Genomic DNA, 114,012 nt, shown 5'->3' on the forward strand with positions numbered 1-114,012 from the left:
AGCACGCGCTGGGTCCGCAGCGTGCCCTCCTGGATGACCGTGGCCGGCGTCCCCGCGGGGCGCCCGCCCTCCAGCAGGGCGGTGGCGAACTGTTCGATCCGCTCCACCGCCATCATCAGCACCAGGGTGCCGCGCAAGCGGGCCAGCGCGGGCCAGTCCACCAGCGAGTCCGGGTGATCCGGCGCGACGTGCCCGCTCACCACGACGAACTCGTGGGTGACGCCGCGGTGTGTCACCGGTATGCCCGCGGCGGCGGGCACCGAGATGGGACTGGTGACGCCGGGCACCACCGTTACCGGTACCCCCGCGGCGACGCACGCCTCCACCTCCTCGTAACCGCGCCCGAACACATACGGGTCACCGCCCTTGAGCCGCACCACGAACTTGCCCGCCTTCGCGCCCTCGACCAGCGCGTTGTTGATCGCTTCCTGCGCCATCGCCCGCCCGTACGGGATCTTCGCGGCGTCGACCACCTCGACCTCCGGGCCGAGTTCGGCGAGCAGTTCCGGCGGCGCGAGCCGGTCGGCCACCACCAGGTCCGCCCTGGCCAGCAGCCGCCGCCCGCGCACGGTGATCAGGTCCGGATCGCCCGGACCGCCGCCCACGAGGGCCACACCGGGCGCGATCGGCGTCGAGTCGTCGCTCACGACACCCGATTGCAGGGCTTCCAGCAACGCGTTGCGCACGGCCGCCGAACGCCGGTGCTGTCCGCTCGCCAGCACACCGAGGGTGAGCCCGTCGTAACGCGCGGTGGCCGGAGTGACCGCGGTGCCCAGCCGTGCCGTGTCGGCCCGCACGCAGAAGATCCGCCGCCGCGTCGCTTCGGCGACGACTGCCGCGTTGGTCTCCGGCTCATCGGTGCACGCGATCACGTACCAGGCGCCCTCGAGGTCGCCGTCGGCGTACTCGCGCAGCGTGACAGTGATCTGCCCGGAGGTCGCCATTCCCTCGACGGCGGGCGTAACCGCACGACTCACCACGTGGACGTCCGCGCCGGAAGCGATCAGCAGGCCCAATCTGCGCTGCGCCACCGTCCCGCCGCCGACAACGACGACGCGCCGGCCGTGCAGATCGAGCCCGACCAGGTAGTTCGGGTCGCCGGTGGGCTGGTCTTGCGTTGCGTCTGACGTGTTCGGCACAAGTTTCGAGCCTACGGCGTGACCGTCCGGCACCGGCAATCGACCGGGCGTGCCGACTGACCGCCGGTCCACAACCCACCCACCGCCCACCTACTGTGACCAGCGGTAACAAGCGGTTCGCCGGGTCCGGACGGTAGGTTGCGAAGCGAGGAGTCCTGCTCGGAAAGGCGGACCGATGACCCGGGTGACACCGGCACGACTGCTCGACGTGGCCTACGACCAGGCACTGCGCGGGCTCGCCGAGGGCGGTATCCCGATCGGCGCCGCCCTCTTCGACACGGCGGGCACGCTGCTCGGGCGCGGCCGCAACCGCCGGGTGCAGTCCGGCGATCCCAGCATGCACGCCGAGACCGACGCCTTCCGCGCGGCGGGACGGCGGCGGGACTACCGCCGGACCATCATGGTCACCACTCTCTCCCCGTGCTGGTATTGCAGCGGTCTGATCCGCCAGTTCGGCATCGGATCGGTGGTGGTCGGTGAGTCGCAGACGTTCTCGGGCGGGCACGAGTGGCTGGCCGGGCACGGCGTCGCCGTCACCGTTCTGGAAGACCGGCGCTGCATAGACCTGATGAGCCGATTCATCGCCGAGCATCCCGCGTTGTGGCAGGAGGACATCGGGATCGCCGACGATCTCGAGGCGTGACAGGGCGGCGCCGCGTGCTCAGCGGAAGTACGGATATTCCTGCACCCAATGGAATCCGCGGCTGCGCAACGGGAAGTCGTCGAGCGCGACCGACGTCAACGCTATCGAGACCGGCTGCCCGGCGAGCTCACCCATCAAGGTCAGCCGCTCGGGGGCGGGGCGGTCGAAGCCGAAAGTGCCCAAACGTTCCGCTTGCGCACCGACGGCTCTCGGCGGCGCGACCATCGCCAAGGTGCGCGCATCGGCATCGACCATGGCCAGCACCGGGATCAACTGGCCGTCCATCCGCTGCACAGTGGCCCCGTCGCGGTCGAAGACCAGGCGTTGCCAGCGCAGTTCGTCGGTGGTCAGCGGCGGGATCGGGGTGCCGTTCACGCTGAATTCGGTGACCGACCAGATGCCGTACAGCGGAGGCTCCGGCCGCCCCGCCCCTTGTTCGTTCCACCGGTCCCAGCCGGTGTACGCGTTCGAGAACAGCAGCCACACCCCGAGCGCGATCTGCGCCGCGGCCGCGATCCGGTTGGCTCGGGGCGTGCGCAGCAGCGGCGGTGTGGTCGACGGTGCGGCCGGCCGGTTCAGCAGCAGCACGTTCACCAGACGTCCGGCCTCCGGCGCGAGCAGCACCAGGCACAGCAGCATCAGGTGGAACGACAGGATCTTCGCGGGCACGTCGTAGGTCATGTCCAGCACGAACACCTGCGTCGTGCACACCAGGCTCAGCAGCGCGCCCACCAACGCGGTGCGGGGCACGAACAGCAGCATGCCGCCGAGCAGTTCCGCGCAGCCGAGCAGGATCTCGTACTGCGTCGACACGCCGATCTGGTTCCAGAGCACCGCCATCGGACTGAAATTCCCGTACGGCTCGAGTAATCGGCTCAGCGGTGTCGGCGGCATCTGGGTGGGGATGGCCTTGGCCATGCCGTACGCCACCAACTGCCCCGCCAGGCACAAGCGCACGAACAGCAGAAACCACGGCAGGACGGCCCGATAGTCCGGGCGGTTGCGGTCCAGCGCGCTCCAGATCAGCGTGCCGAGCAGCGCGACCATCAGGACGACGAACACCAGCACCCAGAAATACGCCTGGTCTCCGCTGATCGACGCCGTGTTCGCCGCGACGGAAGCGCCGAACACCTGGGTTCCGGTCCACTCGACCACCGGGCGCAGCGCTCGGGCGACACCGGAGTTCACCCAGTCCGGCAGCCATTCGCGCGTCAGTCCGAGGAACTCCGGGACGATCGCCGGGTACGCCAGGCAGAACAGCCCGAAGTACAACAAACCGAAACGGAACGCCACTCGGGTGCCGCCCCGCCAGGGCCGGGTACCGGAATCCTCCGCGTTCGTGTCGGTGTCCGTCCGATCGAGGATCGCTTCGGTCACGGCGGTCCCTCCAGTCCGAGTCGATGCAGACCGAAGGTATCGAAAAGTGCCGTGTCCGTAGCGGGTTTCGGCTGGATCGTCCCCGTCCTCGGGATCGCCGGTCTCGAGTCAGCGGAAGTACGGGTATTCCTGAACGAAGTTGAAGCCCCGGCTGCGCAGCGGGAAGGAGTTCAGGTCCATGCGGTCGAGCGACACCGTGACCGGCGTTCCGTTCAGCTCACCCGTCAGCAACAGCGTGTCCGGGGTCGGCTGGGTGAAGGTGAAGGCGCCCAGACGGGCGGGCGGCGTTTCCGGCGACTGCGGCGCGGCCGACAGCGTCATGGTGTGCGCGGCTTCGTCGACCACCGCGACGACGGGAACGAACGAGCCGTCCATCTGCTGCAGCGTGGCGCCGGGCCGGTCGAAGATCATCCTCCGCCAGCGGTTCTCGTCGGTGATCAGCGGTGGCGCCGGATGCCCGTCCCTGGTGAAATCGCCGACGGTCCAGATGCCGTACAGCGCGGGCTTCGGCGCGCCGCCACCTGCCTCGCGCCAGGCTTGCCAGCCGATGTACACGCCGCCGATCAGCACCCACAGTCCCAGCGCGACCTGCACCGCCGCCACGATCCGGTTCGCACGGCGGGAACCGAACAGCGCGGGCTGCGTGGCCGGCTCGGAGGGACGTTCCAGCACGAGCACATTCGCCAGCCTCCGGGCCTGTGGCGCGAGCACGACCAGCGACAGCAGCAGCAGATGGAACGAGAGGATCTTCACCGGCACGTCGTAGGTCATGTTCAGCACGAAAACCTGCGCCATGCTCACCAGGCTGAGCAGCGCGCCGATCGTCGCGGTGCGCGGCACGAACAGCAGCAGACCGCCGAGCACCTCGGCCGTGCCGAGCAGGATCTCGTACGCGGGCGCCGCGCCGACCTGGTTCCAGAGCACCGACGCCGGGCTCATCGTCCCGTACGGCTGCAGCAGCGTGGTCAGCGACGGCGCGGGCATCTGCGACGGAATGGCTTTGGCGAGACCGTAGAACAGCATCTGACCGCCCAGGCAGAGCCGGAGGAACAGCACGAACCAGTTGTTCAGCGTCCGGTAGTCCGGGCGGCGGCGATCGAGGATCGACCAGACGACCGTGATCACCACGGCCGCGACGAGTTCGCAGAAGATCAGCACCCAGACGGCGGTCTGGTCCCCGCTGCCCGAATCCTCGTGCAGGACGGCGTCGACCCCGAAGACGTGTTCGCCGACCCAGCCGATCAGCGGGCCCGTCGCGCGCATCTGCCAGATGATCGCGCTTTCCGGCAGCCACTTGCTCACGATGCCCGTGAACACGAACAGGATCTGCGCCATCAACACGCAGAACAGCCCGAGATAGACGAAGACGAACCGGAACGCGATTCGGGTCGGCAAGCTCCAGGGCCGGCGCACGACCGCTGCCGGCGCCTCGCCGCCGCTTCGCTTCACGACATCCGTTCCGACCGTACTCACATCGCTCCCCTCGTCGGCCGACATTCCGCGAGGCGAACGTATCCGACCAGGTCATGGGATGACCTCAGGGAAAACCCTGGATTTCCGCGTACCTCTTTCGACCTACGTGCCTGCCCCACCGGGGGCGCCGATACCGGCCCCGCCTTCGTCTTCCGGTTCCGGCCCGCCGACAACTAGAACGCGTTACAGTCGCGTATCCCGGGGCATCGGGGGCGATGCAGCCGGGCGGCACGTGTCAGGAGGACAAACATGACCGACGATCCGGACCCGGCACAGCGACAGCAGCTGACCGTCAGCGAACGCGATCTGGACGCGCTCGCCGGGGACCTGGCGCGCTGGCTCGATACGAAGGTCTCCGCCGACGAGCTGCCGCGGATCTCCGAGTTGTCGCGTCCGCAGTCCGGCGGCATGTCCAGCACATCGATCCTGTTCGACGCCGAATGGAGCGCGGGAGGGCGCACGGAGCGCGGGTCCTTCGTCGCGCGGATGGCGCCCGAGGCCGGGTCGTTCCCGGTGTTCGAGACCTACGATCTGGCCACCCAATACCAGGTGATGGCGGGCGTCGCCGCGGCCACCGACGTGCCGCTGCCCGGCCTGTGCTGGCTGGAGACCGACGCGAAGCCGCTCGGCACACCGTTCTTCGTGATGCGCCGGATCGACGGCCGCGTGCCGACCGACAACCCCCCGTACGTGTTCGTCGGCTGGCTGTTCGACGCGAGTCCCGCCGAACGTCTCCGGCTCACGCACAACACCGTCGAGGTGATCGCGAAGATCCACGGCATCCCCGATCCCGCGGCACTCTTCCCGATGCTGAGCGGGCCGGGCGAGTCGCTGCGCAGGCACGTCGCCGCGCAGCGCTCGTGGTACCGCTGGGCACTCGCGGACGACGGCTTCGAGATCCCGCTCATCGAGCGCAGTTTCGCCTGGCTCGACGAGCACTGGCCCGCCGACCCCGGCCCGGACGTGCTCAGCTGGGGTGACGCCCGCCCCGGCAACGTCATCTACCGTGAGTTCGACCCCGTTGCGGTGCTGGACTGGGAAATGGCGGCGCTGGGCCCGCGGGAGCTCGACCTGGGATGGATGATCTTCATCCACCGGTTCTTCCAGGATCTGGCCACCCGTTTCGGCCAGCCGGGGCTCCCCGACTTCCTGCGCCGCGACGACGTGGTGACGAAATACGAAGCGCTGACCGGTCATTCGGTGCGCGATCTCGATTTCTACATCGTCTACGCCGCAGTGCGGCACGCGATCGTGATGGCGCGGGTCAAGCGCAGGATGATCCACTTCGGCGAGGACACCGATACTCCGGATCGCGACGACTACGTCATGCACCGGGCAAGCCTGGAAGCGCTGCTCGACGGAACCTACGAATGGGACTGACCATGCCTGTGCCTTTGGACGAGTACCCGATCCACCAGACCCCGCTGTCGCTGGCCCGCGTGGCCTCCAGTGATCGGAACTTCTACGACCGCAGCTACTTCAACGCCCACGACCGCGACGGCGGCACCCTGCTGATCACCGGTTTCGGGGTGTACCCCAACCTCGGGGTGACCGACGCCTACGCCGCTGTGCGCCGCGGCGACACGGTGCGGGCGGTGCGCTTCTCCGACGCGCTCGGCGACCGGAGCCTCGACCAGCGCGTCGGCGGTTACCGCATCGAGGTGCTGGAGCCGCTGCGGCGCATCCGGGTGGTCTGCGAACACGACGATCTCGGCTTCGATCTCACCTGGACCGGCGCCTTCCCCGCCGTGCAGGAGCAACCGCACCTGATCCTCGCGGGCAACCGGCCGATCATCGAGGCGTCCCGGTTCGCGCAGGTGGGCTCCTGGGCCGGAACGCTGCACGTGGACGGCGACGACATCGCGATCGACCCGGCGGTGTGGACCGGAACCAGGGACCGCTCGTGGGGCATCCGCCCGGTCGGCGAGACCGAGCCGCCCGGCCGCGCGGCCACCGAACCGTCGGGCGGTTTCTGGTGGCTGTACGTACCGCTGCGGTTCGAGGAATTCGCGGTCGTGGTCATCGTGCAGGAGGAGCCGGACGGCAGGCGCACACTCAACGACGCGACCCGAGTCTGGCCGGACGGACGCACCGAGCAACTCGGCTGGCCGCGCATCTCGATCGACTACCGTTCCGGCACGCGGCATCCCGTCGGAGCCCGACTGGAGCTGACCACGCCCGACGGCAAGCCGCTGGAGATCGAGATCACGCCGGGCACCGGCGTCCCGCTGCACGTCGGCTGCGGCTACGGCGGCGATCCGGACTGGCAGCACGGCCAGTGGAAGGGCCGCGACTGGTCCTCCTCCAGCCGCTACGACCTCACCGACCCGGCGATCGTCGCCCGCACCCCTTACGGGGTGACCGACCATGTCGCCCGCGCGCGCTGCGGCGACGCCGAGGGCTGGGGTCTGTTCGAACACGCCAGCATCGGCCGCCACGACCCCACCGGCTTCGCCGACTGGGGCTCGGTCGCCCCCTGAGCCGCAACACGGTCGTCGAGGCACAGTGCGGCAGCCCGCCGGTGCCGAGCGCCTGAGCGAGGGAATCCGCTCCTGAGTAGTCACCACGGACAAGCCGTGACGACGCGGCAGCACTCGTGGCCACTCGCGTTCCGTCGACGCGGCTACCGCTCGTACCGCGCTGCCGCGACCACCACGCCGTGCACGACGCGCTTCGGCAGCACCAGCGGCCCGCCCTCGGCGGCGAGCAGCGCCGCGGCCTCCGCGACACTCGGCGTCCCGACGGCCGACCGTGCCCGGCTCCCCGGATTCGGGACGGTGACGGCCGCCAATTCGGCTGCGGAGTAGGACCGCAGCGGAATTTGAAGATCCGCCGCTACAGCGCGCAGTCCGGGTTCGGCGCAGCGCTGCTCGATGGTGGCCAAGCATGCGATCCGGTGGTCACCCACGGCCTCGCGCAGCGCGGCACCGATCACGTCGGCCGATGCGCCTGGTCGCAGGCCGATACCGACGACCACGTCAGCCGATGGCACGGGAATCCGCGAATCGGGCTGCGGCGGTGACGAACCGCCGCACCGCCTCAGGATTTCCCGCCGGGTGGGTGTGCAGGTACGACGCGTGCACGTTGCCGATCAAGGCCCCCTCCCGCACCCGCTCTCCCGCACTTCCGACCCAGCCCCACGCCGGGTTCCCTGGCGGCGCCGACACCAGGCGCGTGCGGTGGAACTCGTGTCCTCGAACCCGTTCGCCCGCCCGCCACAGGGGCGAGTCGGCCAGTGCGACGGCATCGCGGTAGCCGAGGGTCAGGCGCGGCCCGAACGCGGCGTCGGCGTCCACCACCCCGGCCATGGGGTGCCCGTCCAGCGAGCGGGTGAGATACAGCAGACCGGCACATTCGGCGTGCACCGGCATACCGTGCCGGACCGCCTCGGCCACCGCCCGCAGCAGACCGGAATTCGCGGCCAGCTCCGCCGCATGCTCCTCGGGGAAGCCACCCGGCAGCACCAATCCCGCTGTCCCGGTGGGCAATTCGTTATGGAGCGGATCGAACACGACCACCTGCGCGCCCGCGGCCACCAGCAGCTCACGGTGCTCGGCATAGCCGAAGGTGAACGCCGGACCACCCGCGACGGCGACAACCGGCCCCTCCCCGCCGACACGGCAGGTGGCAGCGCTCTCGTAGGCAGCCCACAAGTCACCACCAGATTCGAGGAGCGCCGCACCGGGGCCGCCCGAGTCACGGCCACCGCCGAGAAGCGTCGCGGCGGGCACCCCCGAGCCAGCCCCACGGACCGGCATCGCGGTGCATACCCCCGACTCGGCCCCACCGAGCGGCATCGCGGTGGACACCCCCGACTCGGCCCCACCGAGCGGCGACACGGTCGACACCCCCGAGCCGCCCCCACCCAGCGGCGCCACGGTGGATTCCTCGCCCGCACCTTCCAGACCGCGCACGGCGGCGGCGGGATCCCAGGCGGGTCCGGTGACCGACGAGCGAGCAAGTGCCGCGATGGCCTGCAGGTCGACGTGCGCGGCGACGAGATCCGTCATCGCCGCCACCGCCGCCGTCGCGGCCGCGCCGTGCTCCACCGCGGGAATCAGGCCGAGATGCCGAGAGGGGACCTCCAGTTCGGCCAGGCGCGGCAGTGACCCGAGCACCGGCAGCCCGACGCGATCGCAGGCGGCGCGCAGCACTTGGTCGTGGCGTTCGCTGCCGACCCGGTTCAAGATCACGCCGCCGAGCCGGACACCGCTGTCGAAGGTGGCGAATCCGTGCAGCAGCGCCGCCAGACTCTGGCTGTGCCCACGCGCGTCGACCACCAGCACCACTGGCGCTCCCAGCAGGGCCGCGACCTGCGCCGTCGACCCCTCCGCCACCGGCCCGGAGTGCTGATCGTCGATCCGCCCGTCGAACAGGCCCATCACACCCTCGACCACCGCGAGGTCGCACCCCTGCGCGCCGTGCCGATACAGCGGCACCACACGCTCCGCACCCACCAGCACAGGATCCAGATTCCGCCCCGGCCGCCCCGCCGCCAACCCGTGATACCCCGGATCGATGTAATCGGGCCCCACCTTGAACGGCGCCACCCGATGCCCCACCCTCCGCAACGCCCCCACCAACCCCGTCGCCACAGTCGTCTTCCCGCTCCCCGAAGCGGGCGCCGCGACCACAACCGCCCTCATCCCCGCCCCCGCTCCGCGAGTGGCACACCACGGTGCGGGCCTCTCGCGATCCGCCGCGGCCATGTGCCACTCGCGACGGTCACCATTCGATGCCTCGCTGGCCTTTGCGGCCGGCGTCCATGGGGTGTTTGAGTTTGGTCATCTCTGTTACGAGGTCGGCGGCATCGATGAGGGGTTGGGGTGCGTCGCGGCCGGTGATGACGACGTGCTGGTTGCCGGGGCGAGCTTCGAGGGTGTCGACTACTTCGGCGACGTCCACCCAGCCCCATTTCAGGGGGTAGGTGAATTCGTCGAGGACGTAGAAGCGGTGCTGTTCGGCCTTCAGGCGGCGCGCGATCTCCTGCCAACCGGCCAGCGCGGCGGCGGCGTGGTCCTGCTCGGTGCCCTGTTTGCGGGTCCAGGACCAGCCCTCGCCCATCTTGTGCCATTCGACCGCCCCGCCCGCGCCGGTCTGCTCGTGCAAGGCGCCCAGGGCGCGGAAGGCGGCTTCCTCGCCCACCTTCCATTTGGCGCTCTTCACGAATTGGAACACCGCCACGTCGAAGCCTTGGTTCCAGGCGCGCAGCGCCATCCCGAACGCGGCAGTCGATTTACCCTTGCCCGGCCCGGTGTGCACGGCGAGCACCGGCTGATTGCGCCGCTGCCGCGTGGTCAACCCGTCGTCGGGAACGGTCTCCGGAACACCCTTGGGCATCGAATCTCCTTGCTCGTCCTCGGATCACTCCGAACCTGTGCGCCGCGCCGGACCTGGAGCGACGAAGTCGCCGCCACCTCGCGCAACCCGCCCGCCCGGCGACGACCGAGCATCCTGTAGGACAGGACGCCGCCGACTCACCGCGTCTCTCCAGCGCCGCCGTGCAAGCGGCCGGGCGCCCTCCGTCGGGCACACCGTTCGAAAGTCGTGCTCACGCTGCCCGAGCCGCCCGCCCCGACATGCCGCTCGGGCCTCCGGAACTCGCGCGGACGACGTCCGCGACCGAATCACCGGTCAGCTCGGCCAGGCGCAGATAGCCCCCGCGCAAGTCGCGGGCCAGATCCACGGCGAGACCGAGGCGGATCATGCCGCGTTCGCAGTCCACCACGATCGAGGTGACCGCGTCTCTGGCGAGCAAGCCTGCGGCGATACGGGCGCGCGGAACCGGATCGATTCCGCCGGTGGCGCGACCGTCGGTGAGCAGCACCAGCATCGCCCTGCGGCGCGGATCGCGCACCCGCTCGCGCAACACCACCTCGCGCGCCTTCAGCAGGCCCGCGGCCAACGGCGTCTTCCCGCCCGTGCGCATCCCGGACAACCGGCGCACCGCGATGTCGACCGACGAAGTGGGCGGCAGCACGAGTTCTGCCTCCGCGCCGCGCACGCTGACGACGGCGACCTTGTCGCGGCGCTGATAAGCGTCCCGCAGCAGGGCGACCACCGCGCCGGTGACGGCGGACAACCGGTCGCGCGCGGCCATGGAACCGGAGGCGTCGACCACGAAGACGACCAGGTTCCCTTCCCGCCCTTCCCGATACGCGCCGCGTAGGTCGTCGGCGGCCAGCCGCAGCGGCCCGTCGCCGCGGCCGCGGGAACGCTGATGCGGCGCGGCCGCGAACACGGTACCGAGCAGATGCAGGCCCGAGGAGGTGTCGGTGCTCGGACGCACCACCCGCCCGTGCCGTGATTCCGCACGGGAGCGTCGCCCGGGTGCGCCTTCGCCGACGCCGGGCACTTCCCAGCGCGGCGTCCGGGCGCCGGTGGAAACCGGTGCGCCACTGCGTCCTTCACCCGAGTGCCCGCCTCCCGGACCGTCGGGCGGTGACGGGTCTTCGGGGCCGCCGTCCGGGTCCTCGCCGGCAGCGTCGTCCGGCTCCGCGGCATCCCGGGGCGTGCCGTCCGGCTCGGGCGCACCGCTCGGCTCGGACGTTTCCTCCTCGCGCCGCACCTCCGCCTCTGCGTCGCGCATGGCGTCGTCGAGCTGCTGCTCGCTGATGCCGGGTTCGTCGAACGGATCGCGCCTGCGCCGATGCGGCAGCGCCAGTTCGGCGGCCACCCGCACGTCGTCCTCGGTCACCACGTCGCCGCCGCGCCAGGCGGCGTGCGCGGTCGCGGTGCGCGCGACGACCAGATCGGCGCGCATCCCGTCGACGTCGAACGCGGCGCACAGCGCGGCGATCCGGCGCAGCTCCACGTCGTCCAGCGTCACCTGCCCCACCCGGTCGCGGGCGGCGAGGATCCGCTCGGCCACCTCCTGATCGGCCTGGGCGTACCGGGCCGCGAAACCGGCCGGGTCGGCCTCGTAGTCCAGCCTGCGGCGCACCACCGCCATACGCACGTCCACGTCCCGGGAGGCCGCCACGTCCACGGTCAGGCCGAACCGGTCCAGCAGCTGCGGACGCAGCTCGCCCTCCTCCGGATTCATGGTGCCGACCAGCACGAAGCGCGCCGGATGCGAGTGCGAGACGCCGTCGCGTTCGATGTGCACCCGGCCCATCGCCGCGGCGTCCAGCAGCACGTCCACCAGATGGTCGTGCAGCAGGTTGACTTCGTCGACGTAGAGCACGCCGTGATGGGCGGCGGCCAGCAAGCCGGGGCGGAACGCCTGCTCCCCGTCCCGCAGCACCCGTTCCAAGTCCAGTGAACCGACCACGCGGTCCTCGGTCGCGCCCACCGGCAGCTCGACCAGGCGGGCCGGGCGCGCGCCGGTTTCGTCCACCACGGGCGGCAGCAGCTGGGCCAGCGCGCGGACCACGGTCGACTTTGCGGTGCCCTTCTCGCCGCGCACCAGGACCCCGCCGATGCCGGGATGAACGGCGCAGAGGATCAGCGCCAGCTGCAGCCGTTCCTGCCCGACCACCGCCGAGAACGGGAATCCCGCATCACCGTCCGAACCCGGACGCGTTCGACTGCTCTGGTCGGATGTCGGCACTGTTTCGGCATGGGACACGGACACGCCCCAACTCTAAGCGCGCGCCCTCATCCACCCGACAGGGCCCTTCGATTCAGAACCGATGCGGGCGGGCCCCGGAAAATGCACAGAAAATGCCGCACCCGCCCCGGAGACGCCCGGAGCGGGTGCGAATGGCGAGACGTTCACTCCCCGCCGCGGCGCATCGGCACATGGGCTATGCCGTCTTCCTCGAATTCCGCGCCGTCGACCTTGAAGCCGTGCTTGCTGTACAGGTCGATCAGGTAGCTCTGCGCACTCAGCCGCACCGTCGCCGAACCGACCTCGGCCAGCGCCGCCTGCAGCAGCCGCGTGGTGTATCCGTGCCCGCGAGCGGGCGGCGTGGTGCAGAGCCTGCCGATGCGGAAACTCTTCACCCCGTCGTGGTGCTCCTCGCACAAGCGCAGCGTGGCGATGACCTCGCCCTCGTCATCGAGCCAGAAGTGCCGGGTCTCGGGAAGCAGGTCCTTCCCGTCCAGTTCGGGGTACGCGCACTTCTGTTCGACGACAAACACTTCGACGCGAAGTTTCAACAGCCGGTAGAGCGTCGCGGTATCGAGATCCTGCGCCCATGAGCGTTTGAGAGCAACCGTTGACATCATCGAGCCTTGCTATCACAACCTAGGCGTTCGCCGCGACCCCCGCGTGCCTCGGCGTGTTGTCGCCGCCGTCGACGAGGTTCAGCGCTTTGGAGGTCCAATCCCACACTTCGTGGAACAGCGCCGGGTTCTCGGAGAGCTTCACGCCCAGCGACGGCACCATCTCCTTCAGCTTCGGCGTCCACTCGGCGTACTCCTGCGGGAAGCAGCGCTGTAGGACGTCCAGCATGGCGGTGACACAGGTGGACGCGCCCGGGGAGGCGCCGAGCAGACCGGCGATCGAGCCGTCCTGCGCGGCGATCACCGCGGTGCCGAATTCGAGCACACCGCCGACGCCCTTGCGGCGGATCACCTGCACGCGCTGGCCCGCGGTGATCAGCTCCCAATCCCTGCCCTCGGCGCGCGGGATGAACTCCGACAGCGTGATCACCTTGCCCGCTTCGGACTTCAGCAGCTCACTGACCAGGTACTTGGTCAGACCGAGTTCGGTGACGCCGACCCCGAGCAGCGAGAAGATGTTGTTCGGGCGCACCGACTTGAACAGGTCGGTGTTCTTGCCGTCCTTGAGGAACTTCGGCGTCCAGCCGGCGTACGGACCGAACAGCAGGCCCGGCCTGCCCTTGATCACCCGGGTGTCCAAGTGCGGCACCGACATCGGCGGGGCGCCGACCGCGGCCTTGCCGTACACCTTGGCCTCGTGCTGATGGATCAGCGCCGGGTTGACGCAGCGGAAGAACTGACCGCTGACCGGGAAGCCGCCGAATCCCTTGGCCTCCTTGATGTTCGCCTTCTGCAGCAGCGGCAGCGCGCCGCCGCCGGCGCCGACGAACACGAATTTGCTGATCAGCCTACGGGTTTCCCTGGTGCGGACGTTGCGCACCGTGACCAGCCAGGACCCGTCGGACTGCTTGGACAGGTCGCGCACCTCGTTGCCGAAGGCCAGGTCGACGCCGGAGGCGCCGAGGTAGGCCAGCAACTCCTGGGTGAGCGAGCCGAAGTCGATGTCGGTGCCGCCGTCGGTCCAGTTCAACGCGATCGGATCGGAGAAGTCGCGCCCGCGCGCCATCAACGGCAACCGCCGGGTGAACTCGTCCGGGCTGTCGATGTACTCCATGCCCTCGAACAGCGGGTGCGGCGCCAGCGCTTCGTAGCGCTTGCGCAGGTACTCCACGTTGTCGGCGCCGTGCACGAAGCTGACGTGCGGAATCGGGTTGATGAAGGCGGACGGATCGCGCAGGATGCCGTTCTCCACGCCGTAGGACCAGAACTGGCGGGAGACCTGGAAGCGCTCGTTGATGTCGACGGCCTTGGTGATGTCCACCGAGCCGTCGGCGTTCTGCGGGCTGTAGTTCAGCTCGCAGAGCGCGGAGTGCCCGGTACCCGCGTTGTTCCACGGATCGCTGCTCTCCGCGGCGGCGGCGTCCAGCCGCTCGAACAGGGAGATCGACCAGTTCGGCTGCAGCTGCCGCAGCAGCGCGCCGAGAGTGGCACTCATGATGCCGGCACCGATGAGTACTACATCGGTCTTTTCAGTCATGGCAGCGTTCGGCACGGGTAGATCGACTTCCTTGTCCTTCTGCGCGGGCCCACCGGGCGGGTGGACCTGCCTGGGCACGGTGTGGTTGTGGCTCGGTCCCGGCGTCCGCCGGCACCGAACGGCATGGCGGGAGTCAGGTTACCCGCCGTTCACCTAAGCCCAATTGTGCACCTCACCACGCCGCGACCCCGCAGCGAACCTGCGGAATGTGCGGAATGCGACAGAGACGGTCGTCACTTCGGCGGCAGGGCGACGGCTGTGGTCTGTCGGCACTGGACGCCGTCCAATAGATTGGTCGCGTGACGAACGAACAGTCGCTTGCCCAGCCGGTCGGCACTTCCCCGGATGGCGGAGGCTGGCGCCCCGACGTCCTGGGCCCGCACTATCAGCAGCGCACGCTGCCCCTCGGTCCCGATCCCGACGGCGAAGGCGAGGTGGTCGCCACGCTGGTGCGCTACACGCCCACCGGCGCCATCGAGCAGACCGCGGGCGCGGTGCTCTACGTGCACGGATTCACCGACTACTTCTTCCAGGAGCACCTCGCCGAGCACTTCGCCGCGCGCGGGTACCAGTTCTACGCACTCGACCTGCGCAAATGCGGCCGGTCGCTGCGCGACGGGCACACGCCGCACTATGTGACGGATCTCGCTTTCTACGACCGTGAGCTCGCGGAGTCCCTGCGGATCATCCGGGCCGAGATCGGCGACGCTCCCGTTGTGCTCAACGCGCACTCCACCGGCGGGCTGGTCGTGTCGCTGTGGCTGGATCGGCTCAACCGCGCCAGGGGGACGGCCGCCGCGGGCATCACCGGCGTGGTGCTCAACAGCCCGTGGTTCGACCTGCAGGGTCCCGCGTACTACCGGACCGTCGGCACGCCGATCATCAAGGCGGTCGGGCGGTTCCGGAAGATGGTTCAGCTGCCCGGCGGCGGCAAGATCAGCACCTACGGCGACAGCCTGCACCACTCGGTGTCCGGCGAATGGAATTACAACTTGGACTGGAAGCCGTTGCAGGGCTTCCCGGTGCGGCTCGGCTGGCTGCGCGCCATCCGCAACGGCCACGCGCGGCTGCACCAGGGCCTGGACATCGGCGTACCCTCCCTGATCCTGCGCTCCCGGATGACCAAGTTCGCCAAGGAGTACGGCCCCGCCGTGGACGTGGCCGACGCGGTGCTCGACGTCAAGCAGATCCAGCGCTGGTCGGGCTGCCTGGGTGACCGCACCAACATGGTGCCGATCGACGGCGCCAAGCACGACGTGTTCCTCTCCGGCCCCGAACCGCTGGCGCAGGCGTTCCGCGAGCTCGACAACTGGCTCGACTGGCTCGCGGGCTATCAGGAAGCGGCGGGCGCGCAGTCACCAGAGGCTGGTGCGTAGCACGATCTCGGTGGCCAGCTCGTGGTCGGCTTCGGTGGCCACGTTGGTGACGTCGACCTCGACCACCCGGAATTCGCCGTAGACGAACCGCCCCGACGTGTCGGCCACCGAGCGCGGCAGATTCTTGGTGACCAGCAGCGTGGTCGGCACCTCGACCGGGCCGGTGTCCGCGTCCGCCACCGCGCCGTCCGCGCCGGGCGTGGCCGGGTGACCGCGATCGGCCACGACCAGGCTCTGGAACCGGCCGAACCCGCGTGCGCACGCCTGCCAGGCCAGCACCGCGCCCGTCCCGCGCCCGGCCACGTTCACCCACGGCAGACCGAGCTCGTCCAGGATCGCGGTCACACCGGCCGGGTCGAGACCCTCGATCGATTCCACCGCGAAGGTGCGCAGATCCGAGTTGTGCAGACGGGCGCACACCTGATCGAAGACGTCCGCCGTGTCACCGGCGTCGGGCAGCAGGAGCACGCTGTGCCGGGATTCCGGTCCGTCGATCCGCACGGTCCATGCCCGGTCACCGACCGTGATCTGCCGAGATTCCATGCCGAATCACGCTACACGGATCAGGGCACCGCGGCGGCGGGTCGGGGGGCGGATTCAGGCGAGCAGGCGCATCCCGGCCCGCTCACCCGCGTTGTGATCGAAGGTGACGGTGAGGTCACACCCGGCCTCCTGGCCGAGTTGCTGGATCAGCGCGTCGGCGAAGTCGGCGCCGTCGGCGGCCCGGCGCAGCGCCTGGCGCACGGTGTCGGCGCGTTCGACGACGATCTCGCTGGAATCGAGCAGTCCCAGCAGCACGTCGGTGACCGCCTCCGGGTCCTGTTTGTAGCCGCGCCGCAGCACCCAGTGGATCTCGGCGAGCACGATCATCGTGATGTAGCCGGGTTTGCTCTCGCTGAGCCCGTCGATCACCTGGTTGGCCCGGGCGGACTGCTCCGGATCGTCCTGGGTCAGGTAGCGGATCAGCACATTCGCGTCCAGGCCGATCATCGCGGCTTGCCTTCCACGACATTGCCCGCGATCGCCTCGTTCATCTCGGCCAGGCCGATCGGCGAGCCGGACCAGCCCACGATGCCCTTCAGCGACTTGATCGTGCGCGTTTCGGGCACCAGTTCATAGGTCCCGTTGGGGGTGGGCACGAAGGCGACCCGCACGCCCGTGCGCAAACCCATCGCTACGCGCACATCGATCGGGATCGTGATCTGCCCCTTACTGGTGACCGCCGCCGACACCACGTTCCCCCCTCGGCCGCTGGGTCTCTTCTCCGCCGCCATCTTCCTCACACCCGACCATGCTCGATCAGCCCGCGCCTTACCCGGGGCCGAATTCCTTACTGCAAGGTAAGGCGCTGGTCGGTCCGCGTCAACCGATACGGCCGCTCGCGCCGATCGCCTCGGTGGCCAGGATGGGCAATCCGGCGGGCGCACCCCCGGCGAGCAGGTGCTCGAGCGCGGCCAGATCGAGGTGGGCTTCGATCAGATCGGCCAGTAGATCGAGCTGGGCGGCACGCACCTGCGTGACCGATACATCTTCGGCGACAACGAAACCCGATCGGCCCGCAGCCGCGGCGACCGCGCGGAGCCAATCGCGGCGCAACTCGTCGGATTCCAGCAGCCCGTGCAGGTGGGTGCCCCACACCGCGCCGCGGACACTGCCTTCCGGCTCGCCGTCGACGGTGAGCCATGCCGGATCGCCGTTGTGCGTGACACGTCCGTGGTGGATCTCGTAGCCGCGCACCGCCACGCCCGCCACGTGCCCCGTGCTGCGGCGCAGCACTTTGGGCTCGGCGAATTCGACGGTCAGGTCGAGCAGGCCGAGTCCGTCGACCGCGCCCGCACCGGATTCGACCGGGTCGACGATGCGGGTACCGAGCATCTGGTACCCGCCGCAGACGCCCAGAATCGGTCCGCCCACGGCGGCGCGTGCCCGCAGCGCGTCGGCGATGCCGCTGCCGCGCAACCATCGCAGATCCGACACCGTCGCCTTGCTGCCCGGCAGGACCACCAGGTCGGCGTCCGCCAGGCGGGAGGGCTCGGTCACCCAGCGCACCGCGACGCCGGGCTCGCAGGCGAGCGCCTCGACGTCGGTGGAGTTGGAGATGCGCGGCAGCCGGATCGCGGCGACGGTCAGCCATTCGGCCCCCACCGGCGGGCGGGGACGGCCGACCGGCGCGTCGGCGAGGGTGCCCAGCGAGTCCTCCGCGTCGATCCAGAGGTCCTCGGCGTACGGGAGCACGCCGAGGGTCGGGCGGCCGGTGAGCTCGGCCAAGCGCTCCAGCCCCGGCCGGAGCAACTCGACCGCGCCGCGGAACTTGTTGACCACGAACCCCGAGATCAATTGCTGGTCTTCGGGTTCCAGGATGGCGACCGTGCCGAACAGGTGGGCGAGCACGCCGCCGCGGTCGATGTCCCCGACCAGCAGCACCGGCAGGCCCGCGGCACGGGCGAGACCCATGTTCGCCAGGTCCGTCGCGCGCAGGTTGATCTCGGCGGGCGATCCGGCGCCCTCACAGACGACCACGTCGAATTCGTCCCGCAGCGCAGCGAGTTCGGCGGCCACCACGCCCCGCAACTCCTGGCGATGCCGGATGTAGTCCTCGGCGCCGACGGTGCCGACCGCTTTCCCCCGGACCACCAGCTGGGAACGCCGGTCACTGCCCGGCTTGAGCAGGACGGGATTGAACCGCACGCTCGGCTCCAGCCCGCACGCCTGGGCCTGCAGCGCCTGCGCCCGGCCGATCTCCCCGCCGTCCAGCGTGACCACGGAGTTGTTGGACATGTTCTGCGCCTTGAACGGCGCGACGCGCACGCCGCGCCGAGCCAGCATCCGGCAGATCCCGGCCACGACGACGCTCTTGCCCGCATCCGAAGTGGTGCCCGCGACCAGCAGCGCGCCCTTCATCGCGGGCTCGTCCGGTGCGCGGCCGCCCGGGACGTCCGGCCGACCGGATCGCGTCCGGTCAGGCCGCCGGTCACGGGAGGGTCAGGATCTCGGTCCCCGATTCGGTGACCACTAGGGTGTGCTCGAACTGCGCGGTCCACTTGCGGTCCTTGGTGACCACCGTCCAGCCGTCGTCCCAGATCTCGTAGTCGATTCCGCCGAGGTTGATCATCGGCTCGATGGTGAACGTCATGCCCGGCTCGATGATGGTCTCCACGGCGGGCTGGTCGTAGTGCAGCACGACCAGGCCGCTGTGGAAGGTCGGACCGACACCGTGGCCGGTGAAGTCGCGGACCACACCGTAGCCGAAACGATTGGCGTAGGACTCGATGACCCGGCCGATCACGTTCAGCGCCCGGCCCGGCCGTACCGCCTTGATCGCCCGCATGGTGGCCTCCTCGGTCCGCTCGACCAGCAGGCGCACCTCCTCATCGACGTCACCGGCGAGGAAGGTCTTGTTGGTGTCGCCGTGTACGCCGTTGATGTAGGCGGTGACGTCGATGTTGACGATGTCACCGTCCTCGATCACGGTGGAGTCCGGGATGCCGTGGCAGATCACCTCGTTCAGCGAGGTGCAGCACGATTTCGGAAAGCCCTTGTAGCCCAGCGTCGACGGGTAGGCGCCGTGGTCGCACATGTACTCGTGCGCGATGCGATCCAGCTCGTCGGTGGTGACGCCGGGCGCGACCGCCTTGCCCGCCTCTTCGAGCGCCTGCGCGGCGATCTTGCCCGCGATCCGCATCTTCTCGATCGTCTCCGCGGTCTGCACCCAGGGCTCGCGTCCCTCGTTGGCGGTCTTCTTCCACGCGTATTCCGGGCGCTCGATGGCGCGCGGAACTTCACGGGTGGGCGACAGCGTGCCCGGGACGAGCGGCTTGCGGGTGCGGACAGACATAGCGAACAGCGTAATCGGCCCACCGCGCCGATGCCTTTCCCCGGCCCGCCACGGCGCCTCTCCCAACGGATCGACCTGCGGCTTCCTGCTGCTGCGCTCGGTCGGTGCCCCCTGCTGCGGACCGATCTGCGGCCGGTGAGCCCGCGCCGGGTTTTCGCTTTGGCTCTGCCGACGCGCGCTGCCGGGAGCCTCGTCTGCGCACGGGCCCGAATCTGCTCGCGCTCGGCGTCGAGCGGATCGCCACCGGCGTCGGAGTGATCCCCCTCTGGTACCAGCCACCTCCCGGCGCGGACGAGCGAACACCTCCCTCCCGATCGCTCGGGTGCTCCGACGCCTTCCTGGCTGTGGTCACGCCGACCGGCATCCGTCCCGCGCCACCCCTTCGGTCAACGTCGGCGCCGCCGACGCCGCTCGTCCGATCGCCCTACCATGGGCGCGTGTCCGCACTACCTCTCATCTTCACCGCAGGCTGGGCCAGCGGCGTGAACGCCTACGCGGTGGTTCTGCTGCTCGGGCTCTTCGGCCGGTTCGGATTCACCGATTCGGTGCCGGAAGCGTTGCAGCGCACCGACGTCCTGGTCGCGGCGGCGGTGTTGTTCCTGATCGAGGCCGTGGCGGACAAGCTCCCCTATCTCGACTCGTTCTGGGACGCGGTGCACACCGTGGTGCGGCCGATCGCGGGCGCCGTGGTCGCGGCGCTGCTGGCCGGACAGGACGGATCCCTCTCGGAACTCGCCGCGGGCGCGGTAGGGGGTACGGCCGCACTGGTGAGCCATCTGGTGAAGGCGGGAACTCGGATGGCCGTCAACACCTCTCCCGAGCCCGCCAGCAACATCGTGGTCAGCACCGCCGAGGACGTGACCGTCGCGGGCGTGGTCACGCTCGCCGTGTTCCACCCGGTGGCCGCGGCGGTGATCGCGGCGGTCCTGCTCGTCATCGGCCTGGCGCTGCTGTATTTCTGCGCGAGCCGGATCCGTCGCTATCGCCGGCGGCGGCGGGCCCGCCGGGCGGCACGCACGCGCAACCAGGAGTTGGTTGCGGAGTAATTGCCACACAGCGCAATTGCCACACAGCGCAATTGCCACACAGCGCAATTGCTACACAGCGGGATCGGTCACGGGCGTGCCGCGCCAGTCGACCACGCGGCACGCCGGGCGGGGCGCCCCGTTGCGCCCGCCGTCACTGTGCCGGCGACGTGAGCGCCCGGGTGGAGCCACTGGTCGGATGACTCGGCGCCGGGACGTCGCCATTCGGACGTGTGACGCTGCGGGGCAGTGTCACTACCGCGGACGAGACCACCGTCGCGACGAGTTCATTGTTCGGGCAAACGGCGGCGGCCACCGGCCACGTCGGTTACCAGATCAGTGTACCCGTCGACCAGTTCGGCTAGTTGATACCAATGTTTATGGGTATTGTCGCTGCGCGCGCCCTCGGTGTGAATGACCTGATTCGCGTCCACCCAGCTGCGCGCCATCCGATCCACTACGGCGCCGAGGGTTTCGGTGTGCAGCGAGGCCCCATTGCGATGCTGGGGAATCTCCTGCGCGACCCAGTCGTTGATGTCGTCGACGAGTTCACGTCTGCGACAGTCGATTTCAGCGATCAGTGCGGTGTCCAGCACCTGCGCACGACGCTGGTGCAGTTCGGCTAGAGCGTGTGCGGAGCGCAGCAGTTCCCGATCTTGGAAACGACGCCCTTGGAAAGCACACAACAATTGCGGTGCGGTCGGTAAGGCACCGACCGTCGGCGCGCTCATCGCCGTACTCCGAGTTCACCCGACACCAACGCGCTTTGTACCAACATAATTGGCTCTCGATTCCGTTATCCCGGTCATCGGATCGGTTGTCACAACTAGGCTAGCTGGATCATGCACGTACAGATGCAAGAACGCAAGATTGCGTCTGCATTTCTGCGGTAAAGGACTCCTGACAGCACGCGGAGGCCCAGAGCAGACCGGCCGCAACCCTTTTCGGCGTAGGCGGCGAGCGATGTCCGCTCCGGTCGGCGGCCCCGAAACGAGGCCGATCAGCTCCGCGCGTTCATACTTCCGGACATCTTCACGACCGCACATCCGCACATCCGTACGAATTCGCCCACCGTTACCGACCTTCGGTCGCCGGGCGCGGGCAACCACCCGGCGGCGGTCAGAGCTGGGTCGCGGCCGCGAGCAGCGTCAGCGCGGGCAGCGTGCCCTGTACCACCGCGCCTCTGACGAACCGGCGGTCGTGCGCCACCAAAACCACGGCCGCGGCCAGCATCGACCCGCACCCCGACAGCACCAGCGCCCATCCCGCCTCCGGCACCGACCGCAGGATCGCCACGCCGACCAGCGTCGCCACCGCGAGAAACAGGTTGTAGAAGCCCTGATTGAACGCCCACGGCCGGGCCGCGGCCAGTTCGGCTTCGGAAACCCGGAAGACCCCCTTGTGCACCGCGGGGTCGGCGAACCGCACGGACTCCATGACGAAGATGCCGACATGGAGCAGAGCGGCCGCGACGGCGAGCACCTGTACCACCCAGAGCATTCGACCTCCTCACGAAGCGCACCGACCGGAAGACGCCGACCAGGGCTCCCGTGCAGACCTGTGCGACTCCGGCGCGCCGAGGCATCCTATGGCCGGAGTCGTGGAAGGACGTGCAACACACCGGCGACACGCCGCCGCGCGGGTGCATCGCACCGAGCGGTCAGCCGGTCAGTCCGAAAACCCGGCGGGCGTTGCCGTCCAGATACAGCTCGCGGGTCTGCTCGTCGAGACCGAGGGCGTCGAGGCCGTCCAGTGCGTGGCCGGGGAAGATCATCGGATAGTTGGTGCCGAACAACACCTTGTGGCGGCCGCTACCCGACTTCAGGTAGGAGACCAGCTCCGCAGGAAGGCGTTTCGTCGTGTACGCCGAGGTGTCGATGACGACGTTCTCGTGTTTTCTGGCCACAGCGATCATCTCCTCGGTCCATGGATAGCCGATGTGCCCGCAGACGATCGTCAACTCGGGGAAGTCCAGCGCGACCTGGTCGATGTACGGGATGGGGCGACCGGTCTCCGACGGCCGCAGCGGACCGGTGTGCCCCACCTGCGTGCAGAAAGGAATCCCCGCCTCGACGCATGCCGCGAACAGTGGATAGAAGCGCCGGTCGGTCGGCGGGAGCTCCCACAGCCACGGGAGCACCCGCAGGCCCTTGAATCCCTGCTCCACACGGCGGCGCAGTTCCCGCACGGCGGGCATCGGCTTGCGCAGGTCCACCGACGCGATGGGAAGCAGGCGCTCCGACGCCTCGGCCGCCCACGCCGCCACCTCGTCATTGGAGATGAGGACGCCGTCCGGCGCGTGCCACGCCGAGATGAGCGCGCGATCCACGCCGGCGGCGTCCATCGCGTCGAGGGTCATCGAGAGCGGGATCTCGTCGGCCAGAATCGCGGCCCCGGTCCACCGCCGCAGCGAGGCGAACATGTCGTGGGCGAGGAACCGCCGGGTCGGATGCTGCGCCCAGGCATCGATGGTCATGCGCGGATTATGACATACGTCATAGAAACTCGACACTCCGCGACTCCCGGCGCGATGAGCGTCCGCCGCACCGATTCTTGCTGAGCGACAGCAACATTCATCGTGCACAATGAATGTTGCCGCCCCGCGTCGACACCCGGAATGCGGAACCAAGATGACCAGCTATCACCCGTCTCACCACCACATCTATATCAACCGTAATAACCTATCGGGCGGTTCGCCGGGCATAAACTGGGTATCGACAGCAGCACCACCGACAACCGACACAGAGCAGGACCATGGCCGGTTCGGACCCGTTCGCCACACAGCACGATCGGCCTCCAGGTATCGAGCAGGAACTGGAGGGCGCGGGTCTCGACGACCCCGAAGTGATCGGCAAGGGCGGGTTCGGCGTGGTCTACCGCTGTCGGCAGCGGGCGCTCAATCGCAGCGTCGCGGTCAAGGTCCTCACCGCCCGGCCCGACCTCGAGCCGGAGAACGTCGAACGGTTCCTGCGCGAGCAGCAGGCGATGGGCGCCCTGTCCGGGCACCCGAATATCGTGCCGATCCTGCAGGTGGGGACCACCCGCAGCGGGCGCCCCTATCTGGTGATGCCCTTCCACTCGCACGGTTCACTGGAGAACCGGATCCGCCGCGAAGGTTTCCTGCCGCTGCCCGAGGCGATCGGGATCACCGTCAAGCTGGCCGGCGCCCTGGAGACCGCGCACCGCGCCGGGATTCTGCATCGCGACATCAAACCGGGCAATGTCCTGCTGACCGACTACGGCGAACCGCAACTGACCGACTTCGGGATCGCCCGGGTCGAAGGAGGTTTCGAGACCACCACGGGAGTGGTGACCGGCTCACCCGCGTTCACCGCGCCGGAGGTGCTGCGCTCGGGCACTCCGTCGGTGGCCTCGGACGTCTACGGTCTCGCCGCCACGCTCTTCGCCATGATCACCGGGCACGCGGCGTACGAGCGTCGCTCCGGCGAGCAGGTCGTGGCGCAGTTCCTGCGCATCGCGGCCGACCCGCTCCCCGATCTGCGGCTCGACGGCATCCCCGACGACGTGGCCGCCGTCATCGAGGCAGGCATGGCGCACGATCCCGCCGACCGCCCGTCCTCGGCCGCCGCGTTCGGTGAAATGCTGCGCGCCGTCCAGCGCGGCAACGACATGCCGATCGAGCACATGACGCTGCCCACCACCGATCAACCGGCGCCGGAGGATCTCAGCACGCGGCCGTTGACCGCCACCGCGCGTTTCCCCACTCCCCATCCCAAGACACCGCCGACGCCCGAGACCAAGTTCCGCCCCTCGATGTCGACCCGTCCGCTGGTCCAGCGCGATCGCCTGATCGACGCGCTGCAAACCGAGCCACGGCCGCGGCTCGTGGTCATTCACGCCCCGGCCGGCTTCGGCAAGAGCACGCTGGCCGCCCAGTGGGCCAAGCGCCTCGCCGAGACCGACAAGGTGGCGGTGGCCTGGTTGAACGCCGACCGCGACGACAACAACGTGGTCTGGCTGCTGACGCACCTGATCGAGGCGTTCCACCGTGTGGTCCCCACGCTGGCGCCCGACCTGGCGTTGATCCTCGAAGAGGGCGACGCCGCTGCCGCACGCTACGTGCTCACCACGCTGATCAACACCATCCACGACCGCGACGAACGGTTCGCCCTGGTGATCGACGACTGGGATCGGATCACCGACCCCGCCGCCGTCGAGGCCCTGCACTACCTGATCGAGCAGGGCCCGCACCATCTGCAGATCATCCTGACCAGCCGATCACTGGAGGGTTTGCCGCTCGGCACCATGCGCGTGCGTCACGAGCTCGTCGAAATCGATGCCGCCGCATTGCGTTTCGACGCCGAGGAGGCACGGGCGTTTCTCGCCGAGCAGACCGGTCTCACCCTGGCCGACGCCGAGAGCGCCGAGCTGCGCGATTACACCGAGGGCTGGGCGGCGGCATTGCAACTCGCGTCGCTGTCGCTGCGTGAGCACCCCGACCCGGCTTCGCTGATCGCCCACCTGTCCGGGCACCATCACGCCATCGCCGAGTACCTGGCCGAGAACGTGCTCGACACCGTCGAGCCCGAGCTGCTCGACATCATGCTCAAAACCTCCCTCCCCGAACGGGTCTCCGGCAGCCTGGTCACGGCGTTGACCGGACGGCCGCACGGGCAGTCGGTCCTGGAGAATCTGGAACGCCGCAATCTGTTCCTGCGCCGCGTCGACGAGGACGGCGACTGGTTCCGCTACCACCATCTGTTCGCGGAGTTCCTGCGCAGGCGACTCGAACGCGACCACCCCGAGCAAGTGCCCGAGTTGCATCGCGCGGCAGCCGGCTGGTTCGCCGACCACAAGATGCTCAGCGAGGCGATCGATCACGCGCTGGCCGCTGACGACGGCGAGAAGGCCGTCGACATCGTGGAGGGAAAATCCCGCGATCTGGTGCAGGACGCCCAGCTGGCGACGTTTCTCGGGTTGGTCGCCAAACTTCCGCCCGCGGCCGCCGCCGCCCGCCCTCGGCTGCAGGTCGGGGTCGCCTGGACGAACGCGCTGCTGCGCCAGCCCACCGAACTGCACGCCGCCCTACGGCTGGTGCGGGCGTCGCTGGACAAGGCTCCGGACGCCGACCCCGATCTCGCGCTCGAAGCCGACCTCATCGAGTGCGTGGAACGCGCGTTCGCCGACCATCCGGAGGGCGTGGACGCGGTAGTCGCCAAATGCCTGGGCCGAGCCGACACGCTGGGGCCGTGGGCGCTGTGCGCGGCCGCGAACCTCGCCGCCTTCTCCGCGATCAGCCGGTTCGACTACGAGCGGGCGCGGGAATGGCACGACTGGGCCACCCCCTTCTACCAGCAGACCCGCAGCACGTTCATCCTGATGTACAGCCACAGCCTGGTGGGCATCGCGGCACGGGAAGAACTCGATATCGCGGCGGCCGAACGTAGCTTCCGCACCGCGTTCGAACTGGCCACCACCTCGTCGGGCCCGCAGTCCTATGCCGCTCGCCTGGCCGGCGCCTTGCTCGGCGAGCTGCTCTACAAACGTGACCAGGTGGCGGCGGCCGAGCGCCTGCTGGACGAAGCCGGACGGCTCGGCATCGAGGGCGGCCCCGTCGACTTCCTGATGGCCAACTACGCCACCGGCGCACGGATCAAAGCCCTGCGCGGCGATCTGGCGTCCGCCGCGCGACGGCTGGACGAAGGCGCCGAGGTGGCCAGGGCCTTGAAGTTGCCGCGGCTGGCCACCCGGATCGCCAACGAGCAGGTCCGGCTCGGCCTGACCGCCACCTACGTCACCGAACCGCCGGCCGGAGAAGGCGGTATCGCCGTGATGGCCGCCGAACTGCGGGAGGATTCCGCGATCCGGATGCTGCTGCGGTCCGGAGCCGCCAAACGGGTCGCCGCCGCGGTGGCACGCGCCCAGCAGTTACGGGATTCCATCGATGCGGGCCGACGCCCGCGGGCCGCGGCGCAAGCGTCCCTGCTGCTCGCCACCTGCCTTGCGGCGGCCGGAAAGACCGAGGCGGCGAAGGACGAGTTGGTCCCGATCGTGGCCAGGTACGCCGACGCCGGTCTCATCCGGCCCCTGCTGGACGAGGGCCCCTGGATCATGTCGCTGCTGCACAGCGTGAACTACGACCTGCACGAAGGCCGCTGGCAGGAAGAATGGCCGATGGTCCCGCCCGCCTTCCTGCACAGGTTGCTGGCCCGCTGAGGCAGTCCCGCGACTACACCACCGGTTGCGGACCGCGGGAGGTGTCGGTGTCGAGAATGTGCAGTACCCACCGGCCCTTGCCGTCGGCCTTCGCCCGGTATAGGCCGGTGTCGGCGGCATCGAGCAGCGATTCGGCGTCCGCGCCCGCGACCGCGGTGACGACCGCGCCGATGCTGATCGACATGCGTAGTCGCCGGTCACCGGCCGTGATCGGGTCGACCAGCGCCTCGAGCAGGCTGTTCGCCACGGTGGCCACCCGATGGTCGCTGGCAGGCGGCGGGATCAGGGCGACGAACTCGTCACCGCCGATGCGGGCGACCAGACACCCCGATCCGCGCACACTGTCCTGCAGGCGCTCGGCGACCGCGGTCAGGATCTGATCGCCGGTCCCGTGGCCGTAGCGATCGTTGACGTGTTTGAAGCGGTCGATGTCGACGAAACACAACCCCGCGCGGTCTCCGTTGCTGGCATCCGCGATCATCGCGTCGATCCGTTCGATGAGATGCCGCCGGTTCGGCAGTCCGGTGAGGGGGTCGTGCCGGGCCTGCCGGTGCAGCTCCTCCCGCATCCGGTGCTGCTCGGTGACGTCTTCGCCGACCGCCAGCAGATAGTCGCTCTGGCCGTCGACGCCTTTGACGAAGGTGATGGCGAACGAGGCCCACCCGTAGCTGTCGTCGGCGCGGCGGATCCGCTGCTCCAGCTTGACCGTGCCTTCCCCGGACGGGACCAGCTTGTCGTACACCAGCGTGCGGATGCCCTCACGGTCGTTGGGGTGCGCGAAGTCGTAGACGGACACCCCCCGCAAGGTGTCGACCGGGACGCCGATCATCTCGGCCAAGCCCCGGTTGACGTCAAGCAGCGTCCCGTCGGTGTCGCCGATCGCGATCGCGATCGCCGCGTTGTCGAAGACCACCCGGAACCGCTCGTCGGCGGCCCGGGTCGCGTCGCTCGCGGCCTGTTCGTGCGAGCGGGATTGCGCTTCGTGGCCCTGACCGATCGCCGCGACCAGCGCCGCGAGTCGCCGCCCGCGATCCGCGGCCGTTCCCTGTTCGGCCAATCCGTACAGGACCTGCGCGGACGCGCCCGGCACGGCGGGACCGACCAACCCGGCGGAGGCCAGGGCCGCGCCGACGCGCAGACCGACGCCCGCGTCGAACGGTTCGGCTTCCAGAGCGGAGACCAACTCCTCGACGAGGCCGCGCAGCACCAGCTCGGGGTCCGGTACGGACACCGACCCCTCGGCGACGGCCTGCAACGCGCGCCACCACAAGTTCGCCATCGAGGCGAGTTCGATCTGTTCCACCGCAACCCCCTCACCATTCAGGCCGGAGATAGCCCCCGACGCATCGTATCCACACAAGTTCGAGACCGTCGAGTACTGCCGCCTGGAAGCATTCCCAGAGGTGGCGAGGGTGGCGTGCCTACTTCAGCCCGTTCTCCCGGAATATCGACGCACCTTTGTACCGCAGCGTATCCACCTGCCACACCCAAGTCGCCTGCACGCATGCGATCAGATCGGCGATGTGCGTCGAGACGGTCGCCGCCAGATCGGCGTCTTCCGCGCCCAGGCGCTCGCAGCGTTCGGCCGCCAGCGCACCCAGCTCCCGGAATTCGGCGAGCCGCTCGCGCACGAGCTCGGTGGAGCCCCGCACAGCGTCCTCCAGCGACCATCCGGGGTGGTTCAGCAAGACCGCCGGAATCAAATTGAAATCAGCGAGATCGACGATGCATTCCTTCTCGAAGGAGAACACGTCGTTCATCAGCGCCCCGATCTCCACGGTCAGCACCCGCAGCCGCCGGAGGTCGCCGGCCAGCTCGGTGTGCCCGATCCGGTCCCAGGGCAGGTAATCGTCCCGGCCGAATTCGCACAGCGCGATCGCCGGATACATGCCCGACACCTGGGCTCGCAGGTCGATGTACTCGGTGACGCTGAGCAACCCGCCGCGTGCCCTGGCGTTCTGGTCCTGGATCGCGGGCCGCAGGTGCGCGATGGTCGACTCGATGAACCGGTCGAGCCAGGCCGGGTTCGCGCGGGCGGACAGCATCGTGAGAAACGCCGACGTCGAGGTCTCCAACGGGGTCGGGTACGCAGGCGAGGAGCGGGTACGCAGGAGCACGCACAGCCGGTCGATCGCGACGCGCGCCTGTCGCTGCTCGTCGTCGCCGAGGTGCCCGAACTTCTCCCGGCCGACAGTGTCGTTGAGCCAGAACAGGATCGCGTTGTAGAGCCCGATGATCGTCATCCGTTCCGCACTCACGGCGCCGGGATGCAGGTAGGGCGTCATGCTGTTGTAGTGCGGGCCCGCGGGCTCGAGCCAGATGCCGTGCTCGCGGCAGAAGCGCTCGACCTCCGCACAGGCTTGCTCCCCGAACCGGTTGGGCCGGAAGTCGCGGCAGTAATCGACGATGTCCCAGTCGGGCGTGCCGAACATCGCGCGCAACGACCACTGCCGCCCGGCCTTCAGCAACATCTCGTGTTGCCCCCGCATGGTGACGATTTCTTGCTCGAGTGCCGATGTGTACTCACTGACCACAACGACTTCCTCCCACTATGGCGACTTCTAATGAATTGTCTCCGACTTATCGGGTGTGGGATCGGTCGAAGGGCGAAGATCACGCAACTTCCGAATGCCCGATAGCCTCGGCGCGCGGGGGATCCGACGCCGGAGCACGGCAAACGGCGAGCTCGCCCCGAAACGTGGCGCCGCAGCGCGAGATCGCGGTGGCGCATCGAGGTAAGCGACCCGTCTGAGACACGTGGCGTGCGGGCTCTGCCCCTGATGTCGCCGAGCGCCGGTAGTCGAACTATCGGGGGTTCGTCACGGGACGTGCGCTGCGCCCGAGGGCGCGCTCACTTGGACGCCAAGACGTCGTGCATGGTCAACAGCAGATGGTCGAATTGGGCCCGTTGCGCGGCCGGACCGCCGCCCATCGCGGGGATCTCGCCGACCAGTTGTCGCGCCAGCGTCCGCAGCTTGATGTTGGTTTCCTGGGAGCGCCACTGCAACACCCGGAACGCCTGTTCGGCGTTGATCCCGTAGACGAGCATGAGCACGCCCTTGGCCTGCTCGATCACCGCCCGCGATTCGACGAGTTCGGGCAGCGTGCCGTCGAGGATCTCCTGCCGGTTCTCCGCGAGGGTCTCGGACACGTCGACGACATAACCGCAGGCGCCGATCACCGACTCCCGGTCATCGAGCATGCGATCGGCCACGACGATGACGTGATGGGTTCGCCCGGCGGTGTCGATGACGCGGTGGCGGCCACAGTAGGGCTCACCGGTTCGCACGGCGGTGACAATGGACCCGTCGACCGGTGCGCGGTCGTCGGGGTGCTTGTGCGCCAGCAGCAACTCCGTACTGGGGCGCTCGCTGCCCGCCGGGTAGCCGTATATCGCGGCCACTTCGTCCGACCATTCCCATCGCTGATCCTCGAACCAGAAGCGGAAGCCACCCACGCTCTGCGGCGTGCCCGCGAGGACGCTCTCGATCGCGGAGGCGCTTCTCAGCGCGAGGTGATCCATCCTCGTCACGCGGTCATTATCCATCGGCAGCCGGGGGCGACGGCGCGGAACACGGAATGAAATCGAATTGTGGCAAACTCTCCGCATCTCCAATAAAGGGCCGTCTACCTGGGCAAAATCACAATTCAGCAACATCGGAAACGCGTTAGCAATCAATTCGCAAAAGATGGGCCGTCCGACCTCGCGTCGCTGCCGACAACCCACGCTTCCGCCCGAGTCGGGCACGGCCCGCGGCTGCATCCAGCGGCGGCGCTTCGCCCGGGGCATTCCCGCCGTCCGCGAAACGTCCCCGAGCAGGTCCGCGAGTATTCGCAGGCCGATGCAACCGAGTAGTGGGTCCGGTTTCCCCCGCAAGATTGTGCGCCGAGCGTAAACGCCCTCGAAAACACCGACCATAACGTGGATCACGGGAGGTAGTCTCTGTTGCTGTGCCCACACTCGGCACAGATCCGCTGCACATAGGCCGCATTCGAGGGCGAACGTCATAACGCGTTCCAGCTAGTGCGCAGACCGAAGGGGTTGTACTGATGGCAGGCAAGCGCACCGTCCTGACCGTCCGGTTGCGGCGGCTGGCGGCAATGCTGCACGAGATGCGCGAGAACGCCCAGCTCAGCAAGGAAGAGGTCAGCGCGAAGACCGGGATCAACGTCACTACGCTGTACCGGATCGAGACCGCCCAGGCCCGTCCGCAGCGCCGCACCCTCATGGCGATGCTCGACCTGTACCGCATCGGCGAGGAACAGCGCGAGGACGCTCTGGAACTGCTGTCGGACGCGCTGAAGCCCGGCATGTCGCGCGCCTACGAGGGCAGCGTGTCGGAGGTGTACGCCGCCTACATCAACTTCGAGTCCGAGGCGCTGTCGGCCCGGCACTACCAAACCTCCATCGTCCCAGGGCTTCTGCAGACCTACGAGTACGCGACCGCGGTGATCGACACCTCGATGCCGAAGCTGGAGGCTTCGGTCATGGAGAGCAGGGCGAAGGCCAGGATGGATCGGGCCGTCAACCTCACCAAGGAGGACCCGCTCGAGCTGTGGGTGGTCATGGACGAGGCCGCGATCCGGCGCACCGTCGGCGGCCCGGCGGTGATGCGGGGCCAGCTCGACCGGCTGCTGCAGGAAATCAAGCGTAAGAACGTGATCCTGCAGATCCTTCCGTTCGACGCGGGCGCGCACCCCGGCATGGCGGGCTCCTTCACCCTGCTCGACTTCCCCGACCCGGCCGACCCCGAACTGGTCTACGTGGAGGGCATCGCGGGTGACGAACTGATCGAGGGGCACACCGAAATCCGACGTTTCGGGGTCATTTTCGACCAGCTGCGCGCCATGGCGCTGAGCCCGCGCGATTCCGCGGCCATGATCGTGGAGACCGCGCGCCGGATGGACGGGATGGATCAGTAACGGCAGACCCCAGGGCAGGCGGTCCGCCACAGCGCCGTCGCCCATCGGGCCGGTGGCACGCAGACGAACTTTCGGCCCTGCCCGGCGCGTAGAAACCCCAGCGGAAATCGGCCCGGTGAACGACTATTCCGCCGCGGAGTGGGTACCCTCGCCCTTACTGCCGAGGGGAGGACGCATGTCCGAAGTCACTGCGAATCCGACATCCGAATCCGGGCCCGAGCTCAAACGGGTGATGGGGCCGGGACTGCTCCTGCTGTTCATCGTCGGCGACATCCTCGGCACCGGGATCTACGCGCTCACCGGAAAGGTGGCCAACGAGGTCGGCGGGGCGGTGTGGGTGCCGTTCCTCGTCGCGTTCCTGGTCGCGCTCGTCACCGGCTTCAGCTACCTCGAATTGGTCACCAAATACCCGCACGCCGCGGGCGCCGCCCTCTACACGCACAAGGCGTTCGGCATCCATTTCCTCACCTTCATGGTCGCGTTCGCGGTGATGAGCTCCGGCATCACCTCCGCGTCCACGGCCTCGCGGGCGTTCGCGGCCAACTTCGCCGAGGCCTTCGACCTGGATCTGGGCACCGGAACCGCGGTGACGGTGATCGCGCTGGTGTTCATGGCGGTGGTGGCGGCGGTCAACCTGCGCGGCGTGAGCGAGGGCGTGAAGCTCAACGTGGTGCTCACCTGCGTGGAGCTGACCGGTCTGCTGATCGTCATCGCCATCGGCTGCTGGGCACTGGGCGTGGGCGACGGCGACTTCTCCCGCATCGTCGAATTCGACACCGGCGAGCGCAACGCGGTCGGCGGCGTCATCGTGGCCACCACGCTCGCGTTCTACGCGATGGTGGGCTTCGAGGACTCGGTGAACATGGCCGAGGAGTGCAAGGAGCCGAGCCGGATCTTCCCGAAGGTGCTGCTCGCCGGGCTGCTCATTACCGGGCTCATCTACGTGCTGGTGTCCATCAGCGCGGTGGCGCTCGTGCCCGCCGACCAACTCGGTCAAGGCGACACGCCGCTGCTGAAGGTGGTCGAGGCGGGCGCGCCGAGCTTCCCGACCCATGTCTTCGCGTACATCACCATGTTCGCCGTCGCCAATTCGGCGCTGATCAACATGCTGATGGCCAGCCGCCTCATCTACGGCATGGCCCGGCAAGGAGTACTACCCCGGCCGTTCGGCCGCGTGCACGAGTGGCGCCGGACGCCCTACAACGCCATCATTTTCACCACGCTGCTGGCGCTCGGGCTCATCCTGTTCGTCGGTGAAGTGCCCGAACTCGGCGGCACCACGGCGCTGCTGCTGCTCGCGGTGTTCACCGTGGTCAACGTCGCCGTGCTGGTGCTGCGCCGAGACCCGGTGCCGCACAAGCACTTCAAGACACCGACGCCGCTGCCCGTGCTCGGCGCGCTCACCTGCGGCTTTCTCGTCACGCCGTTCACCGACCGCAATCCGGCGCAGTACGCCATCGCCGGCGTACTGCTGGCCATCGGCGTCGCGCTGTGGGGCGTGAACTACCTGGCCATCCGCTCCATGCGGGCTCAGCCGTTGGACACCGAGTAACCGAGCGCGGCGCGTGTCCGCCGGTATGTCGGATTTCTGCGGATGACTAGTCGCTGCCCGGTAGGTAAGGTGGGCGCCGATGACCAGCATGGAAGCCCGTTTCGGGGATGCCACCCGGACCGTGCCCCTCCCGAACCCGTGGAATCTGACCGCCTATCTGGCCGCGGTGGCCGCCCATCGCGGACGCTCGATCAGCCTGCACCCCGTACCCAAGGCGATGCTGGCCGAAACCGGCTGCGGCGGAGGCGGCTTGTGGGTGGCACGCAAGCACGACGACATCATCGTGTACGACGCCGCGGCGACCGGCCGCAACGCCGATCACGTCATCCTGCACGAGATCGGGCACATGCTGCTGGGTCACCACAAAGACCAGGAACGCGGCGATCCGTTGCCGCCCTCGCTGGCCGTCATCCTGCCCTCGATCTCGCCGCAATCGATCGAACATGTGCTAGGCCGTGCCGAATTCGGCGCCGACCGCGAGCGGGAAGCCGAGGTCTTCGCCGATATGACCATGGTGTACGCGACCTTGCCGCGCCGCCGCAGGCGATCGTTCCGGCTGTTCGGGCGAGGCTGACAGCTACCAGCGGTCGTAGCGGCCCTCGGGTAGTCGCCTCGCCCCGGCGCGTAAGTCGTCGACGAGATCCTGGTAACCGTCGGCCAATTCATCGATCCTGACCCACGCGTCGTAGAAGACCGATTCCGGCGCGTGCGCCAGCGCAGCGAACGCCTGAGCGGCCAGCATGGCCAAGCGATCCACCATGCGGCCCACGGTCTCGGTGTGTTCCGGCGCGGCGGGCGGTGGAATCGGCATGGCCAGAGTGACCCAGCGGTCGATGCCGCGCACGAGTTGCGCCCGGCGCCGGTCGAGTTTGTCGCACCGGCTCGCCGGGGTGTGTTCGCGAGTCCGGTGCAGCTGAGCCAGTTCTCCGGCCGCCTCCAGCATCGGATGATCCAGGTGCGGCAAGCCCCGGAAAGCAGCCAGCAGAAGTTCTTTGCCGGGAATCACCCGGGCCTCCGACGCCTGATCCACTTTCCGAACCCCCATTCCGACCAGGGTGGACGCGTCTCGGTCACGTCCTCGATGCCTTGCCTCGCCGGTGTCCCGGCACTGCCCGAACATCCACATGATCCAAGCGTGACCGAGCGCGCAGTCCCCCGTGTCGAATTCGATCACTTCCGCTCACGCGACACGCCCATCGATCGAAATTCCGGCGCACGAGCCGGTGCGACGCACATGGCAAACATCCAGTGACCTTGCGTTTTTCGAAGATAGAGCCGACTTTCCTGCGGCTATTACCAACCGAGCCGACACGCCAGCCACTCCTTGGCGAGTTGAGCAAACTCCGATTGGTGCCGCCGCAAATGCGGCGAACGCGGCGGCGCCGGCTTCCGGCAGGCCACTGCCCAGTAGCCGGCGAGCGCGCAGACGAAAGCGTCGATCGCCGCGGGGTCGACGTCGCGGGCTACCGGATGGGTGGCGATGATCGGATCCGGGTCGACACCGGCGGCCGCGATCGATGGGGCGAAGGCGATGAGGTCTATCCACGCCGCGCCCCGGCATGCCCACGCCCAGTCGACCGCCAGCACCGCACCGTCCGCTCGCCGCACCATGTTGTCCGGACGAAGGTCTGTGTGCAGCAATGTATTTCCCGCCGCAGCCGCCGTCCACGTCGCTTCCGGCTCGGCCGACTCCGTCGAATACCGAACGGACCAACCGTCCAGGTCCACCGGAGGCCCCTCGCTCACGAACGTGCGCCAGCCGACCAGCTCCGGACGAATGACGTTGCCGATAGGTGCACCGCCCCGATCGACGTTCAGGAAATCGTCTCGTGCGCGGCGAGGTAGTCCTGGCCGCCGATGTATGTGGTGTGGCCCGGATCGGCGGGGGCGGTGGTGGCCAGGGCGACGGCGGTGGCGAACTCGGTGACTGTCGGCAGAGTGCCCTGATCGCGGCGCGCGGCCACGGCATCAGGGTTTCGGCGTTCCAGCAGCTGGACGATGATCGTGCCGTCGATCATGTCGCCGGAGACGACGTGCAGGGCGATGCCCCGGCTGGTGAGTTCCGGGATCATGGCGCGCAGGACGTCCTCCCCCGCGCGCTTGCTCGCGGCGATGGGTTCGTAGTCGGCAGGGACCGGCTTTCGGCCGTGGAAGTGCGCCTGATGGCTGGTCACGAAGACGATCCGCGAACCGGACGGCATGTGCGGCAGGGCGAGCCGGACGAGCCGCTCCTGCGCGTCACGATTGAGCGCCATCGCGTAATCGGGCCGGGCATTGCGCTCCAGCCCGCCGGAGGCGTTGAGCACCAGCACATCCACACGGCCGAACTCCGCCACGACCTGTGCGATCAGGGCACCGGCCGAGTCCGCGCCAGCGATGTCGGCGCCCGCGGTGGACGCGCTACCGCCCGCCTGCCGGATCGACTCCGCCAGCGCCTCGGCCCGCTTGGCCTTCTCCCGGTAGTTGATCACAATGTGGTCGCCCCGCGCGGCGAGCACCCGCGCGGTCTCCGCGCCGATGCCGCGGGAGGCGCCCGTGATCAGAACGATGCGCCGTCCGATCGTGTCGTCCACCGTCACCCTCTCGGTCCGCCCGGCGACCCGGGCCAGTGCTTCTGATTCAGAATCACTATGCTGGTTCTAAATGAGAAGTGCAAACGAAACGAGGCCACCGCGCGGCCGGGACGACCCGGCGAACGCGCCGCTGCTGGCCACGATGGACCTGCTCGGGCAACGCTGGATCCTGCGCATCCTGTGGGAACTGGAACCCGAGCGCCTCGGCTTCCTCGAATTGCGCCGGCGCATGGGCAACTGCTCCTCCAGCATGCTGTCGGTGCGCTTGCAACACCTGCAATCCGCGGGCCTGATCGCGAAGAACCCCGACAAGTCCTATGAACTGACCACCGCGGGCAGCGAACTCGGCACGGCACTCGGACCGATCTGGGACTGGTCGCGCCGCTGGCGCGTGACCCCCACCGACTCCAGCGCCGACTGACGACGTGCGGACCGAGGCTTGACCTTCGAGTTGGTTGAGGCTCCATGATGGCCTGGTGGCGAGTTCGGAAACAGGGTTGATCACGATCGGTGTGCTGGCGCGGGCCAGTGGACTGACGGCGAGCGCGCTGCGGTTCTACGACGACTGCGGCCTGCTCGTTCCGGCTCGGGTCGACCCGCTGACCGGCTACCGCTACTACACCGAGACGCAGCGGGAGCAGGCGACGCTCATCCGGCAACTGCGTGCGATCGATCTCCCGCTGGAGGCGATCGCGGAGATTCTCGCCGGTGACGGCGAGCGGGCCCGGCGCTTGCTCGATCGTCACGTGGCGGAATTGACGCGGCGGGCGCACGAGGCCGCGCGCGTCGCCACGGCGGTCAAACGGTCGCTCGGAACTTGCGTGGCGGTCGATGCCGCGGTTTTGGCCGAGGCGCTCGAGCAGGTCCGCGCCGCCGCGGCCCGCACCCGCGAGATACCGGTACTGGCGGGCGTTCTGCTGGAAGCGGGCGCGAACGCGGTGACCCTCACCGCGACCGACCGCTACCGCCTGTCCACCCGCACCGTGGTGGCGAACCGCCGGCACGGCGGCGAGTGGTCCGTGGTGCTCGATCCGAACGGACTCGAGTCGATCATCGAGCGGCTGCGCGGCATGGCCGAGGTCGTCGCCACGCCGACCGATGACGGATTGATTCTGACCGGCGACGGCGTCGAACACCGGGCGAGTGCCATCGATGAATCCTTCCCGGATCACCGCGCCCTGCTCGCCGGGCTGGCACCGGTCCGCACCAGGGCGATCGTCGCCCGGCAACCGATGCTGGACGTTCTCGAAAAGACCGACGCCCCTCTACGATTCGTTATCAAACCGAACGGGATCTCGATAACCACACAGGGCGCAGCGCACCGTCTGCCCGCGACGGTCACCGGCTCCGCCATCACACTGTCGTTCGAGCCCGCGACACTGCTTCCCGCCGTCCTCACCGCGCTCGGCCCCGAACTCATGCTCGACATCAGCGCCGCCGACCAGCCGGTGGTTCTCCGCTCCGCCACAGACGGCGACCTCACCACCCTGGCCATGCCCAGACGAGCACTCGACCACAACGCCGCGAAATAGTCGCCGGACGCCGACATCTCTGCGCGGCACACACTCAGCCGAGGCGCCCGACCACGCACGCCATCCTGCGCTGGGCAACTCCGATCCGACCGCTTACGTGTGATCGCGACTATCCGCCCCGACTCCTCCCCATATCCGGACCGGCATTCGAGCCAGCCGGGCGGATCACCCACGAACCTCCATCCACGCACCCATGAAGGAGCCCCCGATGAACCCATCCCCCGACCACACCATGGAAACCATCACCAGCGCTGTCGCGCTCGGACACGAGGGCCGTCCGGACGACGCGCGAGATGCCCTGCTCGCCGTCTGGACCTCGCTCGGCCCGCAGGGCGACCCGATGCACCGCTGCACGCTCGCGCACTACCTGGCCGACTTGTACGACGACCCGGCGGAAGCGCTGACCTGGAACATCCGGGCGCTCGACGCCGCCGACAGTCTTTCGGACGATCGCGCTCAGAGCTATGACGGTTCGCTGCGCGTGGCCGCGTTCTACCCGTCGTTGCACCTCAACCTCGCCGACGACTATCGCAGGCTCAGCTCGTTCAGCGCCGCGCAGCGCGAAATCGAAGCCGCCCGGGCGTGTCTGCACATGCTCGCCGACGACGGCTACGGAGCGACGATCCGGACGGCGGTCGCCGAAGTGGAGTCGGCGATCCGCGAACGGCGCACCGAACCGAGGGCTTCGGCGCCGACCGGTGGCCGATAACGCGTGAGCGGCCCGCACCTGTCCGGTGCGGGCCGCTCACGAGTCGGGTCTACTTCAAGCGAAGCTTGCCGAAAAGACCGTCCTTCTCGTCGTCGGGGCCTGCGGTGAAATACAGCGAGTCTGCGTCGCCGAGGCTCTCGCCGTTGCCGAACATCAGCGCCCACAGTCCCTCGATGGCGACCGGCTTGCCGTCGCCGTCGCGCAGGTAGTCGGCGAACTTACCGGTGGTGTCGTCGTAGGCCAGTACGTGCCCGGCGCCGCCGAAGTTGCCGACCAGCAGTTTGCCGCTGAGCGGACCGAAGCCGTCCGGCGCGATCGTCACCGCCCATGGCGCGTTCAGGCGCTTACCGTCATCGATGATGCGCACCAGCTTGCCGTTCGCGTCGAACTCGGCGAGCTTGCCCTTGTCCGGCTTGCCGCCCGCCTCCTGCTCTTTGTCCTTGTCCAGCGAATCCTCTTCACCGGCATCGAACTCGGTCTCGTCCTTCTCGGCCGGCTGCGTGGTGGCATAGGCGACGAACACCCGGTTGCCGATGGTCGAGACGTTGAACGGCGTGGGATCGCCGGGCACGGCCTTCTTGCCCTTTTCCGGCGCGGCCGGGTCGATCGCGTCACCGGTGGCGAACGGGTTGGCGAAGCCGGTGGTCGGGATCAGCTGCCAATTCCGGTCGAATGTCCGGACCTGCGGGTCCGCGCCGAAGTCGGCGGCCAGCAGCTTGTCACCGGAGGGCGTCAGCGCTATCCCGAAGAACTGCATCCCCTGCGGCTCGCCGTCGAAGACCAGGTTGGCCGGGCCGTCGTGACGGACGATCCGGCCCTCGAAGCCCTGCTCGGTCCACGCGGAGATCTTGCCGGAGTCGGTGGCGAAGATGAAACGCGCCGAACCGTTCAGCGGTCCGCCTTCCACCTCCACCGGCTGATCGTGGACGACGAACAGATCCGAGGTGATCGGCGCCGGGTTGAACACCACGCCGGTGGTCTTGCCCACGCTCTTGTCCGAGGTGTCGGCGTCGGCGCCGGGAATGCTGACGATCTTCAGCTGGTCCTGGAAGAGCTTCTGCACCTTCTCGTCCGCGGATTTGGTCACGTCACCGACGAACTGGAACGACTTGCCGCCCGCTCCGACCCAGAAGTGCCCGCCCGCGCCCTTGGGGCGGTCGGCGAGCCCCCACGCGTTCACCAGGTCGGGAAAAACGAACTGCGCCTTGTATTCCGCGTTGTTGGCCGCGAGGTTGGTCTGGACGTATTTGTTGCCGTCGAGCGCGGGCACCTCGTCCGACTTCGAGTCCGAGCAGCCCGCCGCCAGCGCCAGCGCGACCCCAAGCGCCGACGCGCGCAGCAGACCACTTCGGGTCCGCGACCGCGGCGTACCGCCACGGCGCGACTCATTCCAGCGTCCGTTCAACTTCTTGTTTCCTTTCCGACCACACCACATTGGTGATAAGGCGAAGCTAACCTTAGCGTGAGCCAATTTCCGGAGTACGCGAACGGCGGGTGAAGGCCGGGTTTAGGCTGTTCGCCGTGGTCGAACCCCAGCCTGCTATTGCCCTGCATCCCGATATCGCCCCGCTCGCTCCACTGCTCGGCACTTGGCGTGGCAACGGGCAGGGTGAATACCCGACCATTCAGCCGTTCGGCTATGTCGAGGAAATCCGGTTCGGCCATCTCGGCCGCCCGTTCCTCACCTACCGGCAGAAGACTCGCGCCACCGACGACGGCAGGCCGCTGCATGCCGAAACCGGCTATCTGCGTTGCCCACGTCCCGACCGCGTCGAATTGATCCTCGCCCATCCCACCGGAATCACCGAAATCTGCGAGGGCTCGCTCGCCGTCGAGGACGGCACGCTGCGCATGGAATTGGACTCCACCGGCATCGGGCGCAGCACCACAGCGAAACTCGTGACCGCCCTCGGCCGTTCTCTGCGCCTGTCCGGCGACACCATCGACTACACGCTGCGGATGGCGGCGGTCGGCGAACCCTTGCAGCATCACCTCGCGGCCACCTTGCGGCGGGACTGACCCGACTGCGCTAAAAAGCGCTCGGCAACCGCCGCCGCCCACTCGTCAGCTCGATGACCAGATCCTCGTAGGCCACGGCCACTTCGGCCAGCCGCTCCCACGCGAACCACAGGTCCCATTCCTGGTCGTTCGCCATCGCCGCGTACGCGCACGCACTGAGCCGAGCGAAACGATCGACGACCGATCCGAGCGATTCGGTATGCAGATAGACTCCGCCCCGCGCCGCGGGCAACCGAGGCACCACCCAGCGATCGACGTCGCGAATCAGCTGGGCACGGCGCCCCTCTATATCGCACACACCTGTCTGCCCCAAGCGAAGCCGACGAACATGCAGTTCGGCCAGGGCGCGCGCCCGCAGCAGGACCGGATGATCCGGCAGCGGAGCATCCTCCCGGCAGGCTTGCAGCAGTTCACTTCGCGTCGGCAAACTCCCGCTCACGGCGCACCTTTCGCGCCCGCGCGGGCCAGCGCGCAATTCACGATCACCATGGCCGACGGGCGGAACGTGTGGGCCGGTATCCAGCGGTCGGCACTGAACCAGGAGCGAAGCCGAGCTCTCATCTCCAGGATCGCGAAGGAGTACGCCGAGTGAACACCCGCCTATCCGACGTCACCTGGTTCAAGAGCAGCTATAGCAGTGCTGAGAAAGACTGCGTCGAGGTCACCTTCCTGGGCGAAGGCTCAGTGGGTGTCCGCGACTCGAAAAACCCCGCCGGACCAGCTCTCGTGTTCACACCGACCCAGTGGGATTCGTTCACCAGCTGCATAGCCAGAGGTGACCTCCACACGGCGCGAGCCTGACAAGCCCCATCAGTGCCCCGGACCCCTTTCAGTGGCGGTACGGGGCACTCACCCGACGCACGACTCTGAGCGACTCCGCTTGCTCGTCGGGCCGCTTGCACAGGGGGAAACCCACCGGTAGCGTCGACATTCGCTGCGGGGGGCGGAGAAGCCGGTCCGGCCTCGATAAGCCACGGACAACGAACCGGTGCGCAAGGGGAGCCAATGACATCAGGGCGGAATTCACGGCGATTGGCCGTCCTCGCCGTCGGTGCCGCACTCGTTCTGACAGGCTGCGAATCCTCGGCCGAGGGTCCCGCGCCGACCGGAGCTGCCTCCACCAGTCCGAGCATCGCCCCTGACGTGCCCACCGGCTACGACCCATGCGCCGACATCCCACAAAGCGTGCTCGATTCAGAGAACCTGCGTTACAAGACCAACGAAGACCGCAACGCATCGGGGGGAATCAAGTGGCGTGGTTGTGGATGGGTCCAGCCCGACGGATACGCACCCGCCATCACCACGACGAACATCACCGTTGACATGGTGCGCGACAAGAAGTTCGCAGATACCCGCGAGTACACCATCAACGGTCGCCGTGCCATCTCGACACGGCAGGTCGAAGAGCACCCCGACGCGGTGTGCACGATCAACGTGGACATGAAGGGCGGAAGCCTCGAATTCTTCCTGAGCAATCCGCCATCGAATCGAAAGACCGGCCAACTCGACACGTGCGCGCTCGCGAAGAGCTTGGCCGAGAAGGTCGTGCCGACAATGCCTGTCACAGTTTGAAATACGCTGATCTGGTCGAACTCACCGGGAGGGAATAGTACATGGGTGACGACACTGCGCAGCCGCCTCGGCCTATGGCGAACATTGTGAACGCGGCGCGGGAGGGGCAGCTAGGAATGCGGATGTCCGCAGAGGACTTCATTTACATCGACCGAGACTGCGAGTACTTCAAAATCGCCATTCGATCGATCCAGAGGTCTATGGACATTGTGTCACGGCAGTCTCACTGGGGCTTGGGCGAGGGCAACGGGGACATGGTCTCGGCACAAACCTTGGTCGATAGATTCAAGAAGAAGGCTCGCGGAGCCGAAGACCTCAACAGCGTCCATCAGATCATGGAAGATCACTATCGCATCGTCGAGGACATCCAAGAAGTGCACCGGCTCGTCCGGGATCGCATCATGCAGGTGGACAGCGACTTTGCCGCAGACTTCAACAGACTGAACACCACCCTGCCCGAGCGCCCTCCCGTCGGGGTGCAATTCGCACCGCCCACGCTCCCGATCGGACCCAACAAATGAGCGGCTACGAGAACAAGCGTATTCCGAACGGTGGCGAACATGCCGACAGTTGGGCACACTCCCGGATCAACGACACATTCGAGCCGCTCGATCCCACCGACACGTTTACTCAAGCCGACGAGTATTGGCGAGCTCGCAACGAGTGGGAACGAGGCGTTGAAACCTTCGCGCGCTCCATCCAGACTTCCATAGCCCAAGCCTGGTCAGGTCCCGCCGCGGAACAAGCCAAGAACTCCATCGCCAAATACACCAGCGATGCGCAGAATCTGACGACCTCCCTGGAGGAGCTGTACTACCGAGTCCGCGACGCCGCTACCGCGATCGCCAATACGAGGAACGCCCTCCCCGACACCGTCGACTACTCCTGGGACGAGCGCGTTTTCCACCCGTCGCGCTGGCTCCTGTCGGACGATCGGTCCGAAGCCGAACAGGCCGCGCGGGTCGCGATGAAGGAACACTACGTGCAGCCGTTCAGCGAGATGGACGGCAAGATTCCGGTGCTGCCCACACCGGTCGGCCCGACGGCATCGGTGGACATTCCAGCACCCCCGCCGGGCGGATACCAGAGCGGCGACAGCGGCGGGCCCAGCGCGAACAACACCGGCACCAGTCCGACCGCCACGGATCCGGGCACCTCCGACGACACGAACAGCGAAGGCACGCCCGACGAGACGGCTACCGAGGAGCCGCAGTTCACCGACGAGTCGACGCAGGACCAGCAATCCTCCGACACGACGACGACCGATCCCTCGACCACACCCGCCGGTGTAGACCCCACGTCGGCGACCCCCGCCTCCACCACGGACCCGACCAAGACCACACCGGCCGGCACCCCGACTACGCACAGCCCGGGCACACCAGGTAGTCCCGGCTCTCCCGGCACACCGAACCAACCGCAACCTGGACGCAGCATCGCGGGCGCACCGGGTGCGCCGAGCACATCGATGAATCCGTCGGCTGCCGCCGCGGCGGCCGGCGCCGCGCGAGGTACGAGCGGTATGCCGGGCATGATGGCGCCCGGCGCTCGCGGCGGCGGGAAGGACGACGAATCCGAGCACAAGACGCCGGACTACCTGATCACTCAGGAGAACACCGACGAGTTGCTCGGTGAGGCGCCGAGGACGCTCCCCGACGGCGTCATCGACGGCACGCCAACCTGATCTGACGGACTGCTTCTCGACTCGGCGCCCGCCCGCACCGCCAACGGTGCGGGCGGGTGGACAGTGGCCGCTCCGACGCGGCCGGATTGGACCTCACATGGCTGAATGGACTTGGGACCCGGACGACTTCGCTGCCCTCTGGTACGGCGACGCACACGATCGCATCCCCGGCCCATTGCGCTACACGAGTCGTTTCGCCTTCCGCGACGACTTCGACTCCCATCGCGCCGCCGTGTGGCAGCGCTACTCCGCGGACGAACTGGACGAGATCAACGCGGCCTTCCACACCCTGGGCGCCTCCGACCTCCGCATCGAAATCCTCGGCGGCACGTGCAAGCACAAGAACAGCACCGGCCCCCACGACGTCCGCGAGTACCGCATCCTCGGCGCCCGCGACTCTTACCGCGCTGTCCTCCTCAGCCAAGCAGGCAACCAACACGAGCACGGTCCGATCCGCGTGCGCATGTTCCCCGCCGAACAGCTCCCGGCACGCCTCGTGAACGCGATCCCGCCCTGCGCACCCGGAACCGAGAGACCCGCCATGTTCCACCCCCGCGACCTGAGCCCGAGCCGCGAGACCTACTTCCAGGACAACGCCCGCAACACCCCCCCGCGAGCAGTACCAACGCCTCCTCGGCCGCCCCGTCGACGGCGGCGCCACCGCCGTCCTGCTCACCGCCCCCTTACACACCCGCACGAAGCCCACCAAAGTCCTCCAGTGGCACGACATCTCCGACGACGGCCGCTACACCGAACACCGCGCCGACCACATAACCGTCCGCCCCACCACCCCCACCGACCTGACGACCCACTTCTCGACCTGGATCGACCAAGCCCTCCAACGCATGGCAGCCGCCCGCCCGGAAATTTGGTAGCGAGCCCAGCGGAACCGAACCCGGTCACGCGACGTCCAACTCAGTAGGTAGGCGACTACCGCAAACCGACAGAAGATGACCGAGGAAGAGAGCCGCAGTGCCGAAGCCGGTGTTCCCACACAGCGGGTCGCTATCGAAAGACAAAGGACTTCAATGAGCGAGTTCACTCGTTTGATCGGCGTGGGACTGTTCACGATGGATCTCGATGAAGGTCGCCTTCCGATAGATGTCGATGTGAGCCGGAATATCCACGACCGCCTGGATCCACCGGACCTCTCCGCGGCGGCGATGACCGGCTATTACGTGGCGCTGTGGCGGCATGACGCGCCGGTCATCGCGTCTGGCAGATGGACCGAATTGACCGTGTCCCCGTCTCGCCGCACAGAACTGATCACGCTCCTCGACACCCGGTCGCTCGCCGAATTCGAGATGGTCGAACGATCATTGCGGCTGAGTGACGAATTCGTCGGGCGAGGACCGGTGACCGACTTCGGAGCGCCCTCGATCACGATGGTCGCGAGCATCTCTCGCATCGGCGGCATCGAGATCGACCCGCGGTGGGCGGCCACGGCCAGCCCGTCCTACATTGCGCACGACATCCTCGACTGCGCGAATCAGATCCGGCAGCAGCGCCCACGGTTCCACGAAGACGGGTCATGGGCCGACCGCACCGACGATGAGCTCGAACACGAACTCGCGGAATACAAGCGCTACCTGATGAGGAACTCGTAATGGTCGATTTCTCAGCGGATCTGAACCAGCTGGTGAAGGCTGCCCGAGCCTGGGATCACGCGTCGGACGCCCTCACCGTCGCCGCCACGCAGGCGCAGAGTATCCATTTCAGTCACCAGGACGTCGCCTGGGGGTTGTTCCGGGATACCTGGGACGCCCAGATGGCGGCCGCACGGTACATGTACGAAAGACTGGTCGAAGGCAGAGATGAAACCGATTCCATCGCCAAAGTTCTGGACCACGTCGCCAAGGTATATCAGGAGCAGGACCAGAACTTCGCGAACGTCCTGATCGAGCTCGAAGAGGATTACTGATGGGTGCCACGAAATCCCTGGACGAGATCAACACCGTACTCGACCAATTCTCGGACCAGATCGCGGAGATCAGGGACCAGCCCGCCAAGGTGGACGACGCGTTCCGGAAGGCGGCGATCGCCGCTGCCGAGGCCGAGGCAGCGACCTTCTTCGGACTGGCCGGTGCGGTGGCCGGTGCCGTCTACGGCGCGATAACCGAGGACGACTTCACCGGGTACATGCAGGACCACAAGGAAGAGATCAAGAAGAAGATCCAGGAACTCTTGGACAAACTGCAGGGCGCGGTCGACAGCTTGAAGGCACCCATCGCCTTCCTGCAGGCGAGCGAGGCATGGTCGCGGCTGGAGTCCCAGATCGGCGAGGCGCAGAACAACGAGGTGGCCAACGGGAACGTCACCGGCTACTGGGCAGGTTCGGCAGCCCTCAAGTACACGGCGGCCCGGACGCTTCAGGACACCGCTATGGACTCCGCGAAATCGATCTGCAACAAGGTTAGTGCTGCGCTCGCCCAGGTCTCGGATACGGCTTGGGATTTCTACTCCAAGATCGTCAAAGATGTTGCGGAGCTGCTCACCAAGCTGGGGTCGGCTCTGCTCAAGATCGCTACCTTCGTCGCCGCTCCGGTCGGAATCTCGGATGCAATTGATTGCCTCGGAAAGATGATCAATAGCGCCATAGACTACACCGATCAGCTCGCCGATGCTCTTCTCTCTCAAAGAAGAACCATCAACGATATCACTGTCGCCACATCGAATCCGAAAGCATTCCACACCGATAGTTGGCCGCGCAGCGCTTCCGACGACTTCAACACCAACTCTGCCAGCCCTGAATGGCAGGCGACATGAACCCGCGAAAGCTGCTGGCAATTTCGGCGCTGACTGTGCTGCTTTCAGGCTGCGATCTTCCGCCGCGCACTCATCCCGAAACACATAAGATAGCAATTAGTAATCACACCATCCAGGAGTTGTGCGACTCTACGAAACAGTTCTTCGCCAACCGAGCCGGAACCGAGAAACTGAAGGTCAGCCCCGGCACCGGTGGAAAAGCGCTGACCGATGAAATCGGCGGTGGCAACGGGTGCTTCTATGATAAGGACGACGGGTCCGCGGTGCCTTTCATAGGATCCGTATCGCTGTTTCGCATCATCGTAAGTGGTAACACTCTGTCCGAGCCCCCGCCAACGACCCCGTACTACCCGGCCAAGGTCCTCACCGCGGACGGCGTGGCCGTGAAAGTTGCCACCAGGCCACTGTACGAGGGGGAGGATCTCGCCAACACGCCGCTCGTAATCGACCTCACCGCCAACATCGACGGCTGGAAGGGCGAACTTCACTTCTACGGAACCGGTGATCGAACGACGCGAGATGACCAACTGATACAAGAAGGCGCGCAAACACTGGTGAACATGATCCGCACGTTGAAGGGCTGATCGCTCCCGCTCGGCACGCCGGTGCACTTGTTCGATCGGCACCCCCTCCAACACGATTCGGCACCGCTGCGCCAATGCCTGCGATTCGGCGACGCGCGCCGGTTCACCTGTACAGCTTCCGGGTAGGTGCGATCGGAGGCCATGGAGGCCCCCACCGCATCACCACCACCACACCGAAGAATTTCCTACGCGCACGGATCGCGAAACGGACGAAACCGGAGTCGGGACTCGTTGCCGCGGTGGCGATGACGGGGACCTAATGGAAAGTGCCGGGCCACAGAGTGAGTCGGGGCACCTCCCGGTGCAGAGGAAGAATCTCCACAGAACCAGGAGGCATCGCCCCACAATCACTTCCATCTCCCCGACCTCGGGCCCCACTACGGGAGGCAACAGCGTCACGATCTCCGGCGCCGGGTTCACCGGTCCGCTGACCGTGCGGTTCGGCAGCACCGCGACGACCTTCACCATCGACTCCGCGACGCAGATCACGGCTGTCGCGCCGGGCGGGTCCGGAGCCATGCAGGTAACTGTCACCGGCTCGGGCGGTACCAGTAACGGCCTCACCTACACCTACGTCTGATCGAGGCAGTTCGCGGGCCGTCGCCGGAATTCCGGCGACGGCCCAGTCGTCTGCGCACCCTCGTCTGCGTACCCTCGGCTGCTCGGCTGCTCGGCTGCTCGGCTGCTCGGCTGCTCGGCTGAGCTCGTAAGCCGCTGCCCAGCCGACGGACTCGCAGTGCAGTGACGGGCACTGTGCACGAGCGGGTTCCGTTCCTCAGCGCCCTCGGCCGAAGTCACCGCGACGGGCTCCGGTCGGCGACGCCCCCGAGAACTGCGCTGCAACAAGGCCGGACGATGCGCTCGCGCCGGAGCACCCCCCACTGGTCAATTCGTGGCAACAATCTGGAAAACGGACAAAAACGGATCACCCGACGCGTTGCCGAGGGGCTGATCCTGGGGGATAACGGAGTTAACCGGGCTACCACCAACTTCGGGAATCCCCGGTAATGAGGAACCAGCAAACAGAGAGGCAGCGACATGCCTACTTTCCTCTCCCCGTCCTCGGGACACATCTGGTGGGCTCCTCGCGTCACGGTGACCGCCGTTCCGGCGGGTGACACCGCTCCGGTACGCGCGGCAGCGCGACACCACGAACCCTCCTCCTTCGCACACGGGTTCAACTAGACCCGGGGTTCGTCCCCGAATCCGACGTCACGACGCGCTTCCACTCGCGGGGCCGACTTCCTACCAGGTGCAGTCCGGCTTCCCGCCTTCCCAGTCCGACCCATTCGCGGCGACCGATACTCGCCGCACCCGATCCGATTCATCGGGAGGCACGAAATGATGCCACCGGAGTACACCGAACTCGATCACACAGGCGCCTCGGGGTCCTCGCGCCACGGCGCGCGGATCACCAACTTCCTGCTGCACACCCAGGAAGGAGACGGCACGGCCGAGAGCCTGGCCGCCTATCTCAACGATCCGGGTCACGGAGTCAGCTACCACTACACCGTGCGCGATGGCATCGTGTGCGATGTCGTCGACACCGACCTCGCGAGTTGGTCGGTACTGGACGCGAATCCGTACACGATCAATCTGTGCTTCGCCGGAAGCCGCGCCGGATGGGGGCCGGACGACTGGGCACAGGTCGACGGAGACATCCGGATCGCCGCATGGCTGGCCGTACAGGACGCGACGAAGTACGGCTTCGCCGCCGATGTCATCGCGCCGCCCTATCAGCAGCGCGAGGGCCTGAGCGACCACCATTACGTAACCGAATGCCTCGGCATCGGCACGCACACCGACGTGGGCTTCAACTTCCCGTGGGCCCGGTTCATGGGTTACGTCCGCGAATACGCCTCCGGCACGTCTACCGCATCGCCGCCGAGCGCGATCGAGGATACCTACGCCCTGAATCCCTGGCTCGGCGAACGAATCACCGGCGGCGAATCCGTGACCCCCGACAAAGTGGGCCGATACGCCCAATTCGCGCACGGCTATATCTACTGGCATCCCACGACCGGCGCACACCCGATCCCCCACACGTTGTGGTCGAAGTTCGGCGAGTTGGGCTGGGAAGCGGGCCCGCTCGGCTATCCCGTCACCGACTGCACCGTGCTCACCGATCCCGGCGGCCTGGAGTGGGGGGAGGTCCAGGGCTTCCAGGGCGGCGCCCTGTACCGCCGTGACGGCACGAAGACCTACTGGATGCACGGTGCGATCCGCGACCGCTGGAACCGCAGCGGCTCCGAGAACGGCCGCCTCGGCTGGCCGATCTCCGACGAGATCCCCTGGGACACCGGTACCTACCAGAACTTCGAGAACGGTCTCGTCTATTGGACACCGCGCCAGACCTTGGCCACGGTGACCGCCGACGGCATCGATGAGCCCCTGCACGATCCGCACAACTGAGAAAGGGAAAACCGATGAACAAAGTAATCACCATCCTGCGCAGTGAGCCCGTCCGGGCCTTGTTGTACCCGCTCCTGGTAGCGCTGATCGGGTACGGCGTCACCAAAGGCATCGTCTCGTCCGACCTGTCCGGATTCGTCCTGGCCGTCGTCGCGGCGGCGCTGGGCCTGCCCGCGGTCGAGTCGGCGCGCCACCGGGTGAGCCCCGCGCCACCCGACAGCGGTGAACCAGCATGAAAGCCCCGAAAGAGAAGACGCGCCACGACCCCTTCGAAGTGGTGCTGTGCGCCGTCTTCGGCGTCTCGATGCTGTTGCAGTGGATCTACGGCCCGCCGACGGGTTCGGCGACCGCGGCCATGCCATCGGGATTCCGCGCGTTGTGGCTGGCCCTCATGCTGATCGGTTGTGCCGCGACGCTGGTCGGCCTGTTCGCCCGGCGCGTCTGGGGTTATCTGGTCGAGCAGGTCGGCTTGGGGGCGCTCGGCTGGTCGCTGGTGGCCTTCGGTGCGCAACTGCTGCTGTTGCAGATCCAGCACCGAACCCTTGGTCCAGCCACTGTTCTGGGAGGTCCGCTCCCCATCGCGTTGGGTGTCGCGTTCCTGTGGAAGCGCCGACAGGTGCTGCAGGACGTCCGGACGCTGCACGCGGTGAAGGCTCGGGAGGCGTCATGAACGTGATCCAGCAGTCGCCGATCTTCGCGGCGCTTGTGCTCATCGCCAGCTCGTCGGTCCTCTCGGCGGCAGTGACGGCGTGGTTCAAGCGCGGCGACGTCGACGCCACCATGACGAAGACGAAGGCCGACGCCGCGAAAGTACTGAGTGACCTCGCCATTTCACAGACGCAGCAGATGTCCGAGCAGATGGGCGAGTTCCGTATGGCGCTGCGGGTGCACCGGGAATGGGATCGGAAGATGGTGACCCGGGCACGGCAGGCGGGCATCGAATTCGACGACCCACCCGAACTGTTCCTGTGACGCGGGTAGACCCCTCGATGACGGGACGCTGACGGACGTTCCGGTTGGTCGCCAATCGTTCGCCGGCACCACAGGTCTCGGCGGGCTGCCCGCTCAGCGGGTCCCCGAAGGCGACGGCGTGCCGCCGCCGAAAACACCGCTGCCGCAACGCCTGCCAGGACGTTCGTGCCGCAACCCGCCACACCGTTGCCAAATCGAAAACGGACCAAAACGGATCGCGAGACACGTTGCCAGGCACCGATTCAAGGGAGTTAATGGAGATAGCCGGGCTGCTGAACAGCGGCGGGCGCCCCCCGGTGCAGAGGAATCATCACCACGGCGACAAGGAGGCAGTCATGCCTACCATCACTTCCCTCTCCCCGACCTCAGGACCGACCACGGGGGGAACCAGCGTCACGATCACCGGTACCGGCTTCGGCGGTCCCACGACGGTGCGGTTCGGCAGTACCGCGACCACTTTCACTCTCGACTCCCCCACCCAGATCACGGCCATCGCCCCGGCCGGTTCGGTGGGTACGGTGCAGGTCACCGTCACCAACGCGGGCGGAACCAGCAACGGCCTGCCCTACACCTATGTTCCGGTGCCCGCGCTGAACAGCATCAACCCCAACCAGGGCTCCACCGGTGGCGGGACGACGGTCACCCTCACCGGCTCGGGCTTCACCGGCGCCACCGCGGTCAATTTCGGCAGCACACCGGCGACTTCGTTCACCGTCAACTCCGACACCCAGATCACGGCTGTCACTCCTGCCGGAACAGGGATCGTGCCGGTCACGGTCACCGGCCCGGGTGGTACCAGCGGTGCGGTGCCGTTCATCTACGTAGTCGTACCTACGATCACCGCCATTTCGCCCACCGCCGGTCCGGCTTCGGGCGGTAACACCGTCACCATCACCGGCACCGGGTTCACCGGTCCGCTGACCGTCCGGTTCGGCAACACCGCAACCATTTTCACGGTCAACTCCCCCACGCAGATCACCGCCATCGCGCCTCCGGGAACCGGCAGCGTGCAGGTCACGGTCACCGGCTCGGGTGGAACCAGCAACGGCGTCACCTACACCTATGCCGGTGTCCCCGCGCTGACCGCCATCGCGCCCAATACCGGCCCGACCACCGGCGGGACGACAGTCGTCATCACCGGAACGGGCCTGTCGACCGCCACCGCGGTCAACTTCGGTGCCACACCGGCAACCTCGTTCATCGTCAATTCCGACACGCAGATCACGGCTGTCACTCCTGCCGGAACGGGGACCGTGCAAGTCACCGTCACCACCCCTGGCGGAACCAGCAACGGAGTCGCCTTCACCTATGTGGCGGTGCCGGCTCTGACGACGCTGGTGCCGAACGCCGGTCCGGTCACCGGCGGGACGACGGTCGTCATCACGGGAACGAATCTGACGGGAGCGACTGCCGTCAACTTCGGCGCCACACCGGCGAGCTCGTTCACGGTCAACTCGGCCACTCAGATCACGGCGGTCGCGCCGGCCGGGACCGGGACCGTTCAGGTCACCGTCACCACCCCGGGCGGAACCAGCAATGGCCTCCCGTTCACCTATATTCCGGTGCCCGCCATCACCGCGGTGGTGCCGAACGCCGGTCCGGTCACCGGCGGCACAACGGTCGTCATCACCGGAACCGGACTCACCGGAGCGACCGCGGTCAACTTCGGCGCCACACCGGCAGCCTCGTTCACCGTCAACTCCGACACCCAGATCACCGCCACCGCTCCCGCGGGGACCGGGACCGTTCAGGTCACCGTCACCACCGCGGGCGGAACCAGCAACGGCGTCGCCTACACCTACGTCGCGGTACCCGCCATCACCACGGTGGTGCCGAGCGTAGGACCGGTCACCGGCGGCACAACGGTCGTCATCACCGGAACCGGACTCACCGGAGCGACCGCGGTCAACTTCGGCGCCACACCGGCGACCTCGTTCACCGTCAACTCCGACACCCAGATCACCGCCACCGCTCCCGCGGGGACCGGGACCGTTCAGGTCACCGTCACCACCGCGGGCGGAACCAGCAACGGCGTCGCCTACACCTACGTCGCGGTGCCCACTGTCACCGCGGTGGTACCGAACGCAGGCGTGGAAGCAGGCGGAACGACGGTCGTCGTCACCGGCACCGGACTGACCGGAGCGACCGCGGTGAACTTCGGTGCCACACCGGCGACCTCGTTCACCGTCAACTCCGACACCCAGATCACCGCCGTCGCCCCGGCGGGAACCGGAACCGTGCAGCTCACCGTCACCACCCCGGGCGGAACCAGCAGCGGCGTCGCCTACACCTACATTCCGGTGCCCGCCGTGACCGCGGTGGTGCCGAATGTGGGCCCGGCGACCGGCGGTACGACGGTGATCATCACCGGAACCGGACTGACCGGAGCGACCGCGGTGAACTTCGGTGCCACACCGGCGACCTCGTTCACGGTCGACTCCGCCACCCAGATCACGGCCATCGTTCCCGCGGGGACCGGTACCGTGCAGCTCACCGTCACCACCCCGGGCGGAACCAGTAGCGGCGTCGCCTACACCTACATCGCGGTTCCCACCCTGGCCGCGCTGGTGCCGAACGTGGGGACGGAATCGGGCGGGACGACCGTTGTCCTCACCGGCACGGGACTGACCGGCGCCACAGCGGTGAACTTCGGTGCCACACCGGCGACCTCGTTCACCGTCGACTCCGCCACCCAGATCACCGCCGTCGCCCCGGCGGGAACCGGAACGGTGCTGGTCACGGCGACCACGGCCGGCGGAACCAGTAACGGTCTCGCCTACACCTACGTTCCGGTACCCACGCTCATCACGGACGTTCCGAATGTGGGCCCGGTAGCGGGAGGGACGATCGTCGTCCTCACCGGGACCGGTCTGTCCACTACCTCCGCGGTGAACTTCGGTGCCACACCGGCGACCTCGTTCATCGTCGGTTCCGACACGCAGGTCACGGCCGTCGCCCCGGCGGGGACCGGGACCGTGCAGGTGACGGCGACCACCGCGGGCGGCACCAGTAACGGCGTGGCCTACACCTACGTCGCGCTTCCCACCCTCACGACCCCGGTTCCGAATCTGGGTTCGGTCTCCGGCGGCACGACAGTCGTCCTCACCGGAACAAACCTGAGCGGTACCACAGCGGTGAACTTCGGCGCCACACCGGCGACCTCGTTCACCGTGGACTCACCCACTCAGATCACCGCCGTCGCCCCGGCGGGAACCGGAATCGTGCAGATCACCGCTACCAGCCCGGGCGGGACCAGCAACGGCGTCCTCTACACCTACGTCGCGGTCCCCACCCTCGCCACAGCGGTTCCGAACGTGGGCTCGGAATTGGGCGGAACAACGGTTGTCCTCACCGGCACGGGATTGACCGGCGTCACGGCGGTCGACTTCGGTGCAACACCGGCGACCTCGTTCACGGTCGACTCCGCCACCCAGATCACCGCCGTCGCCCCGGCGGGAACCGGGACCGTTCAGGTCACCGCCACGACTGCGGGCGGAACCAGCAACGGTGTCGCCTACACCTACATCGCGGTTCCCACCCTGGCCGTAGCGGTTCCGAGCGTGGGTCCGGCCTCGGGCGGAACGACGGTCGTGCTCACCGGAACGGACCTGACCGGAACGACAGCGGTGAACTTCGGCGCCACACCAGCGGCCTCGTTCACCGTCGACTCGGCTACCCAGGTAACCGCCGTGGCACCCGCGGGCACCGGAGTCGTGCAGGTCACCGCCACCACCTCCGGCGGAACCAGCAACGGCGTCGCCTACACCTATCTCGCGGCGCCCAGCTTGACCGCCTTGCTTCCGAACGTGGGCCTGGAAGCGGGCGGAACGATCGTCATCCTCACCGGGACGGACCTGAACGGTACGACCGCGGTGAACTTCGGCGCCACGCCGGCGGCGTCGTTCACGATCAACTCACCGACTCAGATCACCGCCGTAGCGCCCGCCGGGACCGGTACGGTGCAAGTCACCGCCACCACCTCCGGCGGAACCAGCAACGGCCTCGCCTACACGTACATCGCGGTACCCACACTGGCGGTTGTACTTCCGAATGTAGGACCGGCAGCCGGCGGAACGACAGTGGTCCTCACCGGGACCGACCTGACAGGCACCACCGCCGTCGACTTCGGCGGCACACCGGCAACCTCGTTCACCGTCGACTCCGCAACACAGATCACCGCCGTCACTCCCGCCGGAACGGGAACAGTGCAAATCACCGCAACCACTTCCGGAGGAACCAGTAATGGTCTCCCATTCATCTACATCTGACGGCTGATGCGGCTGGGCCGTCGGCAGGCTTTTGCCGGCGGCCCAGTTTCGTTGCGGTCGAGCCGATACAACAGAGTCTTCGTCACCGTCGACGGAGGCTGCAGGGGTAAGGGGGTTTTCGTTGGCGACCGTACTGAAGATGCTGCTAGCGGAGCGGCATCTCAAGAGTCATCCGGATTTTCTTGTCGCGTACGACCGATGCGCGGCGCAGCTGGACCCGCCCATTCCCCCAGGGCATGGGCCGGCGAAGGCGCAGTACTACCAGTGGTTGTCCGGCCGCATGATCGGACTTCCACGCGACTATCACTGCCGGGTACTCGAGAAGATGTTCCCCGGCTGGACTGTTGAAGGATTGTTCCAGATGGCCAACTCGACACCGGACGGCACAGGCTCGCTCGGGCCTGGTCCGTCCGGCACCGACGTCCGGCTCGAGGCGTTTCTCGGGGTGGAGACCACCACCAGGGGAACGACTCTGGTGTATCCGTCGTTCGAGCTGACCAGGTCGTCCGTGGACGCACTGCGGGCGGCGGGGATCTCCCGGCGGCGCGTATTCGGGAAGCAGGAGGGTGCCTTCCCGGATCGTCCCGTCGATGTTCCCTCCGTGGTGGCGGAGAACGATTTTCGCGGGCTGCTGTACATGTTCTCCATGCTCCAACGCCACACCAGCATTCGGGCCGAGGTCCGCAGCGACCGTTACATGGTCGCTCACTACGACCGCCCGTTCATCAGCTTCGGGCTGAGCGGCAACGATTGCACCCGGTTGTACCCGCGAACCGTCCAGCGCCCGCTGTTCACCATCCGCGACAGCGGCGCCGAGGACGATTTCACACCGGTGTACCTGGAGTTGGCCGACGGCAGCCGGTACGACTCGGGCGACGACCGCAATATCGGCGTCGTCGCGCGAGTGCGACCGTGCCCGGATCAGCATCCCGATCGATACTGGTTCTTCTGCGGCGGCCTGCGGCCACGCGGGACGGCCGGAGCGGGCTGGTATCTCGCCGATTCATGGCTTTCCCTCCAGCACCGTGTCGGTGATCGTGAGTTCGTCGCGGTCATCGGCGTCGACGAGTATTCCGACCGGACGACCAGTTTGGAGCATCTGCTGATCGCGTAGCCCGAGAGGAGAGGACGGCACGCACACCCGTCGGCCCGGACAGTCGGGACACCACTGTCCGGGCCGACGCGGACGCATCGGCTCCGGACCCCACGGCGGGTTCGCGACGCGGCCGAGCACGACGAAGGAGGACACCGTTGAACTATCGGTCGACACTGATCCGGGCGGCACTGTTTCCCGCGCCGCGGCACCGTGAGCTCCTGTTCTGGGTCGTCCCCGTCTGGGAGCGAAGGCGCATCAATAACCGGCGGGCAACGCCGCGAGCATATCCCGCGTCACCGCGACGGCATTGTCGGAACTGCCGCCTTTGACCAGCAGCGTGGCGAACGCCATGTCGCCGCGGAAGCCGACGAACCAGGAATGCGACCCGCCGTCGACTTCCGCCTCGCCGGTCTTGCCGTACACCTCGCCCTGATCGGCGATCCGCTCCGCCGTGCCGCCGACGACCACCTTCCGCATCATCGCGCGCAGTCCTTCGACGACGTCGGGCGCGAGAGCCGGACGGTCGCCGTCGATCTGGGTGGGCCGTCCCGCGATGAGGTAGGGCACGGGCGCCGAGCCGTTCGCGATGGTCGCCGCCATGAGCGCCATGCCGAACGCGCTGACCACCACTTTGCCCTGACCGATGCCGTCCTCGGTGCGCTGGATCAGGTCGTCGGTGGGCGGCACCGAGCCGGAGGTCGTGGGCAGCCCCACCACCGAGTAGACCGGCCCGACACCGAGCTTCGCGGCGGCCTCGTGCAGCGCCCGCCCGGGCAGCGCACTGGCGAGCTTGGCGAACGAGGTGTTGCAGGACCGCTCGTAAGCCGTGTACATCGGCACGTTGCCGACCGTGAACAAGTTGTAGTTGGGGATGGTCCGCTCGCCGATGACGATCCGGCTCGGGCACGGCAGCACCGTATCGGGTGTCGCGAGACCGTTCGACATGGCCGCGGCGGCGGTCACCGTCTTGAACACCGAGCCGGGCGGATATTGGCCGATCGTCGCGATGGGCCCGTCCCGGTCGGCGGCTTTGTTCTGCGCCACCGCCAGAATCGCGCCGGTGGACGGCCGCAGCACCACCATCATGGTCTGCTCGGCGCGCGGCCGCACAGCGCGCTGGGCCGCGATCTGCACGTTGCGGTCGACGCTGAGCGAGAACGACGGCGCGGGCTGCGAAGGCACCTCCATCAGCACGTCGGTGTCGGAACCGTTGGAGTTCATGGTGACCACGCTCCACCCCGCCTTGCCGTCCACCTCCGCGATCACCGTCTTGCGCACCTGGGTGAGCAGATCGGGCGCGAATTCCCGATCGGTGGCCACCAGATCCCACTGCTGGGTCAGCGTCACGCCGGGCAACCCGATCAGATCGGTGATCACCTGGCCGGATTCGACTTCGTTGAGCAGCGCGACCGTGTAGGTGCCCCGCGCCGCCTTCGCCGCGTCGAGAATCGACTGCGGCGTCAGCGACTGGTCGAACCGATGCAGCGCGGCGGCCAGCGCGGTGGCCACCGTCGCGGGCTCGGCGGCGTCCGCCACGGCGAACGCGACCCGGGACACCTTGCCGGGCACCATCACGTCGGTGCCGGACTGCTCGTTGACCCGCGACCTCGGGGGCGGATTGGACCGCAACGCCATGCTCTGGGTGTCGCCGAGTTTGGGATGGATGTTGGAGGAGGTCCAGCGGACCATCCAGCGACCGGCGCTGCGGCCCATCTGCAACTGACCCGAGTACTTCCAGGTCCGATTCTTCGGCAGCCGCCACTCGTAGGTGTAGTCGACGGTCGCGGTATCGCCGGTCACGCGCGCCGCGCCGGTGCGCGCGGTGAGCTGCTCGGCCTGGAGCTGGTCCCACGCGGAACGCAATGCGCCGGTTGCTTTCTCCGGCAGATTGGTGAACTCCGCGGCCGCGCTCACCCGGTGCTCGGCGAACGCTTTGACGAAGGCGTCCGCGGCGGGAACGGGGCCTTGCGGCTCGCTCGCACAACCAGCCGCGGCGACCGTGAGGGCCGCGGCGGCGAGCGAGAGGAGCGCGCGAGTCGACATCGGCACCGATGGTAGTAGTCACTGACCGGCAAACGCCTGCGGCACTCCGTAATTCGCCGTGTCCGAGTGCACGCTCAATCGACCAGGACGGTCGCGAAGGTGGCGATCTGCCGGAATCCGACGCGGCTGTAGGCACGGCGGGCGATCGCGTTGTAGTCGTTCACGTACAGGCTCGCGGTGCGGCCGGAGGCGACCACGGCGCTCGCGACGGCCGAGGTGCCCGCGGTGCCGCGCCCCTTGCCTCGATGGTCCGGATGCACCCAGACCCCCTGGATCTGGCCCGTGCGCCGCGACAGCGAGCCGACCTCGGCCTTGAAGACCACTTCCCCGTCCTCGAAACGTGCCCAGGCACGGCCGGATTCGATCAAGCTCTGGATCCGGCGGCGATAGCCGCGGCCGCCGTCGCCCGCGCGCGGGTCGACGCCGACCTCCTCGATGAACATGGCGATCGCGGCCGAGAGATAGCGGTCGAGTTCGTCGCGGCGCACCCGGCGGACCTCCTGGTCGGGAGTGGCCAGCGGCGGCTGGGCCAGCGCCAGTAGCGGCTGTTCCCCGCGTAGCTCACGTTCGGGACCCCAGTGACCGGCCAGCATTTCCCACAGCGGCAACGCCAGTTCTCTGCGGCCCACCACCGAGGAACAGATCCGCGGCCACCGGATCGCCCGGTCGGCGAAGGCGCGCAGTGCGTCCCGGTCGCCGAGCAACGGAACGAGGTTCGCGCCCGAGAAGCACAGCGACTCAGCGGGGCCGCCCCTGGACCAGAGCTCGCCCTGCCCGCACCGGGCGTCCAGGCCGAACTCCTGCAACCGGGCCGCGACCATGCACGAGGCCACCGGATCGGCATCCAGTACACGCAGCACCTGGGCAAGGTCCCGATTAGCGAGCTGCCGCGCAGGGGCGTATTTGGCCCGTCGCGCCGGCTCCAGCAGACTCCGCACGATCACAGCCTGCCACGAACCGGCGCGATGCGGTACGTCTCCGCGCAAAGCCCTGGTAGGCGGCGACTCAGCCGACGGTGACGACCGGTTCGCCTGCGGCGGCGTCCTCACCCATCTCCTCGGCGATGCGCATCGCCTCTTCGATGAGCGTCTCGACGATCTTCGCCTCCGGGACGGTCTTGATGACCTCGCCCTTGACGAAGATCTGGCCCTTGCCGTTGCCGGAGGCCACTCCCAGGTCGGCTTCGCGTGCCTCACCGGGGCCGTTCACGACGCAGCCCATGACGGCCACCCGCAGCGGAACCGCCATGCCCTCCAGGCCCGCGGTCACCTCGTTGGCCAAGGTGTACACGTCCACCTGCGCGCGCCCGCAGGAAGGGCACGACACGATCTCCAATTTGCGCGGCCGCAAGTTCAACGATTGCAGGATCTGCCCGCCGACCTTGACCTCCTCGGCGGGGGGCGCGGACAGCGAAACGCGGATCGTGTCGCCGATGCCCTCCGACAGCAGCGCGCCGAACGCGACCGCCGACTTGATCGTGCCCTGGAACGCCGGGCCCGCCTCGGTGACGCCGAGGTGCAGCGGGTAGTCGCACTGCGCGGCCAGCTGCCGGTAGGCCTCCACCATGATCACCGGGTCGTTGTGCTTGACCGAGATCTTGATGTCGCCGAAACCGTGTTCCTCGAACAGGCTCGCCTCCCACAGCGCCGACTCCACCAGCGCCTCCGGCGTGGCCTTGCCGTACTTCTCCATCATTCGCTTGTCCAGCGAACCGGCGTTCACGCCGATGCGGATCGGAATGCCCGCGGCGCCGGCGGCCTTGGCGACCTCCTTGACCCGGCCGTCGAACTCCTTGATGTTGCCCGGGTTGACCCGCACCGCGGCGCACCCGGCGTCGATCGCGGCGAAGATGTAGCGAGGCTGGAAGTGGATGTCGGCGATCACCGGAATCTGGGATTTCCGCGCGATCGTGGCCAGCGCGTCCGCGTCCTCTTGACGCGGGCAGGCCACCCGCACGATGTCGCACCCCGACGCGGTGAGTTCCGCGATCTGCTGCAGGGTGGCGTTCACGTCGTGCGTCTTGGTCGTGGTCATGGACTGCACCGAGATCGGGTGAGCGCTGCCCACCCCGACATTGCCCACCATCAACTGGCGGGTCTTACGCCGTGGAGCGAGCACTGCCGCGGGAGCGGCCGGCATCCCCAATCCGATTGTGCTGGTCACCTTCGGCTGCCTACTTTCATCGTGTTCTGCCGGTTCGGTGCCGAGTCTAGCCTTGGCGCACGACGCCCACCCTGTGACAGCAACGACAAGGCTTCCCCGGCTGACCGCCACAGACTACGTCGCCGGTAGCCCCGTCGGCTCGACGGCCCCGGTCAGAACAGCTTGATCGGGTTGACGATGTCGGCGGCCAGGGTGAGCAGCATGTAGGCGCCGCCGATCACCACGACCACATAGGTCGCGGGCAGCAATTTCAAGTAGTTCACCGGGGCCCCGGGAGCGAGGCCCTTCCAGCCGCGGATGGTGTTGCGGATCTTCTCGTAGACGACCACCGCGATATGGCCCCCGTCCAGCGGCAACAACGGCAGCAGGTTGAAGACGCCGAGGAAGAAGTTCAGGCTGGCCAGCACCAGGATGAAAATGTTCCACAGGCCGCGTTCGGCGGTCTCGCCACCGATCTTGCTGGCGCCGTACACGCTGACCGGGGTCTCCGGATCCCGCTCACCGCCGGTGACCGCGTCCCACAGCGAGGACACCTTCGCGGGCATCTGAGCCAGCGAGTCGACCGTACGCACGAACATGTCCCCGGTGAACGTGACCGCGGCGGGAACGGCCCCCAGCAGGTCGTATTGCACGGGTTCGTAACGTTCCTGGCCTACACCGATGGCACCGACTTCGCGGCCCTCGCCACCGCCCTCGGGGTACCGGGTGACCCGCTCCGGGGTAACGGGAACGGTGAGGGTGCGGCCGTCGCGCTCGATGAGATAGGTGAACGGGCCGGTCTGCTTCTGGGTCTCGGCCTGGAACTCCCGCCAGGTGTCGACCTCGACGCCGTTCACCTGTTTGACGATGTCACCGCGCTGCAATCCGGCGCGCTGCGCAGGGCCCGTGCCGGTGCACGGCGCGTTCGAGCCGTCCGGATTTCCCTGCGGCACGCAGCCCATGACGCCCAGCGCCGTCGCGGGCGGTTCCTTCAGGTTCGGCAGGCCCCACCCGACGGCGAGCACCACGATCAGGAGGAAACCGAAGACGAAGTTCATCGCGATGCCGCCGGACATCACGAGCAACCGCTTCCAGGTGGCCTGGCGGTACATGGCGCGGTCGAGTTCTTCCGGACGCAATTCGTCCAGCGCCGTCATACCCGCGATGTCGCAGAAGCCGCCGAGCGGAAGCGCCTTGAGGCCGTACTCGGTCTCGCCGCGACGGAACGAGAAGACCTTCGGTCCGAATCCGATGAAATACCGTCGCACCTTCATGCCGGTGGCCTGGGCGGTCCACATGTGCCCACATTCGTGCAGCGCGATCGACACTGTGATGCCAAGCGCGAACAGCGCGAACCCCAACGCGAACACCATTTGCTCTACAGCCCTCCTGCGTTTGCGCAGCTCGTATATCCCGCACGCACGCGTCCGCTCCTGGCCGCGAGCACTCTGATCACCCTAACCGGACAGTGATCTGTCCTGTGTCTTCAGTGTGCCAGGACGCCGTCGCTTCGCGCGTCCGATCCGTCGTCGAACGGTTTCAGCCGCGTACCCGAGCGGCGGCGAACTCCCGCGCCCAGCGGTCCGCGGCGAGGACCTCGTCGAGCGAATCCGGCTCGGCGCGCCACCGCTCGGCGGCCTCGACGGCGGCGGCCACTGTGCGAACGATCTGCGGGAAGCGGATGGCGCCGTCGAGGAAGGCCTGCACCGCGACCTCGTTGGCGGCGTTGTAGACCGCGGTGACGCTGCCGCCCGCCTGACCGGCCGCGCGCGCCAGCTCGACGGCCGGGAAGACTTCGTTGTCGACCGGCTCGAACGTCCAGGTCGACGCGGTGCCGAAATCGCAGGCAGCGGCGGCGCCGGGCACCCGGTCCGGCCAGCCGAGGGCCAGCGCGATGGGCAGCTTCATGTCCGGCGGGCTGGCCTGGGCGAGCGTGGAGCCATCGGTGAAGGTGACCATCGAATGCACGATCGATTGCGGATGCACGGTGACGTCGATGCGGTCGTAGGGGATGCCGAACAGCAGGTGCGTCTCGATCAGCTCGAGCCCCTTGTTCACCAGCGAGGCCGAGTTCAGGGTGTTCATCAGGCCCATCGACCAGGTGGGGTGCGCCTTGGCCTCGGCAGGCTCGACCGAATCGAGCATCTCGGTGGTCCAGCCGCGGAACGGGCCGCCGGAAGCGGTCAGCACCAGCCGGTCGACTTCCTCGGCGCGACCGCCGCGCAGGCATTGCGCCAGCGCGGAATGCTCCGAGTCGACCGGGACGATCTGCCCTGGAGCGGCGGCACGGGTGACCAGGGAACCGCCCGCGACCAGCGACTCCTTGTTTGCCAGGGCGAGCCGGGTGCCCGACTGGAGGGTGGCCAGGGTTGGCTCCAGTCCCAGCGCGCCGACCAGTGCGTTGAGCACGACGTCCGCTTCGGTGCGGCGCACCAGCTCGGTCACCGCCCCCGGGCCGCCCAGCGGCAGGTCCAGCCGCTGGGCGGCGGCCGGATCGGCGACGGCGACATTGCGCGTGCCCGTGGCGGCCATCTGGGCGGCGAGCAGCTCGGTATTGCCGCCGCGCGCGGCGAGGCCGACCACCTCGAAGCGGTCGGGATTGGCGGCGATCACCTCGAGCGCTTGGGTGCCAATGGATCCGGTGCTGCCCAGCAGCAGGACTCTCACGATGTCGGACACGACTTCATTGTGTCCTACCCGGCCGAACGCGTCCGACGGGCGCGGGCCGACTTACAACGACACACCGTCGTATGTCACGATATGCGGCAGTAGCTCATCGAGTGCGTACCGGAATCGCGGTACAAGTAACAGCTAAGGAGCGATCGTGGCCGCCACGGAACTCGAACACGCCGACACCGAGCGCGTCGTCACTCGCGTGGATCCCGCCGAAGTTCCCTCCGCCGCCTGGGGTTGGAGCGGCGAGTCGCGTCGCACCTTCCGGATCGCGGGCTGGATCGTCGCGCTGATCCTGCTGGCCATGCTGATCGGCAACCACAGCGGCAAGGTCGAGGACATCTTCCTGGTCGGCTTCGCCGCCCTGATCGCGGGCATCCTGATCCGCGACTCGGTGCTGCAGCGCAAGCCGCGCTAGTCTCCGTTCGGAAAAGTCTTCTCGCACAATTCATTCGTTCTGTACCGGGCACCGGCCTCCCCGGTACCGTGTGCGTCCGGGGTCCGCGTCCCAGCAGGGTCGCGGACCTCGGTTTCTGTTCGCACACGACCCTTAGGACGCAATGATCAAGACCTGTTCGGCTGCCTTGCTCGTCGCGAGCGCGTTCGGCTCGCTGCTGTTGCTTCCCGCGGCGCCGGCGCACGCCCAGTCACCGGCGTGCGGCGCGGCCATCGCCGCGATCAACGCCGCCATCGACGAGTCCGGCGGCAATCTGGATCCCACCGTGCAGCAGTCCCTGGCCGCGAAGCTCTCGGCCATCGAAGCCGAAGGCCCGGAGAAGGACGCCATCGCCGCCTACGCCCACGCCCTCACCGATGAGAAGGTCGCGAGCATGGACCCGGCGACCGACGAGCTGAACCGGGTCTGCAAGGGCTGACGAACGGGCGGCGCGGATCCGCCGCGGTTCGCGCCGCCACCGGGCCGGTTCAGCGCCCGCGACGCCGGGCGGGCTTCTTCTTGGCAGGAGCCGGACGGCCGCTCGCCTTCTTGGCCGGAGACTTCTTTCTCGGCTGATTCTCCTCGGCCCGAGACGGAGCCCGCGAGCTGCGCTCGGAACGCCCGCGCACGACGCCGATGAAATCCTCGACCAGGTCGGTGGTGTGGCCGGTGGGCCAAGCCAGCGCTACCTCCGTGTCGGGGAGGTCGAGCATCGGGCGGTAGACCAGGTCGCGGCGGTGGTGCAGGCGGGCGAGCGAGTGTGGCACGATCGCCGCGCCACCGGCCGCCGCGACGAGTTCCAGCGCGCCGGCGACCGCGTCGACGTCCGAGGTGTCCTGCAAGCGCTCGTCGGTCAGGTCGCCCATGCGCACCTCGTCGAATACCGAGAGCGGATGTTCCTTCTGCACCACGACCACCGGTACCTCCCGGTAGAGCGGAATGGCGTTCACGCCCTCGCGGTCGATCGGCAGCCGCACGAAGCACATGTCGACACGTCCCTCGCGCAACGCTGCTTCTTGGTCCGCCTGCGTCAGCGCGATCACCTCGAGCGAGGTGTCCGGAAACCGCTCACCCCAGATCCGGGTCCACTTGGACACGGTCACGCCCGGCACGAAACCCACGCGCAGGCCGGCCGGACCTTCCGGCTGCCCCTGCTCGGCCGCCGACTCGGACCGGGAGATGATCTCTCGCGCCTGCTCCAGCAACGCATGCCCGTCGTCGGTGAGCTGGGTGGGTTGTGCCCCGGGTACGAAAAGCTTCGTGCCCAGCTCGTTTTCCAAGTCGATGACGGTGTGGCTCAGCTTCTGCCGTGAGATGTGCAGCGACTTCGCCGCGCGCGCGAAGTGCAACTCCTGCGCGACCGCGACGAACCAGCGCAGGCGCACGACATCGATCGACTCCAACCGGCTCATTCGTGGAAGCGTAGGCCACCGCGCGGTCAGGACCCGCCGCGCCGCCCAGTACGCTGTATCGGTGAGCCCGGACAAGAAACCGCAGATGATGAAGCCGCTCACCGCGGCGAACAAGCTCGGCATCTACCTTCCGGCGGCGCCAGAGGAGTTCCGCAACACGCCGATCTCCCGCGCCCAGCTCGACGCGCTGCGCAACGATCCCCCCGAATGGCTCACCGAACTGCGCCGCACCGGCCCGTTCCCGCGCGATGTGGTGGCACGCAAGCTCGGTGTCTCCAACACCGGTTTGGCCCGCGCCGAGGTCTCCGACGCCTTGACCGCCGACGAGATCAGCACGCTGCTGGCCGACCCGCCGGAATGGCTCGCCCGGGAACGCGAAAACCTCGCCGCGGTGCGCGCGGAGAACGCACGCGTCAAGGCGAAGGAAGCCGAACGCCGCGCCGCCACCAACCGCCCGGCGAAGAATCGCGGGTAGCGTTTCTCAGTTCTCCGCGGCCAATTGCCCGCAGGCGGCCGCGATCTCCTGACCGCGGGTGTCGCGGACCGTGCAGGGCACGCCCTGGGCGTTGACGCGGCGGACGAACTCCTGCTCGACCGGCTTGGGGCTGGCGTCCCATTTGGAGCCGGGGGTGGGGTTCAGCGGGATGACGTTGACGTGCACGCGGGAGCCGAGCGCCTTGTGCAGCTTCTCGCCGAGCATGTCGGCGCGCCACGGGTGGTCGTTGATGTCACGGATGAGCGCGTACTCGACCGAGACGCGGCGACCGGTCTTGTCGGCGTAGTAGCGCGCCGCGTCGAGCACTTCGGCGACCGGCCAGCGATTGTTGACCGGGACCAAGGTGTCGCGCAGTTCGTCGTCGGGCGTGTGCAGCGAGACGGCGAGCGTGACCGACAGTCCCTCATCGGCCAGCTTGCGGATGGCGGGAGCGAGCCCGACGGTCGAGACGACGACATTGCGCTGGGAGATGCCGAGTCCGTCCGGTGCAGGCGAGGTGATCCGGCGGACCGCGGCGACCACCCGCTTGTAGTTGGCCAGCGGCTCGCCCATACCCATGAAGACGATGTTGGACAGCCTGCCCGGCCCGCCGGCAACTTCCCCGTCCCGCAGCGCGGCGGCCGCGGCGCGCACCTGGTCGACGATCTCGGCGGTGGACAGGTTGCGGTTCAGCCCGCCCTGACCGGTGGCGCAGAACGGGCACGCCATGCCGCAACCGGCCTGACTCGAGATGCACAGCGTCGCTCGGTCCGGGTAGCGCATGAGGACGCTCTCCAGCAGCGTGCCGTCGCCCGCTCGCCACAGCGTCTTGCGGGTCTCCCCGGCGTCACACGCCACGTGCTTGACGACGCTGATCAGCGGTGGGAAAAGCGCGTCGCCGATCTTCTCCCGCACGGCGGCGGGCAGATCCGTCATCTGCGCGGGGTCGGCCTGCAGACGCGCGTAGTACTGGCGGGCGATCTGATCGGCACGGAACTTCGGCAAACCCAGTTCCTCGACGGCCGCCCGCCTGCCCTCCGCATCGAGGTCGGCGAGATGGCGCGGCGGCATGCCGCGACGCGGAGCGTCGAAAACCAGGGGCAGGGAGACGGTCATAGTTGCTCCATTCTCCCATTCGCGGCAACCACCCCCGCACTCGACCACGTGCGTGCGGCCCGACATACCCGGTTCGTGGAGGGCAAATGCCTGCGGCGGTGATAGCGGTCGGCCATGATCGAGGTATGTCCACGCATGCCGAACATCCGCCGGAACCGGATCCGGACCTGTCGCACCGCCAAAGTGCCCCGAGGCCGAGCGCTCCTCCGGCCGTTGTGACCAACAAATCGCTGTCTTCACGCACCGGTTACGCCTGGAGCGGGCTCGTCACCGGCGTCCTGATCCTGGTCCTGCTGCTGGTCTTCATCCTGCAGAACCTGGAGCAGATCCAAGTGCACTTCTTCTTCTGGGACTTCTCGCTGCCGCTCGGCGTCACCGTTCTGCTGTCGGTGATCGGCGGCGCACTCGTCATGGCCTCCGTGGGAGGCGTCCGCATCCTGCAATTGCGCCGCGCCGCCAAGAAGGTCTGACGCGCACGAGTCAGATCAGCGTCGAGAGCACCAGCCAGGAGACGAACGCCGAGGGGAGCATGGAGTCGAGGCGGTCCATGATGCCGCCGTGGCCCGGCAGCAGCGTGCCCATGTCCTTGATCCCGAGTTCGCGCTTGATCTGCGATTCGATCAGATCCCCGCAGGTGGCCACCAGCACCAGGCCGACGCCGAGCACGACGCCGATCATCGAGTTGGCCTCCAGCAGGAGCGTCACCGTGAGCAGGCCGCCGATCACGCTGAACACCAGCGAGCCGCAGAAACCCTCCCACGACTTCTTCGGGCTGATCGAGGGCACCATCGGATGCTTGCCGAACAGCACGCCCGCCACGTAACCGCCGACGTCGGAGCAGACCACCAGGATCATGAAGGTGAGCACCCGCAGGTTGCCGTCCGGCTCGAGCAGCAGCAGCGTGGCGAACGAAGCGAGCAGTGGGATCCAGGCCAGCGTGAACACCGTGATGGCGGTGTCGCGCAAGAAGTTTCGCGGCGCTGTCTGCAAGCCGTGATCGAACAGCCGCCACACCATGCAGATCAGCGTGGTGGCGGCGAACGCGCCCGCGACGCCGCTGGCGCCATAGGGCCAGCCGAGCCAGAACACCGCCTGACCGCCGACTATCAGCGGAACGCGCGGTACGAGCACATCGGCTTCGCGCAGCCGCTTGGCGACCTCCCAGGTGGCCACGCCGACACCGGCCGCCGCGACGCCGATGAATACTTTCGGCACGAACAGCAGGATCGCGATCAGCGAAAGGCCGAGTCCGAAGCCGACGGTCAGCGCGGCGGGAAGATTGCGGCCCGCGCGCGAACCGCTCGAAGCGGGAGCGGTGTGGCCGGCCGCGGCATCTTGTCCGGACGGCGCGGGGCTGCTTAACGGTTCATGACCGGACGCACCAGCATCGTGCGCGCGCTCCTGCCTCGCATCGGCTGTCCCGTTCACCGGCGGCTCCTCTGCCGCACCGGTCGCGGCGGCGTTCTCGGCCACGATTGTCCCGTCGCTCAACTCGTCGTTCCGTTCGTCCCCCGCCCGGGCGGGCCCTCCGCTGAATCTCCGGCGGCACTCGCGACGGCCTGGGCCTCCTCCGGGCCCACCCCGCCTGCCGACCGATCCGCGTCAGACCTCGAGCAGTTCGGCTTCCTTGTGCTTGACCAGTTCGTCGACTTGGCCGACGTACTTGGCAGTGGTCTTGTCGAGCTCCTTCTCGGCGCGCCCGACCTCGTCCTCCCCCGCCTCGCCCTCCTTCTGGATACGCGACAGTTCGTCCATCGCCTTGCGACGGACATTGCGAATGGCGACCTTGGCGTCCTCGCCCTTGCCCCTCGCCTGCTTGGCGAGTTCCCGGCGGCGCTCCTCGGTCAGCTGGGGCACCGAGATCCGGATGATGTCGCCGTTGTTGGTGGGGTTGACGCCGAGATCCGAGTTGCGGATCGCGGTTTCGATCGCCCCGAGCTGGCCCGCCTCGTACGGCTTGATCACGACCATGCGCGGCTCCGGCACCGTGATGCTGGACATCTGGGTGATCGGGGTCGGCGAGCCGTAGTAGTCGACGACGACCCGGGAGAACATACCCGGATTCGCCCGACCGGTACGAATGGTTCCGAGATCGTCCTTCGCCACCGAGACGGCCTTCTCCATCTTCTCCTCGGCGTCGAAGAGCGCTTCTTCAATCACGACCGTTTCCTCCACAGCGTCGTCATGTCATGATCCGCGGTCTGCGGGTATCAGGACCGAACCAGTGTGCCGATCTTCTCACCGGCGACCGCGCGGGCGATATTGCCCTTGGTCAACAAATTGAACACCAGAATCGGCATCTGGTTGTCCATGCACAAGCTGAAGGCGGTCGCGTCGGCGACCTTGAGGTCGCGCTCGATGACCTCTTTGTGGGTGATCTCGGAGTACATGGTGGCGGTCTCGTCGACGCGCGGGTCGGCGGTGAACACCCCGTCGACCGCCTTGGCCATCAGCACCACGTCCGCGCCGATCTCCAGCGCGCGCTGGGCGGCGGTGGTGTCGGTGGAGAAGTAGGGCATGCCCATGCCCGCTCCGAAGATGACCACGCGGCCCTTCTCCAGATGCCGCTTGGCGCGCAGCGGGAGGTAGGGCTCGGCCACCTGGCCCATCGTGATCGCGGTCTGCACCCGGGTGTCCACGCCCTGCTGCTGCAGGAAGTCTTGCAGCGCAAGGCTGTTCATCACCGTGCCGAGCATGCCCATGTAGTCGCTGCGGGCGCGTTCCATGCCGCGTTCCTCGAGCTCGGCGCCGCGGAAGAAGTTCCCGCCGCCGATCACCACGGCCACCTGGACGCCGGTCGCGACCACCTCGGCGATCTGCTCGGCGACCGTCTGCACGACATCCGGGTCGAGACCGACCTTGCCTCCGCCGAACATCTCGCCGCCGAGTTTCAGCAGTACCCGGCGATATCCTGGGCGATCGGTCCCCGGGTCCGTCATGGGTCTCCAGTCTCCTTAGGCGAGGGATTGTCGTTCTTCCGGCGATTCGGTGCGCACGGCAGGCGCCCGTGACGTAGAGCTAAGGGCAGAGCGGCATCTATCCTGCCCTATTCGGTTCGAGCGGCAGCAGAAGGCCCCCCGTCAACCGGCGTTCGTTCGGTCGGCGGGGGGCCTGCACACTGGGAGTGCGGCGACTCAGTTCGCGCCGACCTCGAAGCGGGCGAAGCGAGTGACGGTGACACCGGCCTCGTCCAGCAGTGCCTTGACGGTCTTCTTCGAATCGGTGACCGACGACTGCTCCAGCAGCACGACGTCCTTGAAGAAGCCGTTGACGCGGCCCTCGGTGATCTTCGGCAGCGCGGCCTCGGGCTTGCCCTCCTCGCGAGCGGTCTGCTCGGCGATGCGGCGCTCGTTCTCCACGATGTCGGCCGGAACCTCGTCGCGGGTCACGTACTTGGCCTTGAGCGCGGCGACCTGCATGGCGGCGGCGCGGGCGGCCTCGGCCGCGGCGTCGCCCTCACCGGTGTACTCGACCAGCACGCCGACGGCGGGCGGCAGGTCCGAGGCACGCTTGTGCAGGTAGGTGGCGACCGGGCCGTTCAGCGAGATGACGCGACGCAGCTCGAGCTTCTCGCCGATCTTCGCGGCGAGCGCCTGCACGGCCTCGTCGACGGTCTTGCCGCCGAGGTCCAGCGCCTTCAGCGACTCCAGGTCACCGGGCTTGGCGGTCGCCGCCGCGGCGACGACCTGCTCGGCGAGCTGCTGGAACTCCGCGTTCTTCGCGACGAAGTCGGTCTCGGAGTTGATCTCGACCATGACGCCGTCCTTGGCGGCGACCAGGCCTTCGGCGGTGGTCCGCTCGGCACGCTTGCCGACGTCCTTCGCGCCCTTGATGCGCAGCAGCTCGACGGCCTTGTCGAAGTCACCGTCGGTCTCGGCCAGCGCGTTCTTGCAGTCCATCATGCCGGAGCCGGTCAGCTCCCGGAGCCGCTTCACATCGGCAGCGGTGTAGTTCGCCATTATCGGCGAGCCTCCTTCGGAGAAGTGTGGGTGTTGGCAGCGGCGATCACGATGGCACTCGCTCGTGATCGCCGCCGAAACAGTGTCCGATCTGCGGCGTTCGCGGGCCCCTGCGTGGCTACGCAGGCTACCGCCTCCGGGACCGTCGCTCACGCCGCGGGGGTTACGAGTCTCAGGCCTCGGCCGAGGTCTCGGCGGCCTCGGCGCCGGGAGCGGCCTGCGCGAGCAGCTCCTGCTCCCACTCGGCCAGCGGCTCGCCCGCGCCCGCTTCCGGCTTCTCGTCGCCCGAGGCCACACCGGCCCGCGCCTGCACACCCTCGGCCACCGCGGAGGCGACGACCTTGGTCAGCAGGGCGGCGGAGCGGATCGCGTCGTCGTTGCCCGGGATCGGGTAGTCGACCAGGTCGGGGTCGCAGTTGGTGTCCAGGATCGCGATGACCGGGATGTTCAGCTTGCGCGCCTCGCCGACGGCGATGTGCTCCTTGTTGGTGTCGACGACCCAGATGGCCGAGGGCACCTTCTGCATGTCGCGGATACCGCCGAGGGTGCGCTCCAGCTTGTTCATCTCACGCGTCAGCATGAGGATTTCCTTCTTGGTGCGACCCTCGAAGCCACCGGTCTGCTCCATGGCCTCGAGCTCCTTGAGGCGCTGCAGGCGCTTGTGCACGGTGGAGAAGTTGGTGAGCATGCCACCCAGCCAGCGCTGGTTGACGTACGGCATCCCGACGCGCGTCGCCTCGGCCGCGATCGACTCCTGGGCCTGCTTCTTGGTGCCGACGAAGAGAACGGTGCCACCGTGGGCGACGGTCTCCTTGACGAACTCGTAGGCCTTGTCGATGTAGGTCAGCGTCTGCTGCAGGTCGATGATGTAGATGCCGTTGCGGTCGGTGAAGATGAACCGCTTCATCTTCGGGTTCCAGCGCCGGGTCTGGTGTCCGAAGTGCGCGCCGCTGTCGAGCAGCTGCTTCATGGTTACGACAGCCATAGCTCCCGTATCTCTCTTTCGTTGCCGGTTGACGCAGCGAATCGGCGATCCGCTGCCCTGGCGCCGCCGAATCGTCGGACCCGACCACGAAGGTGGGGACCAGCCGACGATTCCCTGTTCCGAACACGCTGCCGCGAACCCAAAGATCTCGAGTTCGATTCGAACAGCGCCGCTATGAACAAGCACGGGTGGCGCGCGAAGTCGGTCCATGCAGGCACAGACCGCTCGCTCAGTTTACGGCCTTCGGGCACGCAGACCTAAATCGGTTCGATCGGAAACCTTTGACCAGGCGGAACGGCGACTCTTCACAGGCGAGGAGGTTATCCACATTCCGCGGATCGAGCCGTCGGCGGCGCCGGAAACGCAGGAGGGTGGAGGCATGAAACCGATCTCTACGACGATGACCTTCCTCGTTCCGCTGCTGTTCGTGCTCGGGGTCGTTGCCGCACCCCCGGTCGGGGCCGAGACGCCCGCCGCGAAACCTGCGCCCGGGGCGTGCACAGGGTCCGCTTGCCTGCCGTCTCTGTCTCAACTGCTCCGGCGAGCGCCGCTGCGGCAATCCGGTCTCGACGCCGGTGAACACCGAGAGGAAACGGGCCCCTCCTCCAGTGCCGACCTGTGCACACCGCCCGTGCCCCTGTGCGGGTCGTAGTCGGACTTCCGGCACGCACAACCGGTTCGTATCCCATGCGGCAGCGTCGGCGTCTCTTCTCGGTGCTGGGTCTCGGCATCGCCGCACTCGTCACGATGGAGCCGACGGCGACTGCTGCACCCGATGCGCGGTTCGGCTGGCCGCTGCAACCGCGCCCCGCGGTGGTCCGGCGCTTCGACAAACCCGCGCAGAACTGGCTGCCGGGACATCGTGGGGTCGATCTGGCCGGGGCGGAGGGGCAAGCCGTGCTGGCAGCGGGCGAGGGGCTCGTCGTGTTCGCCGGAACCGTGGCCGGCAAACCGGTCGTGTCCATCGATCACCCCGGCGGGGTGCGCACCACCTACGAACCCGTTCGAGCCGACGTGCCCGTGGGCAGGCGGGTCGGGCGCGGCACCCGAATCGGCACACTCGAGGCCGGACATCCCGGATGCGCGACGACATGCCTGCACTGGGGAGCCCGCGCCGAAGGCGGAGGCCGACGCGTCCGTGAGTACCTCGACCCCCTCGGGCTCCTTCAGCTCACTCCCCTGCGCCTCAAACCGGTGGCTCCTGAGAGCCCGACCAGGAGAAGCGCCGTAGCTGGTTCGCGCCTCGGTTCAGGTCTTGGTGGATGGCCTCAGTGATCGGCCCCGGCGTGTCGGCAGCGCGCGGTGGCGGGAGCGTGCGGAGCGGGGCGAAGATCGGGGCATGGAGGATGGGCAGTCGTTCACGTATTCCGAAATCGGCGCGACACGAGGTGCGCTACCGGAGGGGTATCACGGGTTTCGGCTGCGGCGGCCGATCGGGCAGGGTCGCGCGCTGTTCGAGCGCGCGGGTGCGGAGATCTCGGCCTACCGAGTGCAGAAGGGCACCGGGATCTTCCGAGCAGCCGACACTCCGACGGCCGAACCCGGCACAACCATCACGGTGCGGCTCGGTTTCGGGCCGTTAGGAATCACCGCACCGTGCCGGGTGGTGTACGTCCTCGACGAACCCGACCGACGGGGTTTCGCGTACGGAACCCTGCCCGGACATCCGGCGTCCGGGGAGGAACTGTTCGCCGTCGAGTACGACCCCGCCGACGACGCGGTCTACGGGCTGATCGTCGCGTTCTCCCGCCCCGCCACTTGGTACACCCGGCTCGGCGGACCCGTGGTGCGGCTGGTCCAGCGTTTCGTGGCGGGCAGATACATCGCGGCGTTGCCGACATCTGCCTGACGGCCGACGGCACGCGGCGTGCACCCGCGAAATCGCGCCACGCGGTATCACGGCGCGATCCGGCCGCAGGGCCTACGGTGTGACGATCGCGAAATCGGGGTCCGGGGCGTCGAAGATGTCCACCAGTTCGGCGAGCTTGGTGACGTCTCCCTCGATGACGATGTCGCCCGCGGCCGCCGCGACGCCGAAGTCGTCGCCGGCCAGCAGCACCCGGATCAGCGTGGACTTGACCAGGGTGAACGTGGCGTCGGGTTGCGGCAGGCGCATGCCGGGGGCGACATCGAAGTGGGTGAGACGGCCGTTGCGCAGTTCGAGCCGGTGGGTGCGGTCCAGGTCGGTGAGGATCCAGTCGGTCGCGAGCCGGTGGTCCCACGCTTTGGGGCCGTCGACGCGCAACGCCAGAGCGTCGAAGATCTGATCGATGCTCAGTGCGGCGACCATGGTCGGCGATTCGCTCTTGGTCGGTGTGCCGAACGAGCCGTAGCGCAGCTCGTAGGCTCCGCTGAGATAGAAGTTGCGCCAGGTCGCGTTCTCCGCGCCGTAGCCGAGTTGCTCGAAGGTGCTGGCCTGCAATGCTTTCGCGGCATCGTTGTCCGGGTCGGCGAAGATGACGTAGTTGAGCACCTGCGCCACCCAGCGGTAGTCCCCGGCGTCGTAGGAGACCTGCGCTTTGCGCAGCACTTCGTCGGCCCCACCCATGAATTCCACGTGCCGTCGCGCGGATTCGACCGGCGGGTGTTCCCACAGGTGCGCCGGGTTTCCGTCGAACCAGCCCATGTAGCGCTGGTAAATGGCCTTGACGTTGTGACTGACCGAACCGTAGTACCCGCGCGCATGCCAGGCCTCCTCGACGGCGGGTGGGAGCGTCACCAGTTCGGCGATCTCCGCGCCCACGTATCCCTGGTTCAGCAGGCGCACGGTCTGGTCGTGCAGGTATCCGTACAGGTCCCGTTGCAGCGAGAGGAATTCCACCAGGCGCGCGGTGCCCCAGGTCGGCCAGTGATGCGAGGCGAAGACGACGTCGGATTCGCGGGCGAACATATTGATCGCCTCGGTGAGGTACTTCGCCCAGACGTGCGCGTCGCGCACCAGGGCGCCACGCAACGTGAGCACATTGTGCAGGGTGTGGGTCGCGTTCTCCGCCATGCACAGCGCGCGGCGATCCGGGAAATAGAAGTTCATCTCCGCGGGCGCTTCGGTACCGGGCGTGAGCTGGAAGACCATCCGTATTCCGTCGATCGTCACCTCCTGGCCGGTCGCGGTGATGTCGACGGTCGGGGGAATCAGGGTGACCGTGCCGACCGAGGTGGTCTGACCGAGCCCGGATCCCACCGCGCCGAGCGGACCGCGCGGCAGCACCGCGCCGTACATGTACCCCGCACGGCGTGCCATCGCGGTGCCCGCGTAGATGTTCTCGGCCACCGCATGTTCCAGGAACCCGGCCGGCGCCAGCACCGGACAGCGTCCCTCGGCGACGGCCTCGGTGGTGGTGACTCCGCACGCCCCGCCGAAGTGGTCGATGTGCGAATGCGTGTAGATCAGGCCGGTCACCGGACGGTCGCCCCGGTGGGCGCGGTAGAGCGCGAGACCGGCCGCCGCCGTCTCGGCCGAGATCAGCGGATCGATCACGAGGACGCCGGTTTCACCTTCGACCAGCGTCATATTGGAGATGTCGAAACCGCGAATCTGATAGATGCCGTCGCTGACCTCGAACAACCCCTGTCGCACCGCGAGGCCGGACTGCCGCCAGAGGCTCGGATGGACCGAGACCGGGCAGGGTTCCCGCAGGAACGAATAGGAGTCGTTGTCCCACACGACGGCTCCGTCTTCGGAGGTGACCACGCCCGGCACCGGCGCGGCGATGAATCCGCGCTCGGCGTCGGTCAGATCGGTCGTGTCGGCGAATGGCAGTGCGGCGGCCGCACGCCGGTGTTCCGCGACGATGAAGTCGCTCGGCTCGCTCGCTGTGCTCATTGTCGTCCTCCTGTCGTCTCGACCAACCTTGCTGGGCCGCTGCCGGTTCAGGGCAGCGGTTCGAGGGAGCCGGCGGCCGCGGCGGCCACCGCGACCACGAACACCGCCGCGGCAGTCGCGGCGACGATGCGGCCACCATGGGCGTAGTGGCCGCGGCGCAGACCGCGGTTGCGCAGATAGCAGGCCCCGGCCAGCGCCGCCATCGCGATCGCGGCGCCGATCGGCGCGGCCGCGGCCGCTCGCCAGCCGCTTTCGAGTGCCTGATGCAAGAACAGTGTGCCGACGACCATCGCCGCCACGGCGGTGCGCCGCCACGCCAGCGCGGTGCGTTCGGCGGACAGATGGGGCGCGCTCACCGCAGCAGCACCGCCACCGCCGCCAGCACCGAGACGATCGCGATGCCCGCCGACAGGACCGGCACCAGCACCGTGTCCGGCAGCGGATCGCCGCGCCGCATGGCCACGCCGACCCGCCGCCAGTGCGCGTACGCGCCGACCGCGACGACTGCCGCCAGGACCAGGCAGCTGAGCGCGATCGCGCGCCGCAGTCCCGCGATCCGGAACGACTGGACCAGTGTGTGCACCGCGACGCCACCCGCCAGCAGCCCCAGCGCGGTCCGCATCCAGGCGAGGAAGGTGCGCTCGTTCGCGAGCGTGAAGCGATAGTCGAGTTCCTCTTCGCCCTCTTCCGATTCGGCTTCGGGATTCGGCAGCGTCACGCCGCCTCGGCTCGGATCGTCGAGTGCCGAGCGACCCGCCCACGAGGGTGGCGGCTCCTGACCCGAGGCGACGCTCCGTCGCACGGGTCGACGCCGGACTGCACGGTGGTCACGACACACCACGCTAGTGGGGACCGAGGAAGCTCGCGGCCGCCCATCGCCGACGGCGGGAACCCGATCCGTGTTCGTAGGCGCACCGGCCACTTCGCACGGTCGAGCGCACTCACCGTCGCGTCGCTCGGATAGCCGACTGGAAGCCAGATGTCGCCGGTAGATCTCAGCAACCAGGTTCGCGCGATGCGCGCCGAACGATGACCAGCTCGTGTTCCAGACCCGAAATCACGCCATAGAACCAGCTCACAGCGCTCATCGCCGAGGCAGGTCCGGTCGGCGACCATCACGGGCATCACTCCATCGCTGCTAGCGTTGGCAAACGATCCGCTATGTCAGATTAATCGCCGTCACCAGGGCCGTCCACGCGCCTCACGCGCCCGTGACCGGGTGGTTATGCGCGGGCGAGCGAGACGTCAGATGGCGATGGCGTCCTCGAATGTCATGGCCAGCCGCGAGACGGACGAGGACATCAGCGCCCGGCGCGGCAGGCCCAGCGACCGGAGTTCCGCGGCGATCTCGTGATCGCCCAGCTTCAGCTCCGCCCCGCCGGGACGCGCTCGCATGCCGGACGGCTGCATCGCCCAGCGCGTGCAGCGCGTGACGCCATCGATGTGCGAGTAGGCGTCGAACGAGGACGCGGTGGCGCGCCCGTTCGGGGTCGCGAACCCGGGCCGCAGCGTGAGGTCCGCGATGAGCCGCCCGTCCTGGTGCAGCGCACCGCTGCGCCTCCGGCCACCGTGGTCCACCACGAATTCGGCGAGTTCCTTGGGAAATCCCCAGATACCGCGCCCGGCGGCCAGGGTGAAATCGCCGTCGACCGGCAGCCGGTGGATCAATACACCGGCCTGCCCGGTCCTCAGCGCCTTCAGATCGCCGAATCCCGAGGCCGCGCCCGCGGTGTGGTGGCGCACCATGAACGAGACGCCGAACTCGTTGTAGGGGCCCAGATCGCCGTCGACGTAGTCGACGAAGACCAGCGTGCACATCGCCCGCCCGCCGGGCAGCCGGAGAACCCGCAGGCCGGAGTAGTCGATGAGGCGTTGCGCCGCCGCGGCGGGCACCAGGTAGGTGGCCATGAACGCGTGCGCGAGCCGGATACGGACCGGCATGCGGACCTCGCGGCCGAGAACGGTGTGCGTGCTCACGTCGACGCCTTTCTGCACATCGGCGCCCGCGCGCCGCGCTGCCGTGCGGAGCGACCCCGCAGGATCACGTCTATAGAACACGTATCAGTTTATCGGCGCAATACGGCCTCTACCGAACTTCTCCCCTAGCGAACCTGTTTCACTTTCTAGGACCTCACTCCTCCGGAACACGACTTTCGGACGACTCCTCGGATCGTGCCGCATGCCGGAGGCGGGCTTCCAAGCCGTCGAGGACGCACAGCAGACCGAAGTCGAAGGCCATCGCACGCCCGACCTCCTGGTCCGTCGGGATGATCGCCTGATAGTCCGCGAGCATTTCGGGATAGTCACCGGCCAGTTCGGTCATCACGTTCAGTACGCCGTCGGTGTCGATCTCGGCGCCCTTGTACGCCGTGTCCCAGGCGATCTCGGGCAGCACCTGGCCGAGGACGAAACACATCACCGTTCCGCTGGCCAGGTAGATGTCCACGCCCTGAAAACCCGCCTGGACGAACGCGCGGCGCAGCCGATCGCTCAGGCGCAGCGAGTTCGGGCCGATGCTGGGCAACCGCCCCACCAGGGTCGCCATCCACGGGTGCTCCCGGATGCTCGCGCGGAGGCTGTAGGCGAAGGTGGTCAGCAGTTCGCGCCAGGAGGCCTGCTCCGGCTCCGGAGTCCGCACCAGGCCCCAGAACTCATCGAGCACCAATTCCAGCAGTTCCTCCTTGTTGGAGACGTGCCAGTACAGGCTGGTCGCGCCCGCGCCGAGCTTCGCGCCGAGTTTGCGCATGCTCAGCGCCTCCAGCCCCTCGGCGTCGAGCAGCTCCACAGCCGCGGCGATGATCTGCTCGCGATGCAGCCCCGCGGACTTGGGCTGGCGCGGCTGCTTGGTCCATACCGAGGCGAACTGCTTGGTCACAACACGATCTTATAATCGCTCGCACACTGTTCGAGTTTCTCGTACGCTGTGCGAGTGAAATCGAACGTTGTACGAGACCCCCGCCGCTGGTGGGTTCTGGGGGTCCTCTGCCTGTCCTTGCTCGTGCTGATGCTCGACAGCACTGTGCTCAATCTCGCCATTCCGTCGCTGATCCGGGAGCTCGGTGCCACGCCGTCGGACGTGCAGTGGATCCTGGACGCCTACGTGCTGGTCTTCGCCGGGCTCCTACTCACCGCGGGAAGCCTGTCCGACCGCTTCGGCAGGCGCCGAGCGCTGATCGCCGGACTGGCGGTGTTCGGCGTGGCGTCGCTGGCCGCGGTGCTGGCGACCGAGCCGTGGCAGGTCGTGGCCGCGCGCGCCGCGATGGGTGTCGGCGGTTCGCTGCTGATGCCGTCGACGCTGTCGATCCTGATGACCACCTTCGCCGAGGACGAACGGCGCACGGCGATGGCGGCCTGGTCGACGGTCTCCATGGTCGGCATCGTCGCCGGACCGACGCTGGGCGGCTTTCTGCTCCAGCACTACTGGTGGGGGTCGGTGTTCCTGCTCAACATCCCGGTGGCCGTGCTCGCGATCGTGGCGGCGGTCGTGCTGATGCCCGAGACCACCGGCGAGCAGCGGCCGGTCGATCTCGTCGGGGTCGTCTTGTCCGTGGTGGCGCTGAGCGCGACGGTCTACGTGATCATCGAGCGGGAATGGAACGTCGGCGTGATCGTGCTGGCCGTCGTCGCGGCGGCCGCGTTCGTCGTGTGGGAGAGCCGATCGGCCCATCCGATGCTGCCGTTGGCCGTGTTCCGCAGCCGCGATTTCACGGGCACGTGCTTCACGCTGCTATTGATGGTCTTCGGCATGGGCGCGGTCATGCTGATGCTGACGCAGTACCTGCAGTTCGTGCTGGGCTACGGGCCGATGAAGGCGGGACTGGCGCTGTTGCCGTACGCCGTGGCCGCGGCGGTCTGCAACGGGCTCGGCGCGACGCTCGGCAAGACCCTGAGCAACAAGACGCTCATCGTGTCCGGCCTGCTCGTCATGGGTGTGGCCTTCGGCATCCTCGCCGTCGCGAGCGGGTACCTGTGGATTCTGGTCAGCATGCTCGTGATGGGGGTGGGCGGCGGTTTGGCGGGTCCGGCCGCGTACGCCGCCATCATGAGCGCCATCCCGCTACAGCATGCCGGTGTCGGCTCCGCGATGAACGACACGCTGCAGCAGGTCGGCATGGCGATCAGCATCGCCGTCCTCGGCAGCGTGCTGGCCGGGGTGTTCACCTCGAACATGCCCGCCGACGCTCCCGAGGCGGCCCGGGAATCCATCGGGGCCGCCTTCCAGCTCGGCTACCTGGAGCCGGCCAAGGACGCTTTCACCGCCGCCATGTCCACCGGCGCGTGGATCAGCGCGGGATTCAGCATCGCCGCCGCACTGCTCGGCGCGGTCCTGCTGCGCGCGCGTCGGCCGGGACCGGTCGTCGAGCAGCCGGAAACCGTCCCGGTCGCGAACGGCTGATCGTCGCGGCCACCCGCGCCGACCGGGTGAACGCCTTCCGGTATGAACTATTCCGACCCTGGGGCTGATGGTCTCCCGCGCGCCCTCCGAGAAGAGTTGATGGTGTGTTCACACTGAGGCCTTCAACAAACGAGGGCTCGTGAAGCAATCAATCGATGGAGACATCATGATCACGAACAAAATGCGCGTTACGGCGGCGACGGTAGCGATCGCACCGATCATCGCCCTGGGTTCAGGTTTTGCTTCCGCCGCACCGGACGTATCCCCCGGACCCGGGCAAGTGGCGGATCATCCGGTACCGGTTCAGGTCGAGCCCGCGACATTGGGCCTGTTTTGGCCGCTGGGCATTTTCTGTGCTCCTCTGCTGCTGCTTCCGCCGGTGGTCAACGCGGTCGCCGTGTTCGTCTGCGCCGCGTGAGGCGAATTCGTAGGTAGCGCCTCGAAGACGAGTGCGCCTCGGGAGATGTCGTGAACCCGAGGCGCCTCGTCGCTGTCTGCGATCCGTGACCGGGATCCGGCACGAAGACGGAATTCGAGACCCGGCCCAGGAGGCGCCCGGCCGAGGAAACTGGGGGAATCAATCGTGACGCGCGGATAAGTGCGGTTGAATTACCGAATGACCAAGTTCAGGAAACTCGTAGGCGCTGCCGCGGCACTTGCCGCGGCCACGGCGCTGTTCGGGGCACCCGGGACCGCGCAGGCCGAGCCGTCATCCGTTCTGGGTGGCGGCTCCGGCATCGTCGTCGGCGGTCAGAACATCTGCACGCTCACCACGATCGGGCGCGACTCCGGCGGCCGGCTCGTCGGATTCACCGCGGCGCATTGCGGTGAGGCGAATGCCACCATCGCCGCCGAGGCCGATCGCGACGCCGGCGTGGTCGGCACTGTCGACTATGCCAACAGCACCATGGACTATTCCGTGATCGTGTTCGATCCGGGGATGGTCGTGCCGGTGAACCAGGTGGGTGGGACGACAATCACCGGCTTGGGCGGCCCGGCCCGGCCTCCGGACACCGTCTGCAAGGAAGGCAGGACAACCGGCCGGACCTGCGGGGTGGCCTATGGTGACGTGTTCACGAGCGGCAATCTGACCTGGACCCAGACGTGTGTCGTCGAGGGCGATTCTGGCGCTCCGCTCGTCGTCGGGACCACGCTGGTCGGCATGGTCAACGGCTACCTGGCGGTGCCGTGCCTCGGACCGCAACTCGGAACGGACATCACCGCGATCGTCGCCGACGTGAACGCACGCGGTGGCGCCGGATCGGGTTTCCAGCCGATTTGACGGAACGCGGGGCGAACTCCGGCAGATCCAGCCGAAGCCTTACCTGTCCGAGTCGGTGACAATGCCGAATTCGATAGCGCGTTCGACCAGGAACAGCCGTTTTTGGTTCGGAGGTAAGGCTTCGACCTGGAATATCCGGAACAGCGCACGCATGTGCGTCTTGACCGTCGAGATACTCAGGCACAGATCGCGCGCGATCCGGCTGTTGGTCGCGGGATACGAATACGCGTTGTGCGCGTCGCATGGGCGGCACAACGCCTCGAGAACCAGATACTGGGCCGGGGTCAGTGAATTGCGGGTGGGCAGTGGCGCGTGGGCGAGCGTCATGTCCTCGTCGAAGGATTCGGCGGCTCGGAAGACGAATACCGACCGTCCGACGCGAATCGTGTCGCCGGAATCGAGTTTCCGCCGTCCGCCGACACGTTCGCCATTGACGAATGTGCCATTTTTGGACAGTCCGTCGTCGACGATGACCCAGCATCCGCCCACCCGCTCGATAACGGCGTGCAGCCGGGAGACGGTCGGATCGGAAGTTACGGGAATATCGGCTGTGGCGGACCGTCCGATAGTAAGACTGGCCGGGCCGCCGTCGAGAGAAATCTCGCGCGCCATGTCCTGTCCGGCGGGTCGGGAAGCAGCGCCTGCGGCCGACTGCCACCACGCGGACTGTCCCGCTGATGAGTACGGTCCGCGACCCAGGGCCTGTCCGCCAGACGTAGGCATCGCTCGTCTTTCCCACTCGAAATACGTCGTGAACTGCGGGCACCGATTCGCTTCTCTCAGGGTGCGCTTTCCGAGCGCCTGCCACACGGGTATTCGCCTACTTCGCAATGCGACCGGGGCGTTTCCCGAACCCCGAGTGCACGACACCGGCACTAAACAGACCGATCAGTCGGAATAGTGGCGGCTCGGCGGCGATCGATGGGTCAGGATGGTCGGATGAGCGTCCTCATCCGACCGCGAACCGAGCGCGACCTCGATGCTTGCGCCACAGCGTTGCGGCAGGTCCACGAGATCGACCGATATCCGGAAGTCTGGCCGACGGACCCGGCCGGATGGCTGTCGCCGCCCAAACTCCTCGCGGCCGTCGTCGCCGAACGCGACGGCGCCGTCGTCGGTCACATCGGACTCGGCGCGAGCAGTGGGACACCGGAGGTCGTGCGCGAATCGGCCTGCACAGAGGCCGTCGTCTCGGTGATCCGGTTGTATGTCGCCCCGGCCGAGCGGCGGGCGGGTGTGGGTTCACAACTGTTGACAGCGGCCACGCGCCTGGCCGCGGACCGGGGGCAGCGCGCAGTGCTCACGGTGACCTCCGACAGCGCGGCGGCGGTCGCGATGTACGAGCGGCACGGTTGGCGTCACGTGGCCGGCGGGCCCGGCGGCTGGCGGACCGCGGACGGACGAGAGGCGCAGGTGCGTTACTACGTGAGTCCGTGAGCCGATCCTCGGTGGCCTCTTGTGCGATGCGGCCGATCGCCGGGTGACCGTCAGGCGCGGGGGTGGGCCTGGTCGTGCACCTTCTTGAGGCGCTCGATGGAGACATGGGTGTAGAGCTGGGTGGTGGCCATGCTGGCGTGGCCGAGAAGTTCCTGGACCACACGCAGGTCCGCCCCACCCTCGAGGAGGTGGGTCGCGGCGGTGTGCCGCAAACCGTGCGGGCCCATGTCGGGTGCGCCCGGGATGGCCGAGACGACCTCGTGCACCACGGTTCTGGCCTGGCGCTGATCGAGCCGTCTGCCGCGGCGGCCGAGCAGCAGCGCTCGGCCGGAGTCGACGGTGGCGAAGGCGGGGCGTCCGTAGCTCAGCCAATTGCCGACCGCCTCGTCGGCGGGCGTGCCGAACGGCGCCGATCGCTCCTTGTTGCCTTTGCCGAGCACGCGCACCACACGCCGCTCGCGGTCCACGTCCTCGATGTCCAGCCCGCACAATTCACCGACCCGGATGCCGGTGGCGTACAGCAATTCCACGATCGCCCGGTCCCGCAGTGCCATCGGATCACGCTGGGCGGCACCGGATTGCGCCGCGTCCATGGCGCCCAGCGCCTGTTGCCGCCCGAGTACGGCGGGAAGGACGCGATGCGCTTTCGGCGAGCCCAACCGCAGCCCCGGATCGGCGGGCAACCGGCCGGTCCGGGTGAGCCAGGCGGTGAACGTGCGCGCCGAGGACGCCCGCCGGGCCACGGTCGTTCGTGCCGCACCCGCCGCCGCCTGCTGCGCCAGCCACGACCGCAACAGCAGCAGGTCCAGCTCGCGGATGGCCGAATCCGCCGACCGGGTGTACAGATGCTCCAGCAGCGACCGAGCGTCCCCCAGATACGCCCGCACCGTGTGCTCCGAGCGGTTGCGCCCGAGCCGCAGATGCCTGCCGTACTCCACCAGCAGCGCTTCCAGATCTTCGGGCAGTTCCTCCATCCTTCCACCGTCGCGACCCGCGCCCCGGATGGCAAGCCCCCGCGCCGAATGCGCTCACGGGCGGCGGGCCGTTCGGCGCCAACCACTTTCGTCACTGGCCACCAGCCCCGCCAATTCGAGAGCGGCCAATGTCGCACGTACCACTGGAAGGGGCAGCCCACATTGCCGGGACACCTCCATTGGCAAGCGCGAACCCACTCTCGGTAGCGCGGCGAAGACCAGCGCCTCGTCGCCGGTCAGCCGGTCAGCCGGAGCACCGCCTGCCGCTGCTTCGGAAGTCGACAACCGCAGCGGCCCCGCCTCGTCGACGACTTCCTCGGCACGGGTCACCAAGAGGGCCTCGCCGTCGCGGATCATGCGGTGGCACCCCACCGACGCGGCCGAGGTCACCGGGCCGGGCACGGCCAGGGCGGGACGGCCGAGGCGGCGTGCCCATTTGACGGTGTTGCGTGCGCCGCTGCGCAATCCTGCCTCGATGACGAGCACGCCGTCGGCCAGAGCGGCGATCAAGCGGTTCCGGGCGAGGAACTGATGCTTCTGCGCGGTGACACCGGGCGCGTATTCGCTGACCACCAATCCGGATTCGGCGATGTCGGCCAGCAGGCGCTCGTGCTGCGCCGGGTACGGCCGGTCGATCCCACAGGCAAGCACGGCGATCGTCGGTGCCTCCACCGCCAACGCCGCCCGATGCGCCATGCCATCGATCCCGAACGCGGCGCCGGACACAATGGTCCACCCCTGCGCGGCGAGATCGCCCGCGATCTCCCCCGTGACCCGATTTCCGTATCCGGTGCTGCACCGGGCCCCCACCACCGCCACAGCGCGTTCGCTGGACTCCAGCAGCGAGCGTGGGCCGCGCACCCACAGCACGAGCGGAACGGCGCCGTCGCGATCCCGCCCCGGCTCCAGCTGCGCGAGACCGAGCATCCGCCAAGCGGGCCACTCCGGATCCTCCGGCGTCACCACTCGCCCACCGATCCGCTCGACGGTCTCCAGATCCCGCGCCGCCACGTCGACCTCGCGCCGCTGCGCCGTCGGCCCCCGCAGCGGTTCGGGCAGCGCACACTCCCGCACAGCACGCGCCGCCTCGACCACCCCGACCGACTCGATGAGCGCCGACAATGGCGCGCACGGCCCCTGCACCACCCGCGACAGATACACCCATGCGAGCCGCCGAGCATCGGCTTCACCGGACGACACTCCGGAACCAAGCGCGTCGCCCACCGCAGAGACGTTCGCCACTGCGGGCACGCTCTCCACCGCGGGCACATTCACCACAGGCACGGTCGCCGCCACAGGCACGCCCATCGTCGGCGGTACGTCCGCGGTCGCAGGCACGTCCGCCACCACGGGCACGTCCGCCACCTGGGGCACGCCCAATGCGGAAGGCATGTCCGCGGCCGCTGGCACGTCCACCACAGGCACATCCACCACTGCGGACACGTCTGCCCGGGGCATGGTCGAGGCCGCAGGCACCGTGGCCGCCTTCTCCTCGGCCGGGACCGTCGCGCTCATTGCGGAACCCTTTGACGGAAGTTCAATGCGGCCAGAACGTCTTGCGCCGACGGCAGGTCGCCGCCGCGTAGGTCGCAGATGGTCCAGGCCACCCGGATGGCGCGGTCTGCGCCGCGCGCGGACATGCGGCCGAGACGCAACGCGGTCTCGACGGGAGCGAGCGATTCGCGTGGTAGCCGGAAGCGCTGGCGCAGGATGTGACCGGGAACTTCGGCGTTGGTAAGCCACCCGTACTCGCGCCAGCGCTCGGCGGCGGCGCGACGCGCGACGGCGACCCGCTCGCGGACCACCTCACTGCTCTCGGCGGCATCGGTGCTGAACGCCGCGCCGGACTGCCCGTGCATCCGCACCCAGATGTCGATACGGTCGATCAATGGCCCGGACAGCTTGCCGAGGTAGCGGCGGCGAGCCAGCGGTGCGCAGATGCAGTCGACATCGCGGGCCGGGGCGCACGGGCAGGGATTGGCGGCCAGCACGAGCTGGAAGCGTGCCGGGTAACGCGCCACACCGTCACGCCGGGCGATGCGCACTTCCCCTTCTTCCAATGGTGTTCGCATCGCCTCCAGCACCTTCGTGCCGAGTTCGGCGCATTCGTCGAGGAACAGCACGCCGCGGTGCGCCCGGCTGACCGCGCCGGGCCGGGCGGTCCCCGAGCCACCGCCGATCATCGCGGTCACCGAAGTCGAGTGGTGGGGGGCGACGAACGGCGGCGCCGTGATCAGCGGGTGGTCACCGGCGAGCGTGCCCGCCATCGAGTGGATCGCGGTCACCTCCAGCGCCTCGGTCTCGGTGAGTGGTGGCAGCAGTCCCGGAAGGCGTTGAGCCAGCATCGTTTTCCCGATGCCGGGCGGGCCGGTGAGCAGCAGATGGTGGCCGCCCGCCGCGGCCACCTCCAATGCCCAGCGCGCTTCGTCCTGTCCGACCACCTCGCTGAGATCGCCGCCCTGCCGCACGGAATCCGGCAGGTCGCCGTCCGGCTCGTCGAGCGCGCCTTCCCCGCGCAGCCAGGCCACGACACCGCGCAGGCTGCGGGCCCCGAAGACCTCGATACCCTCGACCAGTCCGGCCTCGGCCATGGTCACCGCCGGTACCACGACGGTCGACCAACCGGCCTTGCGCGCCGCGAGCACGGCGGGCAGGACGCCACGCACCCGTCGCACCCGCCCGTCCAGCGCGAGCTCTCCGAGCAGCACGGTCTTCGCGAGCCGCTCGGAGGGGACCGAACCGGACGCGTCCAGTACCGCGACGGCCAGCGCCAGGTCGTAAGTCCGTCAGCTACGCTCATAAGCATGCAGGTCGCAGTCAAGGCAGTCATCTACGTCAGAATTTCTAAGGATCGGGAAGGCGCGGGGCTCGGCGTCGAACGACAGCGGGACGAATGCACAGAGCTTGCGGAACGGCTCGGGTGGACAGTGGCAGGTGTCTACGAGGACAACGACATCTCCGCCTATGCAGGCAAGAAACGCCCCGGATACGACGCAATGTGCAAGGCCCTGGAGGAAGGCGAAGCAAACGCCGTCATCGCGTGGCATGTCGATCGACTTCACCGCCGCCCGATCGAACTCGAAGCATTTATTGACCTATGCGACCGACACCAACTCGAAGTCCGCACAGTCAAAGCAGGCGCGTTCGACCTCTCTACCGCGAGCGGCAAAATGATCGCTCGCATGCTCGGTGCCGCATCAAGACACGAGGTCGAGCACGGCATTGAACGCCAGAAAGCTGCCAAGCTGCAAGCTGCGCGAGACGGAAAGTACCGAGGAGGACGGCGCTCATTCGGATGGGAGCCAGACGGAATGCACTTGCGTCCATCCGAAGCAAAAGCAATCAGCAAGGGCGCGCGAGATGCCCTCAGCGGGGTTTCGCTCAATCAAATAGCGCGTGAGTGGAACGAATCAGGTTTGCGGACTTCGTTGGGAGGCAAGCTGTTCGTCGGCCGCGAAGTAAAGAAAATCCTTCTTCGGCCGAGGAATGCCGGGATTTCACTTCATGAAGGTAAGGACATCGCCAACGGGCAATGGGAACCCATCTTCGATCGCGACACCCTGACGGCCTTACAGGTTCTATTGAAAGACCCTACGCGAACCAGGAAAGACGCCTTCGAGCGTAAATGGATGGGCTCTAACGTTTACTTCTGCGGCAAGTGTGCCAGCGAGCGAGTGATCATATGGGCTTCAGCACGCAGAGGGAGTAACACTGCGCCTACTTACAGATGCAACGCGCACGCGCATCTAGGCCGCATAGCGGAACCACTCGATGAGTACGTTACCGATCTAGTTGTCGAGCGACTCTCACGGAATGACGCGAGAATAAGGCTCGGCAGCGACCAGAAAATCGACATAGATGCGCTGAAGGCGAGCGAGACGGCTATCGAAGCACGCTTGAACGAACTAGTAACTATGTTCAACAACGACGAGATTACGGGCTCACAGTTGAAGACAGGTACGGCGCAGAAAAAGGCAGAACTGGAAGCAGTTCGGCAACAAATCGCTACGGCCCGGAAGAAATCAATCCTCGCTAACCTAGTCCTTGCAGACGAGGGCATACGTGAAGCATTCGAAGCATGCAGCGCGGATGTCAAAGGGAAGATTGTCGACACGTTGATGACGGTAACCATCCTGCCTGCGCCAAAGGGACGCCGACCAGGCGGCAAGTACTTCGACCCCGACTATGTCCAGATTGAATGGAAGTCACCCCAATCGTAAACAAGGCTCGTAACCGCCACCAGGACTAGAGCCATGCCCGGCGGCAGTTCCAGCGGACATGATGCCTTAGAATCCCCATATGTCGTGCGGCTTCACTGAAGCAGGATCCACCTTCTGCCCATCACCTGACCAGCGTTCGACATGAAACCTCGTTCGGGGCGACTTCTCTTCAATTGTGCGCCAGTGCCCTTTCGGAGCGCAATTGAAGCGGAAGACGTTTCTTATTCGATTCCACTGCCAACGCTGATATTCGTCAGTCCAAACGTTATAGCGCGCACACTGCTCGACCCCGATTCCTTTCGACGGTTCGAGCCATGTAACGCCAACCCAAGGAGCCTTTTCGACAGGCCCGACAGGGAAGGAAACATTCAACTCAATGGGGTCATCATCGCAAGTCATCTTGGGAAGCCTATGGCCTGTGTCGAACCGGACTGTAGCGACACCCCAGACCCGAACCTTGCATTCGTACAGTACGGCCTGTCCCATCAACCTGATGCGTACGTCGACATCCAGCAGGCCATTAGTCGCAATCCGCTCCCGTGATACACGAAAGTGCCATCCTTGAACGGGGACTTCTCTCAATTTCAACAACAGGCCGTATGCCGTTAGAACGACACCGATGATCGCGACAGGCGAGCCGAATATCAACAGGGACTCCATAAACCGCTACGTTACGGGAACTCTGCTGAAACAGGGATGTGAATCGCGGATGCGAAAGATCCCGGTTCCTAGAGCTACCATCGAGAACCGGGAACCGAGCTACTACGCTGCTTCGCTGAGCCCGCAGTACTGCTTGTATGCGGCCAAGAGATCCGCTTTCTTCCCGCCCAGACGCCTGTGCGCATCGTTGCCAGACTTGGCAGGTGGATCGAGTGCGGCAATCTTCTGCACCCAGTCGTCAACGTTGGAACTCGGAGCTTTCAGGGTGGGAATCTGTTCGCCTTCTCGGGGTGCGTGGATTGCCCATGTGAGCCGCCCGCCGTCGTCGGTGAGGGTGAACAGTCCCGCGTACTGCTCTCCAGTGTTGTCCCTAGCCTGTGAGCAGAACTCGCGCAAGCTCCCGTGTCGGTCTTTCCGGACCGTCAGATGTGCCGAACCTCCCTGCCCTCTCGCGAATGGGTCTTTCATGGTGACCCGCAGATAGGAACCATCCACCGCCCGATACTTCGCATGAGTGCCGGACGCGCCATAGTTGCGTGACTCGACACCTTTGGAAAGATGGTCGACATACAAGACAGTTGCGCCCGTCCTGGCAAATGGCCGCAACACAGTCCTGTTCACTCGCGTGAAGTCGTCGGAATCGTTCGATTTGGCATGGAACAGGGGCAGAAGCTCACCCATCGAATCAACACACACGAATGTCGGCCGCCAGTCCCGCATGTCCCGAACGATGTCGTCCAACTCCATGGAGGAGTCCGGCTGGATGTACCGGAACCGTCCACGATGTTTGATCACGTCACCATCCGCACCAAGCGCCGACAACCGCTCCCAGATGGCTTGGGGGCCGTTGTGGTCAAGGTCGATGAGCAGCACTCGACCCTCAGTGTCTTGCAAGACTTCGACGGCAGCGGCGAGCGCGAGCCACGTCTTACCGCCTTCGGGGTCACCGAACACGGCGTTCACTGCACCCGGATACAGCAGGCGCACCCCGTCGGTACGGGTGCACACGCTCGGAACCGGCGCAGAGCCTGAGCCGTCCACGAATGCGGCCATGTCAACATAATTCGCCCGGTTACCGGCTCCCGGTTCCGCGAATCCGTCATCTGCCACGAGGGCAACGGAATCGTAGGAGGGCGGCTCGTGGTCGTTCTCTCGTGCGGTTCTCAAAGGGGGTGAATCTCCTTGGTCAGCGGACGGCGGGAAGTGGTTCCCGGTTCCCGACAGTGGTTCCGCGAACTGGGTACCGCTTGGGTGGCTGGGTTTTTTCGACGTTTCCGGCGCGGCGTGCTCGTTGTCGGATCGCGGCGGAGACAGGTACTTGTCTCGGATCGCTCGAACATCGGACATGGAACGAACTTGTATGAGGGTCATGCGGCGGCCTGCCAGGTTTCGCCCTGTCCTTGTGCCGGGGTATCGCCAATGGTGGTTGGTCGGCCCGTCCTCAACAGTGCCGTGATGCGTTCACGCAGTTGCGGGGTCATGAGCGGTGCTTTGTCAACGACGGCCATGACGTGAGCGCGCATGTCCTCGTTCATGCGGCGTTCCGCCGTCCGTACAGCTCGACCACGAGCGTATCCAGTTCGGCGGGGTCGACTTTGAAGTTTCGGGGTCCGACCCTGTACCCCGTGAGCAGTCCGGCGTGTATCCAAGAGCGGATCGTTTGGGGCGTGAAGCCCACCCGTCGCCCCGCTTGGCCTGTCGTCATGAAATGGTCGAGCATCGGACCACCCTTCGCTATGCAGTTGTCGCGCAACCCGCTACCTCGCTTCCGAGCCGGTTGCCGACCCGAACATATTGGCAAGGTCGTGACAGTTGCAAGGTTTTGTCACGGCACAAGCCCACATGCCGCCGCAGTGTCGGTCCGTCCCCCGGCCGAGCACGACCCTTCACCCCCTCGGAATGCGTATGTACAGCGACCAACCGAGCGATGCGGTGCGGCCGGACAGGCGCGGGGAGGGGTCCCCTGGCCGTGAGACGCAGTGACCTGCAACGCCCCTGTATTTGACAAACCGCCGACTCTCGTACTCGCAACACGCCTCAGAGTATGAGGCAGGGAACCCACCGTTTGTAAAGCCCGCGAAAAACCCCGTGGCCTGCCCATACCCTCTGCGGGGAGTTACAGGAGGGGCTTGTGGGGGCTTGCGGGAACTTCCGGGTACCCTGCGGTACCTCAACACCAAACAACCACCAATAACCGCAAATGACACTCCTGTGTCGAAAGTCACTTTAGAAATGTGACGGCCCCCACCCCAGCGGGCCGACTCCCCGATGTTCGATCCGGCCGGAGTCTCGAAAACGATCCGTAGCCGAGACGGCACAACGCCATTCCGCCCCGGAGGCCATGCAGCAACTTCCGCACGCATCGCTGTCTTGAAAACCCGTCTCAAAACCTCTAGTCTCAAAACCGGTCAACAAACGGGATTATGAGACAGGCGGAGCAATGGCAGTGATCGGGTACGCGAGAGTCAGCACGTCCGACCAAGACCCACAGTTGCAACTCGATGCGCTCGACGCTGCCGGGGCCGCGCGAATCTTCACCGACCACGGCGTCTCCGGCGCGAAAGCCGAACGACCCGAACTGACACGGTGCCTGGACCACCTGCGCGAGGGTGACGTACTCACGGTGTGGAAGCTCGATCGGCTGGGCCGCAACACCGTTCACGTCCTCCAGTTAATCGAGCAACTGACCGAACGCGGTATCGGGTTCCGCTCCCTCACCGAGGGATTGCACACCGATGGCCCCATGGGCAAAGCAATGCTCACCATCATGGCCGCGTTCGCTCAACTTGAACGCGACACCATGATCGAACGCACCCGCGCCGGTTTGGCCGCTGCCACTGCCAATGGCCGCAAGGGCGGACGCCCCCGGAAAGTCAACGACACGGATGCCGCCAAGGCACGTGCCTTGAAATCGAAGGACGTGCCCGTACCGGATATCGCCAAAATGCTCGGCTGCTCGCGGGCCACGGTGTACCGATACCTTGCTGAGGGTGAGCCCGCCTAGGTCCAGACAGACACCACCGACCGAAGCCTGCGTAGCCTCAAGCGCTCGACTCGACACGCCGCCAACGGTGCCGCCTCTCGACCGGCAAGGGCGTGTGCGTATCCTTGAATCAGCAACTGCGAAAGGTTGCAGTAAGCGTGCGAAACGCGCGACACACGCCCAGCTCCAACCGGTGATGGTTTCTGGGCCAAACCGAAGCGCGAAGAGTGCTCACCAACACTTCAAGATCCGTCTTGCCGGAGGCTGGACCTTGGTTCACCAGATAGCGATCTGGTCGAGCTGAGGCTGGCCGCTGCCCTCTCTCGATCAGAGAGAGGAACAAGGGATCTGAATGGACTGGGTCACAGCCGCTGGAACGTCGGCAGCCGCTGCTGCAATAGTCGCGACCGGCGCGCGTGTCTTGATCACGGTCTACGCGCTTCGTGGAACCAAGCCGCAAGACCGACCGGCGATCATCCAGGCGCTAGGCAAAATGTTCCGTGAGACGCGCACGCTTCCTCCGCTCCGCGACAAGAGCGAGGAGCCCCCCGCGATCAGTGGCTAGTCGGGCCGAGCGGTCTCCTACCGGAGCCAAAGCCCCGACTCAACAGCCGATAGTTCCCGGTTCCGGGAACCACTGCCGGGAACCGGGAACCGGGTAACAGCACTAGCCAAATCTCCACGGCTAAGCCTCGATCGAGCACGCGCTAGTTCGGTTTAGGAGGGCCTAGTAACCACGGACGCACTTAGGGCAGTATCCGCACGGCGGATCAGAGACCATGCACGTAACATAGTGGGTCTTGTTCTTATCGAGAGACTTCCTGATCTTCCTCGCCGACATCCCGGCAAGAGGTGTCAGTATCTCGAAATTGGGTGCCGCGCGACACATGATCCGAGTTACCGCGCCGGTGTCAATGCCGAGGTCGTCTTTGTTGAATCCGACCGCGATTCCCCGCATTCCGTAGTGCGCCGCGACAATCGCGGCATCAAGAACCATCTGCGTATCCACCAACGCGTGGATTTCGTCAATCTCGCCGTCACAAGCAGGCATTTCCAATAGCCGACGGATGGTCAACCACCGATGGAGCCTCCGCGCAGTGGCCTCCGCAGCGAGGGTCTTGACCGGATTGGTGGCGTAGTGGATGAGGTGTAGCGCCGACTGTTCACGCTCGATCATGTAAGTGGAGTCTGCACCACCGGAGAAAAGCACAAGGTGTCGACTTAGATCGAGTCGATTCGGCGTCTGCGAGTTAGTCATTGCGGCCCGTCCTTCCATCGGCTTTGCATGAAATCACCCCGATCCAGCAAGTCTGCACCCGGCAACTGCCCCGACCACGAGTAGTCCACTACTTGCAAAAGCGATAGAACGCCAACTGAACACATGCCCAATTACTCGGCCCCATGAACACGGCCCGGTACGCGCGATGTTCAGCGGTGCAATCAGCACAGCGCAGCCAGTCAACCAACCCCGTCCGGAGATATAATCCGCCCCCTCCCCCCTGTCTGCACAAATATCGGCCCGAATGCCTGAGAGTGGGCCACCATTGCCGGGGGAGGGTCCATAGCCCACCAGGAACATGCCTCCAGATTGGCTCCTGAGCGACGAAATCGGTTGCAGCCCTATCGGACTACCCACTAACCGGGGCGGGCAACGCCGGAGGCTGTGAGCAGCGATGAGAGTCGGTTATCGGTCGCGAGCAATTCCCCGCGCGCGTTCTTGCCCTTGTCCGGTGCCGCCACGCACAACGCCAGGCGCGTGACCAGGCGGCTCTCGCACCGCCGCTGACGGTGGCTGCGCTTGCCCGAGTCCGAGAAGCTTCACCACTTCCGGGGGCACTCCGCGGGCTTGCAGGCGCGCCAATTCTTGTGCGCGTTCCTTCTCGTCCACCTCGCGCGCTCTGAGGGCTTCTTCACGCGCCTTGGCGGCTGCCGCGCGTGCCTCGGCTGCTGCACGCTCTAGGCTGGCAGCGTCGGCAGCCTCTCGGGCCGCATGTTCCCCAGTGTCGGCGGCTTCCCGTTCCTGCAACTGATTGGGTACCGGGAATTCCAGAGCCACCCGTTCGGCAGCCTCACGTGCCACCCGGGCTTCCGGCGTTTCGCGTGCCTGCCTGGCTAGCTTGGCTTGTTCTTGCGCCTGTCGGTTACGCTCGACTCGCCCAGGGGCCTCCGCTCGGCCACGTGTAGCACCATCGCGGAATCGCAGCATATTCCGGAACTTCTCGGCTCGCCCCCGCGCCTTTGCCAGCAACGCGATTTTATCCCGCCGCTTCTGTAGCTCCTGAGCCTTTTCCTGCCCCGCCTTCTCGCGGACACCGGGCAATTCGAGCTGCTTACCCGTTTCCCTTTGTAGTCCGATCGCCCAAATCTCGCGGGCAACATGCCGAGGGATGACCTGATGCGTGAACTTTTCCTTGAAGTCGCGGACCAAACCATCTATAAGCTTCTGCACTTCCGGCGACCTATATTCGCCCTCGACGGTCCGGAGTACGTGTTGCTGTATTTCACCCTTGTCGAGAAGCGCTCGAACAACTTCAAGCTGCTTCTCATCTTTAGGCGAATCCATTCTGCCGGACTTTTCTTCAATCGTGTAGATCAGTCCGCGCACGTCCTTAATTTTGTCGAACCTGATCGACACACCGGCAGCGCGGAATTTCTTCGACTGCTGCACGTAACCGTTCTCGCGGTCGCGAAAGTACCGATATGTGCCGTTCTCGAATATCCTGCCACGCGTATTGTTGTCGTAGTTATGGCGGTCTCTGTCGTATCCATCCGGCATAACTGGCCACGCCCCCCGTTTGTGCTACTTCGGGTTAAGTGAGTGTAGAGCCGTTACGCAACAGGCCTAGCTTTCCTCGCCACGTTTGGCCTCGTGGTCAGCCGCGTACTCACGTAGCGCAGCTGCCGCGTACGAGAACATGCCGTCGTACGCATCGGGAGAATGATTGATCATGTCATTCATAAGCGCCCAGGCGGAAATCTCGTCTTCGTCGTAGGTGTCACATTCCAACGCCGGATTCAAGCTGTCGTAGAAAGTGCATTCATCGTCGGACGATTCCCATTCAATCCACCGTGCACCCGCGAATTTGATATAGCATTCGCCGATGAAGCAAATGAATGCGTCGGCCATGTCGGCGTTCTCGGGAGCCATCGCGGTGGCCATATCCGGGAACAGCTTGGCAATAATCGGATCGAGCCGTTTAACCTCCGCTGAGTCTTCCGGCCACGGCTCCGAAGGAATCTCACGTATGCCCGCATAGTCCATGAACTTCTGGGCTTGCGCATTACGCCGTTCAGGGTCGACCCATTTACCCCATGCGGTCTGCTCGACGGGTACGCCGAGCTCCATGGCCAACTGCTCGTCATTCCCCACGCCTAACTCCTTCTCGCTATGGTCGGAACAGGCCAGTGTCGCATGCCACAGCGACAAACACCGCCGCTACACGACCGAAGGGAACCCAAGGTCAGCGCTCCCCCGGTACGTGTACAACTCGTCCCGGTGCGCGAGTAGGCGACGAGCAGCCGACATAGCCAGCAGCAACGCGTGCACCGAGTCGTCGCCCTTGCTGCGCTGCGTAACGGGTTTACGGCCAATGCCTTCGATGCGGAAACCGCACGACCAGCCGTCTATCTCCTGCACCGGTTTACCGAACGTCACCACCACGGGACTGCCGTCACAGCACAGCTCACGAGTTGCGATCGGCTCACCCAGCTCGTCATCCTGCATTCGTTTCCCCACGGGATGTAGCGATGGGACAACCCCGGTGCACATCGTCGGGAACCGGGGTTGACTGCGACTCTCCCTCTAGCTGACGAGGGGGCCTAGAGGGACCAAGACCAAACGCATGTTCTGTCGTCCAGTGAGCGCAGGTGGGGCGCGTTCCTGGCGTGTCCGAAACCGAACCATCATCGCTCCAGGTACAACCGCTCGCACGGCAGCCTGGGCCAGCCCTCAGCATCGGGGAACACGGCCACCGCATCTACGTAGTGCCGTTTCCGGTGATCTTCAACGAACGCCAACGCAGCCGTGAGACACGCGGCGAAGTCGAGCCGCGCGCCGTGCAGGAACACCGACAGATGCACGTCTGGATCGTTCGGCAGCGGAGAAGTGCAGTCAGACATGAACCGACGCCCAACGCCTACCCGGACCACCACAGGCGCGTATGTGCCCGACCACGACCATTCCAGACGGGCGGAACCGGTCACGGGGTGTCTCTATCCAATGCCGGATCGCTCCGGACTCAGCCGTGGGCGAGGGCAACGCGACCGTGCCGCCCTCCCGGACAATCGACACGTCGAGCCGGAATAGCTCCGCGAAAAGCTTGGTGTCTTCAGGCACGTCGGGCCTCACCAAATACGTCCATCTGTTCGAGCGAGGATGCGCCACAATCGGCCCCAACGCGTCTCTGCGGTGCCGCATTTGGTGCAGCACAGCACGCCCTAAAGGCGCCGGCATGGTCAGCGCCCCCACATGCGACGACTTCATGATGATGCGCCCCAACTCAGGCGGGTCGATCACCGCGGGCAGATCACACACACGCCGGTAGAAGTGGCAGCGGGACACCGGGGTGTCCCCAAACGCTATGTGGCCCATGAAGACCTCTACTCGTATCGGAAAGGCTTAGGTGCGCCCGGTCCTCGACAACCCCCTGACCGGTACCCGAGGGCGGGACCTGTTGCGGTGTCTGCGATTCCGCGCTCCCTACCGGGCGCACATCCAGAACACCACTGTCCGTGTCGGCATAACCACGTATCAGTCGGAACTTTCCAAGAAAAACCGGTGCAGTTCCACTTGAGCTGTCAATCTAGTTCCAAACAAGACCGGCACTCTTTGGGAGACTAAGGAAATGGCAAGGGATAGCGGCTCCGGCTCCACGCTCGTTAGACGGCTGCTTGGTCGCGAACTGGCCGCACTGCGAAACAAGGCGGGGATGCCGATGGATGAGGCGAAAGCGGTGATATCCGTTGGGAAGCAAACGATCTGGCGCATGGAGACCGGGCAATCGGTCCGGCTGCGAGCAATCGACATCGCAGCGCTTTGCAAGGCGTATGGCGCGAGCCCCGAGAAGACCGAGATACTGCTAGCGCTGTGCGAGGAAGCGCAGGGCAAGGGTTGGTGGCACGCGTACGGCGACACGATCCCCAAGCACTTCGAACCGTTTGTCGGCTTGGAACAGGCAGCGGAGCGCATCGTCACGTATCAGTCTGCACTGATCCCAGGACTGCTACAGACCCCCGAGTATCGACGCGAAGTTATCTGGACCGAGTTCCCGGGCATGGAAACCGCAGAGGTCGAACGGCGCATCGAACTAGCCGCCCGCCGTCAGGATCGCCTAACCGATAGTCGAAACCCTCTCGTCCTTGAAGTCATCATGGATGAGTTGTCCTTACGGAGACCAGTCGGGGGGCCGTCCGTGATGTCTGCACAGCTCCATCACATCTTGGAGATCAGCACGCTACCGAACGTGTCTGTGCGCGTCGTGCCTGCGTCAGCGGGCACACATCCGGGGCTGTTGGTGGGCACGTTCGTGCTCCTGGAGTTCCCTAGGCACCCCAGAGCGCATATGACCGAACCTCCCGTGATCTTCGTCCAGGGGTTTACCGGTGCGCTCTACCTTGAGAAACCCGTCGAGGTAGAGCAGTACCGTGACGCATACACTCGGCTACAGCGTTCGGCACTAGATGAAGACGCCAGTAGGCGTCTCATCCTTGAGATTGCAGAGGAGTTGGCCCGGTGACAGTTGACGTGTCGGGGGCAAGGTGGTTCAAGAGCAGCCGTAGCAGCGGCTCTCAGGACTGCGTAGAGGTTGCCTTTCTCGACAGGGGCATGGTCGGCGTTCGGGACTCCAAGAATCCGACCGGCCCCGCGCTGGTCTTCACCCCCGGTGAGTGGGACGCATTCACCGCTGGCGTGCAAGACGGCGAGTTCTAAGCGCCGCTGAGCCACGAAGCCCGGTATGACACGCTACGGCGGGTTGTCCGGGCTTCTTCATGCTCTGACCTGTGTGTTTAAGAGCGTGTTATTCGAATATATGCCAGGTCGTAGACGCTGCCCAGCTTCGGCAAGGTCGCGGGCGACAATGCGAGGACCACCCGGCCGTCGGGCCACTTCTCCCCCGAGTTCGCCACCGCCGAACGGATCCGGTCGCGAGACTCCTGCAACGCGGTGTCGGGCAGCCCGACGAGGTGGACGGAAGGCAGGCCCTGCCCGATATCGGCCTCGATCTCGACGAGCAGACCGTCCACGCCGGTCACCGCGACGGAGTGCGCCCGCCCGAGGGCCATTCAGAACACCGCCTCGAGATGATCGATGACCGGTGCGCGACCCCGTACCGCCAGCACCGACACCACATCGAACCGGATGCGCCGCCACGGCCCGTCCTGTTCGGCCAGCCACAACAGGGCCAGCCGGCGGATCCGCTGCCGCTTGGCGAAGGTGACCGACTCGGCCGGTGTGCCGTAGCCGAGGCCGGAACGAGTCTTGACCTCCACGAACGCGGTCACGTCGCCGTCGCGGGCGATCAGGTCCAGCTCGCCGTATCGGCAACGCCAGTTCCTTGCGACGATCTCCATCCCCGCGGCGCGCAGAAATTCCGCCGCCAATTCCTCCCCGTGCGCGCCGAGCGCCTGTCTGTCAGTCACCCGGCCAGCGTGCGCCGGGCGCGAATCAGGTCAGCGCCGCCGACCTGGGAGAACAGAAAACCTGTGGATAGCCGAGCCGCTGTGCAGAACCCTTGGGCTCACTCCGGCAGCCGCAGGTCGGGCTTCTCCAACTCCTCGATGTTGACGTCCTTGAAGGTGATCACCCGGACGTGCTTGACGAAGCGGGCCGGGCGATACATGTCCCACACCCACGCGTCGCTCATCCGCACCTCGAAGTACACCTCGCCGTCCGCGTTCTGCGGCCGCAGCTCCACCGAATTGGCCAGGTAGAAGCGGCGCTCGGTCTCCACCACGTACGAAAACTGGCCGACGATGTCCTTGTACTCGCGATACAGCGAGAGCTCCATCTCGGTTTCGTACTTCTCGAGGTCCTCGGCACTCATCGGGTGGGACGTCCTCCTTCTCGCCGCATCGCGTCGTGTGATGACATCATCGCGCATGCGCTGCGTCGGTAGCCACTCGGCCAGCCGTACGCCCGTTCGGAAACTGCTCGGACATTGCTTCGTCGAGGCCCTCGGCCAGCACCGCGTCCGCGGCGTCGGCGGCCGCCGCGACCGGCCGGAGCCCGGCGGCCTCGCGAACATTGCGCCAGGAGCGGCGGTGCTCACTGCTCGGTCCGAGGCGGTGCAGCGCGGCGGTGTGCTCGGGCGTGTTGTAGCCCTTGTGGGCGGCGAAACCGTAGCCGGGGAACCGCTGGTCCAGCTCGACCATGATGCGGTCCCTGGTGACCTTGGCCAGGATGCTCGCCGCCGCGATGCAGGCCGCCGCCCCGTCGCCGCCGATCACGGGCAGCGACGGCACCGGAATGCCGGGGACCCGGAACCCGTCGGTCAGCACGTAGCCGGGCTCCTGGCCGAGCCCGGCGACGGCGCGGCGCATTCCCTCGATATTGGCGACGTGGATGCCGATCGAGTCGATCTCCCAGGCCGGGATGACGACGACCTGGTAGGCCAGCGCCAACCGGATGATCACCGGGTACAGCTCTTCGCGGGTGGCCTCGGTGAGTTTCTTGGAGTCATCGAGACCGGCCAGCCGGTCGTAGGCCTTCGGGGCGAGCAGGCACGCCGCCACGACCAGCGGTCCCGCGCACGGCCCCCGGCCCGCCTCGTCGACGCCGGCCACCGGCCCGAGGCCACTGCGGATCAACGCCGCCTCGAGCGTGCGCAGCCCTCCCGCCCTGCGCATCACCACGCGCGGCGGCCATCCGTTACCCACCGGCACTCGACCTTGCCCCACCGTCCAATTATCCTGCGCCCCGAGCGATCAGTTCGTCTGGGGATTCTCCGAGTGCACCGGTCCGATCCGGCCGGGCGGCCAGATCTTGAACACGGCCTTGCCCCGGATGTTGTCCACCGGGATGGTGCCCTGCAGTTCGTCGGTGATGTGCGCGCGGGAATCGGCGGACTGGTTGCGGTTGTCGCCCATCACCCACAGGTGCCCCTCGGGCACCTTCACGGGCTTGAACTCACGTCCGCCGGTCGAGTTGTAGGGCTGACCCGGCACGTACGGGGCGAGGTAGCGGGCGTACGGCTCGTCCAGCGGCTTGCCGTCCACGATCACCCGGCCCTGCGGGTCGCAGCACTCCACGGTCTGACCGCCGACCGCGATCACGCGCTTCACCAGATCGTTCTCGTCCGGCGGCACCAGGCCGAAGAAGGAGAAGAAGTTCTGTACGCCACGGATGGCGGCATTGTCCGAGCGGATCGACTTGTAGTGGGTGTTCCACGAGGGCGGGCCGACGAACACGACCACGTCACCCGGCTGTGGATCGCTCCAGTAGTAGCTCAGCTTCTGCACGTAGATGCGGTCGCCGGTGCATCCGGCACATCCGTGCAGGGTGGTTTCCATCGACTCCGACGGAATCACGTACGGCCGACCGACGAAGGTGACCATCAGTGCGGCGATCACCGCGGCGATCACGATGAGGATCGGCAATTCCTGCCAGAACGGCCGTTGCTTCTTCTTCGCCCGCCGCTTTGCGCGACCGGCCCGCGTATTCTCGTCGCCCGATTCGGACACCGACACCGACCCACTTTCGTCTGCCACGCCGAACAGATTAGCCCGGCAGCGAAACCGAGGTCCGATGCCGGGCTGGGGAAAATCTGTTGTGCCGAAAAGCTAACTCAGCGCTTTTCCTTGATCTTGGCGGCCTTGCCGCGCAGATCGCGCAGGTAGTACAGCTTGGCGCGGCGGACGTCACCGCGGGTCACGACATCGATGTGGTCGATGTTCGGGCTGTGCACCGGGAAGGTGCGCTCCACGCCGACACCGAACGACACCTTGCGGACCGTGAAGGTCTCGCGGATGCCACCACCCTGGCGACGGATCACGACGCCCTTGAAGACCTGGATGCGCTCCTTCGAGCCTTCGATGACCTTCACGTGCACGTTCAGCGTGTCGCCCGGCCGGAAGTCGGGGACGTCGCTGCGCAGCGACTTCTCGTCGACGAAGTCAAGGGTGTTCATTTCCATCCTTATGGTTTCGCGCGAACAGAGGACCCTGGCGGCACTGAACGTGCTCGGCCGGTTCATGCTCCGATCAATGGGGTGCGCCGGGTCGACAATCACCCAGGGCAACCTGTGCATTGTGCCAGATCGGCGCGCCGCGGAAGAAATCGACCCTGGTGCGGCACGTCCGTGGTCGGTCACGCTACGCCCAGCGCGGCACGGTGCACGGCCGCCGCGAGCCGCTCGTTCTCCGGCGCGTCGAAACCGAAGGCGGCCCGGCGGCGAGTGTATCCGTAGGCCAACCCGCTGTACGGGTCGGCGAAGCCGTCGGAACCGGCGGCTCCGGTGTGACCGAAGGCGTCCGCGCCGAGAAACGGGTAGAGCAGGCCCTTGGCTTCGAATCCCACCAGGTAGGGCGCGCGGTCGCCGCGCACCAGATCCGGGCCGACCGAGTGGATGGTCGTGAACGCCGCGCGGGTCTCCGGGTTCAGCAACGGCCCGCGACCGTCGAGTCCGGAAATCGCCGCGGCATACATCGCGGCGAGTCCGCGAGCGCTGCCCACACCACCCATCGATGCCGGACCGGCCGCCCGGACGGCTGGGTCGTTCGGCAGGCTCAGCACGTCTGCGGGGGTGAAACCGTCGGCGTTGAGGTTGTAGGAGACGCCCGCGACACTGCGCGGTCCGGGCCCGGCGGCCGCGAACGCGGCCTCCATCTCCGGCGACGCCCGCCACGGCAGGATGGGCAGATATCGCTGCTGCGAGGTCGCGGGAAGCCCGAGATACAGGTCCAGGTCGTATGGGGAGCGGACGCGGTCCTCGAACAGCTCTCGGATCGAGGAGCCGAGGCAGCGGCGCACCACCTCGCCCAGGATCGCGAAGGTCACGAATCCCCCGTAGCCCTGCGCGGCTCCCGGCCGGAAGACCGGGCGCTGCGCCGCGATCCGCCGCGCGATCCGCCGGTCGTCGGCGAGTTCGGCGACGGTGAAGCCGCCGTCCACGCCGATCACGCCGGACCGGTGGGTGAGCACCTGCCGCAGGGTGATCGCGGCCTTGCCCGCATCGGCGAACTCCGGCCAGTAGGCCGCGACGGTGCGATCGAGGTCGAGCATGCCGTCCTGCACCAGCAACGCGACCACCAGGGTGGCGGCGCCCTTGGTCGACGACAGCAGGCCGGTCAGCGTCGCGCCGGACACCTCGGGCCCAGCCCACAGATCGACCACGCGCTCACCGTGGACGAAGGCGGCGAGCTGCGCACCGGATTCCCCGTTCTCCGCGGCAACCACGGCGGCGAATTCGGCGCGCACCGGCTCGAATCCCGGTGCGACGGTTCCCTGGATGTCGCTCACGCCGCCGCCTTCCGATGCACGCGGCGGCGCAGCGCCGCGAGCGGGCCACCGGCTGGCCGCAGCGCCCAGGAGGTCAGGCTCAGGCCCGTGAATACCAGCGGTGCGATCCAGGTCTTCGGTTCGTCGCCGACTGCGATATGCGAAGCGGCCGCCCCGCCGTAGACGAAGGTCAGCCCGGCATAGGCCCATTCCTCGGCGCGCGGGTGGCCGGGAACGACGATCGCCGCGACGGCGGCGGCCTTGGCCGCGCCGAGGATCGTCGCGAAGTACATCGGATAGTCGAGGCGGTCGAAAACCTCTCGGATATAGGGGATCCGCGCGAGATCCCAGTAGGAGCCGACCACCGATTCGGTGAGCAGGATCCCGGTGGCACCCAGATACGCGAGGCGCGCGCCGCGGCTGTCGAGATTCATGGATTTTCTTCCTTTCCGGCGCACTGCGCGCCTATGCCTTCCTGACGGATGGCGGCGCGGGAAGGTAACGGATCGCGCTCCCGGACGCGGATGTCACAGTCGCCAGGCCCGTCTCGTCGTCCCTGTAGACGACGCGGAGGAGAGCACGTGGACGAACGCGACCTGCTGGCGGACCGATTCGAAGCGCATCGCGCCCACCTGGCGGCGGTGGCCTATCGCATGCTCGGTTCGACGACCGAGGCGGAGGACGCGGTGCAGGAGACCTGGCTGCGGCTGGCCCGCACCGAGCCTGCGGACATCGGCAATCTCGGCGGTTGGCTGACCACCGCGGTGAGCCGGGTGTGCCTGGACATGCTGCGCGCCCGGAAGTCCCGTCGCGAAGAGCCGTTCGAGGACCAGCTGCCCGACCCGGTCGTCCACCTGGACCACGACGCCGATCCGGCGGAGCAGGCGGTGCTCGCCGACGCGGTCGGCACGGCGTTGCTGGTTGTCCTCGATTCGCTGAATCCGGCCGAGCGGCTCGCGTTCGTCCTGCACGACATGTTCGCCGTGCCGTTCGACCGCATCGCCCAGGTGCTGGGCAAGTCACCGGCGGCGGCGAAGATGATCGCCAGCCGCGCGCGCCGCCGGGTCGGCCGGCACGTGCCCAGCCGTTCCCCGGACCTGCCCCGGCAACGCGGTTTGGTCGAGGCGTTCCTGTCCGCGGCGCGTGGCGGGGACTTCGACGCACTGCTGGCCATTCTCGATCCCGACGTGGTGCTGCGCGCCGACGCGGGAACCGGCCTGCTGGTGCACACCGGTGCGGCCGCGGTCGCGGGCCTGCTGGACACCTTCCACCGCTACGCCGGCACCTACACGGCGACGCCCGTGCTGGTGGACGGCCGGGCCGGACTGCTGAACACCTTCGAGGGCGCCCCTCGGTCGATCATGGCGTTCACCACCGCCGGCGATCGGATCATCGCGATCGATCTGCTCTCCGATTCCGAGCGTCTCGCCCGCCTGCCGCTGCCCGCGGTGCCGCGTATGTAGCGCCGACACCGCGCCGGGTGAGCTTCCGAACGCGGCGGAGCGCACGGCGCTCGGTCACGTCGGAGGCCGCCAGGACGATGCTCCGCCGGGCCTGGTCAGTGGTGGTTCTGCTCGCCGGAGATGGCGTCCTGGGCGGGCGGTGGGCTGGGCGTATTCAGCGGACCGTGGTCGGAATGCCACAGCGAATGGTGCCGATGCGGCGCGGGCGGAGCGGGGACGACCGTCCGGGTGAGTTCCGCCTCCGCCGCCGTGCGGACGTGCTCGACGTCCGGTTTCCCCGCGACCAGGTCCTGCACGAAGATCTTCGCGCGAATGACCGGGCGGCGATACCGCCGTTCCCGGACGATGGCCCGGTACATCAGGCGCCTGCGGTCGCTGTAACGCCAGCGGGCCCAGGGCGCGCCCGGACGGCTGAGGCGCAGCGCACCGACGACCAGCAGCGGCAGGAAGAACATGCCGAACAGACCGGTCCAGATCTTGCCCTTGGCGATGACGATCGCGGCCAGCCCCAGGTTGATCACGGAGAACACGACGACGAAGAAGCGGACCTCGGTGCTCGGATCGTGCCGGAAGTCGTTGATGTCCAGCATCCACAGCGGGTGGAAGCCCAGCAGCAGCAACCCGGTCACCGCGAGCGCGACGAACACCGCGTCCACCGACGTGCGTCCCTGCTCCTCCCAGTACACGTCGCGCAGATAGAAGATCAGCGCGAATTCGTCGAGGACCAGCGCGGCGCCCACGCCGAAGGCGGCCGCGAGGATACCGGCCGTGGTCGTATCGGCGCTCTGGTACTGCGTGACCATGCCGATGCCCGAAGCGAGCACCAGGATCACCCCGAACACCATGTGATGGACGTGGGTGTCACCGGCCCGCAGATTGCCCGGCCACCAGCGCACGCGCGCCCGGATGAGCCGCACGCTCACGCGGATGAACAGGAACCCGACGATGAACCCGAGGAGAAAGCACAGCAACGGCAGCCGCCCTTGGGCGATCACGTCCTCGTGGAGCCACCGTCGCATAGCCGCTACTCCCTCCCGTGCGCCGAGCTACTGGCCGAAGCCCGCCCTGCGCAACGCGTCCGCCATCGCGCCGCTCGGCGCGGGCGCGTTGCGGCGCTGATTGCCGCCGCGGTTCTGTGCTTGATTGCGGCCTTGGCCCTGCTGCTTGTTCTGGCCATTCTGCCGCTGCCGCTGGTCGCCTCCGCCGGATCGGCCGCCCTGTCCGCCCTGTCCGCCCTGGCCGCGCTGCCGGTTGTCGCCGCCCTTGGCGGGCGCGCCGGGCTCGTCGTCCAGACGCAGGGTCAGGCCGATGCGCTGGCGGGCCACGTCCACCTCGAGCACCTTCACCTTGACCACGTCGCCGGACTTCACCACTTCGCGCGGGTCCTTGACGAAGTTGTGCGACATGGCCGAGACGTGCACCAAGCCGTCCTGGTGCACGCCCACGTCGACGAACGCGCCGAACGCCGCCACGTTCGTCACCACGCCCTCGAGCACCATGCCCGGTTTCAGGTCGGCGACCTTCTCCACGCCCGCGGCGAACTCGGCGGTCTTGAACTCCGGACGCGGGTCACGGCCCGGCTTCTCCAGCTCGGCGATGATGTCGGTGACGGTGGGGACACCGAAGCGCTCGTCGGTGAAATCCCCGGCGCGCAGCGAGCGCAGCACCGTGGTGTTGCCGATGACCTCCGCGATCGGACGCCCGGTCGTCTCCAGGATGCGCCGCACCACCGGATACGCCTCGGGGTGCACCGCGGAGGTGTCCAGCGGATCGTCGCCGCCGCGGATGCGCAGGAAGCCCGCGCACTGCTCGAACGCCTTCGGGCCCAGGCGCGGCACGTCGAGCAACGCGGTCCTGCTGCGGAACGGGCCGTTCTGATCCCGATGCGCCACAATGCTCTCCGCCACCGAGCCCGCGATGCCGGACACCCGGGACAGCAGCGGCACCGAGGCCGTGTTCACGTCGACGCCGACCGCGTTCACCGCGTCCTCGACCACCGCGCCCAGCGAGCGGGCCAGCAGCGATTCGGACACATCGTGCTGGTACTGGCCGACGCCGATGGATTTCGGGTCGATCTTCACCAACTCGGCCAGCGGGTCCTGCAGCCGCCGCGCGATCGACACCGCGCCGCGCAGCGACACGTCCAGGTCGGGCAGCTCCTGCGAGGCGTAGGCCGACGCGGAGTACACCGAGGCGCCCGCCTCGGACACCACGATCTTGGTCGGCTTGTTCTCCGGAATGCGGGAGATCAGCTCGGCGGCAAGGGCATCGGTCTCGCGCGAGGCGGTGCCGTTGCCGATGGCGATGAGTTCCACGCCGAACCTGGCGACCAGCGCGCCGAGCACGGCCAGCGACTTCTCGGTCTGGCCCTGCGGTTTGTGCGGATAGATCACCTCGGTGGCGACCACCTTGCCGGTGGCGTCGACCACCGCGACCTTCACGCCGGTGCGGTATCCGGGGTCCAAGCCCATCGTCGTGCGGGTGCCCGCGGGGGCGGCGAGCAGCAGATCGCGCAGATTCGCGGCGAAGACGTCGACCGCGTCCTTCTCCGCCGCCTGCCGCAGCCGCATCCTGGTGTCGATGCCGAGGCTGACCTGCAGCTTGGTCCGCCAGGCCCAGCGCACGGTGTCCAGCAGCCAGGAGTCGGCGGGCCTGCCCCGGTCGGCGATGCCGAAGCGGGACGCGATGCGGCCCTCGTAGATGGTGCGCTCGCCCGGCTGCGGCTCCTCGGTGTGCGGTTCGAGGTGCAGCGTGAGCACCTCCTCCTTCTCCCCGCGCAGCAGCGCGAGAATGCGGTGGGAGGGCAGCTTGTCGAACGGCTCGCTGAAGTCGAAGTAGTCGGCGAACTTGGCGCCCGCCTCCTCCTTGCCCGCTCGCACGGTCGAGGTGACCTGTCCGCGGTTCCACATCAGTTCGCGCAGTTCGCCGACCAGGTCGGCGTCCTCGGCGAATCGTTCGACCAGGATGGCGCGCGCGCCGTCGAGCTGCTCGGCCGTGTACTGGGCGGGATCGGTGTTCGGGTCCTGGATCAGGGCGTCGGCCACCGGCTCGTGCCCGGCCTCGCGCGCGATCTGCGCCTTCGTGCGCCGCTTCGGCTTGTACGGCAGGTAGATGTCCTCGAGCCGGGCCTTGGTCTCGGCGAGCATGATCTGCCCGTGCAGGGCGTCGTCGAGTTTGCCCTGGCCGCGGATCGATTCGATGATGGCGGCGCGGCGCTCGTCGAGCTCGCGCAGGTAGTGCAGACGCTCGTCGAGCAGGCGCAGCTGCGCGTCGTCCAGCCCGCCGGTGACCTCCTTGCGGTACCGGGCGATGAACGGCACCGTCGAGCCACCGTCGAGGAGCTCGACGGCGGCGCGCACCTGTGTCTCACGCACCGCGAGTTCCTCGGCGATGCGACGGTTCACGCTGGCTGGGCCCGCGGCGTCGGAGCGTGGCACGGCGGGTGTGGACTCTGCACTGGCAGTCTCGGGCGCTGTCGTCACGTCCGAGACACTACCGTCGCCGCCTGACAGGCGATCCACACCCAGGTGAACCTCCTCACTCAGCTGTCGCCGAGGCCGAGCAGCCGCCGCGACAGCTCCCGCATCTCGGCCTTGCGGATCTTGCCGGTGACCGTCATCGGGAACTCCTCGACCACGTGCACGTAGCGGGGGATCTTGAAGTGCGCCAGCTTGCCGGTGGCGAACTCGCGCACCGCCGTCGCGTCCAACGGCGTTGTCCCCTGGCGCATCCGGACCCAGGCCATCAGCTCCTCGCCGTATTTCGGGTCGGGCACCCCGATCACCTGCGCGTCCAGGATGTCGGGGTGGGTGTAGAGGAATTCCTCGATCTCGCGCGGGTAGATGTTCTCCCCGCCGCGGATGACCATGTCCTTGATCCGGCCGGTGATGGCCAGATACCCCTCGTCGTCCATCACGCCGATATCGCCGGTGTGCATCCAGCGGGCGGCATCGATGACCTCGGCGGTCCTGTCCGGATCGTCCCAGTAGCCGAGCATCACCGAGTAGCCGCGGGTGCACAGTTCGCCCGGTTCGCCGCGCGGCACCGTGAGACCCGTTGCGGGATCGACGATCTTGACCTCCAGGTGCGGCCCGACCCGGCCGACCGTGGCGGTGCGCCGGTCGACGCCGTCGTCACGACGGGTCTGGGTGCTGACCGGAGACGTCTCGGTCATGCCGTAGCAGATGCACACCTCACGCATGCCCATCCGGTCGATCACCCGCTTCATCACCTCCACCGGGCATGGCGAGCCCGCCATGATCCCGGTGCGCAGGGTGGACAGCTCGACGGTGGCCGAATCCAGTTCGGCGAGCATGTCGATGAACATCGTGGGCACGCCGTAGAGGGAGGTGCAGCGCTCGGCCTCGACCGCCGCCAAGGCCGCTTTCGGGTCGAACGAGGGCGACGGGATCACGATGGCCGCGGCGTGGCTCGTGCTCGCGAGATTGCCCATGACCATTCCGAAACAGTGATAGAAGGGCGTCGGGACGCAGATGCGGTCCTGTTCGGTGTATCCGCACAGCTCGCCGACGAAGTAGCCGTTGTTCAGGATGTTGTGGTGGCTGAGCGTGGCGCCCTTCGGGAATCCCGTTGTGCCGGAGGTGTACTGGATGTTGATCGGGTCGTCGGCCGACAGCCGCGCGGCGAGCGCCACGAGCCGGTCGGCGTCGATTTCGGTGCGAGACAGCTCGTCCCACTCCGGCGTGCCCAGCACGAGCACCTGCGCCAACTCCGGGCAATTCGGGCGGACCCGCTCGATCATCGCGACGTAGTCCGAGGACTTGAACCGCTCGGCCGCGATGAGCATCCGCACGCCCGCTTGGCGCAGCACGTACTCCAGTTCGCTGGTGCGGTAGGCCGGGTTGACGGTGACCAGGATCGCGCCGATCTTCGCCGTGGCGTATTGCACGTGCAACCACTCCGCGCAGTTCGGCGCCCAGATGCCGACCCGGTCTCCCTTGCCGATGCCCTGTCCGGCGAGCCCGCAGGCCAGGGCGTCGACCGCGGCGCCGAGTTCCCGATATGTCCAGCGACGTCCGGTCGGGCGGTCCACCAACGCTTCTCGCTCCGGGAACGCCGCCACCGCCCGGTCGAGATTGCCGCCGATGGTGTCGCCGAGCAGCGGAAGGTCGGACACGCCGGAGGCGTAGCTGGGCACGGGCAGCTGCGCGGACGGCGTCATCGGGCACCGCCCTGCCGCAGCACGAACCGCTGCACCTTGCCGCTGGGCGTCTTCGGCAACTCCGGCACGAAGTGGACCTTGCGCGGATAGGCGTGCGCGGCGAACTTCTTCTTCACCAGGCTCTGCAGCTCGGCTTCCAGGTCGGGGCCGCCCGCCACGCCCTCGCGCAGCACGACGAACGCCTCGAGCACTTCGCCGCGCAGTTCGTCCGGCATACCCACCACGGCCGCCTCCGCGACCAGCTCGTGCAGCACCAGCACGCTTTCCACCTCGAACGGACCGATGCGGTAGCCCGCCATGATGATCACGTCGTCGTCGCGGGAGGAGAAGCGGAAGAAGCCGTCCGCGTCCTGCGAGCCCGCGTCGCCGGTGAGGTACCAGCGGCCGTCCGCGGTGTAGCGCGCAGCGGTGCGGTCCGGGGCGTCGAGATAGCCGAGGAACCACAGCAGCGGGCTGTGTTCGGTGTCGATCGCGACCCGGCCCAATTCGCCGGCGGGAGCGACGACGTCGGCGTCGTCGGCGAGCACGGCGCAGGTCCAGCCCGGCAGCGAGCGGCCCATCGATCCCGCGGGAGTCTCCGTGTCGAGGTCTTCGTGCCAAGCGTTGCAGATGACCATGCCGTGCTCGGTCTGGCCGTAGTGATCGCGCACCGCGACGCCCAGGTTCTCGACGGACCAGGCGACGACCTCCGGTGTCAGCGGCTCCCCCGCCGAGGAGGCGCGGCGCAACCGGGAGTGCACGGGTGGCGTGGTGCTGTCGGCGCGCAGCGCGCGATAGACCGTCGGTGCGGCGGCGAAGTTGGTGACGCCGAAGGTCTCCAGCACCTGCCAGGTCAGCGGGGCGGAGAAGCCCGCGTGCAGCAGGATGCTGCGGATGCCGGTGGCCAGCGGGGCGAGGATGGCGTAGTAGAGGCCGTAGGCCCAGCCCGGATCGGCGGCGTTCCAGAAGACGTCGTCGGGCCGGACGTCCAGCGCGAATTCCTGGTACGCGTGGAAGGAGGCGAGTGCGCGCAGCGGAATCGGGACGCCCTTGGGCGTGCCCGTGGTGCCGCTGGTGAACAGTTGGACGAGCAGTCCGTCGCCGCCCACCGCGACGGGACGAGCGTGCGGGTGGGTGGCCGAATGGGTGTCGAGCAGTTCGGCCATCGCCAGTGCCCCCTCGGGCGCCTCCGGGCCGGCGACGATCAAGCGCCAGGGTGGGTCCGCGGGCAGATCCGGCCCGGGCGCCAGCTTCGCCGCCTGGTCGGCGTCGGCGATGACGACCGAGGCCCGGCTCGCGTTCAACCGCAAAGCGATGGCGGGTGGCGCGAACGCGGTGAACAGCGGAACGTGCACCGCGCCGCGGCGCCAGATGCCGAGCAGAGCGACCACCAGGTCCGCCGACTTCGCCATCAGCGTCGCGACCCGGTCGCCGGGTTCGACGCCGAGTTCGGCGAGCGCCGCGGCGCAGCGGGCGGAGCGTTCGCGCAGGTCGCCGTAGGTGAGGTCGGTCGAGGACAGGTCGGCCTCGACGATCGTGAACGCGACCGCGTCGGCCGGGTGCCGATCGCACAGCAGGTCGGCGGCCGACGCGTCACCGCGGTCGTAACAGTCCAGCAGTTCGCGCACCCGCTGATTCGGATCGGTGCCCATCTTCGGTTCTCCTCGTCGTGTGATCCAGCGCAACCCGGGTGTGCAATAGGATGTGGGTCACATCGCCCCCTCCACTACCCCCGAAAAGGGGTGAGTCTCGTGACCCACACCGCTCTGCTGCGCCCGCGCGACAGCGACGCCCTGCGTGCCGAGATCCGGTGGGTGGCCGGCGCCGCGGGTGTGCCGGTGGCCTTCGGTGGCGAAGTGCACGGCGACGCGCTGCTGCTGTCGGAGTTCGTCGGCACGCTGACCAACGGCCTGCGCGGACTGGCCGTCGTGCGGACGTCGGGGCTGGGCGGCCGGGTGATGGAATCCGGGCGGCCCGCCGCGGTCTCCGACTATCGCCGCGCCTCCTCGATCACCCACGACTACGACGGGCCGGTCTCCGGCGAGGGCATCCGCTCCGTACTCGCGGTCCCCGTCGTGGTGGACCAGCGCTCACGCGCGGTGCTGTACGCCGCGACCAGGGGCGCCGCCCCGCTGGGCGACCGCACCGCGGATCTCGTGGTCCAGGCCGGGCGCCGCCTGGCCACCGAGATCGCCATTCGCGACGAGGTCGACCGTCGCGTGCGCATGCTGGAGCTGGCCGCACCGTCGGCCGAGGCCGCTCCGGCCATCACCGAGGAACTGCGCGACATCCACGCCGAACTCCGCGGCATGGCGCGCTCGGCCGAGGACGATCGGCTGCGCGGACGCCTGCACGCGGTGTGCGAACGACTCACCCGGGTCATGGCGGGCGAACCGCACCCCGACAGCCCACGCCTGTCCCGCCGCGAACTCGACGTGCTCTCCCAGATCGCCTTGGGCTGCACCAATCAGGAAGCGGCACAACGCCTCTCGCTCGGCCCGGAAACCGTGAAGAGCTACCTGCGCAATGCGATGGTCAAACTGGACGCCCACTCCCGCCACGAGGCGGTGGTAGCGGCCCGCCGCCACGGTTTGCTGCCGTGAGACGCGCTGATCACGTCACGACGCACACGATGCGCCCCTGCTCGTGTCCGATACCGCGATCCGGTCGACTGGTATCCCGTCAGGACGCCGGACGAAGGTAAGCGAGCAAGTCGTCCACCAGGTCGGTGGCGTCGGCGTTGCCTTTGCCGTCCGCGGCGAGGTGGCCCGCGGCGGCGAGGTCGGCGGCTCCGTGCGCCAGTGCGCGCAGGAGGGCCGCCAGGCGGATGGGATCGCCTGGGGGAAGGTCGTCCGAGGCTTGGCAGCGGGCGACCACATCGATCAACGCGTCCTGCGCCGCGTTGGCGGCCGCGGCGAGTTCGGGAGAGTCGATGGTCCACGCGCCGAAGACCAGCTTGAAGCGGGCGGGGTGAGTCAGCGCCCAGGCGATGTAGGTGTGCAGGACTTCGCGCAAGAGCGCGACCGGGGTCGGTTGGCTGTGCGAGAGCCCGGCGAGGATCGCGGCGCGATCGGTCAGTTCGCGCGCCGCGATCGCGGCGAGGAGCGCTTCCTTGCTGGCGAAGTGTTTGTAGGGGGCGTTGTGCGACACACCGGCGCCCAGGCCGACTTCGCGCAGCGTCACCGCCTCGACACCGCCCGCATCCAACAGCCGGATCGCTGAATCGAGCAGCGCGGTGCGGGTGTCTGCGGGCATTTGCCCATCGTAATGCGAGGTCGACGACGTCTAATGCTGCGGCCCGGCCTCCCCGTCCCGATCCACGAGGTTCCGATCCACGAGGTTCCGATGCACGAGCAGGTCCGGGCGGCGCTCGCGGGTGCGGGCGAGAGCTTGCTCGCGCCGCCAGGCGGCCACCTTCGCGTGGTCGCCGGAAAGCAGTATCGGCGGGACGTCGAGGCCGCGCCACGAGACCGGACGGGTGTAGCTGGGGCCTTCGAGCAATCCGTCGGAGAACGAATCCTCCTGATGCGACTGCTGATTGCCGAGCACGCCGGGCAGCAGCCGGACCACGGCCTCGGTCATCACCAGCACGGCCGCCTCGCCGCCGATCAGCACGTAGTCGCCGATGCTGACCTCCTCCACCCGCACGCGGCGGGCGGCGTCGTCGAAGACGCGCTGGTCGATTCCTTCGTAGCGGCCGCAGGCGAAGACCAGATGCTCCTCGGCGGCCCAGCGGTGCGCGGTGTCCTGTGTGAACGGCACGCCCGCCGGGGTGGGCACCACGAGCAGCGCGTCGTCGGGACAGACCTCGTCGAGCGCGTCGCCCCAGACGGTCGGCTTCATGACCATGCCGGGCCCGCCGCCGTAGGGGGCGTCGTCGACGGACTTGTGCACGTCGTGCGTCCAGCGGCGCAGGTCGTGCACGGTGAGCGAGATCAGTCCCTTGTCGATCGCCTTACCGAGCAGCGCCGTGCGCAGCGGCTCCAGGTACTCCGGGAAGATCGTGACGACGTCGAGTTTCATGCCAGTCTCCTGTCGCCGCCGGGCCGCGGGGCCGGGCGAGCGCCACGCGATCGGGTGAGCGACCGCCTCATTCCGGGTCGAGCAGACCTTCGGGCGGATCGATCACGATGACGCCCTCGGCGAGCGACACCGTGGGCACGATGGCGGTGACGAAGGGGATCAGGATCTCCCGCCCGTCGTCGGCGGCGCGCACCTCGAGCAGCTCACCGGCCGCGGAATGCAGCACTTCGCGCACGGCCCCGACCACGGTGCCGTCGGTGAGCCGGACTTCCAGCCCCTCCAGCTCGTGGTCGTAGAACTCGTCCGGGTCCTCCGACGGCGGGAGGTCGGCACTGTCGACCAGGAACAGCATGCCGCGCAGCGCATCGGCGGCCGCCCTGTCGGCCACCCCGGCCAGGAACACCAGAAGCCGGCCCGAGTGCTCCCGGACCGACTCCACGGTGAACTCATGGACCTCCGCCGCTCGCGGCAGCCTGCCCCGCAACGTGACACCGGGCGCGAAACGCGCCTCGGGCTCGTCGGTGCGTACCTCGACGACGAGTTCGCCGCGCACACCGTGCGACTTGGCGACCCGCCCGACGACGAGTTCCATCTACTGGTCGGTGTCGACCACGTCGACCCGGATCCCCCGGCCGCCGATACCGGCGACCAGAGTGCGCAGCGCGGTAGCGGTCCGTCCGCCGCGGCCGATCACCTTGCCCAGGTCATCGGGATGCACGTGCACCTCGACGGTGCGTCCGCGGCGGCCGGTGATCAGCTCGACGCGCACGTCCTCGGGATTGGCGACGATGCCGCGCACCAAGTGCTCGACGGCATCGGCGACGACGGCACTCACTGCTCCATCACCTCGAGACGCGACTCACCCGTCGCCGGGGCCGGTCTGTGGACGGCCCGCGACGGGTTGGGGGTGGACGGGTAACGCCCGCTCATTACTCGGTGGCCTCAGCAGCCTCGGCGCCCTCTTCGGCGTCCTTCTTGGCCTTCTTCTTGGGAGTGACCGCCTCGGCGACCGGCTCGTTGTCGGCGGCGGCCAGCGCGGCGTTGAACAGGTCCAGCTTCGACGGCTTGGCCGGCTTGACCTTCAGGGTGCCCTCGGCGCCCTCGATGCCCTTGAACTTCTGCCAGTCGCCGGTGATCTTCAGCAGCTGGAGGACCGGCTCGGTCGGCTGCGCGCCGACGCCCAGCCAGTACTGCACGCGCTCGGAGTCGATCTCGATGAGCGAGGGCTCTTCCTTCGGGTGGTACTTGCCGATGGACTCGATGGCCCGGCCGTCCCGGCGGGTGCGCGCGTCGGCGACGACGACGCGGTACTGCGGGTTGCGGATCTTGCCCAGGCGCGTGAGCTTGATGCGAACAGCCACTGCTGATCTGCCTTTCGTTGGTTGGTCACGACGCAATTCGGCGACCCGCATGGTCTGCGAGCCCGGTTTTGCGCTTTGGAGTGTGTGACCGCCGCGCGGTACGGAACCGGAGACGGGCTGACACTTGTCCGGAAGGACGGTGGTCCATTGTGCCAGACGAGATGATCACGCCAGAAATCGCGTCCTCGTGTTCACGAAACGGCGCCCGCCTGCCATAACCAGGCATGCGACTGTTCCGACGCCACCGTAGGCGACCCACCCGTATCCCTCGCGAGATCGCGGGTGAGTTCGGCGAGGAAGCCGTCGTCCAGTATGTCGTGCCCGGCGTCTTCCGAGTGCTGCGCGCGGTGGCCTCGGGCGTCGCCCGCACCCTCGAGTGACGATCGGCGGCGATACCGCAGCAGCACCACGCCGGAGCGGAACGGGCGGGCCTCGACCAGGCGCAGCGCGGGAACGCGGGTCGCGACCTCGAACGGCCGCGTGCTGTGGCGATTCGCCGAGAAGGCGGGACTATCCCGGAGCGACTGCGGTGAGTGCGTGGGTGGGTACCCAGGGTCCGCCCCACCACATCCGCCACCCCACGGGACGGAAGGTGAGCGCGGTCGCGCCGTTCGCGGCAAGGACGGCGCGGTATTCGCGGGTCTTGCCGATGTCGACGATGACCAGCTTGCCGCCCGGACGCAGCACCCGGCATGCCTCGTGCACCGCCGCCGCACGGCCCTCGCTGGTTCTGATGTTGTGAATCGCCAAGCTGGAGACCACCACGTCGAACGCGCCGTCCGGGAACGGCATACGGGTCATGTCGCCGGTGTGCAGTTCGATCCGGTCGGCGACGTTCTCGGCGAGCGCGTTCTGCTCGGCGGTGGCCGGGGTGTTGCCGCAGTGGTCGGCCGAGCACCACACGTCCAGACCCACCGCGCGCCCGGCGGGCAACCGGCGCGCGGCGGCAAGCAGCACCGCGCCGCGGCCGCACCCCATGTCGAGTAGTCGTTCGTCGCCGCGCAGTTCGAGCTCGTCGAGCAGGCCCGCCCAGACCCGGAACTTGCCCCGGCGGGTGGCGTGCAGGAACAGCCCGAACTGCGCGGCCAGCACGACTCCGATCAACAGGAGCAGCAGACTCGGACGCAATTGCTGGAACAGCGC

General features: G+C 67.5%; 116 protein-coding genes and 2 pseudogenes (2 of these 118 running past the window's edge). 46 read left to right on the top strand and 72 right to left on the bottom strand.

Features of this window, described 5'->3' with window-relative positions:
* Positions 1-1,139: the 5' portion of a uroporphyrinogen-III C-methyltransferase gene (gene cobA / locus IU450_RS08580; protein ID WP_195149210.1), read on the bottom strand. Its footprint begins 136 nt before the window's first position; 1,139 of the gene's 1,275 nt are visible here — the first part of the coding sequence; its start codon is at positions 1,137-1,139; its stop codon lies beyond the left edge, outside the window.
* 199 nt (positions 1,140-1,338) lie between these two features.
* Here cobA and IU450_RS08585 point away from each other — a divergent pair, with 199 nt between their 5' ends.
* The gene (locus IU450_RS08585; protein WP_043695280.1) at positions 1,339-1,782 is read left to right on the top strand and encodes a nucleoside deaminase; all 444 of its coding nucleotides are present in this window, start codon (positions 1,339-1,341) and stop codon (positions 1,780-1,782) included.
* Positions 1,783-1,800: 18 nt separating this feature from the next.
* On the opposite strand, the gene IU450_RS08590 is transcribed toward IU450_RS08585, so the two are convergent.
* Together IU450_RS08590 and IU450_RS08595 are read right to left on the bottom strand one after the other, a co-directional pair.
* On the bottom strand, positions 1,801-3,159 hold the full coding sequence (locus IU450_RS08590) for a DoxX family protein (protein ID WP_195149211.1): 1,359 nt from the start codon (positions 3,157-3,159) through the stop codon (positions 1,801-1,803).
* Between the two features lie 108 nt (positions 3,160-3,267).
* Positions 3,268-4,656, bottom strand: coding sequence for a DoxX family protein (locus IU450_RS08595; protein ID WP_416382847.1), 1,389 nt, complete (start codon positions 4,654-4,656; stop codon positions 3,268-3,270).
* Between the two features lie 225 nt (positions 4,657-4,881).
* Between IU450_RS08595 and IU450_RS08600 the strand changes: the two genes are divergently transcribed.
* Positions 4,882-6,012, top strand: coding sequence for a phosphotransferase family protein (locus IU450_RS08600; RefSeq protein WP_195149212.1), 1,131 nt, complete (start codon positions 4,882-4,884; stop codon positions 6,010-6,012).
* A gap of 2 nt (positions 6,013-6,014) precedes the next feature.
* A complete protein-coding gene (locus tag IU450_RS08605) occupies positions 6,015-7,112 on the top strand; it encodes a DUF7064 domain-containing protein (protein WP_195149213.1) in 1,098 nt (365 codons plus the stop codon).
* Between the two features lie 143 nt (positions 7,113-7,255).
* Here the strand turns inward: IU450_RS08605 and IU450_RS08610 are convergent, their stop codons facing one another.
* From IU450_RS08610 to mqo, 6 genes are all read right to left on the bottom strand, one after another.
* The gene (locus IU450_RS08610; protein ID WP_324197590.1) at positions 7,256-7,624 is read right to left on the bottom strand and encodes a cobalamin biosynthesis protein; all 369 of its coding nucleotides are present in this window, start codon (positions 7,622-7,624) and stop codon (positions 7,256-7,258) included.
* Positions 7,611-9,278, bottom strand: a complete 1,668-nt coding sequence (locus tag IU450_RS08615; RefSeq protein ID WP_195149214.1) for a cobyrinate a,c-diamide synthase — start codon at positions 9,276-9,278, stop codon at positions 7,611-7,613. Before IU450_RS08615 ends, IU450_RS08610 begins: the two co-directional genes overlap by 14 nt.
* A gap of 79 nt (positions 9,279-9,357) precedes the next feature.
* Entirely contained in the window at positions 9,358-9,972 is a 615-nt protein-coding gene (gene cobO, locus IU450_RS08620; RefSeq protein WP_195149215.1) for a cob(I)yrinic acid a,c-diamide adenosyltransferase, read from the bottom strand.
* A gap of 211 nt (positions 9,973-10,183) precedes the next feature.
* Entirely contained in the window at positions 10,184-12,184 is a 2,001-nt protein-coding gene (locus IU450_RS08625; RefSeq protein ID WP_324197619.1) for a magnesium chelatase subunit D family protein, read from the bottom strand.
* Between the two features lie 164 nt (positions 12,185-12,348).
* Entirely contained in the window at positions 12,349-12,804 is a 456-nt protein-coding gene (locus IU450_RS08630; RefSeq protein ID WP_195149217.1) for a GNAT family N-acetyltransferase, read from the bottom strand.
* Positions 12,805-12,823: 19 nt separating this feature from the next.
* Positions 12,824-14,338 (bottom strand): malate dehydrogenase (quinone), encoded by a 1,515-nt coding sequence (gene mqo, locus IU450_RS08635; RefSeq protein WP_195149218.1) that lies wholly within the window; start codon positions 14,336-14,338, stop codon positions 12,824-12,826.
* Between the two features lie 299 nt (positions 14,339-14,637).
* Here mqo and IU450_RS08640 point away from each other — a divergent pair, with 299 nt between their 5' ends.
* Complete coding sequence (locus IU450_RS08640) at positions 14,638-15,714, top strand: alpha/beta hydrolase (RefSeq protein WP_195149219.1); 1,077 nt, start codon at positions 14,638-14,640, stop codon at positions 15,712-15,714.
* On the opposite strand, the gene IU450_RS08645 is transcribed toward IU450_RS08640, so the two are convergent.
* The 5 genes from IU450_RS08645 to map all read right to left on the bottom strand — a co-directional run bounded on the left by IU450_RS08645 (position 15,694) and on the right by map (position 19,549).
* Positions 15,694-16,257: an alpha/beta hydrolase gene (locus IU450_RS08645; protein WP_195149220.1), complete on the bottom strand. Its 564-nt coding sequence runs from the start codon at positions 16,255-16,257 to the stop codon at positions 15,694-15,696. The genes IU450_RS08640 and IU450_RS08645 overlap by 21 nt on opposite strands.
* 54 nt (positions 16,258-16,311) lie before the next feature.
* Positions 16,312-16,704 (bottom strand): PIN domain-containing protein, encoded by a 393-nt coding sequence (locus IU450_RS08650; protein WP_195149221.1) that lies wholly within the window; start codon positions 16,702-16,704, stop codon positions 16,312-16,314.
* Positions 16,701-16,949, bottom strand: coding sequence for an AbrB/MazE/SpoVT family DNA-binding domain-containing protein (locus tag IU450_RS40535; RefSeq protein WP_043728670.1), 249 nt, complete (start codon positions 16,947-16,949; stop codon positions 16,701-16,703). The genes IU450_RS08650 and IU450_RS40535 overlap by 4 nt, the downstream gene beginning before the upstream one ends.
* A 127-nt stretch (positions 16,950-17,076) precedes the next feature.
* Positions 17,077-18,615: a cobyric acid synthase gene (locus tag IU450_RS08660; protein ID WP_195149222.1), complete on the bottom strand. Its 1,539-nt coding sequence runs from the start codon at positions 18,613-18,615 to the stop codon at positions 17,077-17,079.
* A gap of 70 nt (positions 18,616-18,685) precedes the next feature.
* Positions 18,686-19,549: a type I methionyl aminopeptidase gene (gene map / locus IU450_RS08665; RefSeq protein WP_043695076.1), complete on the bottom strand. Its 864-nt coding sequence runs from the start codon at positions 19,547-19,549 to the stop codon at positions 18,686-18,688.
* Between the two features lie 437 nt (positions 19,550-19,986).
* Here map and IU450_RS08670 point away from each other — a divergent pair, with 437 nt between their 5' ends.
* Positions 19,987-20,595, top strand: a complete 609-nt coding sequence (locus tag IU450_RS08670; protein WP_195149223.1) for a DUF4126 domain-containing protein — start codon at positions 19,987-19,989, stop codon at positions 20,593-20,595.
* A gap of 266 nt (positions 20,596-20,861) precedes the next feature.
* Here IU450_RS08670 and IU450_RS08675 read toward each other — a convergent pair whose 3' ends face one another.
* The 3 genes from IU450_RS08675 to IU450_RS08685 all read right to left on the bottom strand — a co-directional run bounded on the left by IU450_RS08675 (position 20,862) and on the right by IU450_RS08685 (position 23,050).
* On the bottom strand, positions 20,862-21,221 hold the full coding sequence (locus tag IU450_RS08675; protein ID WP_195149595.1) for a DUF4254 domain-containing protein: 360 nt from the start codon (positions 21,219-21,221) through the stop codon (positions 20,862-20,864).
* A 472-nt stretch (positions 21,222-21,693) separates the two neighbouring features.
* Positions 21,694-22,074 carry a DUF1304 domain-containing protein gene (locus tag IU450_RS08680; protein ID WP_043695085.1) on the bottom strand — a complete coding sequence of 127 codons (381 nt, stop codon included), beginning with the start codon at positions 22,072-22,074 and terminating at the stop codon, positions 21,694-21,696.
* 160 nt (positions 22,075-22,234) lie between these two features.
* Entirely contained in the window at positions 22,235-23,050 is an 816-nt protein-coding gene (locus IU450_RS08685; RefSeq protein ID WP_195149224.1) for an amidohydrolase family protein, read from the bottom strand.
* A 278-nt stretch (positions 23,051-23,328) separates the two neighbouring features.
* Here IU450_RS08685 and IU450_RS08690 point away from each other — a divergent pair, with 278 nt between their 5' ends.
* Positions 23,329-26,751: a serine/threonine-protein kinase gene (locus tag IU450_RS08690; RefSeq protein WP_195149225.1), complete on the top strand. Its 3,423-nt coding sequence runs from the start codon at positions 23,329-23,331 to the stop codon at positions 26,749-26,751.
* A 13-nt stretch (positions 26,752-26,764) separates the two neighbouring features.
* On the opposite strand, the gene IU450_RS08695 is transcribed toward IU450_RS08690, so the two are convergent.
* The 3 genes from IU450_RS08695 to IU450_RS08705 form a co-directional block, all read right to left on the bottom strand.
* Positions 26,765-28,054, bottom strand: coding sequence for a diguanylate cyclase domain-containing protein (locus tag IU450_RS08695; protein ID WP_324197591.1), 1,290 nt, complete (start codon positions 28,052-28,054; stop codon positions 26,765-26,767).
* Positions 28,055-28,172: 118 nt separating this feature from the next.
* Positions 28,173-29,285, bottom strand: a complete 1,113-nt coding sequence (locus IU450_RS08700; RefSeq protein ID WP_195149226.1) for a terpene synthase family protein — start codon at positions 29,283-29,285, stop codon at positions 28,173-28,175.
* 317 nt (positions 29,286-29,602) lie between these two features.
* Positions 29,603-30,274: a PAS and ANTAR domain-containing protein gene (locus tag IU450_RS08705; protein ID WP_195149597.1), complete on the bottom strand. Its 672-nt coding sequence runs from the start codon at positions 30,272-30,274 to the stop codon at positions 29,603-29,605.
* Between the two features lie 527 nt (positions 30,275-30,801).
* On the opposite strand from IU450_RS08705, the gene IU450_RS08710 reads away from it, so the two are divergent.
* The 3 genes from IU450_RS08710 (at position 30,802) to IU450_RS08720 (ending at position 33,800) form a co-directional block, all read left to right on the top strand.
* On the top strand, positions 30,802-31,674 hold the full coding sequence (locus tag IU450_RS08710) for a helix-turn-helix domain-containing protein (protein WP_195149227.1): 873 nt from the start codon (positions 30,802-30,804) through the stop codon (positions 31,672-31,674).
* Positions 31,675-31,849: 175 nt separating this feature from the next.
* The gene (locus IU450_RS08715; protein WP_195149228.1) at positions 31,850-33,226 is read left to right on the top strand and encodes an APC family permease; all 1,377 of its coding nucleotides are present in this window, start codon (positions 31,850-31,852) and stop codon (positions 33,224-33,226) included.
* A gap of 79 nt (positions 33,227-33,305) precedes the next feature.
* Positions 33,306-33,800, top strand: coding sequence for a hypothetical protein (locus IU450_RS08720; RefSeq protein ID WP_195149229.1), 495 nt, complete (start codon positions 33,306-33,308; stop codon positions 33,798-33,800).
* A 3-nt stretch (positions 33,801-33,803) separates the two neighbouring features.
* Here IU450_RS08720 and IU450_RS08725 read toward each other — a convergent pair whose 3' ends face one another.
* The 3 genes from IU450_RS08725 to IU450_RS08735 all read right to left on the bottom strand — a co-directional run bounded on the left by IU450_RS08725 (position 33,804) and on the right by IU450_RS08735 (position 35,799).
* Positions 33,804-34,271 (bottom strand): DUF4254 domain-containing protein, encoded by a 468-nt coding sequence (locus IU450_RS08725; protein WP_195149230.1) that lies wholly within the window; start codon positions 34,269-34,271, stop codon positions 33,804-33,806.
* A 248-nt stretch (positions 34,272-34,519) separates the two neighbouring features.
* Positions 34,520-34,867 (bottom strand): hypothetical protein, encoded by a 348-nt coding sequence (locus IU450_RS08730; RefSeq protein WP_195149231.1) that lies wholly within the window; start codon positions 34,865-34,867, stop codon positions 34,520-34,522.
* A gap of 173 nt (positions 34,868-35,040) precedes the next feature.
* Complete coding sequence (locus IU450_RS08735; protein WP_416382848.1) at positions 35,041-35,799, bottom strand: SDR family oxidoreductase; 759 nt, start codon at positions 35,797-35,799, stop codon at positions 35,041-35,043.
* Positions 35,800-35,869: 70 nt separating this feature from the next.
* Here IU450_RS08735 and IU450_RS08740 point away from each other — a divergent pair, with 70 nt between their 5' ends.
* The 3 genes from IU450_RS08740 (at position 35,870) to IU450_RS08750 (ending at position 38,040) form a co-directional block, all read left to right on the top strand.
* A complete protein-coding gene (locus IU450_RS08740; RefSeq protein WP_228834185.1) occupies positions 35,870-36,220 on the top strand; it encodes a winged helix-turn-helix transcriptional regulator in 351 nt (116 codons plus the stop codon).
* 55 nt (positions 36,221-36,275) lie between these two features.
* Positions 36,276-37,331, top strand: a complete 1,056-nt coding sequence (locus tag IU450_RS08745; protein WP_195149233.1) for a MerR family transcriptional regulator — start codon at positions 36,276-36,278, stop codon at positions 37,329-37,331.
* Between the two features lie 208 nt (positions 37,332-37,539).
* Positions 37,540-38,040: a hypothetical protein gene (locus tag IU450_RS08750; protein WP_195149234.1), complete on the top strand. Its 501-nt coding sequence runs from the start codon at positions 37,540-37,542 to the stop codon at positions 38,038-38,040.
* A 49-nt stretch (positions 38,041-38,089) separates the two neighbouring features.
* On the opposite strand, the gene IU450_RS08755 is transcribed toward IU450_RS08750, so the two are convergent.
* Positions 38,090-39,445: a TIGR03118 family protein gene (locus IU450_RS08755; protein WP_416382849.1), complete on the bottom strand. Its 1,356-nt coding sequence runs from the start codon at positions 39,443-39,445 to the stop codon at positions 38,090-38,092.
* 116 nt (positions 39,446-39,561) lie between these two features.
* Between IU450_RS08755 and IU450_RS08760 the strand changes: the two genes are divergently transcribed.
* Positions 39,562-40,059, top strand: a complete 498-nt coding sequence (locus tag IU450_RS08760) for a peroxynitrite isomerase (RefSeq protein WP_086006673.1) — start codon at positions 39,562-39,564, stop codon at positions 40,057-40,059.
* 10 nt (positions 40,060-40,069) lie between these two features.
* On the opposite strand, the gene IU450_RS08765 is transcribed toward IU450_RS08760, so the two are convergent.
* Positions 40,070-40,498 carry a DUF4254 domain-containing protein gene (locus IU450_RS08765; RefSeq protein ID WP_324197592.1) on the bottom strand — a complete coding sequence of 143 codons (429 nt, stop codon included), beginning with the start codon at positions 40,496-40,498 and terminating at the stop codon, positions 40,070-40,072.
* Between the two features lie 149 nt (positions 40,499-40,647).
* Here IU450_RS08765 and IU450_RS08770 point away from each other — a divergent pair, with 149 nt between their 5' ends.
* From IU450_RS08770 to IU450_RS08845, 16 genes are all read left to right on the top strand, one after another.
* The gene (locus tag IU450_RS08770; protein ID WP_195149237.1) at positions 40,648-40,860 is read left to right on the top strand and encodes a DUF397 domain-containing protein; all 213 of its coding nucleotides are present in this window, start codon (positions 40,648-40,650) and stop codon (positions 40,858-40,860) included.
* 231 nt (positions 40,861-41,091) lie between these two features.
* Positions 41,092-41,631 carry a DUF3558 domain-containing protein gene (locus IU450_RS08775; RefSeq protein WP_228834186.1) on the top strand — a complete coding sequence of 180 codons (540 nt, stop codon included), beginning with the start codon at positions 41,092-41,094 and terminating at the stop codon, positions 41,629-41,631.
* A 41-nt stretch (positions 41,632-41,672) separates the two neighbouring features.
* The gene (locus IU450_RS08780; protein WP_228834187.1) at positions 41,673-42,152 is read left to right on the top strand and encodes a hypothetical protein; all 480 of its coding nucleotides are present in this window, start codon (positions 41,673-41,675) and stop codon (positions 42,150-42,152) included.
* Positions 42,149-43,312 carry a hypothetical protein gene (locus tag IU450_RS08785; RefSeq protein WP_195149239.1) on the top strand — a complete coding sequence of 388 codons (1,164 nt, stop codon included), beginning with the start codon at positions 42,149-42,151 and terminating at the stop codon, positions 43,310-43,312. Before IU450_RS08780 ends, IU450_RS08785 begins: the two co-directional genes overlap by 4 nt.
* 97 nt (positions 43,313-43,409) lie before the next feature.
* Positions 43,410-44,234, top strand: a complete 825-nt coding sequence (locus tag IU450_RS41280; RefSeq protein WP_228834188.1) for an ESX secretion-associated protein EspG — start codon at positions 43,410-43,412, stop codon at positions 44,232-44,234.
* Positions 44,235-44,340: 106 nt separating this feature from the next.
* Positions 44,341-44,919, top strand: a complete 579-nt coding sequence (locus tag IU450_RS08795) for a hypothetical protein (protein ID WP_195149240.1) — start codon at positions 44,341-44,343, stop codon at positions 44,917-44,919.
* Positions 44,919-45,233, top strand: coding sequence for a hypothetical protein (locus IU450_RS08800; protein ID WP_195149241.1), 315 nt, complete (start codon positions 44,919-44,921; stop codon positions 45,231-45,233). Before IU450_RS08795 ends, IU450_RS08800 begins: the two co-directional genes overlap by 1 nt.
* Positions 45,233-46,078 (top strand): hypothetical protein, encoded by an 846-nt coding sequence (locus tag IU450_RS08805; RefSeq protein ID WP_195149242.1) that lies wholly within the window; start codon positions 45,233-45,235, stop codon positions 46,076-46,078. The genes IU450_RS08800 and IU450_RS08805 overlap by 1 nt, the downstream gene beginning before the upstream one ends.
* Entirely contained in the window at positions 46,063-46,662 is a 600-nt protein-coding gene (locus IU450_RS08810) for a hypothetical protein (protein WP_195149243.1), read from the top strand. Before IU450_RS08805 ends, IU450_RS08810 begins: the two co-directional genes overlap by 16 nt.
* Before the next feature lie 259 nt (positions 46,663-46,921).
* Entirely contained in the window at positions 46,922-47,242 is a 321-nt protein-coding gene (locus tag IU450_RS08815; RefSeq protein WP_195149244.1) for an IPT/TIG domain-containing protein, read from the top strand.
* A gap of 761 nt (positions 47,243-48,003) precedes the next feature.
* Entirely contained in the window at positions 48,004-49,074 is a 1,071-nt protein-coding gene (locus IU450_RS08820) for an N-acetylmuramoyl-L-alanine amidase (protein WP_195149245.1), read from the top strand.
* Between the two features lie 14 nt (positions 49,075-49,088).
* Entirely contained in the window at positions 49,089-49,310 is a 222-nt protein-coding gene (locus IU450_RS08825) for a hypothetical protein (RefSeq protein WP_195149246.1), read from the top strand.
* A complete protein-coding gene (locus tag IU450_RS08830) occupies positions 49,307-49,744 on the top strand; it encodes a hypothetical protein (RefSeq protein WP_195149247.1) in 438 nt (145 codons plus the stop codon). Before IU450_RS08825 ends, IU450_RS08830 begins: the two co-directional genes overlap by 4 nt.
* Positions 49,741-50,046, top strand: coding sequence for a hypothetical protein (locus IU450_RS08835; RefSeq protein WP_195149248.1), 306 nt, complete (start codon positions 49,741-49,743; stop codon positions 50,044-50,046). The genes IU450_RS08830 and IU450_RS08835 overlap by 4 nt, the downstream gene beginning before the upstream one ends.
* Before the next feature lie 335 nt (positions 50,047-50,381).
* Positions 50,382-54,314: a beta strand repeat-containing protein gene (locus tag IU450_RS08840; protein ID WP_228834189.1), complete on the top strand. Its 3,933-nt coding sequence runs from the start codon at positions 50,382-50,384 to the stop codon at positions 54,312-54,314.
* 121 nt (positions 54,315-54,435) lie between these two features.
* Positions 54,436-55,428: a hypothetical protein gene (locus IU450_RS08845; RefSeq protein WP_195149250.1), complete on the top strand. Its 993-nt coding sequence runs from the start codon at positions 54,436-54,438 to the stop codon at positions 55,426-55,428.
* Positions 55,429-55,665: 237 nt separating this feature from the next.
* Here IU450_RS08845 and IU450_RS08850 read toward each other — a convergent pair whose 3' ends face one another.
* The 5 genes from IU450_RS08850 to dxr all read right to left on the bottom strand — a co-directional run bounded on the left by IU450_RS08850 (position 55,666) and on the right by dxr (position 62,274).
* Positions 55,666-57,453: a penicillin-binding transpeptidase domain-containing protein gene (locus IU450_RS08850; protein WP_195149251.1), complete on the bottom strand. Its 1,788-nt coding sequence runs from the start codon at positions 57,451-57,453 to the stop codon at positions 55,666-55,668.
* Between the two features lie 74 nt (positions 57,454-57,527).
* Positions 57,528-58,391 carry a GNAT family N-acetyltransferase gene (locus tag IU450_RS08855; RefSeq protein WP_195095868.1) on the bottom strand — a complete coding sequence of 288 codons (864 nt, stop codon included), beginning with the start codon at positions 58,389-58,391 and terminating at the stop codon, positions 57,528-57,530.
* Between the two features lie 67 nt (positions 58,392-58,458).
* Positions 58,459-59,616 (bottom strand): flavodoxin-dependent (E)-4-hydroxy-3-methylbut-2-enyl-diphosphate synthase, encoded by a 1,158-nt coding sequence (gene ispG / locus IU450_RS08860; RefSeq protein ID WP_195149252.1) that lies wholly within the window; start codon positions 59,614-59,616, stop codon positions 58,459-58,461.
* 152 nt (positions 59,617-59,768) lie between these two features.
* Positions 59,769-60,968, bottom strand: a complete 1,200-nt coding sequence (locus tag IU450_RS08865; protein WP_195149253.1) for a M50 family metallopeptidase — start codon at positions 60,966-60,968, stop codon at positions 59,769-59,771.
* Positions 60,969-61,134: 166 nt separating this feature from the next.
* Positions 61,135-62,274 carry a 1-deoxy-D-xylulose-5-phosphate reductoisomerase gene (gene dxr / locus IU450_RS08870; protein ID WP_195149254.1) on the bottom strand — a complete coding sequence of 380 codons (1,140 nt, stop codon included), beginning with the start codon at positions 62,272-62,274 and terminating at the stop codon, positions 61,135-61,137.
* Positions 62,275-62,419: 145 nt separating this feature from the next.
* Between dxr and IU450_RS08875 the strand changes: the two genes are divergently transcribed.
* Both IU450_RS08875 and IU450_RS08880 read left to right on the top strand, forming a co-directional pair.
* Positions 62,420-62,686 (top strand): DUF2631 domain-containing protein, encoded by a 267-nt coding sequence (locus tag IU450_RS08875; protein WP_043728783.1) that lies wholly within the window; start codon positions 62,420-62,422, stop codon positions 62,684-62,686.
* Between the two features lie 142 nt (positions 62,687-62,828).
* Positions 62,829-63,143 carry a hypothetical protein gene (locus tag IU450_RS08880; RefSeq protein WP_195149255.1) on the top strand — a complete coding sequence of 105 codons (315 nt, stop codon included), beginning with the start codon at positions 62,829-62,831 and terminating at the stop codon, positions 63,141-63,143.
* Positions 63,144-63,192: 49 nt separating this feature from the next.
* On the opposite strand, the gene IU450_RS08885 is transcribed toward IU450_RS08880, so the two are convergent.
* Positions 63,193-64,116, bottom strand: coding sequence for a LysR family transcriptional regulator (locus IU450_RS08885; RefSeq protein WP_195149256.1), 924 nt, complete (start codon positions 64,114-64,116; stop codon positions 63,193-63,195).
* A 61-nt stretch (positions 64,117-64,177) separates the two neighbouring features.
* On the opposite strand from IU450_RS08885, the gene IU450_RS08890 reads away from it, so the two are divergent.
* Entirely contained in the window at positions 64,178-64,591 is a 414-nt protein-coding gene (locus tag IU450_RS08890) for a DUF5997 family protein (protein ID WP_195149257.1), read from the top strand.
* A 6-nt stretch (positions 64,592-64,597) separates the two neighbouring features.
* Here IU450_RS08890 and rlmN read toward each other — a convergent pair whose 3' ends face one another.
* Positions 64,598-65,707: a 23S rRNA (adenine(2503)-C(2))-methyltransferase RlmN gene (gene rlmN / locus IU450_RS08895; protein ID WP_195149258.1), complete on the bottom strand. Its 1,110-nt coding sequence runs from the start codon at positions 65,705-65,707 to the stop codon at positions 64,598-64,600.
* A gap of 215 nt (positions 65,708-65,922) precedes the next feature.
* Between rlmN and IU450_RS08900 the strand changes: the two genes are divergently transcribed.
* Positions 65,923-66,177: a LapA family protein gene (locus tag IU450_RS08900; protein ID WP_324197593.1), complete on the top strand. Its 255-nt coding sequence runs from the start codon at positions 65,923-65,925 to the stop codon at positions 66,175-66,177.
* 10 nt (positions 66,178-66,187) lie between these two features.
* On the opposite strand, the gene IU450_RS08905 is transcribed toward IU450_RS08900, so the two are convergent.
* From IU450_RS08905 to rpsB, 5 genes are all read right to left on the bottom strand, one after another.
* The gene (locus IU450_RS08905) at positions 66,188-67,198 is read right to left on the bottom strand and encodes a phosphatidate cytidylyltransferase (RefSeq protein ID WP_228834190.1); all 1,011 of its coding nucleotides are present in this window, start codon (positions 67,196-67,198) and stop codon (positions 66,188-66,190) included.
* A gap of 111 nt (positions 67,199-67,309) precedes the next feature.
* Positions 67,310-67,867 carry a ribosome recycling factor gene (frr, locus tag IU450_RS08910; protein WP_195149260.1) on the bottom strand — a complete coding sequence of 186 codons (558 nt, stop codon included), beginning with the start codon at positions 67,865-67,867 and terminating at the stop codon, positions 67,310-67,312.
* A gap of 50 nt (positions 67,868-67,917) precedes the next feature.
* Positions 67,918-68,646, bottom strand: coding sequence for a UMP kinase (pyrH, locus tag IU450_RS08915; RefSeq protein WP_040780648.1), 729 nt, complete (start codon positions 68,644-68,646; stop codon positions 67,918-67,920).
* A gap of 195 nt (positions 68,647-68,841) precedes the next feature.
* Positions 68,842-69,666, bottom strand: a complete 825-nt coding sequence (gene tsf, locus IU450_RS08920) for a translation elongation factor Ts (RefSeq protein WP_195149261.1) — start codon at positions 69,664-69,666, stop codon at positions 68,842-68,844.
* A gap of 172 nt (positions 69,667-69,838) precedes the next feature.
* Positions 69,839-70,651 carry a 30S ribosomal protein S2 gene (rpsB, locus tag IU450_RS08925; protein WP_159838796.1) on the bottom strand — a complete coding sequence of 271 codons (813 nt, stop codon included), beginning with the start codon at positions 70,649-70,651 and terminating at the stop codon, positions 69,839-69,841.
* A 747-nt stretch (positions 70,652-71,398) separates the two neighbouring features.
* Between rpsB and IU450_RS08930 the strand changes: the two genes are divergently transcribed.
* Both IU450_RS08930 and IU450_RS08935 read left to right on the top strand, forming a co-directional pair.
* Positions 71,399-71,926 (top strand): M23 family metallopeptidase, encoded by a 528-nt coding sequence (locus IU450_RS08930; protein ID WP_228834363.1) that lies wholly within the window; start codon positions 71,399-71,401, stop codon positions 71,924-71,926.
* Positions 71,927-71,990: 64 nt separating this feature from the next.
* A complete protein-coding gene (locus IU450_RS08935; protein ID WP_195149263.1) occupies positions 71,991-72,500 on the top strand; it encodes a DUF1990 family protein in 510 nt (169 codons plus the stop codon).
* A 72-nt stretch (positions 72,501-72,572) separates the two neighbouring features.
* Here the strand turns inward: IU450_RS08935 and IU450_RS08940 are convergent, their stop codons facing one another.
* The 5 genes from IU450_RS08940 to IU450_RS08960 form a co-directional block, all read right to left on the bottom strand.
* Positions 72,573-74,474, bottom strand: a complete 1,902-nt coding sequence (locus tag IU450_RS08940; RefSeq protein ID WP_195149264.1) for an alkyl/aryl-sulfatase — start codon at positions 74,472-74,474, stop codon at positions 72,573-72,575.
* A gap of 47 nt (positions 74,475-74,521) precedes the next feature.
* The gene (locus IU450_RS08945; RefSeq protein ID WP_195149265.1) at positions 74,522-74,830 is read right to left on the bottom strand and encodes a DUF202 domain-containing protein; all 309 of its coding nucleotides are present in this window, start codon (positions 74,828-74,830) and stop codon (positions 74,522-74,524) included.
* Positions 74,827-75,192, bottom strand: coding sequence for a YidH family protein (locus IU450_RS08950; RefSeq protein ID WP_195149266.1), 366 nt, complete (start codon positions 75,190-75,192; stop codon positions 74,827-74,829). Before IU450_RS08950 ends, IU450_RS08945 begins: the two co-directional genes overlap by 4 nt.
* Positions 75,193-75,719: 527 nt before the next feature.
* Entirely contained in the window at positions 75,720-76,451 is a 732-nt protein-coding gene (locus IU450_RS08955) for an acetoacetate decarboxylase family protein (RefSeq protein ID WP_195149267.1), read from the bottom strand.
* Between the two features lie 154 nt (positions 76,452-76,605).
* Positions 76,606-77,349, bottom strand: a complete 744-nt coding sequence (locus IU450_RS08960; RefSeq protein ID WP_195149268.1) for a TetR/AcrR family transcriptional regulator — start codon at positions 77,347-77,349, stop codon at positions 76,606-76,608.
* Positions 77,350-77,403: 54 nt separating this feature from the next.
* Here IU450_RS08960 and IU450_RS08965 point away from each other — a divergent pair, with 54 nt between their 5' ends.
* From IU450_RS08965 to IU450_RS08975, 3 genes are all read left to right on the top strand, one after another.
* Positions 77,404-78,870 carry an MFS transporter gene (locus tag IU450_RS08965; RefSeq protein ID WP_324197594.1) on the top strand — a complete coding sequence of 489 codons (1,467 nt, stop codon included), beginning with the start codon at positions 77,404-77,406 and terminating at the stop codon, positions 78,868-78,870.
* A gap of 166 nt (positions 78,871-79,036) precedes the next feature.
* On the top strand, positions 79,037-79,288 hold the full coding sequence (locus IU450_RS08970; RefSeq protein ID WP_195149269.1) for a hypothetical protein: 252 nt from the start codon (positions 79,037-79,039) through the stop codon (positions 79,286-79,288).
* 198 nt (positions 79,289-79,486) lie between these two features.
* Positions 79,487-80,152: a serine protease gene (locus IU450_RS08975; RefSeq protein ID WP_195149270.1), complete on the top strand. Its 666-nt coding sequence runs from the start codon at positions 79,487-79,489 to the stop codon at positions 80,150-80,152.
* Positions 80,153-80,191: 39 nt separating this feature from the next.
* On the opposite strand, the gene IU450_RS08980 is transcribed toward IU450_RS08975, so the two are convergent.
* Positions 80,192-80,764 carry an FHA domain-containing protein gene (locus tag IU450_RS08980; RefSeq protein WP_195149271.1) on the bottom strand — a complete coding sequence of 191 codons (573 nt, stop codon included), beginning with the start codon at positions 80,762-80,764 and terminating at the stop codon, positions 80,192-80,194.
* A 327-nt stretch (positions 80,765-81,091) separates the two neighbouring features.
* Between IU450_RS08980 and IU450_RS08985 the strand changes: the two genes are divergently transcribed.
* Positions 81,092-81,589, top strand: a complete 498-nt coding sequence (locus IU450_RS08985) for a GNAT family N-acetyltransferase (protein WP_195149272.1) — start codon at positions 81,092-81,094, stop codon at positions 81,587-81,589.
* Positions 81,590-81,639: 50 nt separating this feature from the next.
* Here the strand turns inward: IU450_RS08985 and IU450_RS08990 are convergent, their stop codons facing one another.
* From IU450_RS08990 to IU450_RS09000, 3 genes and pseudogenes are all read right to left on the bottom strand, one after another.
* Positions 81,640-82,563 carry a tyrosine-type recombinase/integrase gene (locus tag IU450_RS08990; RefSeq protein ID WP_195149273.1) on the bottom strand — a complete coding sequence of 308 codons (924 nt, stop codon included), beginning with the start codon at positions 82,561-82,563 and terminating at the stop codon, positions 81,640-81,642.
* Positions 82,564-82,617: 54 nt separating this feature from the next.
* Positions 82,618-83,871, bottom strand: a complete 1,254-nt coding sequence (dprA, locus tag IU450_RS08995; protein WP_195149602.1) for a DNA-processing protein DprA — start codon at positions 83,869-83,871, stop codon at positions 82,618-82,620.
* 203 nt (positions 83,872-84,074) lie between these two features.
* A pseudogene (locus IU450_RS09000) lies at positions 84,075-85,343 on the bottom strand (YifB family Mg chelatase-like AAA ATPase); the annotation flags it as partial.
* 24 nt (positions 85,344-85,367) lie between these two features.
* Between IU450_RS09000 and IU450_RS09005 the strand changes: the two are divergent.
* Positions 85,368-86,783 carry a recombinase family protein gene (locus IU450_RS09005; RefSeq protein WP_195149274.1) on the top strand — a complete coding sequence of 472 codons (1,416 nt, stop codon included), beginning with the start codon at positions 85,368-85,370 and terminating at the stop codon, positions 86,781-86,783.
* A 66-nt stretch (positions 86,784-86,849) separates the two neighbouring features.
* On the opposite strand, the gene IU450_RS09010 is transcribed toward IU450_RS09005, so the two are convergent.
* The 3 genes from IU450_RS09010 to IU450_RS09020 form a co-directional block, all read right to left on the bottom strand.
* A complete protein-coding gene (locus tag IU450_RS09010) occupies positions 86,850-87,443 on the bottom strand; it encodes a hypothetical protein (protein ID WP_195149275.1) in 594 nt (197 codons plus the stop codon).
* Positions 87,444-87,545: 102 nt separating this feature from the next.
* Entirely contained in the window at positions 87,546-88,496 is a 951-nt protein-coding gene (locus tag IU450_RS09015) for an AAA family ATPase (protein WP_195149276.1), read from the bottom strand.
* Between the two features lie 314 nt (positions 88,497-88,810).
* The gene (locus tag IU450_RS09020; RefSeq protein ID WP_195149277.1) at positions 88,811-88,978 is read right to left on the bottom strand and encodes a hypothetical protein; all 168 of its coding nucleotides are present in this window, start codon (positions 88,976-88,978) and stop codon (positions 88,811-88,813) included.
* A 905-nt stretch (positions 88,979-89,883) separates the two neighbouring features.
* Between IU450_RS09020 and IU450_RS09025 the strand changes: the two genes are divergently transcribed.
* Entirely contained in the window at positions 89,884-90,447 is a 564-nt protein-coding gene (locus tag IU450_RS09025; RefSeq protein ID WP_195149278.1) for a recombinase family protein, read from the top strand.
* Positions 90,448-91,153: 706 nt separating this feature from the next.
* On the opposite strand, the gene IU450_RS09030 is transcribed toward IU450_RS09025, so the two are convergent.
* From IU450_RS09030 to IU450_RS09050, 5 genes are all read right to left on the bottom strand, one after another.
* Entirely contained in the window at positions 91,154-91,684 is a 531-nt protein-coding gene (locus tag IU450_RS09030; RefSeq protein WP_195149279.1) for a hypothetical protein, read from the bottom strand.
* Between the two features lie 426 nt (positions 91,685-92,110).
* Positions 92,111-93,202 carry a hypothetical protein gene (locus IU450_RS09035; RefSeq protein WP_195149280.1) on the bottom strand — a complete coding sequence of 364 codons (1,092 nt, stop codon included), beginning with the start codon at positions 93,200-93,202 and terminating at the stop codon, positions 92,111-92,113.
* A 66-nt stretch (positions 93,203-93,268) separates the two neighbouring features.
* Positions 93,269-93,796: a hypothetical protein gene (locus IU450_RS09040; protein WP_195149281.1), complete on the bottom strand. Its 528-nt coding sequence runs from the start codon at positions 93,794-93,796 to the stop codon at positions 93,269-93,271.
* Positions 93,797-93,862: 66 nt separating this feature from the next.
* Positions 93,863-94,150 (bottom strand): DUF6968 family protein, encoded by a 288-nt coding sequence (locus IU450_RS09045; RefSeq protein WP_195149282.1) that lies wholly within the window; start codon positions 94,148-94,150, stop codon positions 93,863-93,865.
* Between the two features lie 179 nt (positions 94,151-94,329).
* The gene (locus tag IU450_RS09050; protein ID WP_195149283.1) at positions 94,330-94,629 is read right to left on the bottom strand and encodes a hypothetical protein; all 300 of its coding nucleotides are present in this window, start codon (positions 94,627-94,629) and stop codon (positions 94,330-94,332) included.
* Positions 94,630-95,270: 641 nt separating this feature from the next.
* Between IU450_RS09050 and IU450_RS09055 the strand changes: the two genes are divergently transcribed.
* Positions 95,271-96,161: a helix-turn-helix domain-containing protein gene (locus IU450_RS09055; RefSeq protein WP_195149284.1), complete on the top strand. Its 891-nt coding sequence runs from the start codon at positions 95,271-95,273 to the stop codon at positions 96,159-96,161.
* Positions 96,158-96,355 carry a DUF397 domain-containing protein gene (locus IU450_RS09060; protein WP_195149285.1) on the top strand — a complete coding sequence of 66 codons (198 nt, stop codon included), beginning with the start codon at positions 96,158-96,160 and terminating at the stop codon, positions 96,353-96,355. Before IU450_RS09055 ends, IU450_RS09060 begins: the two co-directional genes overlap by 4 nt.
* 101 nt (positions 96,356-96,456) lie before the next feature.
* Here the strand turns inward: IU450_RS09060 and IU450_RS09065 are convergent.
* The 8 genes and pseudogenes from IU450_RS09065 to IU450_RS09100 all read right to left on the bottom strand — a co-directional run.
* Positions 96,457-96,708 (bottom strand): annotated as a pseudogene (locus tag IU450_RS09065) (magnesium chelatase domain-containing protein); the annotation flags it as partial.
* Positions 96,709-97,065 (bottom strand): YraN family protein, encoded by a 357-nt coding sequence (locus IU450_RS09070; RefSeq protein ID WP_195149286.1) that lies wholly within the window; start codon positions 97,063-97,065, stop codon positions 96,709-96,711. It lies immediately after the preceding pseudogene.
* 98 nt (positions 97,066-97,163) lie between these two features.
* Positions 97,164-97,469, bottom strand: coding sequence for a DUF2469 domain-containing protein (locus IU450_RS09075; RefSeq protein ID WP_011210678.1), 306 nt, complete (start codon positions 97,467-97,469; stop codon positions 97,164-97,166).
* 46 nt (positions 97,470-97,515) lie between these two features.
* Positions 97,516-98,301 carry a ribonuclease HII gene (locus tag IU450_RS09080; RefSeq protein ID WP_324197595.1) on the bottom strand — a complete coding sequence of 262 codons (786 nt, stop codon included), beginning with the start codon at positions 98,299-98,301 and terminating at the stop codon, positions 97,516-97,518.
* A 48-nt stretch (positions 98,302-98,349) separates the two neighbouring features.
* The gene (lepB, locus tag IU450_RS09085; protein ID WP_324197596.1) at positions 98,350-99,132 is read right to left on the bottom strand and encodes a signal peptidase I; all 783 of its coding nucleotides are present in this window, start codon (positions 99,130-99,132) and stop codon (positions 98,350-98,352) included.
* 77 nt (positions 99,133-99,209) lie between these two features.
* Positions 99,210-99,551 (bottom strand): 50S ribosomal protein L19, encoded by a 342-nt coding sequence (gene rplS / locus IU450_RS09090; RefSeq protein ID WP_011210681.1) that lies wholly within the window; start codon positions 99,549-99,551, stop codon positions 99,210-99,212.
* 179 nt (positions 99,552-99,730) lie between these two features.
* Positions 99,731-100,882 carry a serine hydrolase domain-containing protein gene (locus tag IU450_RS09095; RefSeq protein WP_324197597.1) on the bottom strand — a complete coding sequence of 384 codons (1,152 nt, stop codon included), beginning with the start codon at positions 100,880-100,882 and terminating at the stop codon, positions 99,731-99,733.
* The gene (locus IU450_RS09100; protein ID WP_228834191.1) at positions 100,879-101,295 is read right to left on the bottom strand and encodes a DoxX family protein; all 417 of its coding nucleotides are present in this window, start codon (positions 101,293-101,295) and stop codon (positions 100,879-100,881) included. The genes IU450_RS09095 and IU450_RS09100 overlap by 4 nt, the downstream gene beginning before the upstream one ends.
* A gap of 147 nt (positions 101,296-101,442) precedes the next feature.
* Between IU450_RS09100 and IU450_RS09105 the strand changes: the two genes are divergently transcribed.
* Positions 101,443-102,324, top strand: coding sequence for a sigma-70 family RNA polymerase sigma factor (locus tag IU450_RS09105; RefSeq protein ID WP_195149288.1), 882 nt, complete (start codon positions 101,443-101,445; stop codon positions 102,322-102,324).
* A 95-nt stretch (positions 102,325-102,419) separates the two neighbouring features.
* On the opposite strand, the gene IU450_RS09110 is transcribed toward IU450_RS09105, so the two are convergent.
* The 4 genes from IU450_RS09110 to IU450_RS09125 form a co-directional block, all read right to left on the bottom strand.
* Positions 102,420-103,343: a hypothetical protein gene (locus IU450_RS09110; protein ID WP_228834192.1), complete on the bottom strand. Its 924-nt coding sequence runs from the start codon at positions 103,341-103,343 to the stop codon at positions 102,420-102,422.
* A gap of 27 nt (positions 103,344-103,370) precedes the next feature.
* Complete coding sequence (locus tag IU450_RS09115; protein ID WP_195149605.1) at positions 103,371-105,761, bottom strand: Tex family protein; 2,391 nt, start codon at positions 105,759-105,761, stop codon at positions 103,371-103,373.
* A gap of 104 nt (positions 105,762-105,865) precedes the next feature.
* On the bottom strand, positions 105,866-107,506 hold the full coding sequence (locus IU450_RS09120; protein ID WP_195149289.1) for an AMP-binding protein: 1,641 nt from the start codon (positions 107,504-107,506) through the stop codon (positions 105,866-105,868).
* Positions 107,503-109,137, bottom strand: coding sequence for an AMP-binding protein (locus IU450_RS09125; RefSeq protein ID WP_195149290.1), 1,635 nt, complete (start codon positions 109,135-109,137; stop codon positions 107,503-107,505). Before IU450_RS09125 ends, IU450_RS09120 begins: the two co-directional genes overlap by 4 nt.
* Before the next feature lie 99 nt (positions 109,138-109,236).
* Here IU450_RS09125 and IU450_RS09130 point away from each other — a divergent pair, with 99 nt between their 5' ends.
* A complete protein-coding gene (locus IU450_RS09130) occupies positions 109,237-110,088 on the top strand; it encodes a helix-turn-helix transcriptional regulator (protein WP_195149291.1) in 852 nt (283 codons plus the stop codon).
* Between the two features lie 79 nt (positions 110,089-110,167).
* On the opposite strand, the gene IU450_RS09135 is transcribed toward IU450_RS09130, so the two are convergent.
* The 5 genes from IU450_RS09135 to rpsP all read right to left on the bottom strand — a co-directional run bounded on the left by IU450_RS09135 (position 110,168) and on the right by rpsP (position 112,869).
* Positions 110,168-110,740, bottom strand: a complete 573-nt coding sequence (locus IU450_RS09135; protein WP_195149292.1) for a TetR/AcrR family transcriptional regulator — start codon at positions 110,738-110,740, stop codon at positions 110,168-110,170.
* Between the two features lie 30 nt (positions 110,741-110,770).
* Entirely contained in the window at positions 110,771-111,508 is a 738-nt protein-coding gene (gene trmD, locus IU450_RS09140; RefSeq protein WP_195149293.1) for a tRNA (guanosine(37)-N1)-methyltransferase TrmD, read from the bottom strand.
* A gap of 67 nt (positions 111,509-111,575) precedes the next feature.
* The gene (gene rimM / locus IU450_RS09145; protein WP_195149294.1) at positions 111,576-112,100 is read right to left on the bottom strand and encodes a ribosome maturation factor RimM; all 525 of its coding nucleotides are present in this window, start codon (positions 112,098-112,100) and stop codon (positions 111,576-111,578) included.
* A complete protein-coding gene (locus tag IU450_RS09150; protein ID WP_040708791.1) occupies positions 112,101-112,343 on the bottom strand; it encodes an RNA-binding protein in 243 nt (80 codons plus the stop codon).
* Positions 112,344-112,437: 94 nt separating this feature from the next.
* Positions 112,438-112,869, bottom strand: a complete 432-nt coding sequence (gene rpsP / locus IU450_RS09155; RefSeq protein ID WP_195149295.1) for a 30S ribosomal protein S16 — start codon at positions 112,867-112,869, stop codon at positions 112,438-112,440.
* Positions 112,870-113,093: 224 nt separating this feature from the next.
* On the opposite strand from rpsP, the gene IU450_RS09160 reads away from it, so the two are divergent.
* Positions 113,094-113,249 (top strand): hypothetical protein, encoded by a 156-nt coding sequence (locus IU450_RS09160; RefSeq protein WP_195149296.1) that lies wholly within the window; start codon positions 113,094-113,096, stop codon positions 113,247-113,249.
* A 130-nt stretch (positions 113,250-113,379) separates the two neighbouring features.
* Here the strand turns inward: IU450_RS09160 and IU450_RS09165 are convergent, their stop codons facing one another.
* Positions 113,380-114,012, bottom strand: partial view of a class I SAM-dependent methyltransferase gene (locus tag IU450_RS09165; protein ID WP_228834193.1) — the 3' portion only. It continues 105 nt past the right edge of the window; 633 of the gene's 738 nt are visible here — the last part of the coding sequence; its start codon lies off the right edge, out of view; the stop codon is at positions 113,380-113,382.

This window comes from Nocardia abscessus (genome assembly GCF_015477775.1).
Classification (GTDB): domain Bacteria; phylum Actinomycetota; class Actinomycetes; order Mycobacteriales; family Mycobacteriaceae; genus Nocardia; species Nocardia abscessus_A.

Excerpts from the sequence above, each read along its gene's own strand:
- trmD (WP_195149293.1), bottom strand. The coding sequence starts at position 111,508 with ATGAAACTCGACGTCGTCACGATCTTCCCGGAGTACCTGGAGCCGCTG.
- IU450_RS09030 (WP_195149279.1), bottom strand. The coding sequence starts at position 91,684 with ATGACTAACTCGCAGACGCCGAATCGACTCGATCTAAGTCGACACCTT.
- cobO (WP_195149215.1), bottom strand. The coding sequence starts at position 9,972 with ATGCCCAAGGGTGTTCCGGAGACCGTTCCCGACGACGGGTTGACCACG.
- IU450_RS08940 (WP_195149264.1), bottom strand. The coding sequence starts at position 74,474 with ATGAGCACAGCGAGCGAGCCGAGCGACTTCATCGTCGCGGAACACCGG.
- IU450_RS08645 (WP_195149220.1), bottom strand. The coding sequence starts at position 16,257 with ATGGAATCTCGGCAGATCACGGTCGGTGACCGGGCATGGACCGTGCGG.
- IU450_RS08750 (WP_195149234.1), top strand. The coding sequence starts at position 37,540 with ATGAACCCATCCCCCGACCACACCATGGAAACCATCACCAGCGCTGTC.
- IU450_RS09100 (WP_228834191.1), bottom strand. The coding sequence starts at position 101,295 with ATGAATCTCGACAGCCGCGGCGCGCGCCTCGCGTATCTGGGTGCCACC.
- IU450_RS41280 (WP_228834188.1), top strand. The coding sequence starts at position 43,410 with ATGGCTGAATGGACTTGGGACCCGGACGACTTCGCTGCCCTCTGGTAC.
- IU450_RS08650 (WP_195149221.1), bottom strand. The coding sequence starts at position 16,704 with ATGATCGGCCTGGACGCGAATGTGCTGATCCGCTACCTGACCCAGGAC.
- IU450_RS08830 (WP_195149247.1), top strand. The coding sequence starts at position 49,307 with ATGAAAGCCCCGAAAGAGAAGACGCGCCACGACCCCTTCGAAGTGGTG.
- IU450_RS09005 (WP_195149274.1), top strand. The coding sequence starts at position 85,368 with ATGCAGGTCGCAGTCAAGGCAGTCATCTACGTCAGAATTTCTAAGGAT.
- IU450_RS09010 (WP_195149275.1), bottom strand. The coding sequence starts at position 87,443 with ATGGAGTCCCTGTTGATATTCGGCTCGCCTGTCGCGATCATCGGTGTC.
- IU450_RS08975 (WP_195149270.1), top strand. The coding sequence starts at position 79,487 with ATGACCAAGTTCAGGAAACTCGTAGGCGCTGCCGCGGCACTTGCCGCG.
- IU450_RS08825 (WP_195149246.1), top strand. The coding sequence starts at position 49,089 with ATGAACAAAGTAATCACCATCCTGCGCAGTGAGCCCGTCCGGGCCTTG.
- IU450_RS09160 (WP_195149296.1), top strand. The coding sequence starts at position 113,094 with ATGCGACTGTTCCGACGCCACCGTAGGCGACCCACCCGTATCCCTCGC.
- IU450_RS08880 (WP_195149255.1), top strand. The coding sequence starts at position 62,829 with ATGATCAAGACCTGTTCGGCTGCCTTGCTCGTCGCGAGCGCGTTCGGC.
- IU450_RS08690 (WP_195149225.1), top strand. The coding sequence starts at position 23,329 with ATGGCCGGTTCGGACCCGTTCGCCACACAGCACGATCGGCCTCCAGGT.
- IU450_RS08680 (WP_043695085.1), bottom strand. The coding sequence starts at position 22,074 with ATGCTCTGGGTGGTACAGGTGCTCGCCGTCGCGGCCGCTCTGCTCCAT.
- dprA (WP_195149602.1), bottom strand. The coding sequence starts at position 83,871 with ATGGGCGTGCCTGTGGCGGCGACCGTGCCTGTGGTGAATGTGCCCGCG.
- IU450_RS08630 (WP_195149217.1), bottom strand. The coding sequence starts at position 12,804 with ATGATGTCAACGGTTGCTCTCAAACGCTCATGGGCGCAGGATCTCGAT.
- IU450_RS08660 (WP_195149222.1), bottom strand. The coding sequence starts at position 18,615 with ATGAAGGGCGCGCTGCTGGTCGCGGGCACCACTTCGGATGCGGGCAAG.
- IU450_RS08795 (WP_195149240.1), top strand. The coding sequence starts at position 44,341 with ATGAGCGAGTTCACTCGTTTGATCGGCGTGGGACTGTTCACGATGGAT.
- rpsB (WP_159838796.1), bottom strand. The coding sequence starts at position 70,651 with ATGGCTGTCGTAACCATGAAGCAGCTGCTCGACAGCGGCGCGCACTTC.
- IU450_RS08605 (WP_195149213.1), top strand. The coding sequence starts at position 6,015 with ATGCCTGTGCCTTTGGACGAGTACCCGATCCACCAGACCCCGCTGTCG.
- rimM (WP_195149294.1), bottom strand. The coding sequence starts at position 112,100 with ATGGAACTCGTCGTCGGGCGGGTCGCCAAGTCGCACGGTGTGCGCGGC.
- pyrH (WP_040780648.1), bottom strand. The coding sequence starts at position 68,646 with ATGACGGACCCGGGGACCGATCGCCCAGGATATCGCCGGGTACTGCTG.
- mqo (WP_195149218.1), bottom strand. The coding sequence starts at position 14,338 with ATGACTGAAAAGACCGATGTAGTACTCATCGGTGCCGGCATCATGAGT.
- IU450_RS08725 (WP_195149230.1), bottom strand. The coding sequence starts at position 34,271 with ATGGGGGTTCGGAAAGTGGATCAGGCGTCGGAGGCCCGGGTGATTCCC.
- IU450_RS09045 (WP_195149282.1), bottom strand. The coding sequence starts at position 94,150 with ATGCAGGATGACGAGCTGGGTGAGCCGATCGCAACTCGTGAGCTGTGC.
- IU450_RS08935 (WP_195149263.1), top strand. The coding sequence starts at position 71,991 with ATGGAGGATGGGCAGTCGTTCACGTATTCCGAAATCGGCGCGACACGA.
- rplS (WP_011210681.1), bottom strand. The coding sequence starts at position 99,551 with ATGAACACCCTTGACTTCGTCGACGAGAAGTCGCTGCGCAGCGACGTC.
- IU450_RS08685 (WP_195149224.1), bottom strand. The coding sequence starts at position 23,050 with ATGACCATCGATGCCTGGGCGCAGCATCCGACCCGGCGGTTCCTCGCC.
- IU450_RS08985 (WP_195149272.1), top strand. The coding sequence starts at position 81,092 with ATGAGCGTCCTCATCCGACCGCGAACCGAGCGCGACCTCGATGCTTGC.
- IU450_RS08865 (WP_195149253.1), bottom strand. The coding sequence starts at position 60,968 with ATGGTGTTCGCGTTGGGGTTCGCGCTGTTCGCGCTTGGCATCACAGTG.
- map (WP_043695076.1), bottom strand. The coding sequence starts at position 19,549 with ATGTCTGTCCGCACCCGCAAGCCGCTCGTCCCGGGCACGCTGTCGCCC.
- IU450_RS09020 (WP_195149277.1), bottom strand. The coding sequence starts at position 88,978 with ATGAACGAGGACATGCGCGCTCACGTCATGGCCGTCGTTGACAAAGCA.
- IU450_RS08595 (WP_416382847.1), bottom strand. The coding sequence starts at position 4,656 with ATGTCGGCCGACGAGGGGAGCGATGTGAGTACGGTCGGAACGGATGTC.
- IU450_RS08740 (WP_228834185.1), top strand. The coding sequence starts at position 35,870 with ATGAGAAGTGCAAACGAAACGAGGCCACCGCGCGGCCGGGACGACCCG.
- IU450_RS08810 (WP_195149243.1), top strand. The coding sequence starts at position 46,063 with ATGGCAGGCGACATGAACCCGCGAAAGCTGCTGGCAATTTCGGCGCTG.
- IU450_RS09055 (WP_195149284.1), top strand. The coding sequence starts at position 95,271 with ATGGCAAGGGATAGCGGCTCCGGCTCCACGCTCGTTAGACGGCTGCTT.
- IU450_RS08885 (WP_195149256.1), bottom strand. The coding sequence starts at position 64,116 with ATGAGCCGGTTGGAGTCGATCGATGTCGTGCGCCTGCGCTGGTTCGTC.
- IU450_RS08800 (WP_195149241.1), top strand. The coding sequence starts at position 44,919 with ATGGTCGATTTCTCAGCGGATCTGAACCAGCTGGTGAAGGCTGCCCGA.
- IU450_RS09135 (WP_195149292.1), bottom strand. The coding sequence starts at position 110,740 with ATGCCCGCAGACACCCGCACCGCGCTGCTCGATTCAGCGATCCGGCTG.
- IU450_RS09025 (WP_195149278.1), top strand. The coding sequence starts at position 89,884 with ATGGCAGTGATCGGGTACGCGAGAGTCAGCACGTCCGACCAAGACCCA.
- IU450_RS08835 (WP_195149248.1), top strand. The coding sequence starts at position 49,741 with ATGAACGTGATCCAGCAGTCGCCGATCTTCGCGGCGCTTGTGCTCATC.
- IU450_RS08930 (WP_228834363.1), top strand. The coding sequence starts at position 71,399 with ATGGAGCCGACGGCGACTGCTGCACCCGATGCGCGGTTCGGCTGGCCG.
- IU450_RS08815 (WP_195149244.1), top strand. The coding sequence starts at position 46,922 with ATGGAAAGTGCCGGGCCACAGAGTGAGTCGGGGCACCTCCCGGTGCAG.
- IU450_RS08785 (WP_195149239.1), top strand. The coding sequence starts at position 42,149 with ATGAGCGGCTACGAGAACAAGCGTATTCCGAACGGTGGCGAACATGCC.
- tsf (WP_195149261.1), bottom strand. The coding sequence starts at position 69,666 with ATGGCGAACTACACCGCTGCCGATGTGAAGCGGCTCCGGGAGCTGACC.
- IU450_RS08710 (WP_195149227.1), top strand. The coding sequence starts at position 30,802 with ATGGCAGGCAAGCGCACCGTCCTGACCGTCCGGTTGCGGCGGCTGGCG.
- IU450_RS09120 (WP_195149289.1), bottom strand. The coding sequence starts at position 107,506 with ATGACGCCGTCCGCGCAGCTGCCCGTGCCCAGCTACGCCTCCGGCGTG.
- IU450_RS08600 (WP_195149212.1), top strand. The coding sequence starts at position 4,882 with ATGACCGACGATCCGGACCCGGCACAGCGACAGCAGCTGACCGTCAGC.
- IU450_RS09075 (WP_011210678.1), bottom strand. The coding sequence starts at position 97,469 with ATGAGTGCCGAGGACCTCGAGAAGTACGAAACCGAGATGGAGCTCTCG.
- IU450_RS08615 (WP_195149214.1), bottom strand. The coding sequence starts at position 9,278 with ATGAGGGCGGTTGTGGTCGCGGCGCCCGCTTCGGGGAGCGGGAAGACG.
- IU450_RS08820 (WP_195149245.1), top strand. The coding sequence starts at position 48,004 with ATGATGCCACCGGAGTACACCGAACTCGATCACACAGGCGCCTCGGGG.
- IU450_RS08980 (WP_195149271.1), bottom strand. The coding sequence starts at position 80,764 with ATGGCGCGCGAGATTTCTCTCGACGGCGGCCCGGCCAGTCTTACTATC.
- IU450_RS09110 (WP_228834192.1), bottom strand. The coding sequence starts at position 103,343 with ATGCGACGGTGGCTCCACGAGGACGTGATCGCCCAAGGGCGGCTGCCG.
- IU450_RS09015 (WP_195149276.1), bottom strand. The coding sequence starts at position 88,496 with ATGGCCGCATTCGTGGACGGCTCAGGCTCTGCGCCGGTTCCGAGCGTG.
- IU450_RS08990 (WP_195149273.1), bottom strand. The coding sequence starts at position 82,563 with ATGGAGGAACTGCCCGAAGATCTGGAAGCGCTGCTGGTGGAGTACGGC.
- IU450_RS08720 (WP_195149229.1), top strand. The coding sequence starts at position 33,306 with ATGACCAGCATGGAAGCCCGTTTCGGGGATGCCACCCGGACCGTGCCC.
- IU450_RS08705 (WP_195149597.1), bottom strand. The coding sequence starts at position 30,274 with ATGGATCACCTCGCGCTGAGAAGCGCCTCCGCGATCGAGAGCGTCCTC.
- IU450_RS08780 (WP_228834187.1), top strand. The coding sequence starts at position 41,673 with ATGGGTGACGACACTGCGCAGCCGCCTCGGCCTATGGCGAACATTGTG.
- IU450_RS08970 (WP_195149269.1), top strand. The coding sequence starts at position 79,037 with ATGATCACGAACAAAATGCGCGTTACGGCGGCGACGGTAGCGATCGCA.
- IU450_RS08850 (WP_195149251.1), bottom strand. The coding sequence starts at position 57,453 with ATGTCGACTCGCGCGCTCCTCTCGCTCGCCGCCGCGGCCCTCACGGTC.
- IU450_RS08715 (WP_195149228.1), top strand. The coding sequence starts at position 31,850 with ATGTCCGAAGTCACTGCGAATCCGACATCCGAATCCGGGCCCGAGCTC.
- IU450_RS08805 (WP_195149242.1), top strand. The coding sequence starts at position 45,233 with ATGGGTGCCACGAAATCCCTGGACGAGATCAACACCGTACTCGACCAA.
- IU450_RS09035 (WP_195149280.1), bottom strand. The coding sequence starts at position 93,202 with ATGCCGGATGGATACGACAGAGACCGCCATAACTACGACAACAATACG.
- rlmN (WP_195149258.1), bottom strand. The coding sequence starts at position 65,707 with ATGACCGTCTCCCTGCCCCTGGTTTTCGACGCTCCGCGTCGCGGCATG.
- IU450_RS08840 (WP_228834189.1), top strand. The coding sequence starts at position 50,382 with ATGCCTACCATCACTTCCCTCTCCCCGACCTCAGGACCGACCACGGGG.
- IU450_RS09125 (WP_195149290.1), bottom strand. The coding sequence starts at position 109,137 with ATGGGCACCGATCCGAATCAGCGGGTGCGCGAACTGCTGGACTGTTAC.